The organism is Pontibacter anaerobius, assembly GCF_026241195.1.
Lineage (GTDB): Bacteria > Bacteroidota > Bacteroidia > Cytophagales > Hymenobacteraceae > Pontibacter > Pontibacter anaerobius.
The window spans coordinates 1-115,343 of the sequence record NZ_JAPFQO010000001.1 but is presented as its reverse complement, the minus strand read 5'-3'; the positions used below and the strand labels follow the sequence as shown (position 1 = coordinate 115,343).

Below are 115,343 nucleotides of genomic sequence, written 5' to 3'. Positions count from 1 at the left end.
TAGGCCGCAGCCCCGTAGTTCCGGTAGCTGTAGACGGCGACACAATTGAGCCAAGCGTTTCGGTACCGATGGCATACGGCACCAGCCCAGCCGCCACTGCCGCCGCCGAACCCGCCGACGAGCCACTGGAACCTTTGTTGATATCCCAAGGAGAGCGTGTTTTACCCCCATACCATACATCGCCCATGGCCAGGGCACCCAGCGTTAGCTTAGCTACCAGCACACCGCCGGAGTCCTGCAGTCGCTGCACCACAGTGGCGTCCTCGTCTATCAACTGGTCTTTATAAGGCATAGCTCCCCAGGTGGTTTTATACTTGCGCGTGGAGAACAGGTCCTTCACCCCGAAAGGGATGCCGTGCAGCATGCCTTTATACTTGCCAGCCTTTATCTCCTTGTCTGCCTGACGGGCCTGCTGCAGCGCAAGCTCCTCGGTTAAAGTAGTTACAGCCTCCAGCGTTGGGCCATACTTCTTTAGGCGGTTGAGGTAGAATTTTGTAAGCTCCTCGGAAGAAATCTGCTGCGTGCGTATTAATTCTGCCAATTGCGGGATAGTATAAAACGCCAGATCTTCGCGCTTCCGGGGCAGCTTCACGTTCTGTGGTCGCTCCGCCTCAAAGGCTGATTTCTGTGTCTCAAAAGTATATCCTACCGGAATCGGGTTGAATACCAGCGCTGGGGCAACATTGTTTGGCAGGTTCTGCTTGCGTATTACTTCGTAGCTTTCCTTAAACTCCTCCAGCTCCGAGATGGTCGAATCTAGCTGAGCATCTGTAAAGTTGAGCCCGATCAGTTTCTGGGCGTCTTGCAGCATCGCTACCGTAACTTTGCTTTCTACAACTTTCGCTACAAAAGCACCTGATACAAAACAAGCTGTGCCTAACAGGGCTATGGTTTTGTTTTTCATTTAGGAATATTTTTAAGCTATACAAGATAAGCAATTTATAACAAAAAGAGGCAGACCTTTTAGCCTGCCTCTCCTGTTTATACTTTGTTTCTAAAGACTTACAGCGAGTTGTAGTACGCTACTAACTGCGCCATCTCGGCATCCTCCTTCAGCTTCAGTTTGTTCTTTTTGATGTAGCCCTCCAGCTCCTGGGTATGACCCGGCAGCAGCTGAAGCAGGTTTTTCTCGTTTTTCACCTTCACCAGCTGGCTGCCTTGGGTGATGTAGTAGTTGGTGTACTCCAGCACGTTTTTCGATATCGTAGCTGTGCCGTAGGCTTTTTCCTCCCGTATCACCTTGTGGCTTTTCTTCAGCAGTTTCACTTTGCCGTCTTCCAGCACCTGGTAAAAAGAGGAGGACGAGTGTTGATCAATAGGAGCAAAACCGCTGCGGTATACGACTGGGCTTCCATCAATCTGAAACTCCCGTACCGGCTGCACAAACTCCAACTCCTGCCCCTCCGGCGTCTGAAACAGCAACTGGTCTGCTACCTGGTCGTAGCGCAGCGGCACGTTCTCATACAAGTTGCCATTACCTAACACTACGCTGCCCTTCATCCAGTTGTCGTAGAGGTATGGGGAGCCATTGATGTCTTCGTATTGTGTTTTTCTAATTGGCCTGCCATTTACATCCTCCAGCAAAAACATCTGAGCATTGGCAGCGCCAGCACTCAGCAGAACAGCAAAAAATGCAACGTACAGTTTCTTTAGTTGTTTTCTCATTGATGCTGCAGTTTATGATCCATACTTAAACATAATAAATTATCACTAAAAAACAATATTTCGCATTCCTGAAAGAGGTCAAAAAAACCCGTAGCTGCTAAACAACTACGGGCTTTTAAATTGTGCTGCTACATTAAGCGGCAGTCAAACTATTACTAGTAGCCTGGGTTCTGCTCAATGTTTTCGTTCGCATCTATCTCTGTCTGAGGGATAGGCAGGATTCGTTTATCGCTGCTGAACGGAATCTCAGCTGGACCATCCGGACGTGCCACGATATCACGCTGCAGTCTGTTCAGCGTATGCAGGCGTTCTCCTTCAAATGCCATCTCTTTTCTACGCTCCGTAATAATATCCTGCAGCAGTTGCTCTCCTGTAGACACATACACCATTGATGGGTCTCGCTCTGCTACCAGTGTATTCAGGTAGGTCAGGGCACTTACCTCATCACCTAATCTATAGGCGGCCTCTGCGGCGATCAGGTACATTTCTGAAATACGCAGCACCTTCTTATCGTCACGGTCACCGGAGATGTTAGAGTACTTGTTCACGATGTAAGCCGGGTTCTCGCCTCTGTTACGCTTGCCTTTAATGATCAAGTTCTTACGGGCATCTGTGCTAGCATAGGAATCATACAGCTCAGGATTGGCAAGAATATCACCGTAACCTCCCTGATGATAAATGTATCCTAGCTCATTTGTGCCCATGTTGTCTGTCTCGGTAGAGATTACCTCAAACAGGGTTTCCACGTTTGAGGGTCTTGGGCTAGCCCAGTAGCTAACTAAATTCTGGTAGCTCACCAGCGGAACACCGCTGTTACTGATTACATCATCTGCAAGCATCAGTGCCTGCTCATAGTCGCCCATATTAAGGCTAACTTTCGCCTTCAGTGCCTTGGCAGCAGCTTGCGAGAACCGGCCGGAGTTGCTTGTCTTTGTCATCAGGCCGATAGCCTTGTCCAGGTCAGCCTGAATCTGGGCATACACTTCAGCCACTGAGTTACGCGCAGGCTCAGAGTCCTTATCGGTCTTCAGCACGATAGGCACACCGGCCGCGTTCGGGTTCTCCGTATACGGATCTGCAAAATGGCGCACCAGCTCAAAGTACATCAACGCTCTTATGGCGTAAGCCTCGCCTTTATACTGGTCAACATTTGCCTGATCAGTAACAGTTGTTTGCTCTGAATCAACAATGTTATTCGTACGGGCAATCACTGTATAAGCATCAGACCACAAGCCTGAGATGTTACCTGTGTTTCGGGTGAAGAAATAGCCTTCAAATTCCAGGTAACGGCCAGCGTTGTAAGTAGAAACGAACGTGTTGTCTGCCAGCAGGTCGCCTATCACCGGAATCGTACGCCCATAAAGGTCTGAAGACTGCAGGCCCGAGTAAGTGGCGTACAGTGCTGTCAGCACATCATTATCCGTCAGTAGTGCCTCCCCCGAGTTAATACCCGTGTATGGACTCTGATCCAGGAAGTCTTTATCGCATGAGCTGAGCATACCCGTTGTGAGTAAGCCAGCCAAAAGTATGTTTAAATATCTCTTTTTCATTTTTGTATTCTCTTAAAGTATTACAGGCCCAGGCTCACACCGAAAGTAACTGTCTTAGGAATCTCAATGTCGAAGTTCGTCAAACCTCCAACACCGCCTGCCTCTGGGTCATAAGCCAGCTTGTCATCCTTCACCCAAGTATACATGTTAGTGCCTCTGGCATAAACCCTTACATTGTTCAGCTTAACTTTCTCTGTCCATGTAGATGGTAAAGTATAGCTCAGCGTTACATCTCTCAGGCGGATAAAGTCGCCGCTGTTCAGGATGCGTGTAGATGGCTGGTAGGCATTAGTGCCACCATAGGTGTTTCTTGGCACATCTGTGATGTCGCCTGGCTGCTGCCATCTGTCAAGCTCAGTGGCACGCTGGCCATAAGAACCGATATAAGCTCCGCCGCTGTTCAGGTAACGGTAGTATGGATCATAGATGTGGTTACCGAAGTTGTAGTAGAACAAGGCGTCCAGTGTAATGCCTTTGAAGCTGAAGGTTGTACCTGCGCTACCAAACGTTTTAGGCGTGGCGCTCTTGTCTGTAACAACATACTTCGCCTGGCTCCAGGTGCTGGTAGTCTCAGTCTGCTCTTCGTTAGAGTACCACAGTGGGTTACCATTTTCTGGGTCAACACCTGCCCATACTGGCAGATAGTATGTCTGGTAGTCTTCACCCACTTTTCTGATGAAAGGAGAAACGATTTGCTCATCCTCGATCAGGTTCACGATCTCATTCTTGTTTTTCGTGATGCTGAAGCTCAGATCCCAACGGAAATCTCCTACTTGTACAGGCGTACCAGATACAGCAAGCTCCACACCGCTGTTTCTCATCGCACCAACGTTGTCAATGTATGTGCTATAGCCTGTTGTTCTTGAAAGAGGCTCTCTCAGCAGCAGGTCTGTTGTCTCTCTGGTGTAGTAGTCTGCAGTAACTGTCAGCCTGTTCTGAAAGAAAGCCAGGTCAACACCCAGGTCAAATGGCTTGTTCTTCTCCCAAGTCAACCCTGGGTTACCAAGGCTAGTTGGTGCAGCACCCACCTGACCGTTGTAGTCGATACCATAGTCATAAACATAGCGCCACTCATAGTTACCGATACCGGCGTTACCGTTTACACCGTAAGATGCTCTAAGTTTAAACTGGTCGATCCAGCCTAGATCCTGAATGAATTCTTCCTGATCTACGTTCCAGCTGGCACCAACTGACCAGAAGTCACCATAACGGTTCTCAGAACCGAAGCGTGAAGAACCATCGCGACGGAATGAACCGGAAAGTACATACTTGCCGTCGTAAGTGAAGTCACCGATTGCCAGCAAAGAGGCAAAAGTATAATCAGCCTGCGTACCAGAAGCCGTGATTGGAACAGCACCTACACTTGGCACAATAAAGTTCGTGTTAAGCGGCAGGTTGTTAGATGTTACGTTAGAAGAGTAGTAGCTAGACTTCTGCGCCTCGTAACCGCCTTTCAGCGTGGCCACATACTTGTTATCTTTGTTTACATCCCAAGTATAATCCAAAAGGTTTGTCCATACCCAATTAAAATAGCGGGTGTAGAAACGAGTAGCGCTACCGCCAGTGTTTCTTGCATCGCCATAGAATGGGTTTCTGTAAGTATCTTCCTCCAGGTTGTTGTAGTCAACACCGAATTTAGAGGTGATTTTCAGGTTTGGCGTGATGTTGTAAGCAGCATTGATGCTACCGATACCTTTCAGTGTGTGGTTCTGGTCTTTATCGTACTCAAAGATAGCCAGTGGATTGTACAGACCTGTGAACAGGTTCAGGTCCCCCTCCTCCGTGTAAGGAGAAGTATAAGGCGTCAGGAATAGGGAAGAAAGGATTGGGTTACGGAACAAACCGCTGTTGCCTGGGCCAGACTGCTTGGCAGAGGCGATCATCATGTTCGTACCGAATGTCAGTTTGTCTGTTGCTCTGTGGTTAACGCTCAGGTTTGTAGTGATGCGCTCAAAAGCAGATGTCTTAATTGTGCCTTCCTGATCGAAGTAGCCACCAGAAACGTGGAACTGTGTTTTCTCGTTACCACCGCTTGCAGACAAGTTGTATTGGCTATACTTACCCTGCTGGGAAACCTCATCGTACCAGTCTGTATCTACTGTCTCATCAATACCATAACGGGTAAGAATAAAATCACGAATGTTATCCTGAGTTAGTTGATAAAAGTCACGATATAGGCTATTGTTCAAGTAAGCTTCAGACGCAAGCTCAATAGTTTCCTCTGAGTTAAGCGGGCGAGTGTTCTCGTTGAAATAGGCACGTTTAGAGAAACCAGTCTCGGCGCTGGCGTTGAATTTCGTCTTGCCGGCCTTACCTTGCTTCGTAGTTACCACGATCACACCGTTAGCCGCTCTAGAACCATAGATAGAGGCCGCAGAAGCGTCTTTCAGTACTGTGATGCTCTCAATGTCGTTCGGGTTGATACCTGCCAGTGCGTTGGCAGTGGTTGTATTTCTGGAAAGGTCACCAGAGTTGATCGGTACACCGTCCACTACGTAAAGAGGCTCAGAAGAAGCCGTCATGGAACCGATACCACGGATACGAACCTGCTGTGCAGAACCTGGCTGCCCAGAAGCACCCACAGACTGCAAACCTGGCACACGGCCCTGCAGGGCCTTATCAATAGAGGCTACAGGCACCTCTGCAATCTCTGCAGCCTTGATTTGTGCTACTGCACCTGTGTTGGCTATAGTATTTGTTGTACCGTAACCTGTCACGATTACCTCTTGCAGCTGCTTGTTGTTTACAGAAAGAGCTACGTTTACAGTAGCTGCGTTGCCTACCTGGCGCTCCAAAGTGTTGTAGCCAATAAAGCTAAACGTTAGTGTATTACTTCCCTCAGGCACATTAATGGTATAGTTACCGTTAACACCGGTAGCCGTACCTACCTGAGTTCCTTTTACTAATACAGTAACACCGGGTAACCCCTGCCCGCTTTCTGCGTCTGTTACTGTACCTGATACTGTTTTACCCTGCGCTATTGCCTGCTGCAACAGCGTTACTACCAGAATAAAACTGAGTAGTAGCAGTTTTTTCATAAAGAATAATTAAGGTGAATAAATTGGTTAGATTGTGTTGTAAACCCAAATATAATTATTCAGGCCAAACCAAAAAATTTTACCCGTACATTTTAAGTGAAAATCTTCAATTTCAGCACTATTCACCGCATCACATGCTGCTACACAAGTATAACCCACCGCTCAAACAACACCCCTTACCACTGAAAACCAGAAACTTACACACAAAACAAGCCAAACACAATTGCATACATAAAGTAAAGTTAGGCAGTTGCACAATTTGCATACCACATCCCACCATACACAAAAATATAACTTTCCCTATGCCATAACATTATAACACAGGAGAACAAAGCACAGAATTGAATAATACCTGTGATATAATGGACAGTGATTAAAGATAAATCAACGCCATCATGTAGCACATGTTATAACTTCAATCTTGTTTTCCTGCCGCCATTATTTGCTCCCTATACATAAGGTAGCGAGCAGCTAAAAGTCCTCTCAAACCCTCTGGAAATTTTGTTAGATTGCCTACTATTTACTAGAAATCAGATATGAACAGAAAACTACACTTACTGCTGGCATTGCTATTCATGCTGGCACAGCTACAGCCTGCACTAGCGGGAGGCGAAAAAGATGAGAATGTACTTCTCTGGAAAATTTCAGGTAAGGGTTTGAAAAAGCCATCCTACCTCTATGGCACCATCCACGCGGTTTGCCCCGACAAAATGGTGATTTCAAAGGCTTTGCAGGAAACAATAACGCAAACGGAGCAGCTCTCACTGGAACTGGATATGGACGACCCTAACATGATGGCCCAGGTGATGCAGTATGCCACGCTGCCGGAAGGGCAGTCGCTAAGAGAAATGTTTGAAGAGGAAGAATACAAGACCCTGGCGGAGCTTTTTGCGAAGAGCTACGGCATGGAGCTTAAATACCTTGACAACATGAAGCCTTTTATGATCCAGACCATGCTACTGCCTGTTCTGACGGAATGCACGCCGGAATCTTATGAGCAGAAGCTGATGGAACTAGCCCACAGCCAGCAGAAAGAGGTGATCGGGATTGAAACAGTGCAGGAGCAAATGGCCGCCGTGGACAAACTACCTAATGACATGTACGTGGATATGCTGGTGCGTACTGTAAGCGACACTTCACGGTCTAAGGCGGAGTATCGTGAGATGGTGGAGCTTTACCTGGCCCAGGACCTGAAGGGGCTGCAGGAACTGATGAGGCGTGATTATTCGGAGGAATACTACAAAGCGTTTAACGAGGTATTCCTGGTGCAGCGCAACAAGAACTGGATCCCTGTGATGGAGCAGATGGCGAAGGCCAAGCCGACTTTTTTTGCCGTTGGGGCCGCACACTTAGCTGGCAAGGACGGGGTGATCACCCTTTTGCGCAAGCAAGGTTATAAAGTAACGCCTGTTACAAAATAGCATAACCCCAAAGCATGAAGAGCCAGGCACGGCTGAGGCCGTACCTGACTCTTTTATTTCTGCATAAGTGTAGATAACCCGAGCTGCCCTGGTTAGCTGTAGCGCATCATCGCCACTGTCCTGTCTGCCTCTTTCACGTTGTACTCGTAGGCCAGCCGCTTGTGGTTAATAAGGTCTACAATGGTACCTACAAGGCAAAGTCCTCCGGTAAAAAAGTATAGTATACCTAGTCCTATCTGCCCTACCAGTAAGCGCTGGATACCGGCCACCCCAAAAAAGCCTGCCAGCGTAGTGGCCAGTATCAACATAGGCTCACGGCGACGGGAACGGTAAATACTTGCAAACCGCTGTGCCTCACCCTCTGTCATAGGTTGCACCAGCGTTTGCACATAGCCCATTTCATCCGGCTCCAGATCCGGCATCAGGTGTAGTATACTTGCCATATAGTTTTATTTTAGTTTGTTAGATGATACATGCGTTTGGTGAAAGTATAAAAGAGTGCCACAGCGCCACAACAGCAGCAGCACAGCAGGAACAGCCAGGGGATGCGCCGCCCAGGATGCCTGCCACTCGCCCCGCGCCAGATAGGCAATGCTATGCCCCAGGCCACAGCCTGGACAGCCACTCTCTACTATCCAACTGAAAGGGCAAAAGCTAAAAAGGTGCTCCCCGTACGGGTCCATCAAGGCTAGTATGGTTAAACCCAAAAGCCAAAGCAGCACCTCCAGCGGCAACTTTTTCTCCCACCGAGCCCAACTGTTGCGTAGATTTTTTAAGCCTCCCATCTCAACTTTAGCAATAGTTTGGAAATCCAGAACTCACATTTAAAGTAATACAAAAATATGATATTCAAAACTTTATTGAATAACCACTACGCTCATACTCTTTTTATACTTACGTATCCGGCACTTAACTTATCACAGAAGCTACTGTTTCGGTATTAGTAGTGGTTCTTATACTTGGTGGGATCAGAGCAAGTAAGCCTAACCTGCTGTAAACTCTTATTTATACTTCAAGTGCAACTGTTTATACAAACCTACCCATTCACTTCGGTTTACAGCGGAGTTTTATCATATTCAGGTAAACAGCCTTCACTGTATACAGCCATCTTCAAAAAAAATAGGGCATAAAAAAAAGCTCCACAAAATGGAGCTTTTTTAAGCTTACTATATGACGTTCACAGTTATTCTTTTTCAGATTCGGCGGCTCCGCCTTTTTCATTCATTCTTACCACACCTTCCTGGCCTTCTGCGTTGGTTAGCTTAATCTCATATACCACTTCGGCGTTAGCAGCGCCTTCTTCCGGCGTGATTTTGTGGATTTCACCTACCGTCCAGTCTTTGTACACATCGCTCTTGAGAGCATTCTGCACAGCTTCTGGTAACTGGTCCTGGGTTACTAACTCGCGGTTGCCTTGCTCCTGCACCTGCTCAGTCTGCTGGCCTTGAGTTTGCGCCTGCTCTTGCGCCTGGGCATTTAGTGAAGTAAATCCTAATATGGCTATTGCTGCTGCAAAAAATGTCGCTTTTTTCATGTTCTATTCTGTAAATCCTAATTTGTAATCTGCTTGCTATAGTAACAGAACCGTGCCAAACTCACATTTTTAAGTATAAACCTGACACACAATAACATAAGGCACATTTATTAAATATACAGATTGTAGAATATCACTGGCAGTCTGTGTCCCGATTCCACAAAGTGTGGAATTTTTCCACATCACATGTTTCTACAGATTCTTTTCTCCGCCTCCGGATTCACATAAGCTGTTTTACCTGGCGGGCTAACCCAAAAGCCTGCCCAAAGTATAACAGGTATAACCTAAACTTCTGGAAAAATGGAATGCAACGTAGGACTAGTTGAGCAAAAGGCGCGGGTGCTGGCAGGGCTGGCACTAATCGGTGTGGGCGCTTATTATAATTCTAAACCGCTGGCCGCTGTTGGTCTGATCCCGATCCTGACGGGTATGCTGCGCTGGTGCCCGATTAACGCGGCTGTAGGCTATAGCGTCTGCCACAGCAAACCTGCGGAAACTGTAAACGATGGCGAATGATTATTGGGGCTCCCTGCAAAAACCGGTGCTGGTGTATGATGGGGATTGCAGTTTCTGTAAGTACTGGGTAAACAGGTGGAGGCGCAGAACCGGCGACAAGATTGCTTACGTGCCTTACCAAGAGGTGCCGGATGGCTTCCATGGCATCACGCATGCGCAGTTCAGCAAATCTGTTTACCTGTTTACGCGGTACGGGCAGCGCCTGCACGGGGCCGAGGCTGTTGCTGCGCTGCTGCACCTGAGTGGCTATAGCGTCTGGAGCTGGCTGTACCACCGCCTGCCGCTGGCAAGCACAGTGGCGGAGGCCGGTTACCGCTTAGTGGCCGACCACCGCGACTTCTTCTACAAGTTAACCAAGCTGATTTTTCGCGGGGCCTGATGTTGCTTTCTTGCCGCTTATTTTAAAGGTCAGAAGAACAATTACCCCCGGTGCCAGAGTATACTTACAAGCGGCCAGCCTTACAGCACATGGGAGTTATCATCATATTTATACTTACACTCCTGAACGGGTTCTTCGCCTTGTCGGAGACGGCGCTGGTGTCTGTAAAAAAAAGCAGGGTGGAGCACAAAGCCACCAAAGGGAGCGCCAGGGCCAAAATCATACTTGACCTGCACAAACACCCCGAGAACTTCCTCTCCTCTATTCAGTTGGGCATTACCCTGATCGGGATTGTGGCAGGAGCTTACGGCGGCACCACGTTATCAAATGAGCTTATCCCTTACATCAGCAAAGTGAAAGCGCTGGCGCCTTATGCCTCCCAAATTTCAATTACGCTGCTCGTTATACTTATCACGTACTTTACCATTGTTATTGGCGAGCTGATTCCGAAGACGGTCGCCCTCCGCAACACGCTTGCCATAGCCCTGTTGGTGGCCCCTTTCATAAAATCCTTTACAGCTATTACTTACCCTTTGGTGCGGCTACTGTCCGGCTCCACAAACCTGATCATTCGTTTACTGCGCATAAAACCGAAAGGCGATGCCCACACCGTTACAGAGGAGGAGCTGCGGCACATGCTGCGGATAGCGGGCCGTGAGGGTGTGCTGGAGGTAGAGGAGGAGCAGTTGCACCAGAACATCTTCAGCCTTTACGATCAGCGCAACAGCAACCTGATGACGCGCCGCAACGACGTGCAGTGGATAGAGGCCGACGCCTCCGCTAAAGCCATACATGAGCTCCTTGTACAGAGTCCGCATTCTAAATTCCCGGTTTGCAGGGGCAGCATAGACCATGTGGTTGGCCTGCTATCGGCAAAGGATTTCCTTGCTTTAAAAGACAAGCCAGACTTTCATGTAAGTAAGATCGTGAAACAGCCTGTATTTCTGTCGGAAAACATGCTTGCCGTAAACACCTTGCGCCTGTTCCGGGAGCGCAAGCAGTATATAGGCATTGTGGTGGATGAGCATGGCGCCGTGGAAGGCGTGATTACGCTGCACGACATTATGGAGGCTATCGTAGGCGATATTCCCGATTTGGGGGAGAAAGCTGAGCCCAACATTTTTATCCGCAAAGACGGCTCAAGGCTGATCAGTGGCAGCACCTCTATAGCGGAGTTAAACCTGCACCTGGGCCACAAACTTATACCTGAAAATGAAAAACTGTACAACACAGTGGCCGGGTTTATACTTCACCACATCTCCCGGGTGCCTCACATCGGCGATAAAATAACACTTAATGGGCACCGGTTAGAAGTAGTTGACATGGATGGCGCGCGAATTGACAAGCTCATGCTGACACAAGAAGCAGAAACCCCGTAGTTTAATTAGGGGAAGGGACTAACGCCCTCCTTCAGCAAAACGATGAGGAAAGTGACTCTCTACATTGCAGCCAGCCTTGATGGCTACATTGCCCGCCCCAACGGCGACACCAGCTGGCTGCACAACGAAAAGTATACCTTAGCGGGCGAGGACTTTGGCTACAGCGCCTTCCTGCAAAGTATAGACACCACCCTGATGGGGCACAGCACCTATAAAGCGATTCAAGGTTTTGATGCACCTTTCCCCTACCCTGGTACAACCAACTATGTATTCAGTCGCTCCGGTCACCAAGGCAACGAACATGTGCAGTTTGTGCAGCAGGATGTGGCGGCCTTTGCAAAGGGGCTGAAGCAGCAGCAAGGGCAGAACATCTGGCTTATCGGTGGCGGAGAGATAAACACACTGCTGCTAAACGCCGGCCTGATAGACGAACTTATACTTACCTCTATCCCCATCATACTTGGCAACGGCATACCGCTGTTTGCCAAAGGCGCGCAGGAGCGCCAGCTGCAGGTACTGGAGAGCCAAAGCTATAAGAATGGTTTTGTGCAACTAAGGCTGAAACCGACCTAATAAAAGAAAACAGCAACTTCCAGGCATATTTATGCGTGGCCGCTGCTGCTAATTAAGTTACTTGGGTGAACGTTGTTTTACTTGTATGCTTACGGTATCTCTGGTCTGTCGTCGAGGCTGCAGCTTGGATAGGTTTGATCCTGGTCCTGTCTGTGCTCTTTTTCCAGCCTGTGCTTGCGGGCTATACGCTCTTCATCCATCATCTCCTGGTTAACCGAATCAGTAAACTCTCTGGTGAAGCCTAAGCTGTCACCTACAGTTCTTAAAGTGTAGTTCCAGGTGTCGGATATTCCCAGCCCCTCATTTCTTCTGTGTCTTCTCATCACGTACGCTCCTTTCTTTAATTATGCATTTTTAACGATACATATTTTTTTAATTATTAAACATTTATTTTAAACTCTACACTTTATTATACGAAAACTTCTGACAAAAGTGCACCAAAAGACACCATTTATGTGCAATTTATCAACCTAATGTTGCCATCCCCAATACAATCAAATCCATGCTTACAAACGTTACCTACGGCTCCACCAGGGCAAAACACGATCAACGCAGCCATCATATCTACTAACAGGCAAATAATATCTGTACAAAAACAAAGGCCTGCACAGAGGTAAATCCGTGCAGGCCTTTGATGTACTGATGCAGCTTCCGCTTATTTCTTTTTCTTTGCCTTGGCTTTTGCCTTTTTTGACTTGGCCGCCTTCACTTTTTCATCCGCTTGTTCGGCCTCTTTGATCAGGGTTTTCCAGTCATACTTGGCATCGGCGCTGAAATCGATCGTGGCTTCGTAGTCCTCCTTCTCCACCTCCAGCACCTTAATATCTTTTGTCAGGTATTTCTGAATCTCGTCAAGTATGGGCTTCTCTTCCGGGGCGCAGAAGCTAACGGCAATACCTTTCTCGGTGCCCCGGCCCGTACGCCCCACGCGGTGCACGTAATTCTCGGGCTGCTCCGGCAAGTCATAGTTCACCACATAGTCAACGCTAGGGATGTCAATACCGCGGGCGCTCACGTCCGTCGCGACCAGTAGCTTCACCTCGCCCTTCTTAAACTTACGCATTACGTCAAGGCGGTCTTTCTGCTCTTTGCCACCGTGTATACTTATGGCTTGAATGCCCACGCGCTCCATGGCGGCCACCACACGCTCGGCGCGTACCTTGGTGCGCACAAAGGCCAGAATCTTCTTGTCCGGGTTCTGGTTCACCACCCGCTCCAGGAAGAAGCGCTTATCGTCCATATCCACAAACATCACCGAGTGGTCCACGTTCTTGGAAACCGGGTCTTTCGGGGAGATCTGGATGCGCACCGGCTTGTTCACAAGCGAATAGGCCAGCTCTTTAATCTTCTCGTTGATGGTGGCCGAGAAGAACAGCGTCTGGCGCTGGCGCGGCAGCTTGGTAATAAGCTGGCGGATGTCATGTATAAAGCCCAGGTCCAGCATGTGGTCGGCTTCGTCCAGGATCAGGGTTTCCACGCGGTGCAGGTGGATATGCCCTTGGCTCACGAGGTCGAACAGGCGGCCGGGGGTGGCAACCAGCACATCAATGCCGTTCTCCAGCTTCGCGATTTGCGGCCCCTGCTCCACGCCTCCAAACACACAGAAGGTGCTTACACGGGTGCCACGGCCAATCTCGTTAAACACCTCGGTAATCTGCAGCGCGAGCTCGCGGGTCGGCACCATCACGATACACTTAATCCCGTCGCCGCGCTTGCGGTTCTTGCTGAACTGCAGCCTGTCGAGCACCGGAATGGCAAAAGCAGCTGTTTTACCTGTACCCGTCTGGGCAATGGCCAGCACATCCTCGCCCTTCATAATGGGTGGAATGGCTTTAAACTGAATATCGGTTGGCTTTTTAAAGCCCAGCTTGCTCAGGCTTTTCTTTATCTCGTCGGAGATGCGGTAATCTTCAAACTTCATGGTGATGGTTTATACTTGATGCCTATACATACGGTAGAGCCAGTGTGCAAAGGTACGCTTTCTCTCTGATTCTAGACTTGCTATTTGCTGCAGCCGCGTTTTGCCCCTACGCTTGCCTGCAAGCGTTGAAAATAAAACCGGCTAAACAATAAACTTTTTTGATAGTATTACTATTATACATAAAAGCAAGTATAACTTTGCACCATAAAAGCTGTTTAAGTAAAAGTATAAACCAGAGCGTACACATCAACCACGGGAAAACATGGCTACCACCATCCATATAAACCTGAAGCACCAGTCGTACCTGCGCGAGCCGGAGGCGACCGAACTGGGCAGGAAGATTATCTCCGAAAGTATAAAACTAATTGATGAGCTCGGCTTTGAGGCCTTTACGTTCAAGAAGCTTGCGACCGAGATCGGCTCCACAGAGGCCTCGGTGTACCGTTATTTCGAAAACAAGCACAAGTTGCTGGTGTACCTGGTATCGTGGTACTGGGCCTGGCTGCACTACACGGTTATCTTTCACACACAGAATATCGAGGGCCCGCGAGAGCGGCTGGCAAGGGCCATAGAGGTCATCACCAAAGCCGGCGAGGCCGACGATCCTGCCGTAGTATACATTGATGAGCGCGTGCTGCACCGCGTGGTGGTGGCCGAATCATCCAAAGTGCACCACACGAAGGAGGTAGATGCCGAGAACAAAGCCGGCTACTTTCTGGAGCTGAAGCATTTCTGCCATTACCTGGCGCTGGTGGTGCTGGAGATAAACCCGGCTTACCCCTATCCGCACGCCCTGATGACCACCACGCTGGAGGCGGCGCACCAGCAGCTGTTCTTTGCCCAGCACCTGCCCTCCCTAACCGAGGTGAAAGGAGAGCGGTACAGTGAAACGATCGGATTCCTGAAGCAGATGGTTTTTGCCGCTGTAGACCAACACCTGAATGACCGCTAAAAGATGAATGCTACCAAAACAGATAAGAAAATGACTCCCCTGCAGCGCTTCCTGAACCTGCTCTCGATAGAGCGTCGGGAGATTATGTATATGTATGTGTATGCTGTCGCCGCCGGCCTCATCAGCCTGATGATCCCGCTGGGCATCCAGAGCATCGTGGGCTTTGTATCGAGCGGGCAGGTAACGACTTCGGTGGTGGTGCTGATCAGCCTGATCGTGCTGGCCCTGCTGATTGTGGGTGGCCTGCAGGTAATGCAGCTGTGGCTGGTGGAGTTTATACAGCAGCGCCTGTTTGCGCGCACGGCCTCCGAGTTTGCCTACCGCATCCCGCGCTTTCAGCCGGAGGCCCTGCTGCAGTATAACCCGCCGGAGCTCATGAACCGATTTTTTGATGTGCCCATCCTGCAAAAGGGAATAGCCAAGATACTCGTAGACTTCTCCACGGCTGTGATCCAGATCGTGTTTGGCCTGATCCTGCTCTCCTTCTACCACCCCTACTTCATCTTCCTGGGCCTGATACTGGTAACGGTGCTGGTGCTTATTATCTGGGCCACCGGCGGCAAGGGCATCGACACAAGTATAAAGGAGTCCAAGTATAAGTATAAGCTGGTGGCGTGGCTGGAGGAGATGGCCCGGTCGCTGAGCACCTTTAAGCTGGTGGGCCACACCGACCTGCCCATGGAGCGCACCAACAACTATGTAAAAAGCTACCTGGATGTGCGCCGCAAGCACTTTAAGGTGCTGATGACGCAGTATTACAGTTTTGTGGGGTTCAAGACCTTTATCACAGGTGGCTTGCTGGTGCTGGGCGGCATTCTGGTGGTGCAGCAGGAGATAAACATCGGCCAGTTCGTAGCCTCCGAGATCATCATCATCCTCATCATGACGGCCGTGGAGAAGATCATCATCAAGCTGGACACCGTGTACGATGTGATGGCGAGCCTCGATAAGATAGGCCAGGTGACCGACCTGCCGATAGAGGAGGTGAAAGGTATAAAGCTGGATGAGCTGCCCCTGGATGGCGGCCTGAGCATACAGGCCCGCAACCTGAGCTACAAGTTCCTGGACACCAAAAAGGTAGCGCTGGAGAACCTGAACTTTACCATACAGCCTTCGGAGCGCGTGTGCCTGGCAGGGTTTAACAGCTCCGGCAAAAGCACGCTGATAAGTATACTGCTGGGGCTGCTGCCCTCCTACGGCGGCAGCCTCAGCTTCAATGGCATCTCCATGCACGACCTGCACAAGGGCAACCTGCGCAGCCTCATCGGCGATAACATCAGTAAGGAGCAGGTGTTTGACGGCACCCTGATAGAGAACATCACCCTGGGCCGCAACCTGCCGATGAAGGATATCCTGTGGGCCATAGAACTAACCGGCCTGACGCAGTTTGTGCATACTTTGCCGGATGGCCTGCACGCCTACCTCACCGGCGGCAGCATGCGCCTGCCCGGCAGCGTGGCACGCAAAATAGTAATGGCCCGCAGCCTGGTGCAGCGCCCCAAGCTTCTGATCATAGATAACCTGTGGGCGGGCATGGCCAAGAAAGATAAGATGGAGTTCCTGCGCCTGCTCACCAGTCCCCAGTTCGACTGGACCATACTCATCGTATCCAATGACAGAGAGGTGATGGAACTGTGCGACCGCACGATCCTGCTGCAGGACGGGCACCTGGTGGCCAACGGCAGTTATGAGCAGATAAAGGAGATGGAAGTTGTGCATGAGTTAACCGACGTAATCAGCTAACCTATGGCTACCGAGTTAAAAGAGTTTGATAATACAGAAAAGCAGCACCTGGAGGTAATGGATGAAGTGCAGACGCCGCACCTGGGCCGCACACTTACCTACTGGATCGGGGGCATCTTCCTGGTCATGATGCTTTCCCTGTTCCTCCCCTGGACGCAGAATATCCGCTCACAGGGTACCCTGACGGCGCTTACCCCGCAGGACAGGCCGCAGACCGTGGAGGCCACCATAGCCGGCCGCATCGAGCAGTGGCATGTAATGGAAGGCGCTTTAGTGAAGAAGGGCGACACAATTGCCAGCCTCTCAGAGATAAAGGAAAAGTACATGGACCCTAACCTGCTGACGCGCCTGGAGGAGCAGGTACAGGCGAAGGAGGGAGCCGTGGACGCCAACCTGGCGAAGGAAAAAGCCATGCAGGAGCAGATAAAGGCCCTGCGCGAGGGGCTTACCTTTAGCCTGCAGAAAGCCCGGAACAAAGTGGCACAGACACGCCTGAAACTGCAGAGCGACAGCATGGATGTAGTGGCGCAGCGCACCGAACTGGCTATTGCCGAGTCGCAGTTTGAGCGCCAGGAGAACCTGTACAAGCAGGGCCTGAAGTCGCTGACGGAGCTGGAGCAGCGCCGCCTGAAGCTGCAGGAGGCGCAGGCCAAGCTGCTCTCGCTAATCAACAAGTATGAGGCCACGCAGGCCGAGCTGCAGAATGCCCGCACCGAACTAAACTCACTGCAGGCCGAGTATGGCGACAAGATTGCCAAGGCAGAGGCCGAACTCAGCGCCACCCGCTCTTATACTTATGCCACGCAGGCTGATGTGGCCAAGCTGCAGAACGAATATTCAAGCACACAGGTCCGAAGCCAGTACTATCAGATCGTGGCGCCGCAGGATGGTTACGTAGTGCAGACACTGAAGGCGGGCATTGGCGAGACGATAAAGGAGGGCGAGCCGCTGGCCACCATCATGCCGCAGGACCCGGACCTGGCTGCCGAACTATATATTGATGCGCTGGACCTGCCGCTGATAGACCCCGGCGACGAGGTGCGGCTGCAGTTTGAGGGCTGGCCTACGCTGGTATTCTCTGGATGGCCAGGGGCTAGTTTTGGCACCTTTGGCGGCAAAGTAGCCGTGATCGACAATACCGGCACCAACGGCCGCTACCGCATGCTGGTGGTGCCGGATCCGGCTGCCGAGCCGTGGCCGGAGCCGCTGCGTGTGGGTTCGGGAGTTTACGGTTGGGCCATGCTGAAAACCGTGCCGATCTGGTATGAGCTGTGGCGACAGCTGAACAATTTCCCTCCGGACTATACAGAAGGCAAAGGCGCTTCGGCAGCAGAGGCTAAAAAAAGTACGGCATCCGCTAAAAAGGAATAGAATAAGTATGCACCTTATACGATCACTCACTGTTTTCCTGGCCTTGATTATACTTGGTACGCTCCACACAAGGGCGCAGCAGCCGGACTCGTTGCAGCAGGTGCTTACGCTGCAGGAGTTTCTGCAGATCGTGCTGCAGCACCACCCGGTGGCCTCGCAGGCAGCGCTGCTATCGGAGCAGGCGCGGCAGGAGCTGCGGATTGCCCGCGGCTCGTTAGACCCTGTTATCTCCAGCAAAGTGTACCGCAAGGAGTTTGGAGGCAAGGAGTACTATAACCTTTGGAGCAACACCCTTCGTGTGCCACTCTGGTTCGGGCCGGAGCTGAAAGCGGGCTTCGACAAGAACACCGGCGCCAACCTCAACCCCATGGACTACACCCCTTCTGAGGGCCTGAGTTCGGTGGGTATTTCGGTGCCGCTGGGGCAGGGTTTGTTTATAGATGAGCGCCGCGCCACCATCCGGCAGGCCCGCCTGATGCAGGACATAGCCGAGGCCGAACGCATCAAACTCATCAACAAGCTGCTGCTGCAGGCCACCAAAGACTACTGGGACTGGCTTTTATACTTCAGGCAGGTGCAGCTGTACCAGGAGGCCGTGGAGCTGGCCGGTTTCAGGCTGCAGGCAGTACGTGCCCGTGTGCAGGAAGGCGACCTGGCCGCTATTGATACCGTGGAGGCCCTCACAGAAGTCCAAACGCGGCAGGTGCTGCTGCAGGAGGCACAGCTGGGTTACAACAATGCCCGCCTGCTGGTTGCCACGCACTTGTGGGCCGAGGACGAAACCCCGCTGGAGTTGCAGGAGCAGACCATCCCCGCCCTCACTGGCAGCGAAACCGTAGCACTGGGGCAGGAAGAGCTGCAACAGTTGCTGGAGAACGCCAAAGCCAACCACCCCGACCTGCGCAAACTGAGCCTGAAGGGCGAGCAGCTGCAACTAGACCGCCGCGTGGCTGCCGATAAGTTAAAGCCCAAGCTAAACGCAGAGTATAACCTGCTGCAAAGCGATTTCTATATGAGGCCGGAGGCGATAGACCGCAGTTTTATGGGTGAGAACTATAAACTGGGCCTCAGTTTCAGCCTGCCCCTGTTCCTGCGGGAGGAGCGTGGCAAACTACAGCTCACCAAAGCCAAACAGCAAGCCAACGCCCTGGAGCTAACCCAGACGGCGCGCGAGGTAGAGAACAGCATACTGGCCGCCTACAACGAGTGGCTGGCGCTGGAGGAGCAAATACGGCTGCAGCAGCAGATGGTGGAGAACGCCAACACGCTCCGCAACGGCGAGGTAATCCGCTTCCAGAACGGCGAAAGCTCCCTGTTCCTGGTCAACTCCCGCGAGATGAAACTGATGGAGGCACAGGCCAAACTTTACAACCTTCGGGCAAAGTATGCCAAGGCCCGCACTTTTCTCTACTGGTCTGCCGGAAGTATGGAAGTGGAGTAGTTTGGTTGTTGGTTACTGCTTGCTGGCGCACGCGTCTGCTTGTGCCTATCGCTGGCGCGAGTTTGCAACTCGTGCCGTTTTATAGTGTCGAGTCTCTGGCTCGACTGGCTCGAAGAGCCATACTTATACTTTGGCTATACTTGCTGACCGGTTCTGGCTCAAGCGTCCGCTTGTGCCTTTACGCTTAGCCCCGGCTTCCCACAACTTGATCCAAGCTATCCTTCCTAGCCACTGTTCATCCTCAGTCTTATATACCTATAGTTTCATTTCTGGCCGTGGTGCCCTCAAGGCTGGGAGGCCTCGTCCTCGGGCATCGCGCTGTGTTCCCTCCTGCGCCAGGGCGCTGCCCTTTGGGCACCGGATCTCACAAGGCGCTCAACCCAAGGACTGGGATCAGATTCTGATAGCCGCGGCTGACGGAGCTTGAACTAGGCTCCCTCCCCTGTTCTTAGGGGAGGGTTGGGGTGGGGTTAAATTCCCCTCCTCTGACAAGGAGGGGCAGGGGTGGTTGGATCCGGCACTGCCAAATAGCTGGAGCAGGCCTACACCCCCACTGAACCACAGTCCCAAACGATATACGTTCACGATTCGAAGCCCCGAAAGCATAAAAGGCAAGGACGCTCCCGCCACGGAAAAGCGTAGTTACCTCCCTAATAACCAACAACAAACTCACCCCCTCCGGCCGAACCACGCCTGCACCGAGGTCGCTAGCTTGGCAAAATCGCTGCCGCCGGTGCCGTAGGTGTCGTAAGCGAACTTGAGGATGATGCCGGTAACCACCACCAGGAACAGTACCCGCACAAACCCAACGCCGCGCTTCAGGGCGGTGCGGGTGCCCAACTGCGAGCCAAGTATACTGCAGACAGCCATCGGCACGGCCACCTCGTAGAGCACATAGCCGTTCCAGGCAAAGTATAGCAGGGCCGAAAGGTTCGTAGCCACGTTCACCACCTTAGCCGCCGCCGAGGCCGCCAGAAAGTTGAAGCCGAACAAGCCAATGAAGATAAAGATGAGAAAGCTGCCCGTACCGGGGCCGAAGAAGCCGTCGTAAAAGCCAATGGCCGCACCGATCAGCAAACCGTATAGTTTCTCTTTTGACTCGGTAAGCTTAGGCGCGTGCAGTGAGCCAAAATCCTTTTTGATAAAAGTATAAACCGCCACCAGCACCAGCAGCACGAGTATGAGCGGCTTCAGAAGGCTGGCATCGAGGTGACTCAGGGCACGGGCTCCCAGAAACGAGCAGATAAAGGCTGCCGCCGCCGCCGGTAGTATAGCCAGGTAATTGATTTTGACGCTGCGCACATACTTGACCATCGCCGCCGTGGTGCCTGCTATGCCCGCAAACTTGCCGGTGCCGAACACCGTTGGCAATGGCACGCCCGGCAAAAACACGAGCAGCGCCGGCACCTGAATCAGTCCGCCGCCGCCCACCACCGAATCTATAAAGCCTGCCATAAAGGCGAACAGGCACAGGTAAATAGTTTCTTCCACAGAAGTATAAAGTAAAAAAAGTGGCGCAAGATACAGTACAGAAACCTTACCTGATGCTGCCCTTCCCTAAAAATTTAACATTGCTTTTTACCGAGCCGAATGGCACTTCTGCGGCCCTAACACTGTTGCTCTCTTGCACATCAAAAAGACATCACCCGTGTTCAAGAGACTCTTTATTTATGCTTTGCTGCTCGGCACCCTGCTGAGCCATGCTTCCTGCGACAAAGAAGCCACAGCCGCTGCGCCTGCCGTAGTGGAGGCACCGGCAGCCAAAGACCTGTATGTATCGTCGGAACTGCTGCTGAGCGTGCCAAAAGAACTGCTGCAGCAGATGGCCGCCACACAGGGCTACAGCAGCTACGGCAACGAGATAAAGTATGGCGTATCGGTTTACAAGCTGGTCTACACCACCACATACCAGGAGCGCGAGATTCAGGCCTCGGGATTAGTGTGCGTGCCGCAGAACATGACAACACCTGCTCCGGTCATCAGTGCCCAGCATGGTACTATCTTTACGGAGAAAGACGCGCCCTCCAATTTCGAGGGGCTTTCCGGTTTTGAGCTGTTTGCCTCGGCTGGCTACGTTACCCTCATCCCAGACTACATTGGTTTTGGGGCCTCTAAGGATATTTTTCACCCGTACTACGACCAGCAGCACTCTGCCATGGCCGTGGTTGACCTGATAAAAGCAGCTAAAACCCTTTATGAGAAGGAGAAGGTTACCGTAAGTGATAAACTGTTTCTGGTGGGCTACTCGGAAGGCGGCTATGTAACGCTGGCCGCGCAGAAAGAGATCGAGACAAACCCGGCGCATGGCCTGAAGGTAACGGCATCGGCGGCAGGCGCGGGCGGTTATAATTTGGAAGAGATGCTCGGTGGCATTAAAACCGGGCAAGCATACCCTTATCCGGCGTACCTGGCCTATGTGCTGCAGTCTTACAACCACACCAACAACTGGAACCGGTCGCTTTCGGAGTTCTTTCAGGAGCCTTACGCAAGTAGACTGCCTGCACTTTTTGATGGCAGCAAGAGCGGCAGCACTATTAACCGCGAGCTCACCACAGACCCTAAAAAGCTTTTTAACCCGGAGTTTTTTGCTGACCTGCAGCAGGACGACGAAGAGCAGCAACTAAAGCAGGCGCTCAAAGCCAACAGCTTCCACGATTGGGTGCCGCAAAGCCCTACCCGCCTCTACCACGGCACCTCCGACAACATTGTGCCATTCAGCAATTCTGAGAAAACCTACGAGCGCTTTCAGACAGGGGGCGCCAAACAACTAGCGTTTATACCTATCCAAGGCAAAGGCCACGGCTCCGCCTTTGTGCCGATGCTGCACTCGCTGGTGCCCTGGATACAGGAGTTTTAAGGAGAACCTTCTTTATGCTAGTGCGAGCTTGCAGCTCGCACTAGCATAAAGGGGACATTGTCAGCCAACAACTGTGGATAACATCGCTTATCAACAAAGTTGCTAACATTTTTAGCCAGAAACCTAAATATTTTAGCTCACACTATTAATAAAGTATAATTAGAACCGGCCGCCTACCACCACCTTCTCCTTAAACTCGCTTTTCTCCCCGTTCAGGCCAAACAGCTCAATGTAAAACAAATAGTACCCGATATTAGCTTTGGCACCATCATCGCGCAGGCCATCCCAGCGGAAGAAGCCGTTGGCTTCCAACAGCTCGTTGCGCACCAGCTTGCGAATCTCGCGGCCCTGTGCATCAAACACGGTGATGTTGGCCACCAACCCGGCTTTGTCGGTGCGGTAATTGATGGTGGCGAAGTCCTCGTAGCCATCGCTATCCGGGGAGAAAACCTTTGGCGAAATCTCGAAAACCCGCTGCGCCTGCACCCCCTCCTGCGACTGCGAGTTCCTGTACCCCGGCGTGGCAAAAACCGTGGTAGCCGCCGAATGGAAATTGCCGGCTATACTTGGCCCCTCCAGCCGCACCCGCTCCAATGACACGCCGTTCACGTCGTCAATAAGCTCAAAATGCATGTTTTCGTCATAGCTGAACCTGTCTGCCACCGCGCCGTCCGGCTGCTGCACCACCACCTTGCCCGCATCGTCGGGGTAACTGGGCAGGCTGCTCATCCTGATAAAGGTTTCCTGCCGGGCCTGTGGGTAGTTTTGCTTGATGTTGTCGGGGTTGGAGGTGAGCACCACGTATTGCCCCGGCGCCAGCACGTAGTTGGCTGTGCTTATACTTTTGAGGTTGCTGATGGTGTCGCCGGAGGTGTTGGCCAGCTTCCAGCCTTTCAGGTTGAGGTATTTGTCGCTGCGGTTCACCAGCTCCACAAAATCGGCGCCGCCGGTTCGGGGGTTAAAGAGTATCTCGTTGATCACCACATCGCCGGGCGCAGGCGCAGAGGGCAAGGCAAAAGTATAGCTCAGAGGCTGCGGATTGGTGTTGCCAGCGCAGTCGGTTATACTTGTGGCGTTTAACGTATACTCCTGCCGCTCCTGCAGCTGCTCACCAAGTATAAGAATAACCTCCATGAACAGCGGCCCCTGCACTTGCGCCTGCTTTATACTTATACCTGGGCTGATGCTGTAGCTGGCTATACTTGTCGCCTGTGTGCTATCCAGTCGCTCGTTAAAGCGCAGCAGCAGTTTATCTGGTGCTGTGGCTGTAACATCTAAAAGTATGGGTGGCGAGTTGTCGGGGTTAGAGGCGGCTACGGAGTTGGGCTGCGCCGGTGTGCCACCCCGCGAATCTTCGGCGGCTGTCCAGTTCTCCACGCCACCGCAAGGGTTTAGCACGTCAATCATCTCCAGACTCCAGCCCCCCTCGCGTTTGCTGTTGTCTTTGTACCAGTTGTCAGCATAACTAACTGCGTAGATAAGTTTACCGCTTGGCTGACGTAGCTGCAGCAGTTCGCCGCCGTTGTTCAGGCCCGGAAAGTTGCTGATGCCGATCACTTTTCCGTACCCGCTGAAGTTCTGCACCTGGCTGTTTGGCACCACCACGGCATACTCCTGCGGCGGCAGCTGCGCATCCGGGAACGTGGCGGTGGAGGTGTTGTCGGAGTAGCGGATGCCCTGCAGTTTCAGCACTTTGTTGGTGGGGTTGTAGAGCTCGATGTACTCCTGCGCCGGCAGCCCCACCACCGGACTCTCATCGGCCATAATCTCGGTGATCAACAACTCGTTATAGTCTGGCACCACAGCTGGCGGTATAAAACTGAAGTCAGAAAGTAGAGGTGCCGGAACCGTGTTGCCGTACAGGTCTTGCAGGTTAGCTATACTTAACTCATTGGTTCCGCTCCGGAAACCCTGACTAAACACCAGCCGCACTTTTTCAGGCTCCACCAACTCAGCTATCAGCGGGTTTATACTTCTATTTAAAGTATAATTACGGATACTTTGTGCCTGCTCCGGCTGCAGCGGCTCGTTAAACTGCAGCGTCAGCTCCTGCGGGTTTATGGTTTGCAGCTCCTGCAGCACCGGCGGCTGGGTGTCCGAAATCCTAAAATCATCAAAGTAGAATTTCTGACTGTTGGCCGAGCTATACTTCAGCAGCACCCCAAAGTATGACGAGCGGGTGTAGGTAGCATCAGTGGCGGTGCCTTGGCTCACGTAGCTTTCGCCGGTGCCGGTCACGTCTATACGTAGCTCCCAATCGTGGTTTATACTTCGGGTTACCCGCACGCGCACCACGTTGTTGCTGGTGGCCACGGTCTTGTTCTGCCCGTTGATGATGATAGTGCCTGTTTTGCCTGCGTCTTTCCGATACAGACTTACCTCATCAGCGGTGTTACCGATGCGCACAAAGTAGCCGCTGGTGCTGTTGCTTTTCAGGTCTTCGGAGTCGGAGGTGAGCCAAACATCGGCGTAGTTGCTGGAGGAGGTAGCCAGTTTCAGGTTCGTCCAGAACTCCCAGGTGGTACCTACTGCGGCCTGCGAAGGCGTGACCAAATGAAGTATAGCACCCGTTACCGCTGGCCCGCTGCTCTGCAGTTGGCTCTGGGAGTTGATGATAAAGCTACCTGTGTCGCCGGACCAGGCAGGGTTTTGGGTGAAGTTGCCGTCGGAGAAGCTATCTTGCAGTTGACTTTGGGCCAGAAGCGGAACTAGCAGCAGTATAAGGAGTAAAGTTTGTTTCATGGGCAGATATTGTGATGAAAACTTACGAACTTCGCGGCTGCGTGTGGGCAAACGCAAAGACGCTCACAGGTCTGCAAGACGCTGTGAGGTCGGGTACAATGCAACCGCTTTCGTGAATTTCAGAACTTTTACGGGAGCCGGAGGCGTTAGTTAGAGAATGGATTTTGAAGGAGTGGGTAAGTTATAATCCTGTTCATCCTGAGAATCCTGATTCAGACAAATTAAACCATTAAATATATCCTTAAATGAAAGTAGCAGTAGTAGGCGCCACTGGATTGGTGGGCGGCGAAATTTTGAAAGTACTGGCGGAGCGCGACTTCCCGGTGACAGAGTTGTTGTTGGTTGCTTCTGAGAAGTCTGTTGGTAAACAGATGGAGTTTAAGGGTAAACAGGTAAAGGTTATCGGGATGCAGGACGCGATTGCGGCTGCCCCGCAAATTGCTATTTTCTCAGCCGGCGGCAGCACCTCTACCGAGTGGGCTCCTAAGTTTGCCGAAGCAGGCACGGTGGTGGTAGACAACTCCTCGGCCTGGCGCATGGACCCTACCAAAAAGCTGGTGGTGCCGGAGATTAATGCCAAAGAACTGACAAAAGAAGATAAGATCATCGCCAACCCGAACTGCTCTACCATCCAGATGGTGGTAGCCCTGAATAAGCTGCACGAAGAACTGCACATGAAGCGAATCGTGGTAAGTACCTACCAGTCGGTAACAGGTACGGGCGTAAAGGCTGTTGAGCAGCTGATGAACGAGCGTGAAGGCAAGGAGGGCGAGAAGGCTTACCCTTACACCATCGACCTGAACGTGCTGCCGCACATCGACGTGTTCCAGGACAACGGCTATACCAAAGAGGAGATGAAGATGATCCTCGAAACCAAGAAGATCATGGGCGACGACTCTATCCGGGTAACGGCGACGGCGGTTCGCATACCGGTGATGGGCGGCCACTCAGAGTCAGTGAACGTGGAGTTTGAGAAGGACTTTACATTGGACCAGGTATACCGCATCCTCGGCGAGACTGAAGGCGTGAAGGTAGTAGACGACGTAAAGAACCTGGCTTACCCGATGCCAAAAGATGCCCACGGAAAAGACGAAGTGCTGGTAGGCCGCGTACGCCTGGATGAAACCCAGCCGCGCACGCTAAACATGTGGATCGTAGCAGATAACCTGCGCAAAGGCGCCGCGACCAATGCCGTGCAGATTGCCGAGTACCTGGCGAAGCACGAGTTGGTGTAGTTTCTTTGCGACACTCGTAGCACGTATCAAGTAGCACGACAAAGTATAAATGGCTGTTCTCCCGGACTTCCCAGTCCGGAAGCTATCTGACGGGGACTTCTTAGTCCCCGTTTATTATTTAGGTTGGGTTGGGTTACGTCCGCAGCAGATTAGTTTTGGATTTGGAAGTATGGAACTGCGGGAGCGAGATAGCAGAACTAATAAATAATTATCTTTATATTCAAAGCTTAGTAAACAACACCTTACATGAAAACAACTATACTATTTTCGCTATTCCTAATCCTTAACTTCACCGCTTTAGCACAAGATGACCAATTGTCCGATGATTTGAAGCAGCTGTATCAACAAGAGCAATTCGACAAGATAATTTTGCTACACTCTGACAAAGCAGAAGTCTACTCTGCGAAAGCTGTCTATTATATAGGGTTAGCATACTATATGAAGGAGGATGATGTTAATTGCATCAATATGATGGACTTGGCAATTAACAAAGACTCTCAAACTCCTCACCCCTTCTATATTAAAGGGAAAACATTACAGTATCTTGGGGATCATGACCAAGCTATCAAAAATCTTAATGCAGCTCTGAAACTAGCTCCCGAAAATGGAGAATTCTATAGTGCTTTAGGCGATTCATACTTTGAAGTTGGCAAATTAGACAAAGCTCTTGAGGCATATACTTTGTCTACGAAGCAGAAAGACGCACCTGACAGAGCATATGTAATGATACCACAGGTCTACAGCGATAAAGGAAATACAGAAGAAGCTCTTACTGCATTCTATAATGCAAAAGACAAAGTATCAAAAGAAAGTAGCTCTTACATTACTGTTCTCTATAATATTGGCTTAATGGAATCATTAAAGGGTAACTATGATAAAGCTGAGCCTATCTTCAAAGAACTACTTACTATTGATCCTGCTGACTATCAAACATATGCCAAGTTAATACAGATCTATTTTGCTAAAAAAGAATATGCCAAAGCTGCACCTTTAAGAGAAAAACTTTATGCAGCCAAAACCAAGGGCTTGCTTCTGGATAATCTAGAAGAGATGTTCTGCTTTGATCAATTTAAGTGGAACGACAAGCTTATACAGGTCTTCGAAAGATATGACGAGCCTAAAGGAAAAATCTATTATAAGCACATCTTTCATGTAATTAATAAGGCTGGATATATTGAATACAGTATACAAACAGAAAACTCTCCAATATCAATTGAGCAGGGCGGCCCTCAGTATCTGATTGGCATGAGAAAAGATAATAGCCACTATACTTTCAACGTAGGCTTCAACTCAAATCCTGATTATGATAACCTAAAACGAACAGTTATAGAAGTGTTAGACGGCAAAATCAAACCTACGGCATCTAGTAAACGATCTGAATAAGAGTTCCCAATGCTTCTAACGCTCAACCCCTACATACCGCAAGTTTAGCTCAGCGCAACCTGTGGCTACCTGATGAAGCTTGCCATCTGCCGGATGCGGATCAAAGTATAAACCTGTTAAAGTATACTTTTCTGCATTTGTGTATTTTTTTACTATATTTAATTATCAGAATATAGTAGCTGCTCACAGAATTAACCTATCTGGTTTATTTTAATGCAGTTAAGAGGTGCAGATAAAACATCAGGAAACCCGTTACGAATTAATTGCTATGGAACTTATCACCCCTGGAATCGGACTAATCTTCTGGCAACTCATGACCATCCTATCCATACCTTGCTTTATGGTGGCGTGGCTGCTGGTGCTGTTTACAAACAAACTGAATCCTGATCAGAAGATAGTTTGGTTGGTTAGTACGCTGTTTCTCCCTGTTATTGGCCCGCTGATCTTCTTTGTTAAGTATCCCTTCTTCAAAAAGGCGAACGCCTAGGCGCCCCTCCCTCCTAAAAGCCCAGGCTTTATCCTTATCCCCTGCAAGCTCGTAGTAAGGCATGAACCAAAACATGCAAGCTATGAACTACTATTTCAACAAAACACTGAAAGGCAAGAGCTTCGACGAAGCCGTGGAGCAAGTTACAGCTGAACTGAAAAAAGAAGGTTTCGGGGTACTGACGGAGATCGACGTAAAAGAGACGCTGAAGAAGAAGATTGACATTGATTTCAAGAAGTATAAAATCCTGGGAGCCTGCAACCCGCACTTTGCCCACAAAGCCCTGCAGAGCGAGGACAAGATCGGCGTTTTCCTGCCTTGCAACGTGGTGGTGGAGGAAAATGAGAACGGGGATGTGGAAGTGTCTGCCGTGGACCCGATCGCCTCTATGGCCGCAGCCAAAAACGATGCCCTGGAAGGTATAGCCAAGGAGGTGCAGCAAAAGCTGAAGCAGGTGATTGATAACCTGAATTAAACCGAAGACAAGTATAAAATTCTGCCCTCTTTAAGGCTGCTAAAGCATTTTGTAATGGCCATCCAAAATATCCATACCCATAGGCTTATACTAATACCTTTCACCCTTAACGTTGCCAAAGCCCTTTTAGACGGCGGTACAAGTATACTGGCGCAGCTTGGGCTACAGCCAACACCTTACTGGCCCGACCAGGAGGCAAGAGAGACTTTACCCAAAATCATCAGAAACCTGGAGTTGGTGCCAGCCCCTACCGGGTTTGAATCCTGGATGGTGGTGCAGAAAAGCAGCATGACCGTGATTGGCGATGCAGGCTTTAAAGGCACGCCTAACGCTGAGGGCGAAGTGGACATTGGCTACGCCATTATTGCACAAGAGCAGCAGAAAGGCTATGGTTTGGAGGTAGCACAGGGCTTATCAGCATGGGCTTTGGCACAGCCGGGCGTAAGCGTTATTACAGCAAAGTGCCTGATCCACAATACCGCCTCAGCCAAAATACTGAAGAAACTGGGTATGCAAGAGGCAGGCCGCAGCGACGAAATGATACACTGGGAGCTACCCCACCCAAACCTACACCTAAGTATGAGAATGGGGTAAAACAACAAAGCCGGCGTTCAGCCGGCTTTGTTGTTTATTCTGTCCCTACAGCTTCTCCTTCAGGGCATTTATACTCCATCAGCAGCCGGATATTCTCCACGCACTGCACCGGTATAAAAGTATAGACCTCCTGTTGCGCATCGCAATACTTAAAGCTGGCAAACTCGGAGCGGTTTCTGGGGTAAATCCACTTGTCGCCCTCGCAGCCATACACAAACAGCGGAAAATCCTTGTAATAATAGTCTACATAAGACACCACTTCCTCGCCCTTCACAAACAGCAGGCGGCGGTGATCCTCGGGCACCTCATCGCCCTCCCATGCAAAGCCTATTGCATCGCTGATGGCTTTCTCATCTTCGTTTGGCTGAAAGAAGTACATCATGTCCCAGTCAAAGTCGGTGAGCTCGGCCACCTGAATGGTTTTGTAGCCTTCCGGCCCGGCCTCCCCCTCTGTCACGGCGACTTTCAGTTTCTCGTTCAGGGCGGTGTTACTGCCGTTGCAGCCAGCCAGCCAGAGCAGTGCCAGCAGTGCCCAGGTATATCTTTTCATCAAGTTAAAACTATTTATACTTTGTACAGATGAAGGTACGGCTTTCGGCTATACCTTACAAACCCGGCAGACTACGGCTAGCTTTTATACTCCTGCGCCAGTTCCTCCCGCTCCTTAGACTGCCGCCCGAATACCTTGGCCACCCACTTCGGCAGGAACACAGAGCCCAGGACCAGGTACGGGTAATAGGTAATCAGGCGGTACAGCACCACCACCACGCTGGCGAAACCTCCCAGGAACAGGCCAAAGAAGCTCGGGAAAGCCATCTCCACGATACCCGCCCCGCCCGGCGTAATGGCAATCAGCATCACGATCCAGAAAATAAGGTTGCGGGAAATGATGAGGGCGTGCTCGGCCAGGGTAACATCGGTAAAGGCCGCGATCAGGCAGTTAAGCAGGAAATAGCGCGCGCTCCACACAAAGACGGTGGACAGCACGGCGCGGGCCCAGTAGTTAAAGTCCTTGCCTTTTAGCTGCTCGGATGCCCAGATAATCTCGTTACCATGCTGAAACGCGTTAACGCGCCACTTGCGCAGGAAGCTGATGGAGGTGATCTTCAGCAGCAGCCATTTAAACGCGCGGGGCCGCACAAACAGCGCATAGATCATCACGAAAGTATACACCGCGATCAGCCCGTAGCTAATGTAAAAGGCTGATTTTAGCTTGGCCACGTCCGATGGGGCGAGGTTGAAGGTGGGGAACACCTCCCCTTGCGTAAGCAGCAGCGCGATAGGCGCGGCCACGATAAAGAACATGTTATCCAGCACGGCCGTCAGCATGACATAGGCCAGCGACTTGCCCAGCGGTATGCCTTCCTTGTTCAGGATGATGGTGGCCACCGTGGTGCCGCCCACCACGGAGGGCGTAACGGCCGAGGCGAACTCCCAGAGCATGATCACGTCCAGGCTGTTGCGCCAGGTCAGGAACTTATCGGTAAGCGAGCGGATGCGGTACATGTAGCCGGCATCGCGCACCACCAGCACCACCAGCGCCGCCACCAGCCACCACATGTTGGCCTGGGCTATCCCTTTCAGCTCGCCTAGCTTATCGTCCTTTATAAAGAGCCATGCCGTGGCGGCAAGGCCCAGCAGCACGGGTATCAGCACCTTTACCGGGCTAAAGCTCTTAAGTATCGTTTTCTTGTTCTGGTCCATCTAAAGTGGTGATCTGCCTTCTGAAACGGCGCTCTGCCAAGGCATACGTAAAGCTATGAACAATTTAAGGACTACGCCTATACTTTGGCAGAGTTAGTGGTCTTTAGACTATTCTACCAGCAGCTGCGTTACCTGGGTGGCCTGTCCTTCGGCCTCGGTAATGATAAAGTCGTTAAAGCCCTCGCCTACTTCCAGCCCGATCAGGTTCAGCTGCAGCATGTCCAGGATGGCCAGGAAATTGAAGATCATGCCGATCTTGTCCGGGAACTCCTCTATCAGTTTAGAGAAAGCCACCCGGTTGCGCTCTTTCACCATACCCAGGATAATGTCGCGCTGCCCCTCAATGGTGTACGCATATTGTATAACCGTGTGCTTGGGCCTGTTCTGCTCTTCCTCGAAGCGGGTCATCACCTTCTCGAACACCCGCATGATCTTGTAGAGGCTCAGGTCCTGCAACTCATACTCGAAATGGTTGGCGTTGGCTATCTGCTGCAGCTCGTGGTGTATGTTGCCCCGGTTCTCCTGTGCCATACGCTGGTCCTCCAGGTGCGACAGGTCCGGCACGGCGCTTTTATACCTTTTATACTCCAGCAGGTGCTGCACCAGCTCCTCGCGCGGGTCAATCTCGTTGCCTTCTTCGTCCTTCTCAACACGCGGCAGCAGCATTTTGGCCTTAATGCGCATCAGGGTGGCGGCGGTAAGTATAAAGTCGCTGGCCACCTCAATGTTCAGTTGCTCCAGTTGCTGCAGGTAGCCCACAAACTCATTCGTGATCTGGAAGATCGGAATGTCATGTATGTCAAGCTCATCGCGCTCAATAAAGAAGAGCAACAGGTCGAACGGACCCTCAAACAACGGTAATCTAATCTCGAAACTCACCTTATCAACTCATTTTGGGGCGCGTGTGGCTGCGCAGGTGGCAAAAATAAACATTTTCAGCGGATTGAGAACTGCCGCTTCACTGCTTCAACCTAAACAGCCGGGGCATGGTTCACAACCATTTAGCATCAGCCGGGTATACAGCAAAACACCAGGCCGGTGCAGCGGCAGCAGTTTTATACTATTGTGCCTCCACTGCCTTTAGCAGGCTTACATATACTATTTCATATATAAACCGTACACATGTTCTGCCAGATTAAGTGGCGGCTTGTGTTTTATTATTTACTAACTTTACGATTTGGAAGAAAAGGTACAGTGTGTGCTTTTTAAACTTTAGCCCATTTTTTTTGTTAGGGGTCTATAAGGATAACACTATGATAATCAAACCCGGAGAACTGCTTACCTCCATCAATTCGCCTGCCGACCTGCGTAACCTGAAGCCGGACCAACTGCTGCAGGTAACACAGGAACTTAGGCAGTACATCATTGATGTCGTATCGATCCACGGTGGCCATTTCGGGGCCAGCCTGGGTGTGGTGGAGCTTACCACAGCGCTACACTACGTGTTTAACACGCCTTACGACCAACTGGTGTGGGATGTGGGGCACCAGGCGTACGGGCATAAGATACTGACCGGCCGCCGCGACGTGTTCCATACCAACCGCAAGTATGGCGGCATCTCCGGCTTCCCGAAGCGTAAAGAAAGCGAGTACGATACCTTTGGCGTAGGCCACTCCAGCACCTCTATTTCGGCGGCACTGGGCATGGCCGTGGCCTCTAAGTATAAAGGCGAGGACAAGCGCCAGCACATTGCCGTGATCGGCGACGGTGCCATGACGGGCGGTATGGCTTTTGAGGCCCTGAACCACGGGGGCGTGGCCAATGCCAACCTGCTGGTGGTGCTCAACGACAACTGCATGAGCATCGACCCGAACGTGGGCGCCCTGAAAGAATATCTAACAGACATCACCACCTCCCGCACCTACAACAAAGTGCGCGACGAGGTGTGGAAGATCCTGGGCAAGATCAGCAAGTTTGGTCCGGATGCCCGCACCATTGTCTCCAAAATCGAGAGCGGCGTGAAAGCGGCCATCCTGAAGCAGAGTAACCTGTTTGAGGGACTGAACTTCCGCTACTTCGGCCCGATAGACGGCCACGACATCAACCACCTGGTATCGGTAATGGAAGACCTGAAGCATATTCCGGGTCCGAAGATTCTGCATGTGCTTACCACCAAAGGCAAAGGCTTTGCGCTGGCCGAAAAAGACCAGACCAAATGGCACGCGCCTGGTTTGTTCGATAAGATCACAGGAGAGATCTATAAAACAGTTCCGGAAAAGCCACAGCCTCCAAAGTACCAAGATGTATTCGGGCATACAATGGTAGAGCTGGCCGAGCAGAACGAGAAAATTATGGGCGTAACGCCTGCCATGCCGTCTGGTTGCTCGCTTAACATTATGATGAAGGCCATGCCCGACCGCGCCTTTGACGTGGGCATTGCCGAGCAGCATGCGGTTACTTTCTCCGCTGGCCTGGCCACGCAGGGTATGGTGCCGTTCTGCAATATCTATAGCACCTTTATGCAGCGTGCCTACGACCAGGTGCTGCACGATGTGTGCCTTCAGAACCTAAACGTGGTATTCTGCCTCGACAGAGCCGGTTTTGCCGGAGCCGACGGCCCTACGCACCACGGCGCCTACGACATTGCCTACATGCGCTGCATCCCGAACATGGTGGTAGCCGCCCCGATGAACGAGCAGGAGCTGCGCAATATGATGTATACCGCCTCGCAAGAGGATATGGGTCCGTTCACGATCCGATACCCGCGCGGCGAGGGTGTGATGCCACAGTGGCGCACGCCGTTGGAGCTGCAGCAGGTAGGCAAGGGCCGCACCATTCAGGAAGGCGAAGAGGTAGCCATACTTACTTTCGGCCACGTGGGCAACTACGCCGTGGATATTTGCCAGAAACTGGCGCTAGACGGCATCACGCCGGGCCATTACGACATGCGCTACACCAAGCCACTGGACGCTGAGCTGCTGCACCACATCTTCTCGAAGTATGACAAAGTAGTGACTGTGGAGGACGGTTGTCTGCAAGGCGGTTTCGGAAGCGCGGTGCTGGAGTTTATGGTAGACAACGGCTATACCTGCCAGGTGAAGCGCCTCGGCATTCCGGACGCTATCTTCGAGCACGGTTCCCAGCTGGAGCTGCAGCACGAGGCTGGCTTCGCCCCTATCGACATCGAAAACGCCGTCCGCGAACTGGTGGGCGTGCCGGTTAAAGTATAAAGCAGGATAAAATTCCAGAGCAAAGCCCCGCAGTTTTATAGCTGCGGGGCTTTTTTTGTCTGAATCAGGATTTTCAGGATTTTAGGATTGACAGGATTTTGGCCCAAGTCAAAGGAATTGAATTTCTACTGCTACCCATAGCACCGGGTCCAACTACCCCTGCCCCTCCTGGGGGTGTAGGGGCCCCCTTTAGAGGCCAAGGAGGGGAGCTTTTTTACTTACTAATTCCGCTATTTTGTGTTTAACTGTATTTACACTTTTTTATTAACAGGAAGTGGCAATACATAATCGCAGATACTTAACAGAACACCGCCGAGAATTGAGAAGCAGTTTAACGCCTGCCGAAGCTGAGCTGTGGAAACACTTGAAAAGCGGAAACCTGAATGGCAAAAAATTCAGGCGGCAACATAGCGTCGAAAATTACATTCTTGATTTTTACTATCCCTCAGAGCAATTAGCTGTTGAACTAGATGGGCAGGTGCATAACAGCATTGTGGCAGAACATGCTGATCGGGAACGAGACCGACACCTAAGCAACCTAAATATCAGAGTACTCCGCTTTGAGAACAGAGATGTTTTCGAAAATTTGGAAGCCGTGCTACAAGAAATAAGCAGCAACTTTAAGAGGTAGGAAGCTCCCCTCCTTGGCTAAGGAGGGGCAGGGGTGGTTGGATCCAATACAGCAACTATTGCGTATTCACTATCTTTGTTACCAGCACTATCCATGAACCTATGAAAAACACCTACACCGACCACGGCTCCGGCGACACACTTGTTTTCCTGCACGGCTTCTGCGAGAGCAAGCAAGTATGGGCGGAGTTTACCAAGCCCCTGCAGCAGAAGTTCCGCACCATTGCCCTGGACCTGCCTGGCTTCGGCGACAACACCCACAACATCAGCAGCTACAGCATGGAAAGTATGGCTGACTACGTGAAGCACACCCTGGAGGAACTGAACGTGCGCCGCTGCATTTTGGTGGGCCACTCGATGGGCGGCTACGCAAGTATGGCCTTTGCCAAGAAATACGGGAACATGCTGCAGGGCCTCTGCCTTTTCCACTCCTCCGCCCTCCCCGACACCGACGAGAAAAAGGAGAACCGCGATAAAAGCATCGATTACGTGGAGCGCCATGGGGTAATCAACTTCATTAACCCTTTTGTGGAGCCACTTTTCTTTAAAGGCAACCGGGATTGGCTGACGCAGGAGATCGAGATGATGAAGGAGATTGGCCGTGCCACCCCACAGGAGAGCGTAACCGGTGCCCTGGCCGCCATGCGCGACCGCCCCGACCGCACCGATGTGCTGAAAAAAGCAACTTTTCCTGTTCTGTTTATCTTTGGCAAGGAGGATGGGGCCGTGCCGCTGGAGAAGGCGCTGGAGCAGTGCCACCTACCCGGCAACAGCATGGTGTACTTCCTGGAGAAGACCGGCCACATGGGCATGTTTGAGCGCCCCTACGAAACCCGGAAAGCCATAGAGAAATTCGCCGAGACGATCTTTGGGTAAAGCAAGGTAGAAAGTTAAGGGGTTGCGTAACTAGTGGTGAAGTATGATAGCAGCTGCAAAGGCTGAGTTTATACTATATAGTTCGGCAAAGTATAACCCACCCCCACCCCTCCAAGGAGGGGAATTATACCTGCTTTTAACTTTCTAACTCCTCAACCTTCTACCTTCCTGAACTGCTCCGGGGTTTTGCCGCTGTACTTCTTAAAGAAGCGGGAGAAGTAGGAATTGTCGTCGAAATGAAGCTTGTAGGCTATTTCTTTGATGGAGAGCGTGGAATGCAGTAACAAGCGCTGCGCCTCCACGATCACGCGCTCATGGATGAGCTGGCTGGCTGTTTTACCCACTGTTGATTTGCAGAGTACGTTGAGGTGGTTCGGCGTGATGTGCAGCATGTCGGCATAGTCTTTCACCTCGCGCTTTTGCAGGAAATGCTGGTTCAGTAATAACTCAAACTCCCGTACTTTGGCCACGGCTCCCGGTGCTTTATCCTGAAACGTTTCGGAGCGGTACAGGCGGGCGGCGTTTTCGAGCGTGATGTGCAGGTACGACAGCAGCACCTCGTTGCGGTGTGGCAACTGCCTTTCATACTCATGGTACATGCAGTTCATCAGGTCTGGCCAGAAATCATCTGCAGGCAAGGCTAACAGCGGCTTGTGCTGCTGGCTGTGGAAGAATGGGTACTGGTACAGCCGCTGGGGGTAATGCTGCAGAAAGAAGTTGGCCTCAAAGAAAACAGAAATGCCTTTTATATCCGGCGAGAGGTTCCAGCTGTGCACCTGGCCCGGCGTGAGAAAAAACAGCTGCGGCGGCTCGATCTGGTGCGTCACGAAATCAATGGTATGCGTACCGGTGCCTTCCGTTACCATCATCACCAGGTAAAAAGTATGGCTGTGCGGTTTGTCGATGTTCTCGAACTGCTTTACCAGCGTCTCCAAGCGCGTCATGTAAAACACGTTGTCGCGCTCCTTCTCCTCGCTCGGAAACTCCTCGATACAATAAACCGGAAACTGCTTCTGCTTCATAGGTTGTGCCGCCTGAAGCACGAAGGTACAAGTATACTTTTTAACCTGCCAGCCTGTGACTATACTTCAAAAGCAAAATGTATCTTTATACTTCACCTGTTGCTAACCATGACACAGCCTTCCGCCATACTTGCGCCCACACCTGCCCGTATCCTGCCTGTCATCGTGTTCTCGCAGTTTGCGGGCACCTCGCTTTGGTTTGCGGGCAATGCCGTGCTGCCGGAGCTGCAGGCTTCGCTGGGCTTGCGGCAGGAGGCTTTGGGTTTGCTTACCTCGTCTGTTCAGCTCGGGTTTATACTTGGCACACTTTGCTTTGCCTTCCTCTCACTCGCCGACAGGGTTTCGCCGCGCCTGCTGTTTCTGCTGTGCTCGCTGCTGGGGGCTTTGGCTAACGCGCTGGTGCTTTTTGCTGCCACAAGTATAACGGTCGTGCTTTTGCTGCGCGGCATCACGGGTTTTCTGCTGGCCGGCATCTACCCGGTGGGCATGAAGATAGCAGCCAGCTGGTACAGCGGCAAGCTGGGTAAAGCCATCGGTTACCTGGTGGGGGCGCTGGTGCTGGGCACGGCTTTCCCACACCTGCTGCGGGGGCTCGGTGCAGCACTGCCCTGGCAAACTATGCTGCTGGCGGTAAGTATACTGGCCGCTGCCGGTGGGCTGCTTATGTACCTGTTCGTGCCGGACGGACCATACTTAGCCAAAGGTGCCAGGTTTGAGGTAAGCAACATGTTGCGGGTGTTCCGGGTACGGGAGCTGCGGGCGGCTGCCTTCGGGTACTTTGGGCATATGTGGGAGCTGTACACGCTGTGGGCTTTTGTGCCTTTTATACTTGCTTATGCCTATCCGGAGTGGCCGCAGGGGCAGCTGTCGGTGTACAGTTTTGCCGTGATTGCCGCAGGGGCGGTGGGTTGTATAGCGGGTGGATATGCCTCACAGCGCTGGGGCAGCGCCCGAGTGGCTTTTGTGCAGCTGCTGTTGTCGGGGCTTTGTTGTATAGGGAGTGTTTGGATGCTGCAGCTACCTACGCTGCTCCTGCCCTTCCTGCTGTTTTGGGGCGTGGTGGTGGCCGGCGACTCGCCACAGTTCTCCGCGTTAACGGCGCGCACGGCACCGCCTCAGCTGGTGGGCACGGCGCTCACGGTAGTTACCTCTATCGGCTTCGCCATCACCATCCTCAGCATACAACTAACTGGTTACCTGCTTACGGCAATACCCGTGCAGTGGGTATTTATACTTTTGGCGGTCGGCCCCTTGGTAGGTTTGCTCTCGATGCGGCCCTTGCTGAGAGCCTAACCGCATTTCATCAACAGTTGGCATGTAATGCCTCATAACTCATGGAAACAATATACACGAAACGGCTCCTCATAGAACCTGTTAAAGCGGCTCATGGACCAGAATTCCTGAACCTCTATGTTGCCAACAGGTCCTACTTACAGCCATGGGAGCCCAAGCGAGAGGATGACTTCTACACACTTGACATGCACACAAAGCTATGTAGCACAGCCGAAGAGGCGCTGAATAAAGGCACAGCCTATACATTTGCTGTGCGCCTATACCCTACCCACGAACTTATTGGCCGTGTAAGCCTTAGCAATGTAGTGAGAGGAGTGTTCCAGAATGCTTACCTAGGCTATTTTATGGCTGAGAAGTATAAAGGCTTAGGGTACATGACAGAGGCAGTAGATACTGTCGTAAACATGGCTTTCAAGCAGCTTCTGTTGCACCGGGTACAAGCTGCTGTGGTAACAACTAATGCAGGTTCCGTGCGTGTACTTGAGAAATGCGGTTTCCGGAGAGAAGGTATGGCGGAGAGGTATCTAAAGATTAACGGTGCGTGGCGCAATCATTATCTATATGCCCTGACAAGTGAGGAAAAACAGGTTTAGCTGCTATCGTGCAAACAAAAGCGGCAACCCGCACAAAGCAGACTGCCGCCATAATCGAAACCTTTACTTATACTCAAGAGCAGACTAAAAAGTTAGTCCTTCAGCTCCATTTCCATCATAGATCCATCTGAGGCTTTCAGGTCCAGCTCGTCATCGTCGAGCTTTAACACCTCAAAGTTCTCGGTCATGTCAGCGCCCTCAAACTGCAGGGTCAGGCGCTTGGCTGTCTGGTCGAACGACCATGTACCGGTCTGTAGCGAACCGCCACCGCCCAAGGCGAAACGGCCATCGGCGTAAAACTGCATGGTCTGCTCCTTTTCTGCATCTGTCAGCTTCTCCTTATCGCCAGTGGCGCTCTTTTCCTTGTCGGCTACCCAGGTCTTGCTGCTTGTGCCTGAGATCATACTTTCGGAGCCCACTTCTTCTTTGTTTCCGCCACAGCTGGTTATCGTTACAGCCAGCAATAGGGCCAACAGGCCGTGCCAGCTTTGCTTTAATGTATTCATAGTTTTATCTTTTGTTGTTCTGAATGATGCTTACGGCCTGCCATACCTTGTCGTTGCAAAGGGCGGCACAACTTAGCACTGCAACCGGCGTATCTTACTCTATAACCGGCAGCTACAGTATTGTGTGGCTGCTATACAACAAGTTTGATTAAAACAGCTATCGATATGGGACTATCAGATTTCTTCAAGAAAGGCAAAAAAGAGCCTGCAAATACATCAGGCAACATCTCGTCCAAGAATGTGCAGACGCCTCCGGGCACGCAACCGGTAAGCCAGGGCAGTGGTCCGTTTGGCGCAGCCGCCACTAACAAGACCGTTGAGGCCAATTCTAACCAGGATATTTACACCGTGCAGAGCGGCGACTCGCTTTCAAAAATCGCCAAGAAGCACTACGGCAACGCCAACGACTGGAGGAAGATCTATAATGCTAACAAGCAAACCATTGGCGATAACCCAGACCTGATCCGTCCGGGCCAGCGCTTTGTGATTCCGAGAGATTAAAGACACCTGTTTGTGTTAAGGTAGAACAGCCAGCCTCCTTTCTGAGGTTGGCTGTTTGTTTTTTATACTTGCTTCTGTTTATACTTTCCCGTTTTGGCGCAAGTCTCCAAACTTGTGTCCTACAATGGTGTTGAGTTTGTAACTCAACTGGCTTGAAAAGCCATATTTATACTTCAGCTATACTTTATATCTGTCGATTTGTATTTTAGCCGCTGCTTCCTGCAACTGGAAACAAGCTATCATTACTAGCTACTGCTGATCCTCAGCCTTATAAGCGGCCCGTTTCATTTCTGGCCTTGGCTCCCTCCAGCCCGGGAGGGCTCGTCTTCCCGCATCGCGCTGTGTTCCCTCCTGCCTCCGCTGCGCTGCGGCTGCCCTTAACGGGCACCGGATCTCACAAGGCGCTCAACGGAAAGACTGGGATCAGTTCGATAGCCACCGCTAATGAAACTTGAACCGGACTCCCTCCCCTGTTTTTAGGGGAGGGTTGGGTTGGGGTGGGGTGAAGCTCCCCTCCTTAGACAAGGAGGGGCTAGGGGTGGTTGGAACCGGTGCAGTTGAACTTGCGCCCCTGTTCTTAGGAGAGGTTCGGGCTGAGAATAAACAAAAAAACCCACCAGGCATTACACCTGGCGGGCTTCTCAATCAATAAGTATACTTTTAGAGCTTAGAAACGCTCGTCGGCAGCGAAAAAGAAGTCGCCTTCGATCTGTGCGTTCTCGTCAGAGTCAGAGCCGTGTACGGCGTTTGCCTCGATAGACTTCGCGTACTTCTTACGGATAGTGCCTTCAGCAGCGTCAGCTGGGTTGGTAGCACCAATCAGTTTGCGGAAATCCTCCACCGCGTTGTCTTTCTCCAGGATCATCGCCACGATCGGGCCAGAAGACATATACTTTACCAGGTCTCCATAGAACGGACGCTCTTTGTGTACCTCGTAAAACTTACCAGCGCGCTCCTCAGACAGCCTTGTCTTTTTCATCGCCACAATACGGAAGCCGCCTTCCTCGATCATCTGGGTAATGCCGCCAATATGGTTTTCTGCCACCGCATCTGGCTTAATCATAGTGAATGTCTTGTTTCCGGCCATGTTCTCTTTTTACTTTATCGTTTATAATGTCTACTTTAGCCTGCAAAAGTAGCGCATTTTGGGCAATATTGGTATATTTTTCAGCTAACTTTAGTGAAAGCCATGCTTGGTATGGCAAGCGCTGCACCCCTAGTAATACCGCCTACTGTTGCTTTAGACGTATTTTATTCAGAAATTCGCGCCTTATATCCTTATTAATCAGAGGATTTATACTTACCTTATGCATGATATCAACGCTCTGCAAGAGCTTTTGAGAGAGCCTAAAGAGGTGATGATCACCACACACCACAAACCGGACGCTGATGCGTTGGGCTCTTCGCTTGGCCTTGCCGGCTACCTCAAAAAGAAGGGCCACCGTGTTACGGTTGTTACCCCGTCTGACTACCCAAGCTTCCTGAACTGGATGGAGGGCAACGACGATGTGATCGTGTACTCGGAGAAAAACGATGCCCTGGTACAGCGCATCGTTAACGAGGCGCAGGTCATTTTCTGCCTCGATTTCAATAACCTCTCGCGCATCAATGAGATGGGCGAGTACATCCGGCAGGCCAAAGGCACCAAAGTACTGGTAGACCACCACCTGCAACCGGAGGATTTTGCCGACCTGGACTTTGCCAACACCAACGCCGCCGCAACCGCCGAGATCGTGTACGACCTGATTAAGGCCATGGGCGACGGCGACCTGATTGACACCGGGATTGGCGAGTGCCTGTATGCCGGCATCATGACCGACACAGGCTCTTTCCGCCACCCGAGCACCTCTAAAAACGTGCACCTTATTATTGCAGACCTCCTGCACATCGGCGTTAAAACCTCCGACATACACCGCCTGATCTACGACAGCTCTTCGGAACTACGCCTTCGCTTTCTGGGTTATGCCCTGAAGGACAAGCTGGTGGTGCTGCGCGAGTACAATACAGCCTACATCGCCATTACGGCCGACGAGCTGAAGGCATACGACTCCAGAACAGGCGATACCGAAGGCCTTGTAAACTATGCCCTTTCTATTGAAGGGATCGTTTTTGCAGCACTTATCATAGACCGTGTACAGGCCGTTAAAATGTCCTTCCGTTCTGTAGGCGACTTCTCAGCCAACGAGTTCGCTCGTGCGCACTTTAATGGGGGCGGTCACAAAAACGCAGCTGGCGGCATGTCTATGGATACGCTGGAGAATACCGTAGCCAAATTCGAGAGCCTGCTACCACTGTACAAGGACAAGCTGCAGCACGCCACAGTCAGATAAAAAACCTTATATCAAACTATACCTAGATGCTATCTAAAACTAAATTTTTGTTGCCGGTATTAGCCGGTGCATTGATGTTGCAGGGATGCAACAAAAACAACGACGAGTTTTATACTACGGCTGATGGCCTGACCTATAAAATCTTTGAGCAAAACGAGAAAGGCGAATACGAGAACAAGGGCAAAGTAGCCCCGGAAGACTCTACAGGCGCCAAAATTGGCGAGTTTGTGGCTTTCCACTGGCAAATGGTTAACTCCGAAGACTCTGTTTTTGTAGATACCCGTACACAAGGCCCGGGCCTTCCTAGAATTGTTCCAGTAATGGAGCCAACCATGAAAGGCGGCCTTGAGAATGCCTTCATGATGCTTTCTGCAGGCGATAGCGGCGTGTTTAAGCTGAATGCCGACACCCTTTTCAACAAGACATTCGGACAGCCGCTGCCTCCGTTCGTGAAGCCGGGCTCCCAGCTTACCTTCCGTATTAAGGCGGAGCGTGTTATGAGCCAGGCTGAGGCCGAGACCTACCAGCAGGAGCTGATGCAGCGCTACATGGAAGAGTCTAAGGTGCGTGCAGAGAAGCAGATAAAAATAGACGATGAGAAGATTCAGGAGTACGTGAAGGAGCAAAAGCTTGAGAACGTGCAGAAAACAGAATCTGGCGTGTATTATGTGGTAACAGAGCAGGGCAAAGGCGAGAAGCCGGCTGCCGGCGATTTGGTATCTGTGCACTATAAAGGCACCCTGCTGGATGGCAAGCAGTTCGACTCTTCTTACGACAACCCAATGTCTAACGGGGAGCCGATCAAGTTCCCGGTGGGCCAGGGCCGCGTGATCCAGGGCTGGGACGATGCGCTGCTGCAGCTGAACGAAGGCAGCAAGGCTATTCTCCTTATCCCGTCGCCGCTGGCTTACGGTGAGCAGGCGCCAAGCGCTGACATTCCCGCCAACAGCATCCTGCGCTTCGACGTGGAACTGACGGATATCGAGAAACAGGCCAAAAAATAAGTATTAACCTATGATTTCTATGCACAAGAGCAACAACAGAGGCCGCCTGCTACAGGCGCTTCTGCTGCTTTTCGTAGCGCTTAGCTTCGCTGCCTGCAAAGACGACACCCCTCAGAAAGAGAAAGACGACCAGCAGATACAGCAGTACTTCCAGGCAAACAATATTGACCCTGCCACAGTAACCAAAACCAGCAGCGGTTTGTATTACCAGGTGTTGGTAGAGGGCACCGGCGACAAGGTGTTCCCTGGCGACAAGGTAAAGGTGCACTATGTAGGTACACTGCTGAATGGGACCAAATTCGATTCCAGCATTGACCGTGGCGAACCTTATCCTCTGACAGTAGGTGTAGGGCAAGTGATCGCTGGATGGGACGAAGGCCTGCAGCTGATGAGGGATGGCGAGAAAGCGCGCCTGTTCATACCTTCTCACTTAGGATACGGCCGCAGGGGCTCCTACTCTATCCCAGCTAACTCTCCTTTGGTTTTTGAGGTAGAGGTACTGGAGATCCTGCCATAAGTATACTATAGACACAAAAACACAAAAGCCGCTGGATGTATGTTCCAGCGGCTTTTTTTTATACTTTAGAATGCATGCTTTCATACTTCTGCTACTCTGCCAGCACCTCCGAAAGTATGGCCAGTGATTTTATCTCGCCCAGCTTGTCCACGTGCAGTTGGTAATAGCGGATGAGGATGTCGAGCAGCTCGCGGCGGACTTTACCGTTGGGAATGGTGGCGTAATCCGGCTTCTGCAGCAGCTGATTAAAATATGCCTCGTGAGCCTGCATGTCCAGCACCGTGGGTGCCGAGGTAGCTGCCTGCGCGTTGGGCGAGAAGGCCACCTGCTCCACCACCTCAGCCCCTGAACTTGGTCCAAAGCCCAAGTGGAAGCTCAGCTGCAGCAGGAACACCAGGTGAAAGTTCTCAAAGCCACGGTCCATCTCATCAAAAGTAGTAATGGCGTTGTACAGAAAATGGAACAGCGGCAGGTTCTCCTCCTCCTCCTTCACCGTACGCGCCACCACCTCCGACAAAAACAGCACAATGCTGCTCTTCCGGATATCGAATGGGATGGAGACAAAGGAATAGTCAGTTTTAAACTCTGAGATGCGCGAGAGGCCGCCCCGGTGCGAAACGTATACCACCATCTCGAGCAGCGTGAAAGGCTGAAACAGCGCGATGCGCGAGCCATTGCCCTTTTTGCGCACACCGTTCACCACGTACGATTGTACGCCCAGTGCCTCTGTATAGATTTTGGTGATGATGGATGTCTCCCTATACTTGATGTTGTTGAGAACGATCCCTCTTGTCTTGACTAACATTTACTCCAGTACGGCTATTTTACTGATACAGGTTTGGTCTCCATCCTCACTGGCGCTCAGCACCAGGTACACCCCGGCTTTCACCCGGTTTCCGTTGTAGTCGCGCACGTTCCAGGCGAAGGTGCCGCCGGTGGCTTTGCCCTTGTATACCAACGTGCCCGATACATCGGTGATACGCACGTCGGCATTGTTCGGCAAGCCCGAAATGCCTACCTCACCGGCGAAATCAGGCCGCACCGGGTTTGGGAACACCACAGCGCACTCTGGTTTGCCCTCGGTAACGGTGGCACTGGAGCGGAAAGAGGCCACGCCGGCATCGGTCGCCACAAATACCTCCCCCGTCTGGTGCTCCACTCCTACCGCGTATACTTTGTCAGAGGGCAGCGGGCTATTCTGTGTGGTGAAGTGGTGAATCTGCTCATCTCCATCCGGCCCGAAAAGCCAAAGGCCGTTATCAGTGCCGATCCATTTGCGGTTGGCGCCGTCCACGGCTATACTTCTAACGATTTGCCCGTTCAGCAAAGGGCGCCCATCAATAACAGGTATGCGTGCGTCGTAGCGGGCCGACTCAAACACGAATGCTGCGTTGTAGTAGATGCCTACGCCACTGGCTGTGCCTACCCAAATGTCGCCGTTCAGGTCTTTGGCCATACTATACACGGTGCCGCTGGGCAAGCCGCCATTGCCCTCGCCTACAGAAAGGGTCCGGGTGCGGTTTTGCTGCTCATCATACACCACTAGTCCGCTCCGGCTATTGCCTTTCCTCGCAATCGACAGCCACTTCTGCCCATAATCATCAATCACCAGCGAGGTAAGGTTGCTGGCATCCGGAATGTTGTTTATGTTGTAAGACAACCAGCTGCCATCGGGGCTTAGCTTGTGCAGACCAGGCGCGCCAGGTTGTTGGTTTGGGTTCACCACCCACACGTTGCCTTCGTAATCCGCGGCCACACCGGTAACCCGTACCTGGTTCATTGAGGCTCTCGGTAGCAGCGGACTGTTCGTATCGTTGTAAAGTATGGCTTTCTCCGGTCCCTCCCATTCTATAAGTCCGCTGCCGTAGCTGGCCAGGTATAGTTTGTTGGTGATGGGATTGAAAACAGCACTTACCAAATCCTGCCCCGCCACAAAAGCAGGCTGCGGGTAAAGGGCGCGGTTAAAGTTCTGCCACTCGCCATTTGCATAAGTATAAAAGCCGCTCGTGTTGTTGTTCGGCTCAAAGTTCTCGTTGTAGCCGCCGCCCAACACGTATACTTTGCCGCCATAAGTATAAATCCCGAAACTTTCGCTGGCGTAAGGGCCGGCAGGTGCAAAAGCAGCAGCAGCATCAGAGGCCCCCAAATTCATTTTGATTAAACCTTTTGCCTTGTCGGCCAGCCATACTTCGCCGCCAGTTGTGGCAATAGCCTCGCGTGGCTGGGTGAGCAAAGCATGGCTCAAGGTATAAACCTGGCCATTGGCATCCTGCACCAGCACACCCGCTGAAGAAACGATGCTCAAGTGCGCCTCAGTGGCATTTATACTTTGCACAGCGGCTCCGGAAGCCAGGACCGCTTCACTCCAGCCAGCCCCGCTCAAAATATAAACGCCGCTGCTGGTGCCCGTATACAGCTGCCCCCGGAAAGCCGCCAGGCTGGTGACAGCCGAGGCGTCGGGTAGGCCGCCGCTCTGGTTGCTCCAACTCCTGAAGTCCTGCAGGTTGGCCCCGGAAAGCGGCGCGGAAAGTATACCGAGGCTGGTGGCCAGGTAAATCTTATCTCCGAGTATGGCTACATCGGTGGCGTTTATACTTTCGCCGTTCGGGCCGAGGCTGCTATAGGTATCCTTTACCTCGCGCTTCTGCAGGTCCAGCACCACCACGCCAAAGCTGGCAGCCAGGTAGGCCAGCTTGTTATAAGTATAAATGCGGTTGATCTTCTTTTCGCCGGTAATGCTTTTCCGGAAGATATCGTTGATGGCGTAGATGCCGTTGCCCTTCAGCAGATCCACTTTGGTGTTGCCGTAGGCGATGATGAGTGTACCGGCCCCTTCGCTGAAGGCGATATCGCTGATCTGCTGCTCGCTCAGGCCATCCACTTTGGAGATGGTTTCGGTGGTGTTGAACTCTCTGTCGTAATAAAACAGCCCGCGCTCGGCAGCCAGGTATACTTTGTCGCCGGCCACGGCTACGGCCTTGCCCTGCTGGTAGGGCACGTGCACTTGCCAGCCCCCGATTGGCAGCTGGCTCTGCGCCTGCGCCACACTGCACCAGCACAGCCACACCAGCAGCAGGCAGGGCAGGCATTTAAGGCGATGGGCAAGTACGGCTTTCACGGTTTAAAGTATAAATCAGCTTTGCTTCTGCTTCAGGCCTTCGGTAAAACAGTGGCGGCAGCGGGCCTCGTAAGAATCGGTTTCGCCCAGCAGCACCTGTTTCTCATCGGCGGCGTTGCGGAAGGAGTAATTGGCAATGTCGCCGCACTGCACGCACACCGCGTGCACTTTGGTCACGTACTCCGCTACGGCCATAAGGGCAGGCATCGGCCCAAAGGGTTTGCCGAGGTAGTCCATATCCAGGCCGGCGGCTATCACGCGCACGCCGCTGTTGGCCAGTTTTACGCATACTTCGGCCAGGCCTTCGTCAAAAAACTGCGCTTCGTCTATGCCCACAACATCGCAGCTGCCGCCCAGCAGCAGCATATCCTGGGCAAAGTCTATCGGCGTGGAGCGGATGGCATTGGCGTTATGCGACACCACGTCTTCCTCGTGGTAGCGCTTGTCTACGGTAGGCTTAAATATCTCGATTTTCTGTCTGGCGATCTTGGCGCGGTTCAACCTCCTGATCAGTTCCTCGGTCTTACCCGAGAACATCGACCCGCAGATCACCTCAATCCAACCCTTTCTGTTAACGTGGCTTTTGTTGCCTACGCGTGGTTCAATAAACATTATTTTAGAGTGCTGATGTGGTAATTTTAATTGCTAAATGGCTTACTTGTTAAATTGTTATAGCAGGGTATTCTGACAAAGACGCAAAATATTGCGTCTCTACAATCCTCTAACGCCCAAACCTCTAATTCCTAAACTCTCTAACTACTGTAGCTCATGTGTGGCAGCTTGGTTTGCTCGGGCACCTTGCCGGTAATTTCGCCGCCGGTTAATGTACATTGGCAGGTCAGTCTTTCGTTATCCTTCAGGCGGCCTTTGTCGCGGTAGCGGATCTCGGCAGCCGTGAGCGGCCCGGTGTGCTCCATCCCCTGCAACACAATGATGCGGCAGGTGGTGCAGCGGCCCTTGCCCCCGCAGGCGTGCATCCAGTCGGTACCGGTAGCCTGCAGCGCCTTCAGCAGCGTTTGCCCCTCGGCTACGGCTACTTCAAGGTTCGCCAGGTTTTGCACCTTCAACTTCGGCATAATTTTATAACTTTACAGGAGAAAGCGACAGCAATGGAAGACAAATATAATCAATTACACCTGGAACGGTACAGCAAAGAGCTGGCAAATCTGCTTTGCGACCGTCACTTTGCCTCTCACGACACCCTGAATGGCCCGCAGCTCATCAGTTTTACGCCTATCAAGCAGGTAAACCTGTTCGTGATTAAGGAGCTGCTGCTGAAGTGGCACCACGAGATGGCCAACCTGCGCAGCCCATACTTTGATTATGAGCATGAGGAGGTAAAGGAGGCGCTGGTAAACTTCATGAACGTGCTCTCGCGCAAGATCCTGATGAAACGCAACGCCTTTGAGCCGCTGCTGCAGAAAGCCATTTACGACACGTTTCTGGTGGTGCTGGCCCCGGTAAGCACGTTTGAAGAGAAGTTCCTGCGCATACAGGAAGAGATCACGCTGCCCAAGCTGCAGGAGAACCTGAAGTACATCGATATCGACAAACCGCTTTTTGCAGGTTTTGTAGATACCCTTTCCCCGAGCAGCCGCGACCGCGAGTATATCCTGAGTCGCTTTAAACTGTACGTGAACGCCAACCAGGAGCTGCGCATGCCACTGAGCAGGCTGGTAGAGCAGTTTAACGCGCTGCTGCCAATTACAGAGGAGGAGATAAAGGAGCAGGCACAGCCTAAGACGTCGCCATCGTTCCTGGATAAGCCTGCTGCCAAGCCGGCCCCTGTTGCCCCGGTGCAGGAGAAAGATGTGGTGGCCCCGATACACACGGCCCAGCGCGAGGCGGCTGCCCCTGCTGCGGCACGCCCGGCTATGTATAAAGAGGAGGAAGACGAATTGGAGGAAGCCGCCGCCAACGTGCGCCCAACCCTCAACGACAACTTCCGCAAGGCTGCCCCGTCGTCGCTGGCCGATGCGCACAGCAACCGCAAGATCGACTCACTGAAGAACTCTATTTCCATTAACCAGCGCTTCAGCTTCATCAACGAGCTGTTCGACGGCGATAACCTGACTTACTACCAGACAATCCAGACGCTGGATAACTTTAACGACGTAAACTCTGCAACCCAGTACGTGACCGGCACCCTGGCCGGCAAGTATGACTGGAGCAAGAAACAAGACCACGTGAACAAGCTGCTGCGCCTGATTGAGCGAAAGTTTGCCTAAGTCCTGAAAGTGTAAAGTATACCGGGAGCCGCTGCCAACACAGCGGCTCCTTCTGTTTAAAGGTTTTGTTTACGCTGCACCTGGGGTGTTATACCTCATCTAAACCAAAGCTCGATAAAAAGTTAGGCAACATGGCTAAAAGTGCGCCCGTAGGCATTGCAAATAAAGGTACGAAGTACTAATTATGCACTTTGCTTTGCGTTTTGCTTCGGCTTGCTGCCCCCGTACCGCCTCTACCGAGGTGGGTAAAAAGTAACCGCAACCTGACACAAACAGCGTTTTAACCCGTAACAACTAAAAAGTAACCTGATTATCAGCCATGAGAGACGATTTTGACTACGATGACGACTTCGCCTACAACGATTTCGACGACGAGGATGAGGATGATGACTTCGGAATGACGTTTGAGGAGGATTTATACCTGATGATACGGGAAAAGCTCCGCGACACCATTCAGGAGTACAAAACCCAGTACCCTGCCCTGAAAAAGCTGGAAAGCGCCGTAAGCTCGTTTAAGGTGAACGCCAAAAACACGGATGACTCTAAGTTCTACCCATTGGCGGCCAAGTTGCTGAGTGAGCACATTAAGCCCCTGGCCCAGGACTCGGAGGAGATTCAGGAGATCTATGACAACATGCAAACCGACATCGCCCGCTTTAAGAACCAGCGCGCACATGGTTACGAAGGCGAATTATACCTGACGGATTGATCCGCCAGCAAGTTTTACCACTTACAGCCTGAGCTGCTTTGTGCGGCTCAGGCTGTTTTTTTATCGCCCGCACCACAATTCAGTCCGCCTAAACACAACTATATATACTTAACACATAGATAGTTATATAAATCCTTTTTATTTTTCTCCGTATATAGTCCTATACAAGGGGAGGATAAGCAGAAAAATAATATCTTTGCAGCACAATATTGATGCAACCCTTTATTGGTTTTAGGAATCTTACTGATACGAAACCGAAAACTGAAAGCTGTGATACTTAGATTACTCCGTAACCCGTTACCTATTAACAAACTTAATACTCCGGCGCAAATGGCGACAACAAAGCTACAAACTGGAGAGCAGTACCTTATCCAGACGGTGGATAAGCGAATAGCCCTCACCACACACCGGCTTATACAGCAGCGGCACCCACTCTCGTGGCGTAGAACCCAGGCTGTTAAGCTCGAGGATATAGCAGCCTGGGAGGTAAAACCCACAGGCTCCCAGCTATACCTTGGCCTCAGCATGCTTACTGCCCTGCTCGTATACTTTAATGAGTCCTTTTTCCTGCTGAGCGGCTTTTTCATAGCCCTCTTCTTTATGACGCGCAGCCAGAAGGTGCACGTGCTCACTGCGCAGGGCCAGTCTATGGTGCTGCCGCTGGATGTGGAGCAGAGACATATCAACAGCCTGATAGACATGGTAAGGCAGGCGCAGCAAAACCGCCTGGATAAGCTAGGCATGCAAAAGCCTGTGTACAACGGCGCCAAAGCAACTGCCGTGACTTCCGAACCAAACGCCATGGCGGCAGCCTAGCAGGTTTATTGCCCTGAATAAGTAAAGCACCCGAACAGGTGCTTTTTTGTTTTACAGCCACTACGGGCAATATACTGGCACTACTACCGTATTATCCCTATATTTAGGCGCCTAACAGCCTGCCACAGCGGCAAATGCCTGGGCACTTTGATTTATTTGGATAACGTGAACGCATATCAACTAAAAATAAAACAGGTTTTTACCGAGGTAAGTAAAGTGGTGGTGGGCCAGTCGTACATGGTGAACCGCCTGCTGATCGGCCTCTTTACCGGGGGCCACATTCTACTGGAGGGCGTGCCGGGCCTTGCCAAAACACTCACTATCAACTCACTGTCCAAGGCGCTGCACCTTGATTTCCAGCGCATACAGTTTACCCCCGACCTGCTCCCCTCCGATTTGATCGGGACGATGATCTACAACCAGAACGCCTCCATGTTTGAGGTGAAGAAGGGGCCGATCTTCGCCAACCTTATACTTGCCGACGAGGTGAACCGCTCCCCGGCCAAGGTGCAGTCGGCGCTGCTGGAGGCCATGCAGGAGAAGCAGGTAACCATTGGCGAGACAACCTATAAGCTGGACCTGCCTTTCCTGGTGCTGGCCACCCAGAACCCCGTGGAGCACGAGGGCACCTACCCCCTGCCCGAGGCGCAGGTAGACCGCTTCATGATGAAAGTATACATCGACTACCCGAAGAAGGAGGACGAGCTGGAGATCATGCGCCGCATGGCCAACATGAGCTTCACCGACACGGTGGTTAAGGTGCTGTCTAAAGAGGACATCTTTGCCATCCGCAACGAAATAAACCAGGTGCAGATATCCGAAACGCTGGAGAAGTATATTATTGAGCTGGTGTTTGCCACCCGCCGCCCCGCCGAGTACGACCTGCTGGAGTTTGCGCCCTACATACAGTTCGGCGTATCGCCGAGGGCAAGTATAGCCCTGAACCGCGCCGCCAAGGCCGTAGCCTATTTCGACGACCGCGACTACGTGCTGCCTGAGGATATAAAGGAAGTGGCTTATGACGTGATGAACCACCGCATCATACTTAACTACGAGGCCGAGGCAGACGGTATCCGCACCAAAGACTTCATTGAAACTATACTTCGGAAGGTGCCAATCAGCTAGGGCAATAGCCAAAACGCTGGCAAAACCTCTCACGTACCAATTATCCCCCGTTGCACCTGGCTGCAGCGGGAGATTTTTTTACGGCTTATACTTTGCTAAAACTATGTGGAGAGGACTTTTGAAACTGTATTTTTTAAGAAAGCTGTTCGGCGGCGGCGGCAGAACAGGAGGCCGGGGAGGCCGGGGAGGCCGGGGCGGCTGCGGCTGCTTTGGGTCGTTAGCCCTGGTTGTGTTGGTCGTGGTAGCTATATTTCTGCTGCGCTCCTGCGGCGGCGATGCGCCTGTTTCCACCTTCTAAGCCATAAATAAAGAAACCCGCCAAACGGCGGGTTCTCGCAGATCGGGTGACTAATCCGCCTGCTCCTGGCTGCCACGGTGCTTCTCACCCTACACGGGCCACCAGTTTCTCTAGTTAGTCGATCAGGAATGTGATGCCGGCGGAGAAGGTTCGCCCTTGCTTGTAAGAAGAGTAGATATACTCCTGCCCGTTATACTCATGGCTGTTCACAAACTCAGGGTTAAAAAGGTTATCCGCTGATAGCTTCGCCGTGAAGGCATCGCCCAAACGTTTAGACACAACTATGCTTGCCATTGGCCGCGAGCGCTCGTAGATGTTTGGTGTGCCCCCTACCGAGATAGCCGAGATCCTGTCGCCGAACACGTTGTAGTTGGCCGTGGCCATCAGCCCCAGCGGCTCGCTCTGGTATGTCAGGCTGGCATTGGCTACAAACGGCGACTGTCCGAACAAGGGTCTGGTATCATCCGCATTGGGGCGCACGGCTCTGATCTGCTCCAGCTCCAGCGCTTTTATACTTACCTCTGATTTTATCAGCGACAGGTTAGACCCAAGTATAAAGTTCTCCAGAAAAGGCGCGACGAATGACAGGCGCTTGTTCAGCTCAAACTCCAGCCCGTATACTTTGGCGTTGTCCACGTTCTGGATAAAGATCTCGTTGTTCTGCGCCAGTGTGTTGATGGTGCGCTCGATCGGGTTCTGGAAGTTTTTGTAGAAGGCGCTCACGCTGATGTACTCGCCCAGGTTCGGGTACCACTCCCATCTTGTGTCGAAGTTATCGATGGTGGTGCGCTCCAGGTTAGCGTTACCGGTAAAGGCCGGCTCACCCACAAAGTCGAACGAGGTATAAGGCGCGATCTCACGGAAGTTTGGCCTTGCCAGTGTTCTGGAATAGCCCGCCCGCAGGTTCATATTATCGGTAAGGCTATAGGTAGCGTTAACCGACGGCAGCACATCTACCTGGTTCAGGTCGCCGGGCTCCAGCGATTTGTTGAAGCTCTGCACAAAGATGTCAGTTACCTCCACACGGGCACCTGTCACCACACGCAGCTTTTCGGTCAGCGGCAGGTCAATCATACCATAGCCCGCATACACCGCCTCCTCTCCATCATAATTGTTGGTGCGCTGGGTGCCGTCCTGCAGGTACACACCATAGCGGTAGATACCGCCGCTCTCCGGGTCCTGCGGCGTGGCCACTATGCCCAGTTTCTCCGGCGAGAAGAAATCCGTGATGCTGCCGTTGTAGCCGTAGCCTTCATTAAAGCGGTAGCGGTAAATGTTCTCCCTGAATTTCCTGTCTTTCAGCAGGGCGGCGGCACCGAACTTTGTCTTTGCCTCCAGTCCGTTCCAGATCTCGAACGGCGTCTCCACATTTACTTTCACATCCAGGTTGATCTCATCCAGATCGCGGAAGAAGCGTGCCGGCAAAGTGTAGGCTGCAAGCTGGATGCGGTAAGTGGTGTCGGAGCCGTTCAGGTAATAATCGTTGGCAAAGAAGCGCAGGTCCGGCTCATCCTGCTGCGACAGCGTGAACGAGGTCAGCCAGTCGATCTTACTGTTATTCAGCCCCGGCACCACGTGCTCGCCCTTCAGCTGTGCGCTGTTCAGGGCACGCTGTGTATAGTGCAGCGCCCTCGACTCGAATATCGCGCGCCCGTCGTTCACGCCTGAGATGGCCGGAAAGGTACCGAACAGGAAACGGCTGGAGTTGCTGCCGCTCTGGTTGCGCATCAGGTTAAGCGATAACTTGTTGTTGCTGTTAAACTTGTAGGCAAAATTCGACAGAAAGCCCAGCGATACTTCTTCCACACCTTTTTCATCTTCATACAAGCTATTGTTGTTCAGCCTGCTGGCCCCGGCGCTGTTCAGTTCCCACAGGCCAAAAGTGCCATTGTTGTAGTAGGAGAAGTTGCGCTGGTACGATAAGCCCACCACGTAGCCAAGTTGCCTGCCGAAAAGCTCGGTCTGGTTGCCCAGCGAGAAGGCGTGCGAGCGGTTGATAGGCGCTGTGATGCGGGTGGGGCCCATATCGGTATTGAATGCTTTCGTGGCCTGGTCTATCTGCTCAGCCTGCTGCTTGTTGGTAAAGCTCTCGTAAGGGATGGTGTAATTAATCGCATCCGGCACGGCGCGGGTTCCGTCATCGTAGCCTAGCCAATCAGTTTTACCCTTGTTAGAGCTCAGGAATTTGTTATTGAAGGTAGCCTGATCGTTGTAGCCAACGGAGGTGGAGAGCTGCAGCGTGAACCTGTCGGGGAAATCTTTGGTGGTGATGTTCACAAAACCGCCGGAGAAGCTGCCCGGCATATCGGGAGTGAAAGTTTTGGACACCGTCAGGTTATCGAGCAGGTTCGAGGGGAAAAGGTCCATCTGCACCGTGTTGCGGTTCGGGTCTAGGCCCGGTATCTCGGCACCGTTGAGGGATGTTTTCACATAGCGGTCGCCGAGGCCACGCACATACACATACTTGCTGCCCTCCAGCGAGATGCCCGTAACGCGGGTAAGGGCTGCCGCTGCGTCGCTGTCGCCGCTGCGGGAGAACTGCTCCGCCGAAACGCCATCCATCACCACGGCAGCTTTTTTCTGCGTGTTGCGCAGTGTGTTTTCAGAGCTTTTGATGGCCCTGCCTTCTATCACTACTTCCTGTAGTTTGGTAGTGGCTGACCCTAATTGGATGTTCAGCACGGTTACTTCATTAGCCTTTACTACAACCCCAGTTACCGTTTTAGGCTCGTAGGAGATGTAGGATGCCTGCACCTCGTAAGTGCCAGGCGCAATGTTGTTCAGGTTAAATTTACCATCCAGGTCAGTGGCTGCACCGTTGGATATACTTTTTATTACCACGGTAGCCCCTATCAGCTCTTCGCCGGTTTCGCTACTTGTGAGCTGCCCTCTGATGATGCCACTCTGTGCAAATGCAATGGTTGCACTCAAGCACAACAAGCTTACTAAGCCTGTAATTTTAGAAAACATAGTATAAAAATTAAGATTGGTGAGAAAATCCAGGAAACATAAAAAAAGCGCCCGGCTACGTTAGTCGGAGTGCCGGGCGCTATCTTTTGCTATTGCAGATAACCTAGCTGGTCGATGTAAGTCCAGCCTTTCATCCAGTTGGTAGTGCCATCAAAGGCACCCACGTAGTTCACATTCTTAAAGAAGCTGCCTTCAGGCATGGTGGCACCAGAAAGGGCGGCGCTGCCGGAGGAGGCAAGCGGGTTAAGGCCCTTGTTGTTCTGGCGGCTGATGCCCGCCAGTACCGGGTCAGCAGTTACAAGGTTCTTGTTGTCTGTCGCCTTCAGGTGGTCAAGCAGGTAGCCTTGGTTGGCCGATACAGCCGTGATGCCCTCAAAGGTGTTGTCCGCCATGCTCATGAAGATGTTGTTGCGGAACAGCAGGTCGCCGGCTTCCAGTCTTTGGCGGCTGTCGCCTACGTTGGCGTCATCCAGATCCTCTACCACAATGCCGCCTCTAAACTCACCGAAGATGCTATTGTAGATCTTACCGCCGGCGTTGTCAACCAGCATCACGGCATTTTGCCCGTCCAGCGACTTGCCGCCAAGTATGGTAGCGTTGGAGATAGTTGGGATAGAGAATGGCACAGCATCATCCGGCTTAGAACCGCCATCAAACTCGCCGCCTGTACCGCCTTCGCCCTCGCGGTAGATGCCGAACCAGAACTGGTTGTTGCCTCTCCAGCCCTGATCATAGTCAAACTGGTCGTCGCCGTTAAAGGCCGATACCAGGTATTTGGTGTTCACGGTGCCCCCGAACCACTCAAAGCCGTCGTCCTGGTTGCCGTATACTTCCACATACTCTATAGTAGTACCGGAACCGACACCGCCCATGGTCAGGCCGTTTATCTCGTTGCCACCCCCTATCAGCGTACCGGCATGGCGGATAGAAACATACTTAAACACGCCCGAGTTATCGGTATCGTTGGTGCCGCCGTAGATTCCTCTCGGCTCCTCGGCAGGTATACCCTCGATGGCACCCTCGCCGCCCGTCTTATTAATAGTAGCGCTACCAAGTATGATCACACCACCCCACTGTCCTGTGGCATCCAGCGGCATATCATCTACCTTGGTCACATCGTCCTGCAGTGCAGTGAAGATGATCGGCTTGTCGGCAGTGCCCTGGGCTATGATCTTACCGCCGCGCGCTACAATAAGGGCACTGGCATTCTCACCCTCGCCCGGCTTGCCTTTAATAATTGTGCCTGGCTCAATGGTTAAGGTCTGGCCGGAGTTAACGAACACGAAGCCATCTAATATATAAGTGTTGTTGGCCGTCCAGGTGGTGGTACCGGTGCCGTTTGGGCCCTCTGTTACCACAATCTCCTCTCCTTGCGGCTCCTCTATAGCAGGCGCGCCATCGTTGTCATCGTCGCATGATGTAAAGGTGCACACTGAACCTGTTAGCAGCAGTGCAAGCAAAAATTTACCAGTGATTTTCATAAAGTTCTACTTTAATTGATTGGTGACACTTCAGGATCAGGTCCGGGCGGAGGCTTTATACTATAGGTCTCTGAGACCGGAGCGGGAAAGCTCTCTTTCCTCCCTGATATCTGTCACAAAAGTAGAGCAGGCGTTTTACCTTATGTTTAAGCAGGGGTTATGCTATGGTTAAGCATGGAGGCTATTTGTTAAGCGGTGGTTACGTTAGTTTTACCGCAGTTTTACCTGTGCGTTACCGTAACATTAAGTATAGCTTATAGATAGTATACTTGTTATACTTTGAGCCAAAAACAGAGCGTACCATTGATAGTTAGCCATTTACGACAGCACCCTCGGTTTTATACTTCCATGCAAGTCTTAACATTTACTTAACATTGCGGTAAAGCAGCAGTAATAATAAAGCACTTATTTTGCAGCATGATTTCAGAAGCCACTGCTGCTACCCCTGACTAAGGTAGCGCTAAGGCATAAAGCAAGTGACGCAACACGGGTAACCTGACTAGTTACCGGCATCACAAAGCAATGGAAGCATATAAAAGTTTGATTTCTCACTAAAACTGAAAGTACCGTGTACAAGAAGCTGAAAAGCGTATTTTTTGTAGCTCTGGGATGTCTTGCGCTAAACACAGCAGAGGCACAGACTATCAACAATTCTAAATTTGGCAAGGGCCTGCAGTTTGTTGCCGCAGACTCTTCCTTTAGCCTGAAGTTCGGCACTCGTTTCCAGATGCTGTACCAGGGCGCCATCAACAACAGCACTAATCAGCTGGATGACCGTTTCCTGATCCGCAGAGCCCGTCTTAAGTTCGAAGGTTTTGCTTACTCGCCTAAACTGGAGTATAAAATAGAGCTCGGCCTGAGCAACAGCGACATCGGCAACGATAACCCAGCCATGGCAAACAATGCCGATAACATCATTCTGGATGCGGTAGCGAAGTGGAACTTCTCTCCGGGCTGGGAACTGTGGGTAGGCCAGACAAAGCTGCCTGGCAACCGTGAGCGTATCGTTTCTTCTCAGAAAATGCAGTTTGTAGACCGAAGCCTGCTGAACTCCCGCTTTAACATAGACCGCGATGCCGGCTTGCAGTTACACCACACACATACGTTTGGTACGGCTGTGGTTCGTGAAATCGCCTCTGTATCGATGGGTGAAGGCCGCGACATTACCGTGAACAACGCCGGTGGCTACGACTATACTGCAAAGGTGGAGGTGATGCCTTTTGGTGAGTTTGCAGGAGATGGCGCTTACGTAGGCAGCGACCTGGCACGCGAAGAAACACCTAAGTTAGCCATTGCAGCCGCTTATGACTTTAATGATGAGGCCTCACGTGCCAGAGGTCAGCTGGGCGACTTCCTGAGCGGTCACCGTGATCTGCATACTGTGTTTCTGGATGCCATGTTCAAGTACAGAGGTTTCTCCTCTATGGCGGAATATGCCAACAGCACGGCTAAGGACGGCCCTGTAGTACTTCGTACTGACGAAGGTGCAGTAGAAGAGACATTTGTGACAGGCAATGCCTTTAACTTACAGGCGGGTTACCTTTTCCCGAGCAATTGGGAAATAGCAGGCCGTTACACAACTTATAACCCTGAGAAGGCAACCAGGCTAAGCGCTCAGGAGCAGTACACGCTGGGAGTATCTAAGTATATCGTGGGCCATAGTTTAAAGGTACAGAGCGATGTAACGCTTCAGGATCAGCCCGGCCGGGAGAACACCTACCTGTTCAGGCTCCAAATGGAGGTAGCCCTGTAAGCCGCCAGTCCTTTACGAATACTTCATATCCCATACTTCTTAAGGAAGGGGCCTGCCTCGCTTTGCAGTCCAATTTAAGCAGACAGCGCGAGACAGCCCCCTTCATACAACTAGTTGGTGCACATTAGAGTATATCAACACAAGTTTTTAGGGAGAGTAAACCTGATTTTAAAATAATCTATAACCTAATCCAACTCTGGCTTATGCTAAACTTTAAGCTTACAAGCGTAAAATTAAACGCAGCGGTACTTTTAGGCGCAACAGTTCTGTTCAGTGCCTGCGGCGGCGGCAACAATGGTGAAGAAGCCAACGGAGAAGTAACCGGCAGCATCCAGATAGATGGTTCGTCCACTGTCTATCCTATTACTGAGGCTGTAGCGGAAGAGTACCGTGCGGAGGCCCCGGATGTTAAAGTAACAGTGGGTGTGTCTGGCACAGGCGGAGGTTTCAAGAAGTTCACACGCGGTGATATTGATATCGTAGACGCTTCACGTCAGATAAAGCCATCGGAAGACAGCCTGGCTAAAGCCAATAATATTTCTTACATAGAGCTGCCAGTAGCATATGACGGCCTTACGGTGGTGGTACACCCGGAAAACAACTGGGTAAAGGACATTACCACTGATGAACTGAAGAAGATCTGGGAGCCGGCTGCACAAGGCACGATCAAGAAATGGAACCAGATACGTCCGGAGTGGCCTGACCAGGAGATGCACCTGTATGGCCCGGGCGTAGAGTCTGGCACTTATGATTACTTTACAGAGGCTGTGGTAGGTGAGAGTGGTGCCAGCCGCGGCGATTATACCGCCAGCGAGGATGACAACGTGCTGGTACAGGGTGTGTCTACCGACGTAAACGCGTTAGGCTTCTTCGGTTTTGCTTACTATGAGGAGAACCAGGGCAAGCTGAAGGTTGTGCCGGTAAACGACATGGACGACTCAAATGGCGCAGGCGCTATCGCCCCTTCGCTGGAGACTGTGAAGGATGGTTCCTATGCCCCGCTTTCCCGTCCGTTGTTCATCTACGTAAGCTCTAAAGCTGCTGCTAACGAGGCCGCTGTAGATTTCGTGAACTTCTACCTTGATAATGCCGGAGAGTTAAGCCAGGAAGTTGGCTATATCCCGCTGCCCGACGAAATGTACAAGGAGCAGAAGCAGAAGTTTGAGCAATTTGCCACAGGTGCTCAAAAGTAAAATCAAACTAAACAAAGCGCAGGCACAGCAACTTTTACAGTTGCTGTGCCTGCGTTTCCAAATCAAAACAGCACCTTGAGAGTATCAGAAAAAATTATCGAGGGCTTATTGTGGTTATCCGCCGTAATCACGATACTCATTACCGTAGGCATTATCTGGGTATTGCTCTCAGAGTCTATCAGTTTTTTCCAGGTAGTCCCTTTGTCTGACTTCCTAACCGAGAAAGAGTGGACGCCGCTGTTTGCCGACAAGAAGTTCGGCATTATGCCGCTGGTTGCAGGTACCTTGCTTACCACGGCCGTTGCCATTGCCGTAGCACTGCCGATCGGCCTTACCATTGCAGTTTACCTGAATGAGTACGCTCATAACCGCATGAAGCAGTATGTGAAGCCCTTGCTTGAGATACTGGCTACCATCCCGACGGTAGTGTACGGCTTCTTCGCCTTAACCGTGGTGACGCCCTTTCTGCAGACCATTATTCCTTCCCTGGCTGGTTTCAACGCACTTTCAGCGGGTATCGTGATGGGGGTCATGATCATCCCCATGATTTCCTCTTTAAGTGAGGATGCCATCAGTTCGGTGCCGCGCTCTTTGCGGGAGGCAGCCTATGGCATGGGTTCTACCCGCCTGCAAACCTCTTTCGGGGTGATGGTGCCGGCCGCCTCGTCAGGCATTGTGGTGTCTGTTATACTTGCCATCTCCAGGGCTGTGGGCGAAACTATGATTGTAGCGATTGCCGCTGGACAGCAACCGCGCCTGACCCTGAACCCGCTCGTTCCGATCGAGACGATCACCACGTATATTGTGCAGGTTAGCTTAGGGGATGTGCCGCAAGGCTCGCTGGAGTATAAAACCATCTTTGCGGCAGGCATCACCCTCTTTGTCTTCACCTTCGCACTGAACAACCTCAGCTTCTGGATAAAGAAGAAATACCAGGAAAAATATGACTAACTCTGACATCAACAGGCTAAAAGACAAGGCCTTTCAGTTTTTCGGCATCTTTTGTACCTTTATAGGGCTGGTAGTGCTGGCGATCTTTCTATTTGACATTATACTGGAAGGCGCAGCCCGTATCGATTGGGACTTTTTAACCAGCCTGCCATCGCGCAGAGCCAGCCGCGCCGGTATACTTACCGCCTGGGTGGGCACGCTTTGGATCCTGGTACTGACGACCATCATCGCTTTTCCGCTTGGAGTGGCAGCCGGTGTATACTTAGAGGAGTACAGCACCAAGAACAGGCTGAATAACTTCCTGGAGATTAACATTGCCAACCTGGCCGGTGTACCCTCCATCATTTACGGCTTGCTGGGCCTCGAGATTTTTGTGCGGCAGATGCGCCTGGGGGGCAGCCTTTTGGCCGGTGCGCTTACGCTGTCGCTGCTGATCCTGCCGATCATTATTGTTACGACCCGTGAGGCCATAAAGGCGGTGCCTCGCAGTATCCGCGACGGCTCCTTTGCCTTGGGCGCCTCTAAGTGGCAGACAGTCTGGAACCAGGTGCTTCCAGCTTCGTTCGGTGGTATACTAACCGGTATTATCCTGGCGCTGTCGAGAGCGGTGGGCGAGGCGGCTCCGCTGATTGTGATCGGGGCGCTGGCTTACGTGCCTTTTACGCCGAGCACCCCGCTGGATGAGTTCACTGTACTACCGATCCAGATCTTTAACTGGACCTCCAGACCGCAGGAGGCTTTCCTAACGAATGCCGCCGCGGCCATTATTATCTTATTGATCATCACCTTTATGCTGAACGGCCTTGCCGTATACTTGCGCAACAAGCAGCAGAAAAAAATAAAGTGGTAACACTACACCATGAGCAAAAGAATAAAACTAGAGGCTAAAGACCTCAACGGTTACTACGGCGACTTTCACGCACTGAAGAATATTAACATCGCCATGGAAGAGAAGGCGGTAACGGCTTTCATCGGTCCGTCTGGCTGTGGCAAGTCTACGTTTCTGCGCACCTTTAACCGCATGAACGACTATATTGAAGGCTTTAGGGCGGAAGGAGAAATCCTCATCGATGGCAAGGATATATACAGAAAGGATGTCCGCGTGGATGAGCTCCGCAAAGAAGTAGGCATGGTGTTTCAAAAGCCTAACCCTTTCCCGAAAAGCATTTATGAGAATGTAGTGTACGGCCTGAAGATACAAGGCATTAAAAAGAAGTCTGTGCTGGAGGAGGCCGCAGAGACCTCGCTAAGACGCGCCGCCCTGTGGGAAGAGGTAAAGGACAAACTGCACAAGTCTGCCCTTGCACTTTCGGGTGGCCAGCAGCAGCGTTTGTGTATTGCACGTGCCCTGGCCATATCGCCTTCCATACTTTTAATGGATGAGCCCGCATCGGCCCTGGACCCTATCTCGACGGCTAAAGTGGAGGAGCTGATCTATGAGCTCAAAAATGATTACACGATTGTAATTGTAACGCACAACATGCAGCAGGCTGGCCGCGTTAGCGATTATACTGCCTTCTTCTACATGGGTGAGTTGGTGGAGTTTAACAAAACCAAAACCATGTTCACCAGCCCTAAGGATGAGCGTACCCAGAATTACATTACAGGTCGTTTTGGTTGATCCGCCCAAAACCACCACACTGCTGTACTTGTAGATTCTAACCCAAAATCATAAAACATAATGCCGCATATAGATATTGAACTTGAGCGCTTAAAGACCAAACTCCTGGAGATGTGGGACCTGGTAGAGTATCAGCTGCAGAGCGGCCGTGAGGCCATGCTAAAGGCAGACGTGGAACTGGCCAAGCAGATTATTAAGCGCGACCGCAAGGTAAACCAGTTCGACGTGAAGATAGACCGCATGTGCGAGAATTTCTTTGCCCTGTTTACGCCAGTGGCCGTAGACCTGCGCCTGGTGCTGGCCGTGCTTAAGATCAACACCAACCTGGAGCGCATCGGTGATACTGCCGAAGGTATAGCCCGCTTCGTGAAGAAGCTGGAGGCACCCGTAGAGCCGCAACTGCTGGAGATGACAAAGGTGCTACCTATGTATGAGGAGGCCCTGGCAATGCTAGATGATTGCCGGCTGGCTTTCAAGAACAATGACCCCGTTATGGCCAAAGCCCTGATCAAGCGCGACAAGGTTTTAAACAAGATCTATCGTAAGTCTGATGCCGTGGCAACAAAGTATATGGCGCAACACCCGGAAAGGATTTCGGAGGCGCTGGCCATACTTTCCATCATCAAGAAGCTGGAGCGTGTTGGCGACCAGGTGACTAACATTGCCGAGGAGATCATCTTCTACCGTGAGGCCAAGGTAGTAAAGCACAGGGGCGACAAGAAAAAAAAGAAAAGCTCCGGCAAGAACGGGAACAACAACAATAATAATAACGAGGGGTAAAATTTATACTTTGTACTCCTGAAAAGGCACAGAACAGCGCGTTCTGTGCCTTTTTTGTTTCGCCCCAGGTATAAAACGGCAGGCTACCCGGCCCAGGAGCACCCAGGCATTCCACAATCAGCAGCCAAATGTTACCTTCTCAAGCTTTTGTGCCTTAACTTTGTGCGAAAATAAAAGAACGTGCTGTTTAAAGAGATCTTATACCTGATTCAGAAAGACCTGGTGCTGGAGTGGCGGCAAAAGTATGCCCTGAATGGCATGCTGCTGTACGTGGGCAGTGTGGTGTTTGTGTGCTACCTGAGCTTTGGCATGCGCTCTAACATCCTGGTGGCCCCTGTCTGGAACGCCATGCTCTGGATCATCCTGCTGTTTGTGTCAGTTAACGCCATCGCCAAAAGCTTTATGCAGGAGAACCGGGGGCGGCTGCTGTACTTCTACTCCATTGTGAGCCCGCAGGGCATTATACTTGCCAAGATCATCTACAACACCATGCTCATGCTGTTGCTGGCCGTAATCTGCTTTGTGTTTTATGGCTTTGTGCTGGGCAACCCGGTGCAGGATGTGCCCATGTTCCTGCTTTCTATCCTGTTGGGGGCTGTGGGTTTCTCCACTTCGCTCACTATGATCTCGAGTATCGCCAGCAAGGCCGCCAATAGCAGCACGCTCATGGCCGTGTTGAGCTTCCCGGTTATCGTGCCGATGCTGCTTATGCTGATAAAGATGTCGAAAAACGCCATGGACGGGTTAGACCGTAGCGCCAGCCTCGACGAACTGCTTACCTTGCTTGCCATAAACATGATTGTCGTCACTGTTTCTTACATCTTATTCCCGTACCTTTGGCGCTCGTAACGCGCAGGCAAAAACAGGTTGTGTTATACTTGCAGCAGCAAGAAACAGAACGATTTGAGAAGATAAAATGTCTTTTGGTTAGGCAGCAGCATGAAATGGCTGCGCTGTGAAATCAAAAAAAAGAGTGAAAGGCAAGAAGGCACGGCTTATGTGCTTAACACGGTGTCTTATAATAAAGAGAAATGAAAAAGAATTGGTGGAAAATACTGGCGGTGGTGCTACTGGTTTATACAGTGGTGGCTGGTATGCTAACTGAAGTGCCGCGGCTGGCCATACTTAACGAAACCATCCGCAACCTGTACTTCCACGTGCCCATGTGGTTCGGCATGATCCTGATTTTGCTGGTATCGGTAATTTACTCCATCAAGTACCTGCGTAACCCCACTATCAAAAGCGATGTGATTGCCCATGAGGCTGCCAAAGTAGGTATTCTTTTCGGTGTGCTGGGTATAGTTACAGGTATGGAGTGGGCCAAGTTTACCTGGGGCGAATACTGGAGCAACGACCCGAAGCAAAACGGGGCCGCCATTGGCCTGCTGATCTACTTTGCTTACCTGGTGCTGCGCAGCTCCTTTAGCGAGCAGCAGCAGCGTGCCCGCATCAGTGCGGTGTATAACATCTTCGCGTTTGCGGCGCTTATCCCGCTGCTGTTTATACTTCCGCGCCTCACCGACTCGCTGCATCCGGGCAACGGAGGCAACCCCGGCTTTAACACCTACGACCTGGACAGCCGCCTGCGCATGGTGTTTTACCCTGCCGTAATCGGCTGGACGCTGCTGGGCATCTGGATGGTGAACGTGAAATCGAGATTAGAAATACTGAGACAACGCTTATATGAAACTGTTTAGAATACTGGCCATGTGGTGCTTCATACTTGGCGCCGCAGCGGGCCTGCAGCCGGCACAGGCACAAACAACAGAAGTAGAGTATTCGGCGGCAGAGCCGGAGGTAGAGATGGCCGACACCCTGCGTCAGGACGGCAAGATCTACGTGGTGGTAGTGGTGCTGCTAACCGTGCTGGCGGGCTCTATTGCTTATATGGTAGCCATAGACCGCAAGGTGAGCCGCCTGGAGAAGCAGCTGAAAGACGACCTGGTAAACAGGTAAAACACCGCCCTGAAAAGAGTATAATTAGTTTTAAGCAGGATGGATTTAAAACGATCCGCTGCGTGTTAGGCTAACAGAAAAAGAGTACCTATACTTTTACTAAGATGAAAAAGACACACATCATCGGGATTTTAGTGATCGCTGTCGCAATCGTCATCATGATGTCTTCGGTGGGCGATGCCAGCACCTATGTATCATTTGGCGAGGCCATTGAGCGCGCCGAGGACGGTGACATGACCAAAGTGCACGTGGTGGGCCGCCTGAAGAAAGACCCGCAGGGCCATATTGTAGGCATGAACTATGACCCGCTTGTAGACCCGAACTACTTTACATTTATGCTGGTGGATACCAACCGCGTAGAGCAGAAGGTGGTGTACTTTAACCCCAAGCCTCAGGACTTTGAGCGTTCGGAGCAGGTAGTGATAACGGGTAACATGCAAAACAGCGTGTTTGTGGCCGACAAGATCCTGCTCAAGTGCCCATCCAAGTACGTGGAGAAGGAAATCCAGCAAAACACTGCTAGCCTATAATTTAAGTTTGGGAGTTAAAGAAGTGTTAACTACTAAACTCGCTAACTCCTGAACTCTCTAACTTTTCAACTCTCTAACATTCAAAGATGATTAATACGCTGATCGGGGATATTGGCCATGCAAGTGTGATTGTGGCTTTTGTGGCGGCCATAGTGTCCTCTTATGCATACTTTATGGCGTCTCGAGCCACGGTAGACATCTCCGGCGACGATAGCTGGCGTAAGCTGGCGCGCGGGGCTTTCTACGTACACGGTGCCGCCGTTATGATGATCGTTTTTGCGCTGTTCAACATCATTCATGAGCATCGCTATGAATATTATTACGCTTGGAGCCACTCCTCCAACCACTTGCCGGTGCATTACATGATCTCCAGCTTCTGGGAAGGCCAGGAAGGTTCCTTCCTGCTCTGGATTTTCTGGCATGTGCTGCTGGGCGTGGTGCTGATTAACAGAAGCGGCAAAAACAAAGTATGGGAGGCCCCGGTAATGGGCATTTTCTCCTTCGTGCAGCTTTTCCTGACCTCCATGATCCTGGGTGTGGTGATCGGCGACCTGAAGATAGGCTCCTCCCCTTTCATCCTGATGCGCGACTTTATGCCGGACACCCCGGTGTTTGCCATGGACCCGGACTTTGTGCCAGCCGATGGCACAGGCCTTAACCCACTGCTGCAGAACTACTGGATGGTGATTCACCCGCCTACGCTGTTCCTGGGCTTTGCCGCCACGCTGGTGCCTTTTGCCTTTGCGATGGCTGGCCTCTGGAAAGGCAAGTTCCATGAGTGGATTAAGCCGGCGCTGCCATGGTCGCACTTTGCGGCTGTAACGTTGGGCATCGGTATCATGATGGGGGCTTACTGGGCTTACGAAACGCTTAACTTCGGAGGCTACTGGAACTGGGACCCGGTAGAGAATGCCGTGTACATTCCGTGGCTGGTGCTGGTGGGCGCAATCCATACTATGATTGCTTATAACCGTGGCAAGTCGGGGCTGAAGGCTTCTTACATCCTGGTCATCGCCTCATTCATACTTATACTTTACGCTACCTTCCTTACCCGAAGCGGCATTCTGGGCAATGCCTCCGTGCACTCCTTCACCGACCTTGGCCTCTCTGGGCAGCTGTTTACTTACCTGGCGGCTTTCGCCGTGATGGCCGTAGCCCTGCTGGTGTATCGCTGGAAGAGCATCCCTACAACCGACAAAGAACTGACAACCTATAGCGGCGAGTTCTGGGTGTTCATCGGGGCCATAGTACTGTGCCTGGCTGCTTTCCAGGTGCTGTTTACTACCTCCATTCCGGTTTACAACTCCTTCCTGGGCTTTATCGGGATAGAATCTAACGCCGCCCTGCCTGCCGACCAGATTGCGCACTACACCAAGTTCCAGCTGTGGGGCGGTGTGGCGATTGCCATACTTAGCGGTGTGGGCCAGTTGCTGTGGTGGCGCAAAGGCGAGAAAGGTAGCTTCGTAGACGCGATTACCCTGCCGGGCATGCTGACGCTGCTGTTCGCCAGCCTTATTATCGTGCTCTCTAAGCTCGGCATGCTGCACGAGACCATGGACAACCCGGTGTTTATCATACTGCTGGTGGCCGCACTCTTTGCCGTATTTGCCAACCTGAGCATCATTCTGAGCCTGCTGCACAAGAAAATATCGCTCTCCGGTGGTGCGGTGGCGCACATAGGCATCGCCCTGATGCTGCTCGGCATCCTGTTCTCTTCTGGCTATGACAACATCATCTCGCAGAATACCTCAGGTATGGTGTATTCCAGAGAGTTTCCGGAGGAGATAAACCGCGATAACGTACTGCTGTGGCGCAACACGCCAGTAGAAATGCAGAAATATAGCGTAAGCTACCATGGCCAGTTTCAGGAGGTGGTTGGCGTACCGGGCTACGTAAACACCGAGCTGCTCTTCCCGACGGCTGACCCTTACAAAGCTATAGCCCGCGGACAGATAGTGCAGGAGGATAAAGTATACTTTGAGACAGGGGATACACTGGATCTGTACTCTCCGGAGAATACGTACTACAAGGTACAGTACAAGGAGCGCGAAGGCGACGGCAACTTTACGCTTTACCCGCGTGCCCAGGTGAACCCGAACATGGGTCTGCTGGCCTCGCCGGACATCAAGCACTTTGCCGATAAGGACCTGTACACGCACGTATCCTCTGTGCCGGACCCGAACGAGGAGAAAGACTGGGGTGAGCTGCAGGAGTACGACCTGGCCATTGGCGACACCATTATCCTGAACGACTACGTGGCTGTGTTTAACGGTATCGAACAGATAAAACAAGTTCCCGGCGTGGCTCTGGAGGCAGGCGATGTAGCCGTGCAGGCAGACCTGAAGATCTTCGGGGAGCGTAAGAATTACCATGCGCACCCGGTGCTGATGATCAAAAACCAAATGATGGGCCGCGTTCCGGAAGAGGTTGCTGACCTTGGTCTGCGCCTTACGTTCCTGAACATCGACACAGAGAACAACAGGTTTAAAATCGGGGTGAACGCTTCTCAAAAGGATTACATCATCCTGAAAGCGATAGAGAAACCTTTCGTAAACATCCTCTGGATAGGCACTATTGTGATGTCGATCGGTTTTGTGATGGCCATTGTACGCCGCAAGGACGGCGGCGCAAAAGCCAGACCAGCGGCTCCGAAAGAGAAAAGAAAAGTGCAGGCAGCTTAACTGCAGCCCCACGTAGAGAAAAGCCTTTGCTGTATAAGCAAAGGCTTTTTTGTTTTGCAGGCCATACCACTTAACTTGCCATCAGCAGCAAAGTATAAATCAAGTATGAACATAGCCATTATCGGAGCAGGAAACGTGGCCTGGCACCTGGCGCAGGCGCTGCAGAGAGCAGGCCATACCCTTACCGCCATCTACAGCCGCTCCGCCACCACGCGCGAGGAACTGGCCCGGCTCCTGCCGCAGGCACAGCCCATTGGTACGCTCGACCTGCAAAACATACCTGCGGAAGTGGTGCTGATAGCCGTGCCTGATGCCGCGCTTGCTACTGTAGCCGCAGAACTGGAGGTGAAGCTGGGAACAGTGGTGGCCCATACTTCCGGATCGCAGCCGCTGCATATACTTGCTGCGGTTTCAGGGGCCCACACAGGCATTTTTTACCCGCTGCAGACGTTTTCCAAAGCCAAATCTGTTGATCTTAAAAGCGTGCCCATACTTGTGGAGGCGCAGAACGAGGACACGCTGCAACTGTTGCAGGAACTGGCACAAAGTATAAGCGACACCGTGGAGGCAGTTGCCCCGGACGCCCGCAGGCAGCTGCACCTGGCAGCGGTGTTTGCCTGTAATTTCACCAACCACCTGCTGGGCATCAGCCGGCAACTGCTGCAGGAAGCCGACCTGCCCTTACAACTGCTACAGCCCCTGATACAGGAAACTATCACCAAAGCCATGCAGCACGACCCTTATGCTGTGCAAACCGGCCCCGCCAGCCGCCACGACCAAAACGTGATTGAAACGCACCTGCACATGCTCCGGCAGCACCCCCAACTGCAGGAGCTGTACCACTTGCTGACGCAAAGTATACAAGCCACCAAAGACAGAGGCTAACTATTTACCCGTAATACCTGTTAAACAAAGGCAGTGTATAAGCCCTGCCGTATACTTTGATTCGGTAAGCTGGCTTTGTAACTTTGCACTTTAGCATAAAGACACAGACATGAAAGTTGTAAATATAACATTTAAGTTTGCTGATGGCTCTCCCGACGAAACGCATCCGGCCGTAGAAGGCGAATCGGTGCTGGACGTAGCCCTGAATAACAGCATAAAACTGCAGCACAACTGCGGTGGCGTGTGCGGCTGCAGTACCTGCCACGTGTACATCGAGGCCGGTATGGATGACCTTCCGGAGATCTCAGACAAAGAAGAGGATTACATCGACCGCGCCGTTGACCCGCGCATTAACTCCCGCCTGGGCTGCCAGTGCGTGGTGCAGGGCAACGAAGACATTGTGGTAACTATTCCGGAGCAGGACTTCCTGGGCCACTAATTCATTTAACAATCAACAAGTAACATTTATCAGTTGGTGATAAGTGTTAACAGAAAACCGATAACTGACCAAGTATGAGCTACGAGCCACCAATACACTGGAACGATTACGAAGACATCGCGATGGCACTTTACGAGAAGTTCGGCGATGACTTTACTGAGTCTAAGATTTACCGCATCCGTTTCACCGAACTGCTGGAGTGGGTACTGTCGCTGCCGAACTTTGAAGGCACCCGCGAACAGGCCAACGAAGGGCACCTGGAGCAGATCCAGGCAGCCTGGGTTTACGAGTGGCGCGACAACCAGGACTAAATCATACCTGCACTGCACGTATAAATTCATAATTTTCTATACTTTTAAAGGCTCTTTCACTCGAAGGAGCCTTTTGTATTTTCAAGAATTAAAAACCAAACCGGCAGAGCCTTTCACTCCAGAAACCCTTTGCCAGCAAACTCATACTTATGTCTATTACTCAAACAGACCTTACCCGCATCAACACCTTTATTTTTGATGTGGATGGCGTACTGACCGACGGCCTGCTTTACTGTTTTGCCGATGGTGAGCAGGTGCGCGCCTTTAACATCAAAGATGGATTTGCCATCAAGCACGCTATCAGCCAGGGCTTTCGGGTAGCCATCATCTCCGGCAAAAACGAGCCGGGGGTACGCCGCCGCCTGGAGCAGCTAGGCATCGAGGATATCTTTCTGGGGATAGAGGACAAGGTGGAGACCATGGAGGATTACCTGTACATGCAGGGCGTTAACCCCGCCACCGTGGCCTACATGGGCGACGACATGCCTGATTACGAGGTGATGCAGCGCTGCGGTCTCCGTGCCTGCCCCGCCGATGCTGCCGAGGACATTAAAGCCATCTCGACGTTTGTTTCCACTAAAAATGGCGGCAGAGGAGCCGTGCGCGAGCTCATTGAGACTATTATGAAGGGGCAGGATAACTGGTAGCACAATTGCATTTATACTATTTTGTAAATAAATTGCAGATTTTATTTAATATATTATTGGATATATAGAAAATTATTTTTAGTTTACCATCAGTTTAATTACCATCAACAGTTCAATTTTTTATGAAGACAGGAAAAGTAAAGTTCTTTATCGAGTCAAAAGGCTTCGGCTTTATCACCGAGGACGACACTAACGAAGATTTCTTTGTACACGTAACTGGCCTGAACGGTCTGCAGATCCAGCAGAACGACCGCGTTGAATTCGACACGGTAGAAGGCAAAAAAGGAATCAATGCTGTAAACGTGAAGAAGTTCTAAACAGACATACTTTACATGCACAGGAAAAGCCCCTACCACAGGGGCTTTTTTTATTGCCCGCTAATCGATGTGTCGTAATTTTACAGCAATGCTATTTGCGCACCCATACTTTTACAGACTGTGAAACACATCCTGACCCTGATACGTGCCCGCAACCTGGTGATGATCGTGCTGAGCCAGGCGCTGGTGCAGGCTTGTCTCCTGGCGCCGGGACTAGAATGGCGCAGGCTGCTAGACGGGAATTTCTGGCTGCTGGTGCTCTCCACGGTGTGCATCGCGGCGGCCGGTTACATCATCAACGACTACTACGACATTAAGATCGATGCCATCAACAAGCCGGGTAGGCTGCTGATTGGCCGCCGCATACGCCGGCGCAGAGCTATGTTTGCCCACTTAATCTTGTCCGGGGTTGGTGTCTTGCTCGGCCTTTTGCTTTCCATACCTGTAGCGCTTATAAACCTGGGTGCCGTGTTGCTGCTCTGGGGCTACTCGGCCCGGCTCAAGAAAATGCTTCTGGTCGGCAATGTGGCCATCGCGCTGCTGTCGGCGTCTATGCTGCTGGTGGTGGCCGTTTACGATGATACCCTGAACCAGATCACGCTGGGCTACGCACTGTTTGCCCTGTTGATCTCCCTTATCCGGGAGATCATAAAAGACATTGAGGACATGAAAGGCGACGCCTCTTTCGAGTGCCGCACCCTGCCTATAGTGGCTGGCATGCGCGGTGCCAAGCTGGTGCTGTACCCTTTACTGGCACTTTTCCAGGCCTTTGTGATCATCGTTATAGCCCACCCCTCCTCCGGATGGGTTTTTGATGTGTATATGGTAGCGCTGGTACTGCTGCCCAGTGTGTGGCTGGTGGTTAAACTGGTGCGTGCCGACCGCAAGCGAGACTTTACCTTCCTCAGCAACCTAAACAAGCTCATTATGCTGCTGGGTATCTTATCCATGCTGCTGCTGTAAAGCACAAAAGCCCGGAGCTAGGGGCCCGGGCTTTTAACGTAACCAATAAGTAAAATTGTTTATCTCACAATCAGGCGGCTGGAAGCTACATCGCCCTCAGTCATTACTTTAACGAAGTAGGTGCCGCGGGCGTAGTGCTGCGTGTTAATTTCTACGGTGCCGTTTGCATTGCGCAGATGCAGCACATTGCGGCCAAGTATATCCATTACAGCCACATCGGCGTTACGGATGCTGCCCAGGCTCAACTTTACCATGCCTTGCGATACCGTAGGGTATACAGCCACACGGGTATCTCCGATCATGTCGTCCATACCTGCCACTGTGCCCACCGTAACTGTTTCGGTAACTGATGCCAGCGGGTTGCCGTCTTCGCGGCGTAAAATAAGGTCATAAGTATAAATACCGGGGGCAGAGAAGTTGATTTTGAAATATTCCTGGTAGGCCTCTGGCAGCGCCTCGCCACCCTCCGGGCCGATGGTGGCAACGCCGTCCTCAAAGGTTACCACAGAGTAAACTGCCTCATCCTCAGTGGTTGCCTCACGGTTGGAGTTGTATTGCAATGTAAAGTTTTCGCTTTGTGCCGGGTTGTGCAGTTTAATCTCCAGGTTGGCCAACTCTCCTTCGCGGTCAAAAGAATTAATAATGGCCTGCCAAGGTATATCCTGGCCCACCACAAGATTTCCCTGCTCTGATATCACATCCAAGGTTCCATTAACGGTAGGTTCTTTAGTTTGTGCGTTGCTGACGCCAGTTGCCAGAAAGAGAGCCACCACGGCAGCAATAACATGTAGAGCTTTTTTCATTGTTAAAAATTTTAACATTCCAATATTAGGTATGACAATATAACTGTAGATAATAATATTAGCTTTCTTACGTAAAAGGCCTGCTTTTGCTCCACTTTTTTTATACTTTTTTTACTATATATCTTTTAAGCTCCCTTCCCGTTTATTGCTTTATTGAGGTAAGTAAGTATATTTGACATTGTTAGTAATGGGTGTAGCAATTACAATGGACAAAGCACAACAGCTGCTATCAGACTATGGTTTGCGTAAAACAGGATGCCGCCTGCAGGTGCTGCAGCAGTTTTTGCAGAACGACCATGCGCTCTCGCACGCAGACCTGGAAAGGCTTATCGGCAAAGACTATGACCGCGTAACGATCTACCGCACGCTCTATTCCTTTGAGGACAAAGGGCTGATACATAGCATAAAAGATGTAAGTGGAGCCATAAAATTTGCCCTTTGCGAACCCGACACCTGCTCACAGCACAAGCACCGCGACAACCACATACACTTTAACTGCAACACCTGCGGCCAAACATTCTGCCTGAACGATGTGGACATTCCGCTCCTTACGCTGCCGGAAGGGTATATGGCAGACCGGCTGCACTTTTCGGCGGAAGGGACGTGCAAAGGATGCAGCCAGGACAGCGGTATTTAGTATTTCGCCTCGTGCCAACGGCGGCTGAGTTCTCCCGCACCTCTACCCTCACAAAGTATGCATAAGGTTTAAAGTATAAACAGCCAGCCCATGGACATCCAGCAAGACACCGCCGCAGAATTTCGCAGACTGGTAACATCGCCGGTAAAATTCCGCCTCTTTCTGCTGGCCAAGTTGCCCATGGCGTACCTGGCTGGGCTGCGTGTTACCACCATCACCCCAGCCCAAGCCTCTGTTACCATACCCTATAAGTATATCAACAAAAACCCGTTTAACTCTATCTACTTTGCCTGCTTAAGTATGGCCGCCGAACTGTCTACGGGGGCTTTGTGCATGATGCACGTGTATAAAGCCGTACCCGCGGTATCGATGCTGGTGGTAAACATGGAGGCAAACTTCACGAAGAAGGCCGTAGGCAAAATAACCTTTACCTGCCACGACGGCCAGCGCATACACGATGCCGCCGAGCAGACTAAAGCAACCGGTGAGGGCGTAACCATAGTAGCCACAAGCATAGGCACAGATGAAGCAGGAGACCAGGTGGCAGAATTCCGCTTTACCTGGTCGCTGAAGGCGAAAGGCAGTCTAAAGGGCTGAGGTTTATTCGCTTTTGGCCGGCCATACTTGTAACTTGCAGCCCAAACCATAGTACCACCTCATGAAATTCCGAGCTATCTGCACTGATATAGACGGCACACTGCTGAACAGCGAGCGCCAACTGTCGCAGCGCACCATCCATACTTTCAGAAACCTGGACAAAGACGTTCCTGTTATCCTGGCTTCTTCGCGCATGCCAAGCGCCATGCGCCACCTGCAGCAGCAGCTGGAGATACTCCACCACCCGCTTATCTGCTTTAACGGCGGCTATGTTATCCACTTTGAGGGTGGCAAAACCGAGCCTCTGCAACTGGATTCTGTGCAGATTCAGCCTGCCCTGTGCCAGGTTATCCACGACTTTACCAAAGAAACCGACATACATGTGAGCCTCTATGAGCAGGACAACTGGTATGCCCCGGCTTTCGATTTCTGGGCCGAGCGGGAGGAGCGCGTCACGAAAGTATCTCCGCAGATTGCCGAATTGGAACTTATACTAGAGAAGTGGCACCAGGCTGAGACAGGCGCCCACAAAGTGATGTGCATGGGCCCCGCCGACGAGATTGACGCCCTGGAGCAGAAGCTCAGCAGCCACTACGCCGATCAGGTGCACGCCTACCGCTCCAAAGACACCTACCTAGAGATAGCCCCACGCGCCATTTCAAAGGCCACTGCCCTGGAGCTGCTGCTAAAAGAGCGATTCGGCATAGCTATGCACGAGGTAATGGCCTTCGGCGACAATTACAACGACATACACATGCTGCAGGAAGTGGGCATGGGCATAGCAGTGGCCAACGCCCGTGACGAGGTAAAGGCCGTGGCTAATGAGATCACCCTGAAAAGCACCGAAGATGGTGTAGCCGTGGCCATAGAAAAATACTGGAAGTAAAGTATAAGCATACATGAAAGCCTATAAGAAATACTACATCATACCTGCCGAGCCCGAGGAAGTGTACGTGGCCCTGACCAACCCTTATACTTTGCAGCTCTGGACGGGCGAGCCGGCGGAAATGTCTACAGAGCCAGGCTCGGAGTTCTCGTTGTGGGAAGGAAGTATAACCGGCAAGAACCTGGAGTTTGAGGAGGGTAAAAAGCTCGTGCAGCAGTGGTATTTCGGGGAGCAGGAGGAGCCGTCCATCGTTACCATTAAACTGCACCCGCACAAGTATGGCACCTCCGCCGAATTGCGCCACACCAACATCCCCGACGATGCCTACGAAGACATCACTGAGGGCTGGGACGACGCCTACTTCGCTGCCCTGATCGACTTTTACGAGGGAGAGTAAACAGGTTTAGACTTTAAACATCCAAGCTCCCCTCCTTGTCTAAGGCGGGGAATTTCTTTAGCTGCTTAGGCCAAATTATACATTGCATAGCAGCAGGCATAGCCCGGGCAGGTCGCGACCTGTCCCTGCAAAGTATAAACCCACCCCTGCCCCTCCGAGGAGGGGAATGATCACCTCACCCCAGCCCTCTCCTTTTCTCGAGGGCCCCTACCCCCAAAACAGGAGAGGGAGTCCGGTTCCAATTGCATCAGCAGTGGCTATCAAACTGATCCCAGTCTTTGGGTTGAGCGCCTTGTAGATTTCCGGTGCCGAAGGCATTGCGACGTCAGGAGCAAAGGAAATGTACACCGCGCGATGCGGGAAGGCGAGCCCTCCCGGGCTGGAAGGAGCCAAGGCAGGAGGTGAAACTTTAGGTATGTAAGACTAAGGATCAGCAGCGGCTAGTAAGGATAGCCATGAAAAGTATAGACTGAGTATCAACAACAGCTACCAAGTATAGCCCAAGTATGTATAAAAGAGGAGCAGCTATACCAGCAAAACAAAAGTCTGAACCATGATTTTATACTTATACATTTACATCTACACCAGAACCAACTATATTTGCAGCTTCATCGCAAGCCCATACTTTTGAAACCTACGGATAAGAAAAATATAGTCATCTTCGCCTCGGGGTCGGGGAGCAACGCACAGCGGCTGCTGGAGCATTTCGAGCACCACCCAGCCATACGTGTGGCCGCCCTGTTCTCCAACAACCCGAAAGCGTATGCCCTGAAACGAGCCGAGACCTTCCACGTCCCGGCTTTTTTATTTACCAGGGATGAGTTCTACAACACTGACAAGGTGCTGGAGCAGATACAGCAATTCAAGCCGGACCTGATCGTGCTGGCCGGTTTCCTGTGGCTGGTGCCGCAGAGCCTGCTGCGCGCTTTCCCGAACCGCATTATCAATATACACCCTGCCCTGCTGCCCCGTTACGGCGGCAAGGGTATGCACGGCCTCAACGTACACACTGCCGTGGTGCAGGCCGGCGATGAACAGTCCGGCATCACCATACACCACATCAACGAGGAGTATGACAAAGGCGAGTTCATACTTCAGGAGTACTGTCCGGTATACCCGGAGGATACCCCCGAAGAACTGGCCCAGCGCGTACTGCAACTCGAGCACAAGTACCTGCCGGAGGTGGTGGAGAAATTGCTGCTCACCCAGGACCAAGTATAAAATCAATCAACAACCCAATACCTTCATGCCCATGCAACCCGTTAAAATCAAATCCGCACTGATATCGGTTTACTACAAAGACCGCCTGGAGCCGCTGGTGGAGCTCCTGAAGAAACACGGCGTCACCATCTACTCTACCGGTGGCACGCAAACCTTCCTGGAGAAACAGGGCGCTACCGTGGTAGCCGTAGAAGACCTGACAGATTACCCGTCCATCTTCGGAGGACGCGTAAAAACCCTGCACCCGAAGGTGTTCGGTGGCATCCTGCACCGCCGCGACAACGACAGCGACCTGTCGGAGCGTGAGAAGTATGAAATTCCGCCAATCGACCTGGTAGTGGTGGACCTCTACCCATTTGAGGAAACCGTTGCCTCCGGAGCCTCAGAAGCAGATGTGATCGAGAAAATCGACATTGGCGGCATCTCCCTGATCCGTGCGGCAGCCAAGAACTTTAAGGATGTGCTGATCGTGTCGTCCAGAGAACAGTATGACGAGGTGGTGGAGCTGCTGAAAGAGAAAGACGGTGCCACGGAACTGGAGGACCGCAAGCGCTTCGCTGCCAAGGCCTTCAATGTATCCTCGCACTACGACACCCACATCTTCAATTACATGAACGCCGGGGAGGAGACGCAGGCCTTTAAGCAGAGCGTGCAGCACAGCATGCCGCTGCGCTACGGCGAGAACCCGCACCAGAAAGGCACTTTCTACGGCAAGTTGGAGGACTTGTTCGAGCAACTGAACGGCAAGCAACTTTCTTACAACAACCTGGTGGATGTGGACGCTGCCGTAGCCCTGGCCGCGGAGTTCGAGGAGCCAGTCGTGGCTATCCTGAAGCATACCAATGCCTGCGGCGTGGCCACTGGCGAAACGATGAAGGAGGCTTACCTGAACGCCCTTTCTTCGGACCCGGTATCGGCTTTCGGAGGTGTGATCATCGCCAACCGCACCATCGACATGGCCGTGGCAGAGGAGCTGAATAAGCTGTTCTTCGAGGTGCTGATCGCACCGGAGTTTGACGCGGACGCACTGGAGCTGCTGAAGACGAAGAAAAACCGCATCCTGCTGAAGCAGAAGCCGGTGGAGCTATCAGCCAAGCAGTTCAAGACGCTGCTGAACGGCGTAATTGAGCAGGACAAAGACCTGGCAACCGAAACAGAGTCCGATTTTAAAACCGCCACCAAGCGCCAGCCTACAACCGAGGAGAAAAAGGCGCTGGTGTTTGCCGCCAAGGTATGCAAGCACACCAAGTCTAACACCATTGTGCTGGCCACCGACAAGATGATGTTCGCCAGCGGCGTGGGCCAGACCTCCCGCGTGGATGCCCTGCGCCAGGCCATTGAGAAAGCGAACAGCTTTGGCTTTGACGTGAGCAAGACCGTGATGGCCTCCGACGCCTTCTTCCCGTTCCCGGATTGTGTGGAGATTGCCGACAAGGCAGGAATAAAAGCGGTGGTACAGCCAGGCGGCTCTATCAAAGACCAAGACTCTATCGACTACTGCGATGCCCACAACATGGCCATGGTCATGACAGGCGTGCGCCACTTCAAGCATTAATCCGCTGAAGTATAATTTCACTTTACAATAAAAGTCCCCGGTTTCTGATGAGGCCGGGGATTTTTTGTTTTCTAAGTAAAGCCCAATTTAAGCCCATATACAGCGTTAGCTAAGCAGACAGGCATAAATTGAATAGATTTCACCTATAAATAAAAGTTTATTCGGGTAACAGTAGATAACTTGCATTATTAATTCCACTGAATTTCACTAATTTTGCCGCAAGTTTCTGACTAGAAATATTGTATATTGAAAATATAACGGGCAACCGCACGCCTTTCATACTTCACCATGGGACTATTTAACTTCTTAACCAGCGATATAGCCATTGACCTGGGTACTGCCAATACCCTGATCATCCACAACGATAAAATTGTAGTAGATGAGCCTTCCATCATCGCCGTGGACCGCACAACGGGCCGCGTGCTAGCCATTGGCCGCAACGCCATGCAGATGCACGAGAAGACGCACGAGAACATCAAAACCATCCGCCCGCTAAAGGACGGGGTGATCGCCGACTTCCACGCCGCTGAGGAGATGATCCGGGGCATGATCAAGATGATCGACACGGGCCGCCGCCTGTTCCAGCCGTCGCACCGCATGGTTATCTGCATCCCGTCGGGCATTACCGAGGTGGAAAAGCGTGCCGTACGTGACTCTGCGCAGCATGCCGGCGCCAAGGAAGTATGGATGATACAGGAACCGATGGCTGCAGCGATCGGTATCGGCATCGATGTGGAGCAGCCTATCGGCTCTATGATCGTGGACATCGGGGGTGGTACGACAGAGATCGCCGTGGTGGCCCTTTCCGGTATCGTGTGCGACCAGTCCATCCGCATCGCCGGCGACGTGTTCACCAAAGACATTCTGGACTATATGCGCCGCCAGCACAACCTGCTGATAGGTGAGCGCTCTGCCGAGAAGATTAAGATAGAAGTAGGTGCCGCGCTTACGGAGCTGGAGAACCCGCCAGCCGACTACGAGATCCGAGGCCGCGACCTGATGACCGGCATTCCGAAGGTAATCAAAGTAACGTATCAGGAGATCGCCATCGCGCTGGATAAGTCAGTGTCTAAGATTGAGGAGGCCGTGCTGAAGGCGCTGGAGATCGCGCCGCCGGAGCTATCTGCCGACATCTACGACAACGGTATTCACCTGACGGGTGGCGGGGCTCTGCTGAGAGGCTTCGATAAGCGCCTGGCTGCCAAAACAAAGCTCCCGATCCACATTGCCGAAGACCCGCTGAGAGCGGTAGTGCGTGGCACGGGTGCCGCCATCAAAAACATCGATGGATTCAAGAATGTCCTGCTAACATAACAGGGCCGCATGCGGAATCTATTTGCATTTATTTACCGGTTCCGTGCGTTCCTCGTGTTCCTGTTGCTGGAGGCGCTAAGTGTGTTCCTGATCGTGCGTTACAACACATACCAGGGCGCTGCCTTTTTTAACTCGGCAAACAGGTACGTGGGGCAGGTACTGGAGTTTCAGAGCGGAATCACAGACTATTTCCGGCTTACGGGCATTAACCAGGCGCTGGCCACCGAGAACGCGGCCCTGCGCCAGGAGTTGATGCAGTACCGCCAGCTGACTCTGACAGACAGTACGGCAAGTTTGGATACGACTTACTATACTTCGAGCGACACCAGCCGGGCATACCCTTACCACCTGCAGGCCGGTCGGGTAATTAATAATTCGGTGCGCCGCATGAATAATTACCTGACAATCTCGAAAGGCACAGCCGATGGGGTGCAGCCAGGCATGGGGGTAATTGCTCCTTCGGGCGTGGTGGGCCGTGTAAAGACTGTGTCTGAGCACTATGCCACCATCACCTCGCTGCTGCACTCGCAGATGCTGATCTCAGCCAAACTGGTGAAGGATAACACCTTCGGCACCATTAAGTGGCAGGGCGGCGACTACCGCACGGCGTTGCTTGACTACATTCCGCTGCACGTGAAGCCTGAAAAAGGCGACACCATCGTAACAAGCGGCTTTAACACCGTTTTTCCGGAAGGAATCATGGTGGGCACCATCAGCTCGATTGAGCAGGAGCCGGACAAGAGCTTTTACACGATAGGGGTGAAACTGAGTGTTGACTTTGCGCAGCTCTCTTATGTGTATGTGGTAGAGAACATGTACAAAGTAGAACGTGATACCTTAGAACAAAACGCAGGCATCATAACAGATGAACAATAGCTTTGGCTTAAATCATATCTTCCAGTTTTTTTTATTCGTGGCACTTCAGGTGCTGCTAATGGATAACCTGGTGCTCTACAGCATGGGCTTCTGCTTTATCTATGTTGCCTTTCTGCTATACTTACCCCTGACTATCAACAGGGTATGGTTACTATTCCTTGGTTTTATAGTTGGCTTTACCGTGGATGTGTTTTACGACACCATGGGCATACATGCAGCGGCAAGCGTTTTGCTGGCCTTTTTAAGACCACATGTATTGAACCTTCTGACACCCCGTGATGGTTACGACAGCAGCGATGCGGTAAACATACACGTGATGGGCACACGCTGGTTTCTTACCTACGCCTTCACGCTGATCCTGCTTCACCATGCGGCTGTGTTTTTCCTGGAGACCATCAATTTCCAGACGGCACTTTATACCCTGGCGAAGACGCTGTTCAGCACCCTGTTCACTGGTATCGTTGTGGTTATTATACAACTTCTGTTCTTCTCACCTAAGCGAGAGCGAATAGATTACCGATGAAGTACTTAGAAAACAGAAAATACGTAATTCAGGGCATTTTCCTGATGGTGGGAATCGTTTTCGCCATCAGGCTTTTCTATATACAGGTGGTAGACAGCAGCTACAAACAGGCTGCAGAGACCAATGCTATCAAGCCCATCATTCAGTACCCTTTCCGGGGCCTGATCTACGACCGCAACGGCAAGCTGCTGGTACAGAACACGCCTGTGTACGACCTGATGGTGGTACCGAAGGATGTAAAGAACCTGGACACCCTGCGCCTTGCGGAACTTGTAAAGTTACCGCTGGAGGACGTGCGGGAGCGTCTGAAAAAGGCCCGTTCCTTTTCCTACGTACAGCCCTCCCCTTTCTACCAGAAGCTGAGCACGCAGGAATTCGCTTATATCCAGAACAACCTTATTGATTTTCCGGGCTTCTACATTAACGCCAGAACGGCGCGCGGCTACCCGCACCAAAGCCTGGGGCATGCCTTGGGCTACATTGCCGAAATCAGCCCGAGGCAGTTGGAGGACAGCACCTACAACGGCTACCGCCCCGGCGACTACATTGGCAAAGCTGGTATAGAACTGGAGTATGAGAAGTATTTGATGGGCCAGCGCGGCGTAAAGTATAAAATGGTAAACGTGCGCGGTGTGGAGAAAGGCTCTTTCCGTGAGGGTGCCTTTGATACCCTGGCGGTGGCTGGCGAAAACCTCGTGAGTACCATCGACCTGGACCTGCAGGCCTATGGGGAGTACCTGATGAACGGCGCCAAGGGAAGTATTGTGGCAATAGAGCCCGCTACCGGCGAGGTGCTGGCTTATGTATCGGCACCGTTCTACGACCCGAACCTGTTTACCGGCAAAGACTATGGCAAGAACTACATGGAGTTGCTTCAGGACTCGAACAAAACCATGTTCAACCGCCCCATCATGGCCGACCAAAACCCGCCAGGCTCCATATTTAAGCTGACACAGGCGCTGATCGCACTGGAAGAGGGCGCCATAAACCCGAACACCACGTATGCCTGCAACAAATCGCTGGTAAACTGCCACGATCACCCCTCCCCACTGAATCTGTACGGTGCGGTGCAGCACTCCTGTAATCCCTACTTTTACCAGGCTTACAAGGCGCTTATCAACCAGGGTAAGTCGCCTAACACGTTTACAGACACAGCCATTGGCCTGAAGGAGTGGCGGGAGAAAGTGTTGAGCTTTGGATTCGGGCAACAGCTGGGTATCGATATCCCGGGGGAGAAGAAAGGCATTGTGGCCTCTACCGACCTGTATGACCGCGTGTACGGCAAAAACCGCTGGAAATACTCCACTATTTACTCCCTTAGCATAGGCCAGGGTGAGCTAGGGGTTACGCCACTGCAAATGGCTAATTTTATGGCCATCATTGCCAACAGGGGCCATTATTTTACACCGCACATCATTCGCTCTGTGGGTGAAGACGGAAAGCCACTAAAAGAGTACCAGGAGAAACATTATGCCGCTGTGAGCCCGCAGCACTTCGAGCCGATCATTGCCGGTATGTCTGAAGTGGTGCGCGCTGGTACGGGCCGTAGGGCTAACCTGGATAAAGTAGGCATTGAAGTATGCGGTAAGACCGGTACGGCGCAAAACCCACAGGGCCCTGACCATGCCGTGTTCGTAGCTTTTGCCCCGAGAGATAATCCCAAAATTGCCATAGCTGTATATGTGGAGCACGGTAAGTGGGGTGGCCAGTCGGCAGCCCCTATAGCCGGCCTGATGATAGAGCAGTACCTAACCGATACGGTTACCATTAAGCAGCAGGAGAAATGGGTACTGAGCAGGGAATACCTTAACATTAAATCGAAGTAAGGCCATGGAGAAAGTACTCGGACAGACATTGTCAAGCACCACCAGGAGCCGCCGCAGTTCCGGTTTTCTGGCTCCGCACCTGGATTGGGTAACCGTGCTGCTGTATTTCCTGCTGGTTGCCTTGGGTTGGATGAATATCTACGCTGCTGTTTACAGCCCCGACAATGTGATCAACATTTTCAGCATGGATATTAACTCAGGTAAACAGCTGGCCTGGATTGGCGCCTCGCTTCTGCTGATCATTGTGCTGATGGTGGTGGATTATAAAGTATACGAGCACCTCGCCTACCCCATTTATGGCTTTATCATACTGTTGCTGCTCGTAACACTAGTGGTGGCTAAGCCTATCGCTGGCTCCCGCTCCTGGCTCGATCTGGGTGGCGGCATACGCCTGCAGCCCGCCGAGTTAGCCAAGTTTGCCACAGCGCTGGCGGCCTCCAAGTTTCTGGGAAGTATAAACCTGCGCCAGCAGAACTTTAAAGATCAGATGATTCTGGCTGCTATTACGTTTGTGCCGCCTGTCATAATTATACTTCAGAATGAAACAGGCTCTGCGCTGGTATTTGCCGCCTTTATACTGGCTTATTTCCGGGAGGGCATGTCGCCGCTTATACTTATTATCGGAGGCTCAGCTGCGGCCATTTTTATACTTACGCTGCTAGTGCCCAAGCTGTACTTAATTGCCGGCATCACAATTCTGATGGCCCTGGCTACCTGGATGGATTACCGGCTGCTACGCCGCTTCAAAGTTATGATTGCCCTGTGGGGTGTTGTTGTAGCGATGATCTTTAGTGTGGATTTCTTTGTGAATGATGTGCTGCAGCCGCACCAGCAAAATCGTATTAAGGCGCTTATTAACCCCGAGGCGGATCCGCTGGGCTATGGCTGGAACGTAACGCAGTCGAAGATAGCGATTGGCTCCGGCGGTTTCTGGGGCAAGGGTTTTCTGGAGGGTACGCAAACTAAGTTCGACTTTGTGCCCGAGCAGAGCACCGACTTCATCTTCTGCACCATCGGCGAAGAACATGGCTGGATAGGCAGCACGGTCCTTATTGCCCTCTTTATGGTACTGCTCGTGCGCATTGTAAGTATAGCCGAGCGACAGAAGTCAGTTTTTGCCCGCACCTACGGCTACTGTGTGGCCTCTATCATCTTCTTTCACTTCCTGGTGAACGTGGGCATGACGATTGGCCTGGCCCCGGTGGTGGGTATTCCGTTGCCGTTTTTCAGTTACGGTGGTTCCTCGCTGTGGTCGTTTACGATCCTTCTGTTCATACTTCTGGCAATAGATGCCAACAGAGCGAAGGACCTGGCAAGGTAGCACCAAATAAAGGTTAATCCCTAAGACTCTTTTGGAGCTTTGAGTATAGAAAACTCTCAGGATGCTTACTAGCGAATAGTAATCACTCTGAGAGTTTTCTTATACTTGTCCGGCTCTCTAAGCCTTGTTTTAAAATGTACTGTCAGCTGCAGTTTATACTCTGTTCCTCAGCTCCATCAAAGCGCTGCTGTTAATGTGGCTATAGTTACCTAATCATTCAGGTCCCGCGACACTGTGCTGATGCTGTTATTGGCATCAATCACGATGTCATACTCATAGCAGCTGTCCATCTGAACTGTTTCCACCAATTCGGTTTTATCCAGCGTAATGGTGAAGGTTACCAGCCCTTTTGCATAACTCCTTGTATCAGAGCTTGTGTTAGGCATCACATTGTTAATATTTTCTGTGTTGCCGTTGGATGTTTTAATCTGTACGCTGGCAACTAAACTTCCATGATTAATTACCCTTGCACGCGGGTTTTCATTATCACATTTGTTGCAGCTGCTCATACCTACCATAAGCACCACTGCCACGGCCATTGTTAATAAAAGTCTAAATGCTTTCATGTTTACTTTTTTGTTGTCTTACTCTCTATTTAAATCTTGTTGTAGCGTACACGAGCGAAAGGATAAATTCAACTAAGTCATCATCCCCATCTCCCTTTTTCACAATATTAAGTACAATATTTTATTGCCTTAACACTTATAAAAGATGTCGCTAGGTACCAGATTGCCAAATATAGTTTAATTTTTATATTGAATAACTGCAGGCAACTTTAATATTTTAGTCCAATTAAAAATCTTTCACGGGCAGCAGATAACATAGCTATTCCACTTACCTCACTACAGGCTGGCAGCAACATAAAAGGCACGCCCTACGTGAGCGTGCCTTTGCCTTACCAGGTTAAATTTACAGTTCTTTACAAGTTATCAACAGAGGCCTCTATTACATTTTCCACGTTGTCGGCTACCAAGCTGAAGAAATCGTAACCGGTTTTCGCCTCGATCATGTCAACGGAAGTTCTGTAGGTTCTCCAGTCTGAGGAAACATTCTGGTCGTTTGGCATGTCGATGGCGATTACGCGTGTGTTAGTCGTTACACGGTTCACGTCATCGTCTCCGTCCGGAATGATAAGAATAACTTTCCAGGTATTGGATGGCACCGTTACCATGCCGCCGGCAATAGTGGTAGCATAGCCGTTAGAACCAGTTCCGCCAACGCCGTATACCCCTGAGATAATATAGATCTCATATCCGCCAGTAAGCATAGAGCGGCAGTAGCTCTCCAGGCTAGCCCAGCCTAAACGGTTGTTGTTTGGGGCCTGCGGGATCATGTTCGTCATTAAGAACGTGTTGGAGTTGTCGTCTACAGACAGAGTACGGTCAGCGGAAGGGCACATGTGGCCACGGTCAAACCCGCTGCCAGTATAGTCGGTAGACCCTACCTGATACCAGCCGGCAGGCAGGGTAATATCCGCACGGAAATCATCTTGCCTAGGAGTGCTGCCCAGCCAGGCCTCGTCCAGGTGCCAGCTTACCCAGTTGGCAGATCCGCGGTCGCGGCTGTAAGACATTACATACTCCTCTTTCTCCAGCAGGTAGTTGTTTACCGCATTCAGGTCTATCACCGCATTGGTAGGGTTGCCCATGGTAAGGTGCACAGCTCCTAAACCAGAGCTCGTGCCGCCTCCAGTACCGCCCGTACCGCCTGAACCTCCTGAGCCGCTGCCTGAGCCACTGCCTCCCGAGCCGTTCACGATAAAGTTATCGATGTTAATACGGTTTCCGGCACCGCTCAACTTCACCACTCTGAATCTGACAGGCGATGTAAAAGCCACATCAAAGGATATCGTTTCCAGGGTAATAGATGAGCTGGTAACGGTGTTCCCAACTTTAGTCCAGGAGGCTCCTCCGTTGGTAGACGCTTGCAGTTCCCAGGTGCTTGCCCCGTCCGTTCCGTACACGGCATGGCTGATCTGCACAGCTTGCGCATCACCCAGGTCGAACTCCATCGCCAGTGAACCCAGATCGCGGATACGCACAGACTTTGTTCCAACCTTTCTATCTGAGTCCAGCGTCCCGATCAACGCCTCGTTTAGCAGCCAGCTGCCGGAGGCAAGGCTTACAGAGCCACTAGCGTAGCTACCCTTGGAACCTCCTTCGAAGTCTTCTGCAAAGGCTGGCGCTACAACCACTGGGTTTGCCTCAACCGAGACGTTGTCCACGTTAACGCGGTTGCTACCCCCTCCTACTTTTCTGATCTGGAAGCGCACCGGCCCCGTTACATTAAGCGGAATAGATAGCTGCTGAAGTGAGAAGCTGCTCACAGTAACAGTGCTGCCCGCCTGCTGCCAGGAGGAGCCACCGTCGGTAGAATAGTAAACCTCGAGCTGCGAGTTCTTGTCTTTGCCATACTTGGCATAGCTGAAGGCAAAAGACTTGGCACCGTCAGGCAGGTCGAACTCCATGCCGATCAGGCCAAGGTCGCGGATACGCGCTGACTGCAAACCGGATTTGACATCAGAGGAGGTGTTGCCCGTCAGAGCCTCCTGGAAACTCCAACTACCATTGGCAAAGGGAACAGAGGCTGCCGCATAGCTTCCCTTATACCCTGTTTCAAAATCCTCGTCGTAAGGCGCAATAGTAGCAGGCGCAGTTGCCGCCACGTTTACAACTGTCGGGCTGACTTTGTCCAGCTCCGACTCGCAGGAGGTCAAGGAAAATAAAGAAACCAGCAGGACAACCCACTTAGTTAAGTATAAATGTTTCATGTGTGATGGTTATGGATGGTAAGGCGCGGCAATAAACAGAAAAAATCCTATATTATATATATGTTAACGAAAATATAACAAAAGATAAATGTAGTTATACCATCGATTAACCGTTGCTAAGGGGCATTTACTGTGATTAACAGCTAGGGGCAGGAAAATAGAAATGCTATTTGGCTGATAGAAGGTAGTTGATGGAGTTTACAGTGAGATGGAGATTCAATTAATCAATCAGCCTGAAAACAAAAAAGGGTTGCAAGCTTTATGCTTACAACCCTTTTAAATTCTAGTACCAGGAGCGGGAATCGAACCCGCACGAGCTTGCGCTCACAAGATTTTAAGTCTTGCGTGTCTACCAGTTCCACCATCCCGGCAACCTCCGGGCTATTCCCAGAGAAGTGACTTTAAAAAACAAAGACGTTGCTTATCACAACGTCTTCTGTCTTGCTTTTCGAGAGCGGGAGACGGGATTCGAACCCGCGGCCTCGACCTTGGCAAGGTCGCGCTCTACCAACTGAGCTACTCCCGCTTTTTTGTTTTTCCTAAACCGCCGTAGTGATTTAGTGATGCAAAGATAGAGACAAAATCTGACATGTCAATAGCTGCCTTAAAAAAAATCAGCCTCAGCATGCTTCTATGCTGATAATCAGCCAGAAAATTTTCATTCTTTTTTTAATTGCTGAGGTGCCGCCAGCTGCAGCGCCTGAGATTTAATGTAAATTTATACTTCCGGGGGCAGAAAACAAGGAATTCATACTTAAAAGTATACTTACAGCTCCGGCGGCAAGTATAAATCCCCTGTGCCACGGGCCGGCAAAACGCTTTCCCCTGCCCCCGGAGTAATATCCGCTCCTAGCGCACCCCTGCCTGCTGCTTGTCCTGCAGCAGCAGCTTCAGCTCGTTCAGCTTCAAGAGGGCCTCCACCGGCGTGATGGTATTAATGTCGAGCTGCTCCATCAGCTCTTTCACACGCTCCAGCTGCGGGTCGTGCAGCTCGAACATGCTAAGCTGGAAGTTGTTCTTCGGCGCGGTTTTCATCTTCTGCTTCGGCGCCTGCTCCGATACCTTCTCCTTCTCCAGGTGGTGCATGATCTCATCGGCGCGCAGCACCACGTTGTTGGGCATGCCGGCCATCTGCGCCACGTGTATACCGAAGCTGTGCTCACTGCCGCCCGGCACCAGCTTGCGCATGAACAGGATCTTGCCGCCCGCCTCGCGCACCGACACGTTGTAGTTCTTCACGCGCGGCAACTCTTCGGCCAGCTGGTTCAGCTCGTGGTAGTGCGTGGCGAAAAGCGTTTTGGCTTTGAACTTCGGGTGGTTGTGCAGGTGCTCTACAATGGCCCAGGCAATCGAGATACCATCGTAGGTGCTGGTGCCGCGGCCGATCTCGTCCATCAGCACCAGACTGCGGTCCGAGAGGTTGTTCAGGATGCTGGCCGTCTCGGTCATCTCCACCATAAAAGTAGACTCACCGCGCGACAGGTTGTCAGATGCTCCCACACGGGTGAATATCTTGTCGATGATACCGATTTTAGCGGCCTCCGCAGGCACAAAGCACCCGATCTGAGCCATCAGCACGATCAGGGCCGTTTGGCGTAGCAGGGCACTCTTACCGGCCATGTTCGGACCAGTGATGATGATTACTTGCTGCTCCTCGTTGTCCAGAAAGATATCGTTCGGCACATAGGTCTCGCCCAATGGTAGCTGCTTCTCTATAACCGGGTGGCGGCCTTTTTTGATATCTAGCACATGGCTGTCGCTAACCTCCGGCTTCACGTAATTATTGCTCAAGGCAATGCCTGCAAAGGCGCTCAGGCAGTCGATCACCCCGATCACCTTGGCGTTCTGCTGCACCTGCGCCACGTAATCCATGGCCTGGAGCACCAGCTCGTTAAACAGGCTGAACTCGATGGTGAAGATGCGATCCTCGGCGTTCAGGATCTTCTCCTCGTAGGTTTTCAGCTCCTCGGTGATGTAGCGTTCGGCGTTTACCAGCGTTTGCTTGCGAATCCAGCTAGCCGGCACCTTGTCTTTGTGCGCGTGCGTTACCTCCAGGTAATAACCAAACACTTTGTTATAGGCGATTTTAAGCGAGCTGATGCCCGTGTTCTTGATCTCGCGCTGCTGCACCTGCGCCAGGTAATCCTTGCCCGAGAAAGCGATGGCGCGCAGCTCGTCCAGCTCCGCGTTCACCCCCTCGTTGATCATGTTGCCCTGATTGGTGAGCATCGGCGGCTCCGGCTTCAGTATGTTGCGGATCTCCTCACGCAGGCCGTCGCAGGGTGCCAATTGGTCAGCCAGTTTTACCAAAGCAGGTATGCCACTGGCGGAAAGCAGCTTTTTGATAGGAAGTATAGCCTCCAGCGCCTTGGCCAGCTGCACCAGCTCGCGCGGGTTTACGCGGCGCACGGCCACTTTAGAGATCAGTCGCTCCAGGTCGTTTATCTGCTTCAGGTGCTGCACCAGTTCATCCAGCAGCTCGCGGTGCTGCGTCAGAGCCTCCACGGTATCTAGGCGCCGGCGGATCTGGGTCACATCCTTCAGCGGTAGCACCACCCACTTCTTCAGCAGGCGAGCACCCATCGGCGTCACGGTTTGATCCAGCACGTTGATCAGCGGCACGCCTTCCGGATGCTGCGGGTACACCAGCTCCAGGTTGCGCACGGTAAAGCGGTCCAGCCACACATACTTATCCTCCTCCAGGCGGGAGATGGTGGCGATGTGGCTAATTTCGTTGTGCTGTGTTTCGGCAAGGTAATGCAGGATGGTTCCGGCGGAGATAATAGCCTCGCTCATCCCCTCAATACCAAAGCCTTTAAGGGAGGCGGTGCCAAACTGGCGCGTCAGCGACTCGTAGGCAAAATCATACTTGAATACCCACTCATCCAGCGCATAGTAGCGAAAATCGGGACCGTAGCGCTCTATAAACGTTTCCTTCTCGCGCTTGCAGAACAGCACCTCGGCCGGGGCCAGGCTTTGCAGCAGCTTGCCGATGTAGTTCCTATCGCCCTGTGCGGTGATGAACTCACCTGTAGAGACGTCCAGGAAAGACACGCCCGTCTCGGTTTTACCGAAATGCACGGCGGCCAGATAATTGTTGCTGCGCTTCTCCAGCACCTGGTCGTTAAAGGACACGCCCGGCGTCACCAGCTCGGTTACGCCGCGTTTCACGATACCTTTTACCGTTTTCGGATCCTCCAGCTGGTCGCAGATGGCTACGCGCTCGCCGGCGCGCACCAGCTTGGGCAGGTACGTGTCGAGGGAGTGGTGCGGGAAGCCGGCCAGGGCCGTTTCGGAGGCCGAGCCGTTGCCGCGCTTGGTCAGTACGATGTCCAGTATCTTACTCGCCTTGATGGCATCCTCGCCGAAGGTCTCGTAAAAATCCCCTACCCTGAACAGCAGCAGCGCCCCCGGATGCTTCGCCTTTATGGCGTTGTATTGCTTCATCAGTGGCGTTACCGTGCCTTTGCCTTCTCCTTTCATACTGTTTTATACTTTATACTTTGCGGGTGATTTTGCACCCGGTTTATACTTTGTAATTGATTTTGGGGAGTGGACCTAAAAGCCATTCCTACCCCTCCGAGGAGGGGAATTCATACTTTGTTGGCTCTGCCGCTGTTCCGGATTTGCAATCCGGGACTTGTTGCTCTTTCGGACGTCCTCGTCCGAAAGCTCTCTGCCGGGGACATCCTTGTCCCCGTATTACTATGAGCGCGGACAAGGATGTCCTCGGCAGATGGGTTTCGGACACAGATGTCCGAAACAGCGCAAGAATTTATACTTTATACTTCCTCCAACAATTTAACCATCCAAGATTTCGGACACAGTTTGACTTTTGCCTAAAACCACCGGAACTTTGCAGCTGCGCTGGATGCAAAGTCTAATATCTCATGTCTAGCGTCTAATGTCTAAAAAGAATGCGTAAACTTTCGATGGATGACCTCAACCGCGACTCAGTTGAAGAATTCAAAAATAAGAAAAAAATACCGTTAGTCTTGGTGCTCGACAACGTGCGCAGCCTGAATAACGTGGGCTCGGTTTTCCGCACGGCCGATGCCTTTATGGCTGAGAAAGTATACCTCTGCGGCATCACGGGCAAGCCCCCGCACCGCGACATCGAGAAAACCGCCCTGGGCGCCACGGAGTCGGTAGCCTGGGAGCATGTGCCGGACACGCTGGAACTGGTGAAGCAGTTGAAGGAACAGGGCTATCGGATCGGGTCGGTGGAGCAGGCCGAGCAAAGTATAAAACTCAACGATTTCAGCCCGGAGCCGGGCCAGAAGTATGCGCTGGTGCTGGGCAACGAGGTGTTCGGCGTGGAGCAGGAGGTGATCAACCTGTCGGACTTTGTGCTGGAGATTCCGCAGTTCGGCACGAAGCACTCGCTCAACATCTCGGTGGCCACCGGGGTGGTGGTGTGGGATTTCCTGAGTAAAACCTTGGCTCGGGAAGTATAAATCAAACTAACCCATGGTGTAAAGTATAAGGGAGCGTTGGCTGTGGCTGGCGCTCTTTTTTTGCTTAAAATTCACATTTCTACTAAAAACCAGGCATAGGTTTTAAACCTTCGCCCTTCTCATTTGTCGCAGTATATACGGGGCCTTCACCCGCCGCTCCGCAGCATGCCTCTGTAATACGCTAAGTGCCTTTGGGCAAACAATCTTAACAAGACTATGATGAAGACTTACCTACACTTGCTACTTTACCTCCTGTTTATACTTATCCCGCCAGCGCTTTCGGCGCAGGGCCAACCCACTGCTGAAAACGGCAGGGTTAGCGGTACACTTCTGGAAGCTGGCACAAGCAAGCCGATCAGTTTTGCAAACGTGGTGCTCCTCACCGCCTCCGACTCCAGCCTGGTGACCGGTGCCACCACCGATGTAGAAGGTGTTTTTATTCTGGAGCGCATACCTGCCGGAAAGTACATCTTGCGCGCCTCCATGGTAGGCTACCCCACTAAGTTCATCTCCGGCATCAGCATTACCCCCGCAAAACCAGAGGTGGCCCTGGGCAATGTAAACCTGAGCGCCACCTCTACCAAACTTGGCGAGGTGGAGGTGGTGGCGCAGCGCCAGGTGGTGGAATACGAGCTGGACAAGAAAGTAGTTAACGTGAGCCAGGACCTGGCAGCACAGAGCGGATCCGTGGCGGAGGTGATGCAGAACCTGCCTTCCGTGGATGTGGATATAGACGGCAACGTGAGCATGCGCGGCAGCTCCAATGTAACCATACTTATTGATGGAAAGCGTTCGGCGCTGTCGGAGCTGACGATGGACCAGATACCGGCCAACATGATCGAGAGCATCGAGCTCATCACCAACCCCTCCTCCAAGTATAACCCGGAGGGCACCTCGGGCATCATCAACCTGGTGCTGAAAAAGGAGAAGAAGCCCGGCTTCAATGGCTCCGCCTCCATCACCGCCGGCACCTACGACAACTACAACACCTCGCTTAACCTCAACTACAGGTATGATAAATGGTCTTTGAACGGCGGTTATGATTTCAGGCACCGCACCCGGCCCGGCACCCGAAAAAACAACACCACCAACTTTTACCTGAACGACGCCGGCCAGCTAGACAGCACCAGTTATAACCTTCAGGAGGGCGAACGTAACAGCACCGACCTCTCCCATAACTTCCGCCTCGGCGCGGACTACTACCTCACGCCCCGCCACACGTTATCGGCTTCTGCTTTGTACCGCTTTGGCCAGGATGAGGATTCTGAGGATATTTTTTACCGCTTCTTGGACGAGAACCGCACGCTGCAGAGTACCCGCACCCGCAACACCAACGAGACCGAGGACGAGAAGGCTGTGGACCTGACGCTGGGCTACCGCCAGACCTTCGACCGTAAAGGCCAGGAACTGACCGCTGACGTGGTGTACAATACCAATGTGGATGACGAGATTGCCCTTTTTGAAGAAAGACAGGTAGGCACCGATGAAGCCCCAGAAGTGCAGGAAACGCTGGTAGATGACGGTAACTATGAGTTTGTGACCAAGGCCGATTACGTACATCCCTTTTCAGAGGATAGCCGCCTGGAGGCTGGCTTCAGAACCTCTTATGAACGGCTGGACGAGGACTCCCGCTTCTTTAACTTGAACGAAGAAACCGGGGCCATGGAGTATGACGTTAACCAGAGCAACCACTTTGTGTATGATGAGCAAGTATACTCGGTGTACACCAACTACAGCAACAGGTTTAAAAGTATAACCTACCAGCTGGGCGTGCGCGCCGAGCAAACGCTGACGAAATCAGACCAACGCACCTCCAACGAAGCATACAACAACAACTATTTCAGCCTCTTCCCGACCTTTTTTATCACGAACGATTTTAATGAGGACAATAAGGTGCAGTTCAGCTACAGCCGCCGCATCAACAGGCCACGCAGCCGTTTCCTGAACCCATTCGTGGACCGATCTGACAAGTATAACGTATACTTCGGCAACCCGAACCTGAACCCGGAGTTCGTAAACTCGCTGGAGCTGGGCTACCTGCGCTACTGGGGCCAGGCCTCACTTAATGCCACCGTTTTCTACCGCCACACCACCGATGAGATCGAGCGATTCAGGGAATCTACTGTAGTTGTTTTAGACCCTAATAGTACGGATCCAGATACCATTCCTGCCACTGAAACGACTTTTATAAATTTATCGGACAACACTTCTTATGGCTTTGAGTTAGGAATCGATTATCCTGTTACCAAATGGTGGAAACTGAACGCCAGCTGGTCAGGGTTTAGAACGGAGCTAAGCACCACCCAAAACGACACCGAACTGAGCAGCACCCAGTTCAACTGGAACTCCAGGCTAAACTCTACCATGACCGTGTGGAAAGATCTGGATATACAACTCTCGGCCTTCTACCGCGCGCCCAGGAATGATATTCAGGGAAAAATGGAAGAGATGTTCAGCGCTGACCTGGGCATGAAGAAAGACGTGCTGAAGAAGAACGGCACCATCTCACTGCGCGTTTCCGACCTGTTCAACACCCGCCAGTTCAACTTCCTGAGCTACGGGCCTGAGTTCCGCTCCGAGATCGAGAACCGCCGCCAGAGCCGCATCGTGTACCTGGGCTTCACCTACCGCCTCAACAGCGACGACAGTGATCGCCGTAACCGCCGAAACAACCGCGAAGAGCAGAATAGCGGTGGGGATGAGGATGAGTTTTAGCATTTGGCTGCAGCACCGTATCCCCCCTGCCCCTCCTTGTCAAAGGAGGGGAGCCTGTAATTACTGATGTTGAAATGTAAGTTTCATCGTTGGGGATGGCTGTCATCAGCAAAAGTATGAACCCACCCCTAGCCCCTCCGAGGAGCGGAATTGATCTGAAGCTCCGTGAGCGGTGGCTATCGAATATGTTCCCAGTCTTTGGGTTGAGCGCCTTTGGAGTTTTTCGGTCCCGAAGGGATTGCAAAGCGACAGCGAGCAAAGAAAAGCTCCCAGCGCGATGCCCGAAGACGAGCCCTCCCGGGCTAGAGGGAGCCAAAGCCAGAGGTGAAATTTTAGGTTCGTAAGACTGAGGATGAACTGCTGAAAGAAAGGATAGCTTGTGTCAAGTGGCAGAAAGCAGCGGCTATCGAAGTATAAAGTACGGATTGCGCGGATTTGGAAATCCGCGGCAGAGAGGTTCCGGACAGGGATGTCCGGAACAGCAACAGCTTGAAAGCATAAAGTATGGCTACAGTCGAATCACAGACTCAACACTATAAAAAGACACGAGTTGAAAACTCGCACCAGCGGGTAAATAATTACGAAAGTATAACTTATACCTCCTCCTTCAACTCCAACTCCATCTTAATATCCGCCCGCTCATAGATGCTCGGCGGCATCGGCACTTCCACAAAGCCCAGGCGCTGGTACAGGTTTAGGGCGGTTTGCAGGCGGCGGTTCGACACCAGGTATACTTTGTGGGCCCCTACGCGGCGGGCTCTGTCTATGGCGGCCTCGCCCAGCATCTTACCGATCTTCATACCTTGCATTTTGGGCGCAACGGCCATTTTGGCCAGTTCAAACACCCCGTCGCCTTCGTTTATCAACGCACAGGTACCCACCGGCTCCCCGTTAAAAAGCGCCATCAGGATATGGCCACCCTTGTTAATGATGTACCCTTGCGGATCGCTGAGCGATTTGGTGTCGGCGTCCTCCATCACGAAGTACTTGGAGATCCACTCGTGGTTGAGGTCGTAAAAGGCCTGCGCGTAGAACAGGTTAAAGTCAACGATTTGTATTGCGGAAGGCGTGTTGTAATGCTGTGCCATGGTGATCTGTAAGTATAATTGCCGCAAAGGTAAAAAATTGCCGCGACTGCCAGTGTTTATACTTTAAACTTCTGATTGCAGTATACTATGCATCAACCTCCCCTAAAGTATGGATACCGACCTAACCATCGTTCCGCCCTGGCTGCAGCTGGCCTACACCGCCTTTTTAGTGGTATTGATACCGGTTTACTGGAAAAACTATGGCCCGGGCAACTTTCTGTGGTTCTCAGACATCGCGCTTTTTTCAGTTGGTATAGTACTCTGGACCAGTTCCGGGCTGCTGCTAAGTATGACAGCCGTGGGTGTACTTGCGCTGGAGATCATCTGGAACCTGGACTACTTCGGGCGGCTTTTAACGGGCAGGCAGTTACTGGGCTTAAGTGCCTATATGTTTGATAAAAGCAAAAGCCTGTTCCTTCGTGGGCTGTCGCTGTTTCATGTGGTACTGCCTATACTTGTAGTGTGGCTTTTAGCGCAATGGGGGTACCAGCCCGAGGCGCTTTACTGGCAAAGTGCACTGGCCTGGGTAGTGCTGCCGCTCACCTATTTTTTAACGGATCCGCAGGAGAACATTAACTGGGTTTTTGGTCCGGGCAACAGTCCGCAGCACAGCATACCCGCTAGATTATACTTTCTGGCCGTCATGCTCTTCTTCCCGCTTGGGGTTTACCTACCTTCCCACTTCCTGCTGAAGTGGATCTTTAACTAAGTGTGCAGCCCGAGTACTTCATTCTTCTACTGCACCAGGTTTCCACGGAGCTCACCGGCAGGATGAGAGGTGCTGTGGATGTTCAGGTACCAAAGCCCGGCTTTCAGGTCGTCTTCTTCCTCCTGTGTAAGCTTGCGGGTAGTGCCCGACAGGTTGCCGTTATCGTCAGTATCAAAGCCCTCGATGGTAACAACAGGTGGGGCGCTGGAGTTTACATCTGCAGGACCGTGGAAGTGCATGGCGGTGGTCGCGTCGTCTGGGTTGCCGAGTTGCCAGGTTATGGTATACCTTAGTGTATTGTTCACATCGTCGTACACAGCGTCCATTTCCCCTGCACCTGCTGTTGTAACCGCAGGCCGCTCATTGGAGCCTAGCAGCGCAATTCCATTAAACTCAATTTCTTTATCAAGTCCGATGTCGCCCTCATCGTCTTCGCCGCAGGAAGTGCCCAGGCAGCAAAGCAGCAGGCACAGCAAAAGCAGCTTTTGGTAGTATAAAAGTTTGTTTTTCATTTGTTTACAGAACAACAGGTTACACATATATACTTATTTTACCACTGCGTACATCAATTGTTAAGCTATGCTTTCACTATTCCGTGAGCCACGCGCAGCATTCCACCAACCGCTGCTTTTTGGTAGCAGACGTGCGAGTGGCTGGCATAAAAAAAGCGGGCTCAGGACCCGCTTTCTCAAACAAACACCATCATGTAGTATACTTTAGATCTGGGTAGTGCTGGTATCCGGCACTTTCACTTTGTCTTTTTTCTGGAGGCCCGATACTACCTCTATGTTGATTCCGTCCGAAAGCCCGGTTTTGATCATGCGCTTCTCAAACTGCTGCGGCGCCGTCTCCACCTCCACATACGGATGCTCTTTCTCAAACTTCAGCATGCTTTCCTTTATAGCCAGTGCATTTTCCCGCTTGTCCAGCACAATATCGGCGTTGGCGCTGTAGCCGGCACGTATAAAGTCTTTCTCATTCAGCAGCACTTTTGCCCGTATCGGGAACTTGATGGAGCCCTCCTCATCCACGCCTTTCGGGGCAATGTATTCCAGTTTGGCGTCGAACACTCGGCCCTCTATGGCACCGATAGTCAGCAGCAGGTCCATGTTCTCCTTCAGCTTACCCACCTCCGACTCATCGATCTTACCCTCGAAAATGAGGCTGCGCATATCGGCCACCGAGGCGATAGTGGTGCCCTCGTTAAAGTTGTTGCGCTCGATAATGGAGGTACCCACTTTCACCGGCACATCCAGCAGCATGCCCTCGATGGTAGAGTACACCAGGTTAGAAGACTGCCCACGCTTGCGCGAGGAGCCCTCACGCACCAGTTGCAGGTTGCTTTCGGCCGCAGACAGGTTTTCCCGCTTTAACTCGTAATCGGCTTTGTACTTACGGAACTCCTGCTCCGGCACTACCTTCTCCTCATACAGTTGCTGGTAGCGCGCCAACTCCCGCTTCGCCTCCTCAAAATTAAGCTTGGCGGTTTGCAGCTGGGTTTCGGCATTGTTTACGCTAACCATGTTGGGCACAATGCGGATCTTGGCGAGCAACTGCCCCTTCTTTACCACCTCCCCGGCCTCCACGTACAGCTCCTCCACAATGCCCGACACCTGCGACTTTATCTGCACCTCCTTGCGCGGCACGATAGAGCCCGTGGCCACCGTTTTCTTCACGATCGCCGTCTCGAACGGTGCCTCTGTTTTGTACACGATGGGGTCGGTGTTGGCCTTGTTGTAGAAATAGTAGCCCAGCCAGCCAGACAGGCCCAGGAAAACCAGGATGAATACGCCTAATAGTACCTTTTTCATAGTTGATGAATGATTATGTGTTTGTTCTATATTTTGTTTCTATGTAGGATTACTCGTCTTTCAGCGCCATTACCGGATTTACCCCGGCAGCTTTGGCGGCAGGTATGAGCCCGGCCAACGCACCGGTAACCACCAGCAGCACAGTGGCTGTAATCGCTATCCCTGGGTTAACCTCCGGCATCCCGAAAAAGCCCGCCTGCACATCAAACTTGCGCATAAAGTATTCTATCAGTGCGATAATGCCAGTACCAACAAGCAACCCCACATAGCCCGCCAGTCCCGTTATCACGATGGATTCCTGTATGATCAGGCTGATGATGGACAGCGGCGTGGCGCCCAGCGCTTTGCGGATACCGATCTCTTTGGTTCGCTCCTTCACCACGATCAGCATGATGTTACCCACCCCGATAATACCCGCGATGATGGTGCCTATACTTACCAACCAGCTAAAGCCGGAAATACCGATAAACAGCCCCTGTATATCCTGGTACTCCTTTTCCACGTTGGCCGAGCCAAATGCTTTCAGATCGGTGGGAGCTACCTGGTGGCGCTCCATCAGCAGGGTCTTTACTTTCTCCTCTATCACCGCGGCTGGCACGCCCGGCTTGGGCACCATTGCCATAAAACCCACCTTGTTTACCTGGTTAAACGTTTGCTGCAGGGCTGTCTGCGGGATGTAGATTATCTTACTCTCTTCCACGATGTCCTCCCCCTTACCCACGGGGTCGAAGGTGCCTACTACCTGAAAGTAGCTGCCTTTTATGCTGATATACTTCCCCAGTGGGTTTTTCTCGTTCGGGAAGAGCACCTCCAGCACGCGTGGCCCCACCACGGCTACCTTGCGTTTCTCCTGTATGTCGATGTCATTTACAAAGCGGCCCGTTTTGATTATCAGCGGCTTTACGAACAGCACTTCGGGAGTTTCGCCGTTAACGGTAAAGGCAGAGCTCTTGTCTTGGTAGTTCACCGCAAAATCGCCCCACAGCTGGTTGCTTGGCGCCACCACCCCCACCTCCGGAACCTTAGCCTTTATGGCGGCCACATCATCGTTCGTCATCTGTATGGTTCTTCCGGCTTTCAGGCCCATGTAAGGCACGCTGGTGCGCTGTGTCCAGATAAACACGGCATTCTTAGCGATATTAAACTCACTCATTACGCCGTTTTCCAGCCCCTTGCCTGCTCCCAGCAGCACAACCAGCATGAAGATACCCCAGAACACCCCAAAGGCTGTCAGCGCCGTACGGAGCTTGTGCTTCTTTACGGTATTGTAGATCTCGGTCCATTTATCGATGTCGATCATAGCTTCAGTTTCAGATGAATGATTAAGTGATGGAGTGAATCTTTATCGCTGAATGGTTTAATGGTAAAATAGTTGATTGTCCGAATCAGGATTTATAGGATTAAATAATTAACAGGATCCGTTTTATACTTCTTTACCTCTCTACTTTTCTACCTGATTCACTCATCCACTCATTCACAATTTATACTTTAATCCGCCCGCAGCGCCTCGATGGGCTTGATGTTGGCAGCCTTCAGGGCGGGGACGAGGCCAGCAATAGCCCCTGACAGCACCAGCACCACGGTAGCCGACAGCGCAACGCCCAGGTCTACCTCTGGGTTTGCGAAGAATGGCAGCTCCGTACCCGCCAGCAAATGCTCCACCAGCGCCAGCAGCGCAGTGCCGAACAGCAGCCCCAGGTACCCGGAAAAGGCCGTAATCACCACAGACTCCTGCAGAATAAGGCTCACGATGGAGAGCGGTGTTGCCCCCAACGCCTTCCGTACCCCAATTTCGCGGGTGCGCTCCTTTACAATGATCAGCATGATGTTGCTCACGCCCACGATACCGGCTATCAAAGTGCCAATGCCCACAATCCAGACAAAGATGCGGATACCGCTAAACAGCCCCTGCAGCTTCAGGTACTCTGCCTCTGTATTGTTCATGCCGATGGCCATGTCATCCTCGGCAGAGAACTTGTGCCGCTGAGCCAGCAGTGCGCGCAGCTTATCTTCCATTTCTTTGGCTGGCACGCCATCCTGGGCGGTGAGCAACATTAGGTGCACCTGGTTAGGCTGGTTAAAGGCAGTCTGCAACGTTGTGAATGGGATATAGGCGCGCTCTTCGCGACGGCCACCGTTGTTGCCGCGCACCTTAAAAGTACCCACCACCTTAAAGTGTATGCCCCGGATGTTCACGTACTCCCCAACCGGGTTCTGCTCTCCGAACAGTACCTGCGCTGCCTGCTCGCCCAGCACGATCACTTTGCGCTTTTCACGTTCGTCGTACTCATTAAGGAGGCGGCCCCGGAAAGCGCGCTCCCCGTTCATTTCCATAAAGCTTGGCTCGGCACCGAACACCTGGTAAGAGCCGTTTTGCTTTTTATAGTTGATGGTATACTCGCCCCACACCCGGTTGCGCGGCGCCATCATGTTCAGATCCGTTACCTCCCGCTCTATCGCACTCAGGTCTTCGTTGGTAAACTTTATCTCACGGCCGGGCTTCATGCCTTTATGGGCTACAGCCGTTTTGCCGCTCCACACAAAAACACTGTTCTTGGCACCATCGCCGAAGCGGTTATAAATACCGTTTTCCATGCCTTTGCCCGCTCCCAGCAGCAGCACCAGCATAAAGATGCCCCAGAAAACCCCAAAGGCCGTCAGGAAGGTGCGCAGCTTGTTTTTGCGCATTGTGCCTAGTATCTCCTGCCATTTATCTATGTCGAACATATTATTTGCTGGTGGTTAAGTTGCCTGGTTGTTGATAAGAGGGTAGCACTAGCGGTCGGCCACGCCTACACCCGTTGCTTCTGCCACTTCGGGCAAGCCGTGGTCGTCGTTCACGATCAGGCCATCCTTCAGCCGGATGACGCGGTGTGTTTGCGCAGCGATGTCGTTTTCGTGTGTCACGATCATCACAGTCATGCCTTTGCGGTTCACTTCTTTAAAGATGTCCATCACCTCATAAGAGGTCTGGGTGTCGAGGGCGCCGGTTGGCTCGTCGGCAAGTATGAGTTTGGGCTGCGAGATAAGGGCCCGTGCAATGGCTACCCGCTGCCGCTGTCCACCCGACATTTCGTTGGGCGAGTGCTCGGCCCACTCCTTCAGGCCAACCATATCCAGGTACTCCAGGGCCAGTTTGTTACGCTCCTTGCGGCCTACCTTCTGGTAGTAAAGCGGCAGGGCCACGTTCTCTATCGCGTTCTTAAACGAGAGCAGGTTAAACGACTGGAACACGAAGCCCAGGAAGCGGTTGCGGTAGTATGCCGCCTTGGCAGCACTCAGGTTACGAATGGGAGTGCCTGCCAAAGTATAGCTGCCCTGGTCATAGTCATCGAGGATACCCAAGATATTGAGCAGCGTAGATTTTCCAGAGCCCGAAGAACCCATGATCGACACAAACTCCCCCTCCTGCACATGCATATCAATGCCCTTGAGCACGTGCAGCTTGTTTTGCCCTACGGCGTAGTACTTGTGTATGTCCTGAAGCTGTATCATAGGCTGTGGCTATTCTATTGGCTTAATACTTCCTTATTTTTACGGTAGTGTGCTATGCAAAGTACCGATCATTATATAATTTCTGCCTTACTTTATACTTACAACGCTTTTATATCGACTTACCACATATCTGTGTCTACCAACTGTGCTTAACAGCAGTTGCATTTTAGTAAGCGGGTAAGGGTGATAAGTATAAAGCGGGTAAAAGGCCGGAGTAGCGGCTTTGTGAAGAATAGATGCAGAGGAGGGTGCTTTGGTTGCTTAACCAACAAAAATAAAATAGGAAGCCCCTCAGGCATAACCTGAGGGGCTGCTTGTATACTTTAACAGACCTATTGATTCGCCAGTTTTCTCCGGCCTATCAGATAGTAAAATATAACGCCAAGCACCGGAATCATTAAAACCACTAGTAGCCACACCACCTTATCAATGCTATCCTTAAAGGTGCCTGTCACGATCTCTATTACAGCGTAACCCCATATAAGAAGCGGAATCAGAAGTATAAATATCTCCACTACCCCGATTCCACCGATAAACAACAGTAAGTTAGACATGATTTTTCAGATTTAATTTTGTTTAATTTAATGTTTTTAACATAACAAAACAACCTGCAGTACAAGCACAAGCAAGTGCAAAACAAGTATTTTACAATAATGACCACGCAGCCACTGCCCAAGCCTATCCTGTTTCACCCGCTTAAGCACCACCTGGGCTATATCCGGGAGTTTGCGCAGGCGGGGGTGCTGCTGCCGGAGCAGGAGCTGAAGAGAGCCTTCAGGAGGATCGGCGGCTCGCAGCTGGATTTATACATCGGGCCGCTCTCGCCGTTGCAGATCTCGGAAGAGGTGGTTCTATACTTGCAGCAGCAGGGTTTACTGCAGCCGGAGGCTTTCCGGCCTTACCTTGCCCTTAACGGTTACCGCATCTGCACCCTCTCCGACGGCTCCGCCTGGGCGCTGCGCTGGGGCGTGCAGGAGGGGCGGCACGTGCACCTGCACCCTGGCCGCTACTCGCTGCATACCCTGCGCGTAAAAGCCAACCACCTTAAAACTGCTCTTGCCGCCGCCGTGGCCTGCGCCAAGTATGAACAACCTTTAAGCCTGGAGCTACTGAACAAGGTGCGGGCCTCGTTGCTGGACCTGCCTCCGGTGCAGGGCTACACTGCTGAGGAAGGACTAGGCAAGGTGCTGGAGTTGGTGCTACGGGGAGTATAAAAACACAGCGCCACCTCTTTTAGGAGGTGGCGCTGCCCGCACAAGTAAGCTCTTGTTATTTATTCATACTTTGTAGCGACGAGAGCGTCACTTTTCTGTTGTTAAGCTCGGTGTACTTAAAGTCATTGTCGCCCCGGAAGTTAGCGCCTTTTATGTTGAAGGAATCAGACACTTTGGTGTACTTGAAGTTGGCAGTGCCGTCAAACAGCGCCTTCTCGAAGTTTGCGCCGCGCTCAAACTTGGCGTACTTAAAGTTGGCCTCTCTGGTGAAGTTGGCCCCGGCAAAGCTGGCCCTCTCCGGAAACTCCACATACTTAAAGTTGGCCTCACCGCCGAAGCGCGCATTGCTGAAGTTCACGCTTTTCTCGAAATCGGCATACTTAAAAAGCGCCTCCTCTGCAAAGCGGCTGCTCATAAACGAGGCGATTCCCTCAAACTCGCTGTACTTAAAGGCCGCCTTCTCCTTAAAGGTGCAGTTCTCGAAAAGCACGTCCTTCTCAAAATTAGTGTTGTACACTTCGCTGTTGTTGCCCTTCAGGTTGATGTCGTTTTCAGGGTTGAAGTAAGCCAGCACATCTCCTGTAAAGGTACAGTTTACAAAAGTGAGCGGTGCCGTTACCGTACTCGCATACTCCTTCGAATTATACTTGCTGTCGCCACCCTTCACGAGCTTCATGTTCTTGAGCTTGGTCATGTCCAGGTCGCCCACAATCTCGGCGTTTTTATAAGACACGGCCTCTCCGCGGTTAATCTTGGCGATAATCTCGGAGGCGTTTACCTTGGTTTGAGCCCAGGAAAGCAGTGGCAGCATGAGCATTACCAGTAGTACAGATACTTTTCTCATCATAGTTTATGGTTAAGGTTATACTTTGCAAATGGTGTTTGTTGGTAAAGATGCGAGCCGGATCGTAATGGTTGCCTGGGCAGCAGCATTTTATTGAAAAAAGTCGAAAGCTCCCCTCCGGACAATCCGAAAGAAACGGTATAATCCAGTATTCCCTGGATTTGTGTGTGTGTGCTGCGAGAGTAGCTTACAAACAACAGCGCCACCCTTTTCAGAGTGGCGCTGCCCTATATTTATACTTTATACTTCGCTTAGATATGGATCGCTCTGTTATCCGTAGCTGCCAGGCAGGCCTCCTTCATCGCTTCCGCAAAAGTCGGGTGCGCGTGGCTCATGCGGGCCACGTCCTCGGCTGAGGCGCGGAACTCCATGGCGGTTACTGCCTCAGCAATCAAGTCAGCTATACGCGGTCCGATCATGTGCACGCCCAAGATCTCATCAGTTTCCTTGTCAGCCAATACTTTTACAAATCCATCTGTATCACCAGATGCCTTGGCACGGCCAGACGCTTTGAACGGGAACGAGCCGGACTTGTAGGCACGGCCCTGCTCTTTCAGCTGCTCCTCAGTAAAGCCTACGCCTGCTACTTCCGGCCAGGTATACACCACGCCCGGGATCAGGTTATAGTTGATGTGCGGCTTCTGGCCAACCAGCTGCTCTGCTACCAGTACGCCTTCTTCTTCGGCTTTGTGTGCCAGCATGGCGCCTCGCACTACGTCACCAATGGCATAGATGCCCGGCACGTTTGTCTCCAGATGGTCGTTCACGGCAATCATACCACGCTCACCCATCTGCACACCGGCGTTCTCTAAACCTAAGCCTTCAGTGTATGGCTTACGACCAACTGATACCAGCACGTAGTCCCCGTCGAAGGTCACAGCCTCTCCTTTCGGACTCTCGGCAGTTACTTTCACAACTTCCCCTTCGTTGGTGGCGCCGGTAACTTTGTGGCTCATGAAGAACTCAAAGCCTAGCGTTTTCTTCAGTACACGCATCAGTTCCTTGCCCAGTGCGCGGTCCATTGTCGGGATAATGGAATCCATGTACTCGATCACCTGTACTTTAGTACCCAGGCGAGCATACACAGACCCGAGCTCCAGGCCAATCACACCACCACCGATCACGATCATTTTCTTAGGAACCTCCGTCAGGGTTAAAGCCTCTGTGGAGGTGATGATGCGCTTCTTGTCGATAGGCAGGAACGGCAATGCAGTCGGCTTAGAACCAGTCGCAATGATAGTTTTATCCGTTTCGATCTGCTGCTCTTTACCTTCTGCGTCTGTGATCTTGATCGTGTTCTTGTTCACGAATGAGCCCAGGCCATAGTAGGTATCGATCTTGTTCTTCTTCATCAGGAAAGCAATGCCGTCGTTGTTCGACTTCACCACCTCGCCCTTACGCTTGATCATCTGCTCCATGTTCACCTGCAGGTCGTTCAGCTCAATGCCATGCGTCTTAAAGTTGTGCGCCGCATTATGGTAGTGCTCTGATGAGTCGAGCAAAGCTTTGGAAGGGATACAGCCTACGTTAAGGCAGGTACCACCCAGCACGTTGTACTTCTCTATGATAGCGGTTTTCAGGCCCAGCTGCGCACAACGGATCGCTGCCACGTAGCCCCCAGGACCAGAACCGATTACAGTAACATCGTATTTCATTTGTTTTATACTTTAAGGAGCACTATACGCTCGTTTTTTTATTTGATTTTTCTGCTAATGTTGAACCCACCCCTGCCCCTCCGAGGAGGGGATTTTTACCTCCCCTAACCCCTCCTAAAAACAGGAGGGGAACACTCGTGCATGATTGTCCCCCTTTGAAGGGGGCTGGGGGATGATAATCGTTCACGATTCCCCTCTTGGGAGGGGCAGGGGTGGGTTCAATAAAAAGGAGGAGCAAACTTCTTCGCTTACCCCTCCTTCCTTATCTCAATAAATTATACACCAAGAAGTAATCTCATCGGATCTTCTAACAGTTCTTTAACTCGAACTAAAAAGCTTACAGACTCGCGACCATCGATGATGCGGTGGTCGTAAGAAAGGGCCAGGTACATCATCGGGCGGATCTCCACTTGTCCGTTAATAGCCACCGGGCGCTGCACGATGTTGTGCATGCCAAGTATAGCCGACTGCGGCGCGTTGATGATCGGTGTAGACATCATAGAACCAAACACACCACCGTTGGTAATGGTAAAGGTACCACCCGTCATCTCCTCGATAGAAAGTTTGCCATCACGGGCCTTTTTAGCCAGGCGGATAACTTCTTTCTCGATGCCATCCAGCGTCAAGCTTTCCGCATTGCGGATAACTGGCACTACCAGCCCTTTCGGCGAAGAAACAGCGATGGAAACATCCACAAAATCACTGAATACCATTTCGTTGCCGTCGATCTGCGCGTTAACTGCAGGCCACTCCTTCAGGGCAACAGTACAAGCTTTGGTAAAGAACGACATGAAGCCTAGGCCTACCTCGTGTACTTCCTTAAACTTGTCTTTATACTTGGCGCGGATGTCCATGATCGGCTTCATATCTACCTCGTTGAAGGTGGTTAACATAGCCGTTTCGTTTTTCACCTGCACCAGGCGGCGAGCAACCGTTTTACGCAGCGAGCTCATTTTCTCACGGCGTTGGTTACGATCGCCGGTAGCGGTCGGAGCCTCGGCAGCAGCCTCTTGCTTAGCAGCAGGGGCAGCAGCCGGTTTCGCGGCAGCTTGCTGCGCGTTCTGCGCATCTTCTTTCGTGATGCGGCCATCACGGCCTGTGCCCTGTACATCGGCAGCGTTAATTCCTTTCTCTGCCAATATCTTACCCGCAGCCGGAGATGGCGTACCCGAAGCATAGGTTTGTGCACCTGATGGGGCAGCAGCAGGCTTAGCAGCCACTTGCTGGTTAGCTGCCTCCTGCTTGGCATTGGCCTGCGCATTTGCCTTAACAGCTCCGGCACCCGGCACAATGCGGCAAAGCAGACCACCGATCTCTACCGTATCGCCTTCTTTCGCTACGATCTCCAAGGTGCCTGCAGCCTCAGCCGGCAGCTCAAACGTAGCTTTGTCAGACTCCAGTTCTGCAATCACCTCATCCATCTCTACCTGGTCGCCGTCTTTTTTCAGCCAGCTGGCAATGGTTACCTCCGTGATAGACTCGCCTACAGTTGGCACTTTCATTTCTACAGCCTCGCCGGCACCGCCAGTAGCAGCCGGAGCGGACTCTTGTGCTGCTGGGGTAGCAGCTTGCTCAGCGGCAGGAGCAGCCGGGGCAGAAGCAGCTGCACCGTCCTGGTCAATGCGGCAGATAACAGCGCCCACATCTATGGTGTCGCCTTCCTGCGCTACAATGCGTAAAATGCCTGCGGCTTCGGCTGGCAGTTCGAATGTGGCCTTGTCAGATTCCAGCTCCGCAATCACCTCATCCATCTCCACTCGGTCGCCGTCTTTTTTCAGCCACTGGGCTATAGTTACCTCAGTGATCGACTCACCTACGGCAGGCACTTTAACTTCTAAGCTCATATTTTTATCAATTATGAATTACGATTTAAGAATTACGAATGAATAATGAGTAATGACTAATATACTTTCATTAATCATTACTCACTATACATTATACATTAAACAGCGAATGCTCTTGCGATCAGCTCCTGTTGTTCTTTGGCGTGCACCTTCAGGTAACCGGTTGCCGGCGACGCGCTGGCCTTACGGGCCACAACATCCTCTATGCCGTTACGCATGATGCGCAGGATGTACGTCCAGGCGCCCATGTTCTCCGGCTCTTCCTGCACCCAGTATACTTTCGCGTTTTTATACTTCTTAAGCTCAGCCTCTAACTGTACTTTCGGGAACGGTGCCAGCTGCTCCATACGGATAATGGCAACGTCCTTACGTTTGTTGTTTTGCTGCTCTTCCAGTAGGTCAAAGTATACTTTGCCTGAGCACAGCAACACTTTCTTCACCAACTTAGCCGATGCGTAAGTATCGCCGATCACCTCCTTAAAGCCTCCTGACGTGAAGTCCTCAATAGGAGAAACCACAGCCGGGTGGCGCAGCAACGATTTAGGCGACATATTCACAGCAGGCTTACGGAACGGCAGGGCCAGCTGGCGGCGCATAAAGTGGAACAGGTTAGCCGGTGTGGTAATGTACGTAACGAACATGTTGTTCTCGGCTGCCAGCTGCAGGAAGCGCTCAGGACGGGCATTGGAGTGCTCTGGCCCCTGGCCTTCGTAACCGTGCGGCAACAGCATTACCAAGCCATTCATACGCTGCCACTTAGATTCCGTGGAAGAGATAAACTGGTCAATCATCACCTGTGCACCGTTGGCAAAGTCACCAAACTGAGCCTCCCAGATTACCAGCGCATTCGGGTTAGCCATGGCATAGCCAAACTCAAAGCCCAGCACACCATACTCTGACAGCAGTGAGTTGTAGATCTCGAAAGAGCCTTGCTCCTCGTTCATGTGGTTCAGGCTGTTGTAAGGGGCGCTGGTAACAGCATCATGCAGCACCGCATGGCGGTGTGAGAAAGTACCACGCTGCACATCCTGCCCTGAGAAACGAACAACTTTCCCGTCAAGCAGCACAGAGCCGTACGCCAGCAACTCTCCGGCTGCCCAGTTCAGCTGCTTGCTCTCAAAGAACATTTCCTTACGCTCTTTTATCAGCTTCTCGATCTGCTTCAGCGGCTTAAAGCCTTGCGGCAGGGTAGTCAGTGCTTTACCAACAGCCGCTATCGCCTCTGCCGACACGCCTGTATCAGGAGATTGGTTAAAGTCTTCCGGCTTAGAGCGGCGTAGCTCCTGCCACTCCTTCTCCATTTGCTGGTAATTGTAAGGCAGCGGCTTCTGCTTCACCATGTCCAGGCGGTCCTGCAGCATTTTGCGGAACTCCTTATCCATACTTTTCGCCAGGTCAGCGTCTACCTCACCACGTGAAATCAGTTGCTTGTTATATACCTCGCGGGGGTTAGGGTGTTTAGAGATGATGTTGTACAGTTGCGGCTGCGTAAACTTCGGCTCGTCCGACTCGTTGTGGCCGTGGCGACGGTAGCACACCATGTCAATAAAGATGTCGTTGTTCACCTTCTGGCGATACTCCATGGCAAAACGCATGGCAAACACCACTGCCTCCGGATCGTCTCCGTTCACATGCAGTACCGGTGCGTCAATTATCTTGGCAACGTCAGTACTGTAGATAGAGGAGCGTGCATCTTCAAAATCAGTGGTAAAACCTACCTGGTTGTTGATCACAAAGTGAATGGTACCGCCGGTGTTATAGCCCTCCAGGTTAGCCATCTGCGTAACCTCGTACACAATGCCCTGGCCAGCTACGGCAGCGTCTCCGTGTATAAGTATAGGCAATACCTTATCCAGGTCTTTGTCATACATGCAGTCAATTTTAGCACGCACAAAACCTTCTACTACCGGGTTCACCGCCTCCAGGTGCGATGGGTTCGGGGCCAGTTTCAGGTTTACTTTCTTGCCGGATGGCGTGGTAACCTCAGAGGAGTATCCCATGTGATACTTTACGTCGCCATCACCCATGGTCAGGTCCGGCACGGCGGTTCCCTCAAACTCAGAGAAAATTTGTTCATAGGTTTTGCCCATGATGTTGGCCAGCACGTTCAGGCGGCCACGGTGTGCCATACCTATCACTACTTCTTCAACACCGAGTTCAGAACCTTTATCTATAATAGCATCCAGCGCAGGAATGGTTGTCTCGCCGCCTTCCAGCGAGAAGCGCTTCTGGCCCAAGAACTTTGTGTGCAGGAAGTTCTCAAATACCACCGCCTCATTTAGCTTGGAGAGGATGCGCTTTTTATACTCTATGCCTGGGTTAAAATTCAGAGAATCCTTCTCTACCTTCTGCTTGAACCACTCCAGCACCTCCGGGTCGCGGATGTACATGTATTCAAAACCGATAGAACCTTCGTAGATCTTCTTCAGCGCCGCCTCAATATCGCGTAGCGTTGCCGGCCCGATGCCGATGGTATCGCCTACCTGGAAAACTGTGTCCAGGTCAGCATCTGTTAAGCCAAAATCTGCCAGGTCCAGCCTTGCTTTGCGGTCTTTGCGGGTGCGCACCGGGTTGGTTTTAGAGCGCAGGTGGCCACGCGTACGGTATGCGTGGATCAGGTTACGTACGGCAACCTCTTTCTCAGACTCACCGGCGGCAACAGCACCTTTTACAGGAGCCGGTGCTACCGCTTCGCCAGCCTCATGGCCGTTTTCGCCATAAGCCGTGGCAAACTCAAAACCTTCGAAAAACTTGCGCCACCCCGCGTCTACTGACTCCGGGTCCTGCTGATAAGCCTTGTACAGCCCATCAATGTAATCGCCGTGCGCATTGGCGATGTATGTATATTTATCCATAGTATAAACTACTGCATGTGTTAAAGGCAAAGTTAGAGGTATTATTGAAAAAACAAATTACTTGTATTCGCATCAGCAAATATGCCTTATTATCAACAACAAAACTTCTTCTATCATACCTTATATCCCCTTATCCGGTTACCTTTACGGGTTCAAAACTCTAAAATCAGCTTAATGTTAAAAAGATGCGCCAATAGAGTGGCTGTACCTTAATTATAAAAGATAATCTATACTTTCCAGCGTATCCTGCCGTTATAGGAAGGCAGCAGCAGAACTTCCCACCAGCTTTGCGACAAGCCCTTCGCCTCTGCTAGCTTAATTTATTCATCGGGGCATATGTTACTTCTTGTCTAGCAGCTCACAACTATTTCTTAAAAAAGCTTGAATACAGCTTACAATTCCCACATAACACAAAATATCTAAAGTATACTTATAGTTACTTTCATCTATATATTTTCCTGTTACAACAACAAGATTCTCTTCAATTTTATAGCATGGAGTATAGCTCATCACGCATGAGCTGTCATCGTGGGGCTGTTAAGGAGCAGCAATGCAGGCATTTTGGGTCCTAAACTATAGGAAATCATGTATAGCTATCTGCTGGAAGAACTATCGAAGGCTATCGGGGCCCGGCTCCTGATTAGTTTCGATTATGAAGGGGAAAACCACTTGGTGGAGCCGCACCTACTGGGGCAGAACAAGCAGCATGAAACGTGTCTTCTTGCCTGGCGTACTTCCCGAACTGACCCTCAAAAGCAGGGCTGGCACTGTTACCTGCTGAGCCGGCTGCAGCAGCCCAAAATCATGGACGAACGCTTCAGCAAGAAACGCCCCGGCTATGACCCTTACGACAGTACCATGTCGCGGATTTACTACCGCATCTAATTACAAACTTTTATTTCGCGTCCGCCTCTCCAAGTTATGAAGACCTCCTGCCCTGGCTTGCTATAGTTCTGAGCATGAATAAAACTCTGCTGCCTTAATTTGTGTTATCCCTGTGCAAAAGGTACAGGAATAGCATTGCCAAAGAAGAGAAAGTACAAAAAGCCCCAACTACCCCTAACGGCCCAAGAAAAGGTTAGCCGCAACATGCGGGGCAATAAAGCTAAGAACACACAGCCTGAGCTAAAACTGCGCAAGGCGCTGTGGTACGCCGGCCTGCGCGGCTACCGGGTACATTGGCCTAAAGCCCCGGGCAAACCAGATATCTGCTATCCTTCACGCCGCCTGGCTGTTTTTGTGCATGGCTGCTTCTGGCACCGCTGCCCCTACTGCCAGCCCAGCCTGCCTAAATCCAACACTACCTTCTGGCAAAATAAGTTTGAGCAGAATCAGGCCCGAGACGCAAAGTATAAGTATATGTACCGCGCAGCAGGCTGGCAGCGCCTGGTTATCTGGGAATGCCAGCTGAAACATGCTGAGGAAAGTATAGTTACCCTGATACGTGAACTTCATAGTGGCGTGCCTGATAGCTGGGAGATAGCAGCTTAAGAATAAAATCATAAGTATAAAGTATGGATTTTTCGTTATCTTGAGGTGACACTAAACCAACACTTTACACCTATGAAGAAATACCTTCCGCTACTTGGCCTGCTTGGGCTGCTGGCAATGGGCTGCAACGAAAGCTCCCGCGAGGTGAGCGAGGCTGAGCAGGAGGCCGCGGCCGCCGACAGCACCAATCTACAGCCAGCCCTGCAAAGCATCTCCGCATCAGACCTGCTGGCCCATACCACCACCCTTGCCTCCGACAAGTTTGAGGGCCGCGCCCCTGGCTCTGTAGGCGAAGATTCTACCGTGGCATACCTGACGCGCCACTTCAAAAACCTAGGCCTGCAACCGGGTAACCCTGATGGCAGCTATGTGCAAAAGGTGCCGATGTTTGGCTACACCCCCACTCCCACAGCTACAATTAACGCTAACGGCAAAAACATCAAGCTCAGTTTTCCGGATGATTACGTAGCCCTCACGCGCCGCTATGTGCCTGCAGCGGAAGTCAATAGCTCTGATATGGTCTTTGTAGGGTATGGCGTTGTAGCCCCCGAGTTTGGTTGGGATGATTATAAAGGGCTGGATGTGAAGGGTAAAACCATCGTGATGCTGGTGAGCGACCCGCCTGTTCCTGACCCCGCTAACCCGGAGCAACTAGACAGCACCATCTTCGGTGGAAAGGCTATGACCTATTATGGCCGCTGGACCTACAAGTATGAAATTGCCGCTGAGAAAGGCGCCGCTGCCGCCATCATCATCCATGAAACGGGCCCGGCTGGGTATCCCTACGAGGTGATCTCCGGCAGCCATAGCCGCGAAGGCTTTGAGATTATAACCCCTGACAAAAACATGAACCGCGCCGATGTGGAGGCCTGGATAACGGAGCCGAAAGCACGCGAGATCTTCACAGCCCTGGGCCGAAATTTTGACAACCTTAAAGAGGCTGCCAAACAGAAAGACTTTAAGCCGGTGCCGCTAAAAGCTACTGCCAGCTTCAACATCAAAAACAAGCTGCGCGAGGTACAGTCGCAGAACGTGATTGCCAAGCTAGAAGGCTCTGACCCGAAACTGAAGGATGAGTACGTGATCTATACCGCGCACTGGGACCACCTGGGCAAAGACACCACGCTTCAGGGCGACCAAGTATACAACGGGGCTTTGGATAACGCCACAGGTACTGCAGGCTTGATCGAACTGGCCGAGGCTTTTAGCAGCATGGAAACAAAACCTAAGCGCTCTATACTTTTCCTGGCAGTAACTGCCGAAGAAAAAGGCCTGTTGGGTTCTAAATACTATGCCAACACCCCACTTTACCCGCTGGAGAAAACTGTGGCGGTGATTAACATGGACGTCCTGAACGCCTATGGTCCTACAGAGGATGTGGTGGTGGTTGGCTTCGGCAACTCTACGCTGGAAGATGTGCTGGCGCAGGAGGCGAAATCCCAGAACCGTCGCATTGTGCCCGAAGCCACACCGGAAACCGGCTCTTTTTACCGCTCCGACCACTTTGAGTTTGCCAAGCAGGGAGTACCAGCCCTCTATGCCAGCTCCGGCGTAGTAGCCCGCAATCAGCCAGCAGACTACGTCAAGAAGTGGAAAGAGCGTTTCACAGCCAACGACTACCACAAACTCACCGATGAAGTACACGAAGGTCTGAATTTTGAAGGAGCCGCGGAAGATTTACAGCTCTTCCTGCGCGTTGGTTACAGAGTTGCCAACACCGAGAAGTACCCGGAATGGAAAGAAGGCACCGAGTTCAAAGCGAAACGCGAAGAAACGCTTTCCCACGCTTCTCCATCAGAATAAGAATTGATTCGAACTATAAAAGCAGAGCACCCCGCAGTGCTTTCCTGCGTGGTGCTCTGCTTTTATAGTTACCTGGCTGGCAAAATATAAACTACACCACATAGTTATACTTCGGTAGAGACATACAAAAATGCTTTTCTAGTTAAACTGCTTCTTATAAATGTAATATTTTTATTTTTCTTAATGTTTCTGTAGCTCCTCTTTTTACACAAATATTCCAGCCATTCACTGGCGTATTATTGTCCTTTACTTTAAAATATGCTACTAAACATCGGCAAAGGGGTTACTTATTAGAGTCTCTCGTATAAATAAGTACAAAATCAATTTTTACACGATTATGAAAAAGATTTGGAAATTCGCATTTGCCGCTTTTGCAGCTTTCGCTTTCACGGCTTGCGGCACCGATAACAATACAACAACTGAGTCAGAAACCATTGAAACTACTGATGAGGTAGAAACTGAGATGGAAGATGACATGGATATGGAGGAAGATACCACTATCATGTTAGAAGATACTACCGTAAATGATGGTGTAGCCGATGACATAGAGGAAGAACAGCCTCCTATCGAGTAATTAAAGATATTTTAAAATTGGGAAAGGTCTCTGCTCCAAAGGCAGAGACCTTTTTTTATGCCCACATGGGTACTGCAACACTTAAAAAGAAGGGCTGGAAAGCTATTTATGCTTTAAACCTTTTTATATTTAGGAATGGAAAATAAAACGCTGATATATGATGGCGTAACGATAAAACTGGTTGAGGAACAGGAGCAGTTACAGGAGTTGATGAGGCTGCTGAGCAAAAGTACAGAACTAGCCCTGGACCTGGAGTTTGACCAGAATCGCTTTACTTACGGTTTTAACCTTTGCCTCGTACAGATTGCCGATGAAAGCGGCGTCTGCTATATTATAGATCCTTTTGCCATTGCCAACCTGCAGCCACTGTTCGAACTGTTGCAGAATGCTGCAATTACCAAAATCATACATCACTCTAACAACGACATCCTCCTGCTCGACAAAATGGGCTGCAACATTAAAGGAGTGATGGATACCGATGTAGCCGCTAAGGTTCTGAACTACGAGCGCTCTTCCCTTGCAACTGTGCTTAAAGAGGAATTTAACATTGAGATTGATAAATCACAGCAGTCGAGCAACTGGAACAAGCGCCCGCTAACTGAGGCGCAGCTACAGTACGCTGCCCTGGATGTTATTTACCTGCACCGTATTAAGGCTAAGCTTGTAACGGAGGTGGAGCAACGTGGCCGTTTGCATTGGCTACAAGAGGAGAACGAACTGCTTGAGGCGCTCACTTATACTGAGCCCACAAACCCACACCTAAAGCTGCGTAATGCTTTCAGACTTAATTATTACCAACAGTATGTCCTGAAAGAGCTTTTCGCTTTCAGAGAGCGTATGGGTAAGCAGTTTAACAAACCTGCTCCTTATATTATCTCTAATGAGGCCCTGGTTGAGTTGGCCAATAATCCGAACACCGATATACACGAGTGGCTTAACCACACGCGCGGTATACATGGTGGCCTGAAACGCGCACGCAACGAGCAGTTGCTGAAAGAGGCGCTGCTCAACGCAAAAGAGTCCGCAAAAGAAAATAATATCAGCCACGATTATCCGGAAAACCGCTGGCAGCGCCCACTCCGAACACCGGAAACGGAGCAGCGCAAAGAAGAACTGACCAAAGTGCAGAAACAGATTGTAGAAACCTACGGTGAATATGCTGCCAGGCTCATTATTACCCAGAGTGTTATAAATGACTACAGCTTTACGGGACAATTGCGCTGTACCAAGAAGTATGCGACTGCCATTGTGTTGGCTACTGCTGAGGAAATCGGGGTTAGCCTGCCAGCACCTGTTTTAAAGTATGATTCTAATAGTTAAAAGCAAAATACACTACTACTACCTATAACTTATGAGCGAGTTCAGAACAGAGCACGACTTTTTAGGAGAGATGGAAATCCCTAACTCCGCTTACTATGGTATTCAAACTACACGCGCTTTAGACAACTTCAACATTACAGGTATTCCAATCTCCAGGGAGCCGTTGTTTATACAATCCTTTGGCTATGTTAAAAAAGCTGCAGCCATGGCAAACCGCGATTGCGGTGTACTAAAGCCTGAGATCGCAGATGCCATCTGTCAAGCTTGCGACAAGCTTATTGCCGGAGAGTACCTGGATCAGTTTGTTACAGATATGATACAGGGTGGCGCGGGCACATCTGTAAACATGAATGTAAATGAGGTGGTAGCTAACCTGGCACTGGAGATACTTGGCCATAAGAAAGGTGAGTACCAGTTTGTACACCCGAACAACCATGTCAACTTCTCACAGTCTACAAACGACGCTTACCCTACGGCCTTTCGCCTGGCTTTATACCGAAAGATTGAAAGCTTTATAGAAAGCCTTCAGGCCTTACAGCAATCGTTTGCCAGTAAAGGCGAAGAGTTTAAAGAAGTATTGAAAATGGGCCGTACACAGCTGCAGGATGCTGTGCCCATGACACTGGGAGCAGAATTTCATGGTTTTTCCACTACCATCAAAGAAGATATTCAGCGCCTTAACGAAGCTAAGATGCTGATTTGCGAGATAAACATGGGTGCAACCGCTATCGGAACTTCTATTAATGCGCCCGAGGGTTATCCCCAGATTGTTACAACCCATCTTCGTGATTTAACCGATATTCCGGTAGTGCTGGCAGAGGACTTAATTGAGGCCACTTGCGATACTGGTGCTTATGTACAGGTTTCAGGTGTGATGAAGCGCTCTGCAATCAAAATCTCCAAGATTTGTAACGACCTCCGCTTACTCTCTTCCGGCCCACGTGCAGGTATAAATGAGATTAACTTACCACGTATGCAACCAGGTTCTTCTATTATGCCTGGTAAGGTTAATCCAGTAATACCCGAGGTAGTTAATCAAACGGCTTTCTATGTAATAGGTACCGATATGACAGTAACTATGGCTGCCGAAGCGGGTCAGCTACAGCTAAACGTAATGGAGCCAGTTATTGCCTACAGCTTGTTTAGTTCGCTTACCTTTATGGAAAACGCTGTTTATACTTTGAAAAATAAATGTATAGATGGAATTACAGCCAATGAGGAGATCTGTGCTAATATGGTCATGAACAGCGTGGGAATCATTACAGCACTTAACCCAATATTGGGATACGAAGAGTCTGCTTCTATTGCCAAAGAAGCTTTAGCTACTGGTAAATCTATCCATGACATTACTGTTACAGAACGAAAAAGGATTACCCAGGAGAAATGGGAAGAGATTTTCTCTATTGAGAACCTTATACATCCTAAATTTATTAACAGCTAAACTGTTAATAACCTCTAAAAACAGGAAAGCCCCTGCGTTACTGCAGGGGCTTTCCTGTTGCTATTTGCTAACGCTGCGCAAGGCAAGCGCTTATAATAATGTGCGGCACTAGGTAAAAACGCAGTGT

Annotated in this window: 105 protein-coding genes and 2 tRNA genes (1 of these 107 running past the window's edge); 67 read left to right on the top strand and 40 right to left on the bottom strand. The window is 51.6% G+C overall.

Annotated features, from left to right (window positions below; translation table 11 throughout):
- The 4 genes from OO017_RS00535 to OO017_RS00520 all read right to left on the bottom strand — a co-directional run.
- A protein-coding gene (locus OO017_RS00535) for an amidase (RefSeq protein ID WP_266050490.1) crosses the window boundary here: on the bottom strand, positions 1 to 904 show its 5' portion. The gene continues 770 nt to the left of window position 1, outside the view; only the first 904 of its 1,674 coding nucleotides appear in the window; its start codon is at positions 902 to 904; the stop codon falls past the left edge of the window.
- Between the two features lie 98 nt (positions 905 to 1,002).
- Entirely contained in the window at positions 1,003 to 1,665 is a 663-nt protein-coding gene (locus OO017_RS00530; protein ID WP_266050489.1) for a hypothetical protein, read from the bottom strand.
- Positions 1,666 to 1,820: 155 nt separating this feature from the next.
- Positions 1,821 to 3,215 carry a RagB/SusD family nutrient uptake outer membrane protein gene (locus OO017_RS00525; protein WP_266050488.1) on the bottom strand — a complete coding sequence of 465 codons (1,395 nt, stop codon included), beginning with the start codon at positions 3,213 to 3,215 and terminating at the stop codon, positions 1,821 to 1,823.
- A gap of 20 nt (positions 3,216 to 3,235) precedes the next feature.
- Complete coding sequence (locus tag OO017_RS00520) at positions 3,236 to 6,253, bottom strand: SusC/RagA family TonB-linked outer membrane protein (RefSeq protein ID WP_266050487.1); 3,018 nt, start codon at positions 6,251 to 6,253, stop codon at positions 3,236 to 3,238.
- A gap of 536 nt (positions 6,254 to 6,789) precedes the next feature.
- On the opposite strand from OO017_RS00520, the gene OO017_RS00515 reads away from it, so the two are divergent.
- Positions 6,790 to 7,674 carry a TraB/GumN family protein gene (locus OO017_RS00515; protein WP_266050486.1) on the top strand — a complete coding sequence of 295 codons (885 nt, stop codon included), beginning with the start codon at positions 6,790 to 6,792 and terminating at the stop codon, positions 7,672 to 7,674.
- Between the two features lie 92 nt (positions 7,675 to 7,766).
- Here OO017_RS00515 and OO017_RS00510 read toward each other — a convergent pair whose 3' ends face one another.
- The 3 genes from OO017_RS00510 to OO017_RS00500 form a co-directional block, all read right to left on the bottom strand.
- On the bottom strand, positions 7,767 to 8,117 hold the full coding sequence (locus OO017_RS00510) for a TM2 domain-containing protein (protein WP_266050485.1): 351 nt from the start codon (positions 8,115 to 8,117) through the stop codon (positions 7,767 to 7,769).
- Positions 8,118 to 8,123: 6 nt separating this feature from the next.
- Complete coding sequence (locus tag OO017_RS00505; protein WP_266050484.1) at positions 8,124 to 8,459, bottom strand: DUF2752 domain-containing protein; 336 nt, start codon at positions 8,457 to 8,459, stop codon at positions 8,124 to 8,126.
- Between the two features lie 398 nt (positions 8,460 to 8,857).
- Complete coding sequence (locus OO017_RS00500; protein ID WP_266050483.1) at positions 8,858 to 9,208, bottom strand: hypothetical protein; 351 nt, start codon at positions 9,206 to 9,208, stop codon at positions 8,858 to 8,860.
- Positions 9,209 to 9,508: 300 nt separating this feature from the next.
- Between OO017_RS00500 and OO017_RS00495 the strand changes: the two genes are divergently transcribed.
- The 4 genes from OO017_RS00495 (at position 9,509) to OO017_RS00480 (ending at position 12,055) form a co-directional block, all read left to right on the top strand.
- Positions 9,509 to 9,724, top strand: coding sequence for a YgaP family membrane protein (locus tag OO017_RS00495; protein ID WP_266050482.1), 216 nt, complete (start codon positions 9,509 to 9,511; stop codon positions 9,722 to 9,724).
- Entirely contained in the window at positions 9,714 to 10,103 is a 390-nt protein-coding gene (locus tag OO017_RS00490; protein ID WP_266050481.1) for a thiol-disulfide oxidoreductase DCC family protein, read from the top strand. Before OO017_RS00495 ends, OO017_RS00490 begins: the two co-directional genes overlap by 11 nt.
- A gap of 89 nt (positions 10,104 to 10,192) precedes the next feature.
- Positions 10,193 to 11,482: a hemolysin family protein gene (locus OO017_RS00485; protein ID WP_266050480.1), complete on the top strand. Its 1,290-nt coding sequence runs from the start codon at positions 10,193 to 10,195 to the stop codon at positions 11,480 to 11,482.
- A 42-nt stretch (positions 11,483 to 11,524) separates the two neighbouring features.
- Entirely contained in the window at positions 11,525 to 12,055 is a 531-nt protein-coding gene (locus tag OO017_RS00480) for a dihydrofolate reductase family protein (RefSeq protein WP_266050479.1), read from the top strand.
- 89 nt (positions 12,056 to 12,144) lie between these two features.
- Here the strand turns inward: OO017_RS00480 and OO017_RS00475 are convergent, their stop codons facing one another.
- On the bottom strand, positions 12,145 to 12,378 hold the full coding sequence (locus tag OO017_RS00475) for a hypothetical protein (protein WP_266050478.1): 234 nt from the start codon (positions 12,376 to 12,378) through the stop codon (positions 12,145 to 12,147).
- A gap of 332 nt (positions 12,379 to 12,710) precedes the next feature.
- A complete protein-coding gene (locus OO017_RS00470) occupies positions 12,711 to 13,976 on the bottom strand; it encodes a DEAD/DEAH box helicase (protein ID WP_266050477.1) in 1,266 nt (421 codons plus the stop codon).
- A gap of 262 nt (positions 13,977 to 14,238) precedes the next feature.
- On the opposite strand from OO017_RS00470, the gene OO017_RS00465 reads away from it, so the two are divergent.
- The 4 genes from OO017_RS00465 to OO017_RS00450 are packed head-to-tail and all read left to right on the top strand — an operon-like array spanning position 14,239 to position 19,483.
- Positions 14,239 to 14,928 (top strand): TetR/AcrR family transcriptional regulator, encoded by a 690-nt coding sequence (locus tag OO017_RS00465; RefSeq protein ID WP_266050476.1) that lies wholly within the window; start codon positions 14,239 to 14,241, stop codon positions 14,926 to 14,928.
- Positions 14,929 to 14,931: 3 nt separating this feature from the next.
- Positions 14,932 to 16,671, top strand: coding sequence for a peptidase domain-containing ABC transporter (locus OO017_RS00460; RefSeq protein ID WP_266050475.1), 1,740 nt, complete (start codon positions 14,932 to 14,934; stop codon positions 16,669 to 16,671).
- Positions 16,672 to 16,674: 3 nt separating this feature from the next.
- Complete coding sequence (locus OO017_RS00455) at positions 16,675 to 18,042, top strand: HlyD family secretion protein (RefSeq protein WP_266050474.1); 1,368 nt, start codon at positions 16,675 to 16,677, stop codon at positions 18,040 to 18,042.
- Positions 18,043 to 18,049: 7 nt separating this feature from the next.
- Positions 18,050 to 19,483: a TolC family protein gene (locus OO017_RS00450; protein ID WP_266050473.1), complete on the top strand. Its 1,434-nt coding sequence runs from the start codon at positions 18,050 to 18,052 to the stop codon at positions 19,481 to 19,483.
- A 669-nt stretch (positions 19,484 to 20,152) separates the two neighbouring features.
- Here OO017_RS00450 and OO017_RS00445 read toward each other — a convergent pair.
- Complete coding sequence (locus OO017_RS00445; protein WP_266050472.1) at positions 20,153 to 20,974, bottom strand: sulfite exporter TauE/SafE family protein; 822 nt, start codon at positions 20,972 to 20,974, stop codon at positions 20,153 to 20,155.
- A 157-nt stretch (positions 20,975 to 21,131) separates the two neighbouring features.
- Here OO017_RS00445 and OO017_RS00440 point away from each other — a divergent pair, with 157 nt between their 5' ends.
- Positions 21,132 to 22,340 carry an alpha/beta fold hydrolase gene (locus OO017_RS00440; protein WP_266050471.1) on the top strand — a complete coding sequence of 403 codons (1,209 nt, stop codon included), beginning with the start codon at positions 21,132 to 21,134 and terminating at the stop codon, positions 22,338 to 22,340.
- Positions 22,341 to 22,499: 159 nt separating this feature from the next.
- Here OO017_RS00440 and OO017_RS00435 read toward each other — a convergent pair whose 3' ends face one another.
- A complete protein-coding gene (locus tag OO017_RS00435; protein ID WP_266050470.1) occupies positions 22,500 to 25,082 on the bottom strand; it encodes a lamin tail domain-containing protein in 2,583 nt (860 codons plus the stop codon).
- Positions 25,083 to 25,327: 245 nt separating this feature from the next.
- Here OO017_RS00435 and OO017_RS00430 point away from each other — a divergent pair, with 245 nt between their 5' ends.
- The 5 genes from OO017_RS00430 to OO017_RS00410 all read left to right on the top strand — a co-directional run bounded on the left by OO017_RS00430 (position 25,328) and on the right by OO017_RS00410 (position 29,256).
- Entirely contained in the window at positions 25,328 to 26,317 is a 990-nt protein-coding gene (locus tag OO017_RS00430) for an aspartate-semialdehyde dehydrogenase (RefSeq protein WP_266050469.1), read from the top strand.
- 246 nt (positions 26,318 to 26,563) lie between these two features.
- The gene (locus OO017_RS00425) at positions 26,564 to 27,700 is read left to right on the top strand and encodes a tetratricopeptide repeat protein (RefSeq protein ID WP_266050468.1); all 1,137 of its coding nucleotides are present in this window, start codon (positions 26,564 to 26,566) and stop codon (positions 27,698 to 27,700) included.
- 268 nt (positions 27,701 to 27,968) lie between these two features.
- Complete coding sequence (locus tag OO017_RS00420) at positions 27,969 to 28,187, top strand: PLDc N-terminal domain-containing protein (RefSeq protein WP_266050467.1); 219 nt, start codon at positions 27,969 to 27,971, stop codon at positions 28,185 to 28,187.
- Between the two features lie 82 nt (positions 28,188 to 28,269).
- The gene (locus OO017_RS00415) at positions 28,270 to 28,662 is read left to right on the top strand and encodes a DUF302 domain-containing protein (protein WP_266050466.1); all 393 of its coding nucleotides are present in this window, start codon (positions 28,270 to 28,272) and stop codon (positions 28,660 to 28,662) included.
- Positions 28,663 to 28,716: 54 nt separating this feature from the next.
- Entirely contained in the window at positions 28,717 to 29,256 is a 540-nt protein-coding gene (locus OO017_RS00410) for a GNAT family N-acetyltransferase (RefSeq protein ID WP_266050465.1), read from the top strand.
- Between the two features lie 34 nt (positions 29,257 to 29,290).
- On the opposite strand, the gene OO017_RS00405 is transcribed toward OO017_RS00410, so the two are convergent.
- The 3 genes from OO017_RS00405 to OO017_RS00395 form a co-directional block, all read right to left on the bottom strand.
- The gene (locus OO017_RS00405; RefSeq protein WP_266050464.1) at positions 29,291 to 29,806 is read right to left on the bottom strand and encodes a hypothetical protein; all 516 of its coding nucleotides are present in this window, start codon (positions 29,804 to 29,806) and stop codon (positions 29,291 to 29,293) included.
- A 77-nt stretch (positions 29,807 to 29,883) separates the two neighbouring features.
- A complete protein-coding gene (locus OO017_RS00400) occupies positions 29,884 to 30,960 on the bottom strand; it encodes a lysylphosphatidylglycerol synthase transmembrane domain-containing protein (protein WP_266050463.1) in 1,077 nt (358 codons plus the stop codon).
- A 108-nt stretch (positions 30,961 to 31,068) separates the two neighbouring features.
- Positions 31,069 to 31,839 (bottom strand): segregation and condensation protein A, encoded by a 771-nt coding sequence (locus OO017_RS00395; protein WP_266050462.1) that lies wholly within the window; start codon positions 31,837 to 31,839, stop codon positions 31,069 to 31,071.
- A 374-nt stretch (positions 31,840 to 32,213) separates the two neighbouring features.
- On the opposite strand from OO017_RS00395, the gene dxs reads away from it, so the two are divergent.
- The 3 genes from dxs to OO017_RS00380 all read left to right on the top strand — a co-directional run bounded on the left by dxs (position 32,214) and on the right by OO017_RS00380 (position 35,636).
- A complete protein-coding gene (gene dxs, locus OO017_RS00390; protein ID WP_266050461.1) occupies positions 32,214 to 34,130 on the top strand; it encodes a 1-deoxy-D-xylulose-5-phosphate synthase in 1,917 nt (638 codons plus the stop codon).
- Between the two features lie 274 nt (positions 34,131 to 34,404).
- Positions 34,405 to 34,761 carry an endonuclease domain-containing protein gene (locus tag OO017_RS00385; protein WP_266050460.1) on the top strand — a complete coding sequence of 119 codons (357 nt, stop codon included), beginning with the start codon at positions 34,405 to 34,407 and terminating at the stop codon, positions 34,759 to 34,761.
- A gap of 101 nt (positions 34,762 to 34,862) precedes the next feature.
- Entirely contained in the window at positions 34,863 to 35,636 is a 774-nt protein-coding gene (locus OO017_RS00380; protein ID WP_266050459.1) for an alpha/beta fold hydrolase, read from the top strand.
- A gap of 152 nt (positions 35,637 to 35,788) precedes the next feature.
- Here the strand turns inward: OO017_RS00380 and OO017_RS00375 are convergent, their stop codons facing one another.
- Complete coding sequence (locus tag OO017_RS00375) at positions 35,789 to 36,658, bottom strand: helix-turn-helix domain-containing protein (protein ID WP_266050458.1); 870 nt, start codon at positions 36,656 to 36,658, stop codon at positions 35,789 to 35,791.
- A 108-nt stretch (positions 36,659 to 36,766) separates the two neighbouring features.
- On the opposite strand from OO017_RS00375, the gene OO017_RS00370 reads away from it, so the two are divergent.
- Together OO017_RS00370 and OO017_RS00365 are read left to right on the top strand one after the other, a co-directional pair.
- The gene (locus OO017_RS00370; protein WP_266050457.1) at positions 36,767 to 37,951 is read left to right on the top strand and encodes an MFS transporter; all 1,185 of its coding nucleotides are present in this window, start codon (positions 36,767 to 36,769) and stop codon (positions 37,949 to 37,951) included.
- A gap of 41 nt (positions 37,952 to 37,992) precedes the next feature.
- The gene (locus OO017_RS00365; protein ID WP_266050456.1) at positions 37,993 to 38,544 is read left to right on the top strand and encodes a GNAT family N-acetyltransferase; all 552 of its coding nucleotides are present in this window, start codon (positions 37,993 to 37,995) and stop codon (positions 38,542 to 38,544) included.
- Between the two features lie 92 nt (positions 38,545 to 38,636).
- Here the strand turns inward: OO017_RS00365 and OO017_RS00360 are convergent, their stop codons facing one another.
- A complete protein-coding gene (locus OO017_RS00360; protein WP_266050455.1) occupies positions 38,637 to 39,050 on the bottom strand; it encodes a hypothetical protein in 414 nt (137 codons plus the stop codon).
- A 165-nt stretch (positions 39,051 to 39,215) separates the two neighbouring features.
- Here OO017_RS00360 and OO017_RS00355 point away from each other — a divergent pair, with 165 nt between their 5' ends.
- Positions 39,216 to 39,551, top strand: a complete 336-nt coding sequence (locus OO017_RS00355) for a LysM peptidoglycan-binding domain-containing protein (protein ID WP_266050454.1) — start codon at positions 39,216 to 39,218, stop codon at positions 39,549 to 39,551.
- Between the two features lie 667 nt (positions 39,552 to 40,218).
- On the opposite strand, the gene OO017_RS00350 is transcribed toward OO017_RS00355, so the two are convergent.
- Positions 40,219 to 40,638, bottom strand: a complete 420-nt coding sequence (locus tag OO017_RS00350) for a nucleoside-diphosphate kinase (RefSeq protein ID WP_266050453.1) — start codon at positions 40,636 to 40,638, stop codon at positions 40,219 to 40,221.
- 220 nt (positions 40,639 to 40,858) lie between these two features.
- On the opposite strand from OO017_RS00350, the gene OO017_RS00345 reads away from it, so the two are divergent.
- The 3 genes from OO017_RS00345 to bamJ (OO017_RS00335) are packed head-to-tail and all read left to right on the top strand — an operon-like array spanning position 40,859 to position 43,402.
- Positions 40,859 to 41,881 carry a DHH family phosphoesterase gene (locus tag OO017_RS00345; RefSeq protein ID WP_266050452.1) on the top strand — a complete coding sequence of 341 codons (1,023 nt, stop codon included), beginning with the start codon at positions 40,859 to 40,861 and terminating at the stop codon, positions 41,879 to 41,881.
- A 26-nt stretch (positions 41,882 to 41,907) separates the two neighbouring features.
- Positions 41,908 to 42,885 (top strand): BamJ family beta-barrel-assembly machinery protein, encoded by a 978-nt coding sequence (bamJ, locus tag OO017_RS00340; RefSeq protein WP_266050451.1) that lies wholly within the window; start codon positions 41,908 to 41,910, stop codon positions 42,883 to 42,885.
- A 10-nt stretch (positions 42,886 to 42,895) separates the two neighbouring features.
- On the top strand, positions 42,896 to 43,402 hold the full coding sequence (gene bamJ / locus OO017_RS00335) for a BamJ family beta-barrel-assembly machinery protein (protein ID WP_266050450.1): 507 nt from the start codon (positions 42,896 to 42,898) through the stop codon (positions 43,400 to 43,402).
- A 91-nt stretch (positions 43,403 to 43,493) separates the two neighbouring features.
- Here bamJ (OO017_RS00335) and recO read toward each other — a convergent pair whose 3' ends face one another.
- The 4 genes from recO to OO017_RS00315 all read right to left on the bottom strand — a co-directional run bounded on the left by recO (position 43,494) and on the right by OO017_RS00315 (position 47,596).
- The gene (gene recO, locus OO017_RS00330) at positions 43,494 to 44,207 is read right to left on the bottom strand and encodes a DNA repair protein RecO (RefSeq protein ID WP_266050449.1); all 714 of its coding nucleotides are present in this window, start codon (positions 44,205 to 44,207) and stop codon (positions 43,494 to 43,496) included.
- Positions 44,208 to 46,520, bottom strand: coding sequence for a type IX secretion system anionic LPS delivery protein PorZ (porZ, locus tag OO017_RS00325; protein ID WP_266050448.1), 2,313 nt, complete (start codon positions 46,518 to 46,520; stop codon positions 44,208 to 44,210).
- A 15-nt stretch (positions 46,521 to 46,535) separates the two neighbouring features.
- Positions 46,536 to 47,132, bottom strand: coding sequence for a thymidine kinase (locus tag OO017_RS00320; RefSeq protein WP_266050447.1), 597 nt, complete (start codon positions 47,130 to 47,132; stop codon positions 46,536 to 46,538).
- Positions 47,133 to 47,272: 140 nt separating this feature from the next.
- Positions 47,273 to 47,596 (bottom strand): 2Fe-2S iron-sulfur cluster-binding protein, encoded by a 324-nt coding sequence (locus OO017_RS00315; RefSeq protein ID WP_266050446.1) that lies wholly within the window; start codon positions 47,594 to 47,596, stop codon positions 47,273 to 47,275.
- A gap of 33 nt (positions 47,597 to 47,629) precedes the next feature.
- Here OO017_RS00315 and OO017_RS00310 point away from each other — a divergent pair, with 33 nt between their 5' ends.
- From OO017_RS00310 to OO017_RS00290, 5 genes are all read left to right on the top strand, one after another.
- Positions 47,630 to 48,748: a DUF8457 domain-containing protein gene (locus tag OO017_RS00310; protein WP_266050445.1), complete on the top strand. Its 1,119-nt coding sequence runs from the start codon at positions 47,630 to 47,632 to the stop codon at positions 48,746 to 48,748.
- A 319-nt stretch (positions 48,749 to 49,067) separates the two neighbouring features.
- Complete coding sequence (locus OO017_RS00305) at positions 49,068 to 49,457, top strand: hypothetical protein (protein ID WP_266050444.1); 390 nt, start codon at positions 49,068 to 49,070, stop codon at positions 49,455 to 49,457.
- A 330-nt stretch (positions 49,458 to 49,787) separates the two neighbouring features.
- Entirely contained in the window at positions 49,788 to 50,273 is a 486-nt protein-coding gene (locus OO017_RS00300) for a hypothetical protein (protein ID WP_266050443.1), read from the top strand.
- Between the two features lie 165 nt (positions 50,274 to 50,438).
- On the top strand, positions 50,439 to 51,398 hold the full coding sequence (locus tag OO017_RS00295; RefSeq protein WP_439651292.1) for an AAA family ATPase: 960 nt from the start codon (positions 50,439 to 50,441) through the stop codon (positions 51,396 to 51,398).
- A 103-nt stretch (positions 51,399 to 51,501) separates the two neighbouring features.
- Positions 51,502 to 51,696 carry a hypothetical protein gene (locus tag OO017_RS00290; RefSeq protein WP_266050442.1) on the top strand — a complete coding sequence of 65 codons (195 nt, stop codon included), beginning with the start codon at positions 51,502 to 51,504 and terminating at the stop codon, positions 51,694 to 51,696.
- A gap of 114 nt (positions 51,697 to 51,810) precedes the next feature.
- Here OO017_RS00290 and OO017_RS00285 read toward each other — a convergent pair whose 3' ends face one another.
- Together OO017_RS00285 and OO017_RS00280 are read right to left on the bottom strand one after the other, a co-directional pair.
- The gene (locus OO017_RS00285; RefSeq protein WP_266050441.1) at positions 51,811 to 54,627 is read right to left on the bottom strand and encodes a TonB-dependent receptor; all 2,817 of its coding nucleotides are present in this window, start codon (positions 54,625 to 54,627) and stop codon (positions 51,811 to 51,813) included.
- 128 nt (positions 54,628 to 54,755) lie between these two features.
- Entirely contained in the window at positions 54,756 to 56,147 is a 1,392-nt protein-coding gene (locus tag OO017_RS00280; RefSeq protein WP_266050440.1) for a beta-helix domain-containing protein, read from the bottom strand.
- Positions 56,148 to 56,715: 568 nt separating this feature from the next.
- Here OO017_RS00280 and OO017_RS00275 point away from each other — a divergent pair.
- From OO017_RS00275 to OO017_RS00195, 17 genes are all read left to right on the top strand, one after another.
- The gene (locus tag OO017_RS00275) at positions 56,716 to 57,900 is read left to right on the top strand and encodes a porin (RefSeq protein WP_266050439.1); all 1,185 of its coding nucleotides are present in this window, start codon (positions 56,716 to 56,718) and stop codon (positions 57,898 to 57,900) included.
- A 203-nt stretch (positions 57,901 to 58,103) separates the two neighbouring features.
- Positions 58,104 to 59,093 (top strand): PstS family phosphate ABC transporter substrate-binding protein, encoded by a 990-nt coding sequence (locus tag OO017_RS00270; protein WP_266050438.1) that lies wholly within the window; start codon positions 58,104 to 58,106, stop codon positions 59,091 to 59,093.
- A 75-nt stretch (positions 59,094 to 59,168) separates the two neighbouring features.
- Positions 59,169 to 60,044, top strand: a complete 876-nt coding sequence (gene pstC, locus OO017_RS00265) for a phosphate ABC transporter permease subunit PstC (protein WP_266050437.1) — start codon at positions 59,169 to 59,171, stop codon at positions 60,042 to 60,044.
- The gene (gene pstA / locus OO017_RS00260; protein ID WP_266050436.1) at positions 60,037 to 60,894 is read left to right on the top strand and encodes a phosphate ABC transporter permease PstA; all 858 of its coding nucleotides are present in this window, start codon (positions 60,037 to 60,039) and stop codon (positions 60,892 to 60,894) included. Before pstC ends, pstA begins: the two co-directional genes overlap by 8 nt.
- A gap of 21 nt (positions 60,895 to 60,915) precedes the next feature.
- Positions 60,916 to 61,665, top strand: a complete 750-nt coding sequence (gene pstB, locus OO017_RS00255) for a phosphate ABC transporter ATP-binding protein PstB (protein WP_266051017.1) — start codon at positions 60,916 to 60,918, stop codon at positions 61,663 to 61,665.
- Positions 61,666 to 61,725: 60 nt separating this feature from the next.
- A complete protein-coding gene (gene phoU, locus OO017_RS00250; protein ID WP_266050435.1) occupies positions 61,726 to 62,445 on the top strand; it encodes a phosphate signaling complex protein PhoU in 720 nt (239 codons plus the stop codon).
- 207 nt (positions 62,446 to 62,652) lie between these two features.
- The gene (locus tag OO017_RS00245; RefSeq protein ID WP_439651295.1) at positions 62,653 to 63,294 is read left to right on the top strand and encodes a heme exporter protein CcmB; all 642 of its coding nucleotides are present in this window, start codon (positions 62,653 to 62,655) and stop codon (positions 63,292 to 63,294) included.
- Between the two features lie 182 nt (positions 63,295 to 63,476).
- Complete coding sequence (ccsA, locus tag OO017_RS00240; RefSeq protein ID WP_266050434.1) at positions 63,477 to 64,142, top strand: cytochrome c biogenesis protein CcsA; 666 nt, start codon at positions 63,477 to 63,479, stop codon at positions 64,140 to 64,142.
- Positions 64,129 to 64,401: a CcmD family protein gene (locus OO017_RS00235; protein ID WP_266050433.1), complete on the top strand. Its 273-nt coding sequence runs from the start codon at positions 64,129 to 64,131 to the stop codon at positions 64,399 to 64,401. Before ccsA (OO017_RS00240) ends, OO017_RS00235 begins: the two co-directional genes overlap by 14 nt.
- Before the next feature lie 104 nt (positions 64,402 to 64,505).
- The gene (locus tag OO017_RS00230) at positions 64,506 to 64,931 is read left to right on the top strand and encodes a cytochrome c maturation protein CcmE domain-containing protein (protein WP_266050432.1); all 426 of its coding nucleotides are present in this window, start codon (positions 64,506 to 64,508) and stop codon (positions 64,929 to 64,931) included.
- 86 nt (positions 64,932 to 65,017) lie between these two features.
- Entirely contained in the window at positions 65,018 to 67,612 is a 2,595-nt protein-coding gene (gene ccsA, locus OO017_RS00225) for a cytochrome c biogenesis protein CcsA (protein ID WP_266050431.1), read from the top strand.
- A 105-nt stretch (positions 67,613 to 67,717) separates the two neighbouring features.
- The gene (locus OO017_RS00220) at positions 67,718 to 68,497 is read left to right on the top strand and encodes a Rossmann-like and DUF2520 domain-containing protein (protein WP_266050430.1); all 780 of its coding nucleotides are present in this window, start codon (positions 67,718 to 67,720) and stop codon (positions 68,495 to 68,497) included.
- A gap of 109 nt (positions 68,498 to 68,606) precedes the next feature.
- Entirely contained in the window at positions 68,607 to 68,936 is a 330-nt protein-coding gene (locus tag OO017_RS00215; protein WP_266050429.1) for a 2Fe-2S iron-sulfur cluster-binding protein, read from the top strand.
- A 74-nt stretch (positions 68,937 to 69,010) separates the two neighbouring features.
- Positions 69,011 to 69,247: a Fe-S cluster assembly protein IscX gene (iscX, locus tag OO017_RS00210; RefSeq protein WP_266050428.1), complete on the top strand. Its 237-nt coding sequence runs from the start codon at positions 69,011 to 69,013 to the stop codon at positions 69,245 to 69,247.
- 149 nt (positions 69,248 to 69,396) lie between these two features.
- Complete coding sequence (locus tag OO017_RS00205; protein ID WP_266050427.1) at positions 69,397 to 69,894, top strand: KdsC family phosphatase; 498 nt, start codon at positions 69,397 to 69,399, stop codon at positions 69,892 to 69,894.
- Positions 69,895 to 70,016: 122 nt separating this feature from the next.
- Entirely contained in the window at positions 70,017 to 70,211 is a 195-nt protein-coding gene (locus tag OO017_RS00200; protein WP_025608922.1) for a cold-shock protein, read from the top strand.
- A gap of 120 nt (positions 70,212 to 70,331) precedes the next feature.
- Positions 70,332 to 71,174: a geranylgeranylglycerol-phosphate geranylgeranyltransferase gene (locus OO017_RS00195; protein WP_266050426.1), complete on the top strand. Its 843-nt coding sequence runs from the start codon at positions 70,332 to 70,334 to the stop codon at positions 71,172 to 71,174.
- 59 nt (positions 71,175 to 71,233) lie between these two features.
- Here the strand turns inward: OO017_RS00195 and OO017_RS00190 are convergent, their stop codons facing one another.
- The gene (locus tag OO017_RS00190; RefSeq protein ID WP_266050425.1) at positions 71,234 to 71,977 is read right to left on the bottom strand and encodes a T9SS type A sorting domain-containing protein; all 744 of its coding nucleotides are present in this window, start codon (positions 71,975 to 71,977) and stop codon (positions 71,234 to 71,236) included.
- A 205-nt stretch (positions 71,978 to 72,182) separates the two neighbouring features.
- Here OO017_RS00190 and OO017_RS00185 point away from each other — a divergent pair, with 205 nt between their 5' ends.
- From OO017_RS00185 to rodA, 11 genes are all read left to right on the top strand, one after another.
- Positions 72,183 to 72,614, top strand: a complete 432-nt coding sequence (locus OO017_RS00185) for a Fur family transcriptional regulator (protein ID WP_266050424.1) — start codon at positions 72,183 to 72,185, stop codon at positions 72,612 to 72,614.
- A 90-nt stretch (positions 72,615 to 72,704) separates the two neighbouring features.
- Positions 72,705 to 73,211: a PaaI family thioesterase gene (locus OO017_RS00180; RefSeq protein WP_266050423.1), complete on the top strand. Its 507-nt coding sequence runs from the start codon at positions 72,705 to 72,707 to the stop codon at positions 73,209 to 73,211.
- 61 nt (positions 73,212 to 73,272) lie between these two features.
- The gene (locus tag OO017_RS00175; RefSeq protein WP_266050422.1) at positions 73,273 to 74,097 is read left to right on the top strand and encodes a Cof-type HAD-IIB family hydrolase; all 825 of its coding nucleotides are present in this window, start codon (positions 73,273 to 73,275) and stop codon (positions 74,095 to 74,097) included.
- A gap of 13 nt (positions 74,098 to 74,110) precedes the next feature.
- Entirely contained in the window at positions 74,111 to 74,494 is a 384-nt protein-coding gene (locus tag OO017_RS00170; RefSeq protein ID WP_266050421.1) for an SRPBCC domain-containing protein, read from the top strand.
- 627 nt (positions 74,495 to 75,121) lie between these two features.
- Complete coding sequence (gene purN / locus OO017_RS00165; RefSeq protein ID WP_266050420.1) at positions 75,122 to 75,715, top strand: phosphoribosylglycinamide formyltransferase; 594 nt, start codon at positions 75,122 to 75,124, stop codon at positions 75,713 to 75,715.
- A 31-nt stretch (positions 75,716 to 75,746) separates the two neighbouring features.
- On the top strand, positions 75,747 to 77,270 hold the full coding sequence (purH, locus tag OO017_RS00160) for a bifunctional phosphoribosylaminoimidazolecarboxamide formyltransferase/IMP cyclohydrolase (RefSeq protein ID WP_266050419.1): 1,524 nt from the start codon (positions 75,747 to 75,749) through the stop codon (positions 77,268 to 77,270).
- Between the two features lie 288 nt (positions 77,271 to 77,558).
- Positions 77,559 to 78,584, top strand: a complete 1,026-nt coding sequence (locus OO017_RS00155) for a rod shape-determining protein (RefSeq protein ID WP_266050418.1) — start codon at positions 77,559 to 77,561, stop codon at positions 78,582 to 78,584.
- A gap of 9 nt (positions 78,585 to 78,593) precedes the next feature.
- The gene (gene mreC, locus OO017_RS00150) at positions 78,594 to 79,460 is read left to right on the top strand and encodes a rod shape-determining protein MreC (protein WP_266050417.1); all 867 of its coding nucleotides are present in this window, start codon (positions 78,594 to 78,596) and stop codon (positions 79,458 to 79,460) included.
- Positions 79,450 to 79,983 (top strand): hypothetical protein, encoded by a 534-nt coding sequence (locus OO017_RS00145; protein WP_266050416.1) that lies wholly within the window; start codon positions 79,450 to 79,452, stop codon positions 79,981 to 79,983. Before mreC ends, OO017_RS00145 begins: the two co-directional genes overlap by 11 nt.
- Complete coding sequence (gene mrdA / locus OO017_RS00140) at positions 79,980 to 81,809, top strand: penicillin-binding protein 2 (protein ID WP_266050415.1); 1,830 nt, start codon at positions 79,980 to 79,982, stop codon at positions 81,807 to 81,809. Before OO017_RS00145 ends, mrdA begins: the two co-directional genes overlap by 4 nt.
- Positions 81,810 to 81,813: 4 nt before the next feature.
- The gene (gene rodA / locus OO017_RS00135; RefSeq protein ID WP_266050414.1) at positions 81,814 to 83,130 is read left to right on the top strand and encodes a rod shape-determining protein RodA; all 1,317 of its coding nucleotides are present in this window, start codon (positions 81,814 to 81,816) and stop codon (positions 83,128 to 83,130) included.
- Between the two features lie 209 nt (positions 83,131 to 83,339).
- On the opposite strand, the gene OO017_RS00130 is transcribed toward rodA, so the two are convergent.
- The 5 genes from OO017_RS00130 to mutS form a co-directional block, all read right to left on the bottom strand.
- On the bottom strand, positions 83,340 to 83,696 hold the full coding sequence (locus OO017_RS00130; RefSeq protein WP_266050413.1) for a hypothetical protein: 357 nt from the start codon (positions 83,694 to 83,696) through the stop codon (positions 83,340 to 83,342).
- A gap of 353 nt (positions 83,697 to 84,049) precedes the next feature.
- A complete protein-coding gene (locus OO017_RS00125) occupies positions 84,050 to 85,900 on the bottom strand; it encodes a DNA/RNA non-specific endonuclease (RefSeq protein ID WP_266050412.1) in 1,851 nt (616 codons plus the stop codon).
- A 287-nt stretch (positions 85,901 to 86,187) separates the two neighbouring features.
- Positions 86,188 to 86,271, bottom strand: a tRNA-Leu gene (locus OO017_RS00120).
- 82 nt (positions 86,272 to 86,353) lie between these two features.
- Positions 86,354 to 86,426 (bottom strand) — tRNA-Gly (locus OO017_RS00115).
- A 323-nt stretch (positions 86,427 to 86,749) separates the two neighbouring features.
- Positions 86,750 to 89,383 carry a DNA mismatch repair protein MutS gene (gene mutS / locus OO017_RS00110; RefSeq protein ID WP_266050411.1) on the bottom strand — a complete coding sequence of 878 codons (2,634 nt, stop codon included), beginning with the start codon at positions 89,381 to 89,383 and terminating at the stop codon, positions 86,750 to 86,752.
- A 434-nt stretch (positions 89,384 to 89,817) separates the two neighbouring features.
- On the opposite strand from mutS, the gene OO017_RS00105 reads away from it, so the two are divergent.
- The gene (locus OO017_RS00105) at positions 89,818 to 90,357 is read left to right on the top strand and encodes an RNA methyltransferase (RefSeq protein ID WP_266050410.1); all 540 of its coding nucleotides are present in this window, start codon (positions 89,818 to 89,820) and stop codon (positions 90,355 to 90,357) included.
- A 216-nt stretch (positions 90,358 to 90,573) separates the two neighbouring features.
- Complete coding sequence (locus OO017_RS00100; RefSeq protein WP_266050409.1) at positions 90,574 to 93,072, top strand: TonB-dependent receptor; 2,499 nt, start codon at positions 90,574 to 90,576, stop codon at positions 93,070 to 93,072.
- A 593-nt stretch (positions 93,073 to 93,665) separates the two neighbouring features.
- Here the strand turns inward: OO017_RS00100 and OO017_RS00095 are convergent.
- A complete protein-coding gene (locus OO017_RS00095; RefSeq protein WP_266050408.1) occupies positions 93,666 to 94,160 on the bottom strand; it encodes a GNAT family N-acetyltransferase in 495 nt (164 codons plus the stop codon).
- A 109-nt stretch (positions 94,161 to 94,269) separates the two neighbouring features.
- Between OO017_RS00095 and OO017_RS00090 the strand changes: the two genes are divergently transcribed.
- Positions 94,270 to 94,869, top strand: coding sequence for a membrane-associated protein (locus tag OO017_RS00090; protein WP_266050407.1), 600 nt, complete (start codon positions 94,270 to 94,272; stop codon positions 94,867 to 94,869).
- 26 nt (positions 94,870 to 94,895) lie between these two features.
- Here the strand turns inward: OO017_RS00090 and OO017_RS00085 are convergent, their stop codons facing one another.
- The 6 genes from OO017_RS00085 to OO017_RS00060 form a co-directional block, all read right to left on the bottom strand.
- A complete protein-coding gene (locus OO017_RS00085; RefSeq protein WP_266050406.1) occupies positions 94,896 to 95,381 on the bottom strand; it encodes a CHRD domain-containing protein in 486 nt (161 codons plus the stop codon).
- A 204-nt stretch (positions 95,382 to 95,585) separates the two neighbouring features.
- A complete protein-coding gene (locus OO017_RS00080) occupies positions 95,586 to 96,680 on the bottom strand; it encodes an efflux RND transporter periplasmic adaptor subunit (protein WP_266050405.1) in 1,095 nt (364 codons plus the stop codon).
- A 49-nt stretch (positions 96,681 to 96,729) separates the two neighbouring features.
- Complete coding sequence (locus OO017_RS00075; RefSeq protein WP_266050404.1) at positions 96,730 to 97,980, bottom strand: ABC transporter permease; 1,251 nt, start codon at positions 97,978 to 97,980, stop codon at positions 96,730 to 96,732.
- A gap of 188 nt (positions 97,981 to 98,168) precedes the next feature.
- Entirely contained in the window at positions 98,169 to 99,407 is a 1,239-nt protein-coding gene (locus tag OO017_RS00070) for an ABC transporter permease (protein ID WP_266050403.1), read from the bottom strand.
- A gap of 48 nt (positions 99,408 to 99,455) precedes the next feature.
- The gene (locus OO017_RS00065; protein ID WP_266050402.1) at positions 99,456 to 100,175 is read right to left on the bottom strand and encodes an ABC transporter ATP-binding protein; all 720 of its coding nucleotides are present in this window, start codon (positions 100,173 to 100,175) and stop codon (positions 99,456 to 99,458) included.
- Positions 100,176 to 100,507: 332 nt separating this feature from the next.
- A complete protein-coding gene (locus OO017_RS00060) occupies positions 100,508 to 100,729 on the bottom strand; it encodes a PLDc N-terminal domain-containing protein (RefSeq protein ID WP_266050401.1) in 222 nt (73 codons plus the stop codon).
- 99 nt (positions 100,730 to 100,828) lie between these two features.
- Here OO017_RS00060 and OO017_RS00055 point away from each other — a divergent pair, with 99 nt between their 5' ends.
- A complete protein-coding gene (locus OO017_RS00055) occupies positions 100,829 to 101,389 on the top strand; it encodes a hypothetical protein (protein WP_266050400.1) in 561 nt (186 codons plus the stop codon).
- Positions 101,390 to 101,444: 55 nt separating this feature from the next.
- Here the strand turns inward: OO017_RS00055 and OO017_RS00050 are convergent, their stop codons facing one another.
- The 4 genes from OO017_RS00050 to OO017_RS00035 all read right to left on the bottom strand — a co-directional run bounded on the left by OO017_RS00050 (position 101,445) and on the right by OO017_RS00035 (position 108,587).
- Positions 101,445 to 102,236 (bottom strand): pentapeptide repeat-containing protein, encoded by a 792-nt coding sequence (locus tag OO017_RS00050; RefSeq protein ID WP_266050399.1) that lies wholly within the window; start codon positions 102,234 to 102,236, stop codon positions 101,445 to 101,447.
- 248 nt (positions 102,237 to 102,484) lie between these two features.
- Complete coding sequence (gene lpdA, locus OO017_RS00045; RefSeq protein ID WP_266050398.1) at positions 102,485 to 103,888, bottom strand: dihydrolipoyl dehydrogenase; 1,404 nt, start codon at positions 103,886 to 103,888, stop codon at positions 102,485 to 102,487.
- Positions 103,889 to 104,163: 275 nt separating this feature from the next.
- Complete coding sequence (gene odhB, locus OO017_RS00040) at positions 104,164 to 105,732, bottom strand: 2-oxoglutarate dehydrogenase complex dihydrolipoyllysine-residue succinyltransferase (protein ID WP_266050397.1); 1,569 nt, start codon at positions 105,730 to 105,732, stop codon at positions 104,164 to 104,166.
- A 98-nt stretch (positions 105,733 to 105,830) separates the two neighbouring features.
- A complete protein-coding gene (locus OO017_RS00035) occupies positions 105,831 to 108,587 on the bottom strand; it encodes a 2-oxoglutarate dehydrogenase E1 component (protein WP_266050396.1) in 2,757 nt (918 codons plus the stop codon).
- A gap of 585 nt (positions 108,588 to 109,172) precedes the next feature.
- Between OO017_RS00035 and OO017_RS00030 the strand changes: the two genes are divergently transcribed.
- The 6 genes from OO017_RS00030 to aspA all read left to right on the top strand — a co-directional run bounded on the left by OO017_RS00030 (position 109,173) and on the right by aspA (position 115,216).
- On the top strand, positions 109,173 to 109,472 hold the full coding sequence (locus OO017_RS00030) for a WYL domain-containing protein (RefSeq protein WP_266050395.1): 300 nt from the start codon (positions 109,173 to 109,175) through the stop codon (positions 109,470 to 109,472).
- A 135-nt stretch (positions 109,473 to 109,607) separates the two neighbouring features.
- Positions 109,608 to 110,078, top strand: coding sequence for a very short patch repair endonuclease (locus tag OO017_RS00025; protein WP_266050394.1), 471 nt, complete (start codon positions 109,608 to 109,610; stop codon positions 110,076 to 110,078).
- A 72-nt stretch (positions 110,079 to 110,150) separates the two neighbouring features.
- Positions 110,151 to 111,881, top strand: coding sequence for a M28 family metallopeptidase (locus OO017_RS00020; protein WP_266050393.1), 1,731 nt, complete (start codon positions 110,151 to 110,153; stop codon positions 111,879 to 111,881).
- Positions 111,882 to 112,218: 337 nt separating this feature from the next.
- Positions 112,219 to 112,455 (top strand): hypothetical protein, encoded by a 237-nt coding sequence (locus tag OO017_RS00015; RefSeq protein ID WP_266050392.1) that lies wholly within the window; start codon positions 112,219 to 112,221, stop codon positions 112,453 to 112,455.
- A 135-nt stretch (positions 112,456 to 112,590) separates the two neighbouring features.
- Positions 112,591 to 113,775 carry a ribonuclease D gene (locus tag OO017_RS00010; protein ID WP_266050391.1) on the top strand — a complete coding sequence of 395 codons (1,185 nt, stop codon included), beginning with the start codon at positions 112,591 to 112,593 and terminating at the stop codon, positions 113,773 to 113,775.
- 31 nt (positions 113,776 to 113,806) lie between these two features.
- Positions 113,807 to 115,216: an aspartate ammonia-lyase gene (gene aspA / locus OO017_RS00005; RefSeq protein ID WP_266050390.1), complete on the top strand. Its 1,410-nt coding sequence runs from the start codon at positions 113,807 to 113,809 to the stop codon at positions 115,214 to 115,216.
- Positions 115,217 to 115,343: the final 127 nt, after the last annotated feature.

Coding starts and splice junctions, on each gene's coding strand:
- OO017_RS00530 (WP_266050489.1), bottom strand. CDS start 1,665: ATGAGAAAACAACTAAAGAAACTGTACGTTGCATTTTTTGCTGTTCTG.
- OO017_RS00525 (WP_266050488.1), bottom strand. CDS start 3,215: ATGAAAAAGAGATATTTAAACATACTTTTGGCTGGCTTACTCACAACG.
- OO017_RS00520 (WP_266050487.1), bottom strand. CDS start 6,253: ATGAAAAAACTGCTACTACTCAGTTTTATTCTGGTAGTAACGCTGTTG.
- OO017_RS00515 (WP_266050486.1), top strand. CDS start 6,790: ATGAACAGAAAACTACACTTACTGCTGGCATTGCTATTCATGCTGGCA.
- OO017_RS00510 (WP_266050485.1), bottom strand. CDS start 8,117: ATGGCAAGTATACTACACCTGATGCCGGATCTGGAGCCGGATGAAATG.
- OO017_RS00505 (WP_266050484.1), bottom strand. CDS start 8,459: ATGGGAGGCTTAAAAAATCTACGCAACAGTTGGGCTCGGTGGGAGAAA.
- OO017_RS00500 (WP_266050483.1), bottom strand. CDS start 9,208: ATGAAAAAAGCGACATTTTTTGCAGCAGCAATAGCCATATTAGGATTT.
- OO017_RS00495 (WP_266050482.1), top strand. CDS start 9,509: ATGGAATGCAACGTAGGACTAGTTGAGCAAAAGGCGCGGGTGCTGGCA.
- OO017_RS00490 (WP_266050481.1), top strand. CDS start 9,714: ATGGCGAATGATTATTGGGGCTCCCTGCAAAAACCGGTGCTGGTGTAT.
- OO017_RS00485 (WP_266050480.1), top strand. CDS start 10,193: ATGGGAGTTATCATCATATTTATACTTACACTCCTGAACGGGTTCTTC.
- OO017_RS00480 (WP_266050479.1), top strand. CDS start 11,525: ATGAGGAAAGTGACTCTCTACATTGCAGCCAGCCTTGATGGCTACATT.
- OO017_RS00475 (WP_266050478.1), bottom strand. CDS start 12,378: ATGAGAAGACACAGAAGAAATGAGGGGCTGGGAATATCCGACACCTGG.
- OO017_RS00470 (WP_266050477.1), bottom strand. CDS start 13,976: ATGAAGTTTGAAGATTACCGCATCTCCGACGAGATAAAGAAAAGCCTG.
- OO017_RS00465 (WP_266050476.1), top strand. CDS start 14,239: ATGGCTACCACCATCCATATAAACCTGAAGCACCAGTCGTACCTGCGC.
- OO017_RS00460 (WP_266050475.1), top strand. CDS start 14,932: ATGAATGCTACCAAAACAGATAAGAAAATGACTCCCCTGCAGCGCTTC.
- OO017_RS00455 (WP_266050474.1), top strand. CDS start 16,675: ATGGCTACCGAGTTAAAAGAGTTTGATAATACAGAAAAGCAGCACCTG.
- OO017_RS00450 (WP_266050473.1), top strand. CDS start 18,050: ATGCACCTTATACGATCACTCACTGTTTTCCTGGCCTTGATTATACTT.
- OO017_RS00435 (WP_266050470.1), bottom strand. CDS start 25,082: ATGAAACAAACTTTACTCCTTATACTGCTGCTAGTTCCGCTTCTGGCC.
- OO017_RS00430 (WP_266050469.1), top strand. CDS start 25,328: ATGAAAGTAGCAGTAGTAGGCGCCACTGGATTGGTGGGCGGCGAAATT.
- OO017_RS00425 (WP_266050468.1), top strand. CDS start 26,564: ATGAAAACAACTATACTATTTTCGCTATTCCTAATCCTTAACTTCACC.
- OO017_RS00420 (WP_266050467.1), top strand. CDS start 27,969: ATGGAACTTATCACCCCTGGAATCGGACTAATCTTCTGGCAACTCATG.
- OO017_RS00415 (WP_266050466.1), top strand. CDS start 28,270: ATGAACTACTATTTCAACAAAACACTGAAAGGCAAGAGCTTCGACGAA.
- OO017_RS00410 (WP_266050465.1), top strand. CDS start 28,717: ATGGCCATCCAAAATATCCATACCCATAGGCTTATACTAATACCTTTC.
- OO017_RS00405 (WP_266050464.1), bottom strand. CDS start 29,806: ATGAAAAGATATACCTGGGCACTGCTGGCACTGCTCTGGCTGGCTGGC.
- OO017_RS00400 (WP_266050463.1), bottom strand. CDS start 30,960: ATGGACCAGAACAAGAAAACGATACTTAAGAGCTTTAGCCCGGTAAAG.
- dxs (WP_266050461.1), top strand. CDS start 32,214: ATGATAATCAAACCCGGAGAACTGCTTACCTCCATCAATTCGCCTGCC.
- OO017_RS00380 (WP_266050459.1), top strand. CDS start 34,863: ATGAAAAACACCTACACCGACCACGGCTCCGGCGACACACTTGTTTTC.
- OO017_RS00375 (WP_266050458.1), bottom strand. CDS start 36,658: ATGAAGCAGAAGCAGTTTCCGGTTTATTGTATCGAGGAGTTTCCGAGC.
- OO017_RS00370 (WP_266050457.1), top strand. CDS start 36,767: ATGACACAGCCTTCCGCCATACTTGCGCCCACACCTGCCCGTATCCTG.
- OO017_RS00365 (WP_266050456.1), top strand. CDS start 37,993: ATGGAAACAATATACACGAAACGGCTCCTCATAGAACCTGTTAAAGCG.
- OO017_RS00360 (WP_266050455.1), bottom strand. CDS start 39,050: ATGAATACATTAAAGCAAAGCTGGCACGGCCTGTTGGCCCTATTGCTG.
- OO017_RS00355 (WP_266050454.1), top strand. CDS start 39,216: ATGGGACTATCAGATTTCTTCAAGAAAGGCAAAAAAGAGCCTGCAAAT.
- OO017_RS00350 (WP_266050453.1), bottom strand. CDS start 40,638: ATGGCCGGAAACAAGACATTCACTATGATTAAGCCAGATGCGGTGGCA.
- OO017_RS00345 (WP_266050452.1), top strand. CDS start 40,859: ATGCATGATATCAACGCTCTGCAAGAGCTTTTGAGAGAGCCTAAAGAG.
- bamJ (WP_266050451.1), top strand. CDS start 41,908: ATGCTATCTAAAACTAAATTTTTGTTGCCGGTATTAGCCGGTGCATTG.
- bamJ (WP_266050450.1), top strand. CDS start 42,896: ATGATTTCTATGCACAAGAGCAACAACAGAGGCCGCCTGCTACAGGCG.
- recO (WP_266050449.1), bottom strand. CDS start 44,207: ATGTTAGTCAAGACAAGAGGGATCGTTCTCAACAACATCAAGTATAGG.
- OO017_RS00320 (WP_266050447.1), bottom strand. CDS start 47,132: ATGTTTATTGAACCACGCGTAGGCAACAAAAGCCACGTTAACAGAAAG.
- OO017_RS00315 (WP_266050446.1), bottom strand. CDS start 47,596: ATGCCGAAGTTGAAGGTGCAAAACCTGGCGAACCTTGAAGTAGCCGTA.
- OO017_RS00310 (WP_266050445.1), top strand. CDS start 47,630: ATGGAAGACAAATATAATCAATTACACCTGGAACGGTACAGCAAAGAG.
- OO017_RS00305 (WP_266050444.1), top strand. CDS start 49,068: ATGAGAGACGATTTTGACTACGATGACGACTTCGCCTACAACGATTTC.
- OO017_RS00300 (WP_266050443.1), top strand. CDS start 49,788: ATGGCGACAACAAAGCTACAAACTGGAGAGCAGTACCTTATCCAGACG.
- OO017_RS00290 (WP_266050442.1), top strand. CDS start 51,502: ATGTGGAGAGGACTTTTGAAACTGTATTTTTTAAGAAAGCTGTTCGGC.
- OO017_RS00280 (WP_266050440.1), bottom strand. CDS start 56,147: ATGAAAATCACTGGTAAATTTTTGCTTGCACTGCTGCTAACAGGTTCA.
- OO017_RS00270 (WP_266050438.1), top strand. CDS start 58,104: ATGCTAAACTTTAAGCTTACAAGCGTAAAATTAAACGCAGCGGTACTT.
- pstA (WP_266050436.1), top strand. CDS start 60,037: ATGACTAACTCTGACATCAACAGGCTAAAAGACAAGGCCTTTCAGTTT.
- phoU (WP_266050435.1), top strand. CDS start 61,726: ATGCCGCATATAGATATTGAACTTGAGCGCTTAAAGACCAAACTCCTG.
- ccsA (WP_266050434.1), top strand. CDS start 63,477: ATGAAAAAGAATTGGTGGAAAATACTGGCGGTGGTGCTACTGGTTTAT.
- OO017_RS00235 (WP_266050433.1), top strand. CDS start 64,129: ATGAAACTGTTTAGAATACTGGCCATGTGGTGCTTCATACTTGGCGCC.
- OO017_RS00230 (WP_266050432.1), top strand. CDS start 64,506: ATGAAAAAGACACACATCATCGGGATTTTAGTGATCGCTGTCGCAATC.
- ccsA (WP_266050431.1), top strand. CDS start 65,018: ATGATTAATACGCTGATCGGGGATATTGGCCATGCAAGTGTGATTGTG.
- OO017_RS00220 (WP_266050430.1), top strand. CDS start 67,718: ATGAACATAGCCATTATCGGAGCAGGAAACGTGGCCTGGCACCTGGCG.
- OO017_RS00215 (WP_266050429.1), top strand. CDS start 68,607: ATGAAAGTTGTAAATATAACATTTAAGTTTGCTGATGGCTCTCCCGAC.
- iscX (WP_266050428.1), top strand. CDS start 69,011: ATGAGCTACGAGCCACCAATACACTGGAACGATTACGAAGACATCGCG.
- OO017_RS00205 (WP_266050427.1), top strand. CDS start 69,397: ATGTCTATTACTCAAACAGACCTTACCCGCATCAACACCTTTATTTTT.
- OO017_RS00200 (WP_025608922.1), top strand. CDS start 70,017: ATGAAGACAGGAAAAGTAAAGTTCTTTATCGAGTCAAAAGGCTTCGGC.
- OO017_RS00190 (WP_266050425.1), bottom strand. CDS start 71,977: ATGAAAAAAGCTCTACATGTTATTGCTGCCGTGGTGGCTCTCTTTCTG.
- OO017_RS00185 (WP_266050424.1), top strand. CDS start 72,183: ATGGACAAAGCACAACAGCTGCTATCAGACTATGGTTTGCGTAAAACA.
- OO017_RS00180 (WP_266050423.1), top strand. CDS start 72,705: ATGGACATCCAGCAAGACACCGCCGCAGAATTTCGCAGACTGGTAACA.
- OO017_RS00175 (WP_266050422.1), top strand. CDS start 73,273: ATGAAATTCCGAGCTATCTGCACTGATATAGACGGCACACTGCTGAAC.
- OO017_RS00170 (WP_266050421.1), top strand. CDS start 74,111: ATGAAAGCCTATAAGAAATACTACATCATACCTGCCGAGCCCGAGGAA.
- purH (WP_266050419.1), top strand. CDS start 75,747: ATGCAACCCGTTAAAATCAAATCCGCACTGATATCGGTTTACTACAAA.
- OO017_RS00155 (WP_266050418.1), top strand. CDS start 77,559: ATGGGACTATTTAACTTCTTAACCAGCGATATAGCCATTGACCTGGGT.
- mreC (WP_266050417.1), top strand. CDS start 78,594: ATGCGGAATCTATTTGCATTTATTTACCGGTTCCGTGCGTTCCTCGTG.
- OO017_RS00145 (WP_266050416.1), top strand. CDS start 79,450: ATGAACAATAGCTTTGGCTTAAATCATATCTTCCAGTTTTTTTTATTC.
- mrdA (WP_266050415.1), top strand. CDS start 79,980: ATGAAGTACTTAGAAAACAGAAAATACGTAATTCAGGGCATTTTCCTG.
- rodA (WP_266050414.1), top strand. CDS start 81,814: ATGGAGAAAGTACTCGGACAGACATTGTCAAGCACCACCAGGAGCCGC.
- OO017_RS00130 (WP_266050413.1), bottom strand. CDS start 83,696: ATGAAAGCATTTAGACTTTTATTAACAATGGCCGTGGCAGTGGTGCTT.
- OO017_RS00125 (WP_266050412.1), bottom strand. CDS start 85,900: ATGAAACATTTATACTTAACTAAGTGGGTTGTCCTGCTGGTTTCTTTA.
- mutS (WP_266050411.1), bottom strand. CDS start 89,383: ATGAAAGGAGAAGGCAAAGGCACGGTAACGCCACTGATGAAGCAATAC.
- OO017_RS00105 (WP_266050410.1), top strand. CDS start 89,818: ATGCGTAAACTTTCGATGGATGACCTCAACCGCGACTCAGTTGAAGAA.
- OO017_RS00100 (WP_266050409.1), top strand. CDS start 90,574: ATGATGAAGACTTACCTACACTTGCTACTTTACCTCCTGTTTATACTT.
- OO017_RS00095 (WP_266050408.1), bottom strand. CDS start 94,160: ATGGCACAGCATTACAACACGCCTTCCGCAATACAAATCGTTGACTTT.
- OO017_RS00090 (WP_266050407.1), top strand. CDS start 94,270: ATGGATACCGACCTAACCATCGTTCCGCCCTGGCTGCAGCTGGCCTAC.
- OO017_RS00085 (WP_266050406.1), bottom strand. CDS start 95,381: ATGAAAAACAAACTTTTATACTACCAAAAGCTGCTTTTGCTGTGCCTG.
- OO017_RS00080 (WP_266050405.1), bottom strand. CDS start 96,680: ATGAAAAAGGTACTATTAGGCGTATTCATCCTGGTTTTCCTGGGCCTG.
- OO017_RS00075 (WP_266050404.1), bottom strand. CDS start 97,980: ATGATCGACATCGATAAATGGACCGAGATCTACAATACCGTAAAGAAG.
- OO017_RS00070 (WP_266050403.1), bottom strand. CDS start 99,407: ATGTTCGACATAGATAAATGGCAGGAGATACTAGGCACAATGCGCAAA.
- OO017_RS00065 (WP_266050402.1), bottom strand. CDS start 100,175: ATGATACAGCTTCAGGACATACACAAGTACTACGCCGTAGGGCAAAAC.
- OO017_RS00060 (WP_266050401.1), bottom strand. CDS start 100,729: ATGTCTAACTTACTGTTGTTTATCGGTGGAATCGGGGTAGTGGAGATA.
- OO017_RS00055 (WP_266050400.1), top strand. CDS start 100,829: ATGACCACGCAGCCACTGCCCAAGCCTATCCTGTTTCACCCGCTTAAG.
- OO017_RS00050 (WP_266050399.1), bottom strand. CDS start 102,236: ATGATGAGAAAAGTATCTGTACTACTGGTAATGCTCATGCTGCCACTG.
- lpdA (WP_266050398.1), bottom strand. CDS start 103,888: ATGAAATACGATGTTACTGTAATCGGTTCTGGTCCTGGGGGCTACGTG.
- odhB (WP_266050397.1), bottom strand. CDS start 105,732: ATGAGCTTAGAAGTTAAAGTGCCTGCCGTAGGTGAGTCGATCACTGAG.
- OO017_RS00035 (WP_266050396.1), bottom strand. CDS start 108,587: ATGGATAAATATACATACATCGCCAATGCGCACGGCGATTACATTGAT.
- OO017_RS00030 (WP_266050395.1), top strand. CDS start 109,173: ATGTATAGCTATCTGCTGGAAGAACTATCGAAGGCTATCGGGGCCCGG.
- OO017_RS00020 (WP_266050393.1), top strand. CDS start 110,151: ATGAAGAAATACCTTCCGCTACTTGGCCTGCTTGGGCTGCTGGCAATG.
- OO017_RS00015 (WP_266050392.1), top strand. CDS start 112,219: ATGAAAAAGATTTGGAAATTCGCATTTGCCGCTTTTGCAGCTTTCGCT.
- OO017_RS00010 (WP_266050391.1), top strand. CDS start 112,591: ATGGAAAATAAAACGCTGATATATGATGGCGTAACGATAAAACTGGTT.
- aspA (WP_266050390.1), top strand. CDS start 113,807: ATGAGCGAGTTCAGAACAGAGCACGACTTTTTAGGAGAGATGGAAATC.